Source organism: Amycolatopsis sp. cmx-8-4, from assembly GCF_046548675.1.
GTDB lineage: Bacteria > Actinomycetota > Actinomycetes > Mycobacteriales > Pseudonocardiaceae > Amycolatopsis.
On the sequence record NZ_JAEBDZ010000003.1, the window covers coordinates 1 to 110,291 of the forward strand.

Consider the following 110,291-nt stretch of genomic DNA (forward strand, 5'->3'; position numbering starts at 1 on the left):
GCGCCCGGTGGACGATGCGGTGGAAGCCAGTGATCAACGCGTTCGCCATCACGTTCGGTGACCGCTGGCCGGGAGCCGAGACCTACTGATCAACAACGCCGGAAACACCGATCACGGGATAGACCCCACCGCCACAGCGGCCTGCGAGGGCGCAGTAACGGGTCGTCTTGTGAATGAGGTGTATGACCATGACATCGGGTGATGGAGTGTTCAAGCGATGTGGGTGCCGGTGTCCGGTGACGGGGAGGCAGCTGGGTGCGCGTTGCCACCGGTTGGGTGAGCCGAGGCATGGGTCGTGGTGGTTTGTGGTCGAAGGGTTGCGTGCTCCGGACGGGTCTCGTTCGCGGGCGCGTCGCGGTGGCTACGCCTCGGAGGAGGCCGCGAGAGCCGCCCGGCAACAAGTCGCGGCGACGGCCAAGGGCATCGGGCTGACGACCGGTCACTGGCTGGAGCACTGGATCCGCACCGTCCGGCTGCGTCCCAGGACGCGCCGGTCCTACCGGCAGCATGTCCTTACATACCTGATTCCACAGCTGGGCGAGCTGCCGTTGGTGACACTCGGCGTGAGCGACGTGCAGAAGGCGTTCACTGCGATCGCGGCCGGGAGCGGGTCCCCGTATGGACAGCTGGCGCCGTCGACGGTGACGCGCGTCCGGGCGACGTTGAGTTCTGCCCTGACCACCGCGGTCGGTCTCGGGCTGCTGGCGCACAACCCGGCACGAGGTCGGGAGATCGAGCTCCCGGAAGCGGCGCCGCCACGGCCGTATGTGTGGACCGAGGAACGAGTGGCACGCTGGCGGTCAACCGGATGGCGTCCAGGACCAGTGTCCGTGTGGACGCGAGAACAGACGATCGAGTTCCTCAACGCCATAACCGGACACAAGCGCTACCTGTACTACCACCTCGTGGCCGTCACCGGCCTGCGCCGCGGCGAAGCCGCCGCCTTGCGCGAGGTCGACGTGGACCTGCGACACAACGAGCTGTTCGTCATCACCGGGCCGGACCCCGAGGAGCAGGAGGACGATGACGGAAAATTGAAGAGCCGCCGCAGCACACGGACCATCGCTCTTGACCATGTCACCGCCGGCTTGGTGCGGCGCTGCCGGACTCCCTGCAGGACCAAGCGGAGAGCGGTACCTGTTCACCACACCCAGCGGGATGCCCTGCCGGCGCGATCTGTTCACCCATGAGTTCGAGGACCTGCTGGTCGAGCGCACGAACCTGCCGCCGATCCGGCTACACGACCTCCGTCACGGCGCGGCCTCACTGTCCCTAGCCGCCGGCAACGACCTCAAGAGCATCCAGGAGATGCTCGGACACGCCTCGATGTCCTTCACCGCCGACTACTACGTCTCCCTCTATCCCAGCACGCGCCACCAGGCCGCCGAGAAGATCGGAACGTCCCTGTTCGCGGCACCGTCCGGCCGTCTGCACCGGGCCCGGCTCCCGCTCCACTGCCGACGCGTAGCGGGCAGTGCCACCGAGTGTCGGAACGTGCCGCCCAGTGCCAGCTAGTGCGGGAAACCTGACCCTCGGACGGTAAGTCCGCACGTTCACCCCTTCAACAAGCACCAAAACATCGACCCTGAGCTGGGGAAACGCGGTCACACGGTGGTGGCGGCCCAGCACCAGGGGGCTCCGACGCGTCTCCGTTACGCGCGCCGTGCCGAACCGCTCCGGCACCGCCGGGCCTCACCCACGGACACACCACGCCCGACGAACACAGACGCGGAAACCACGCCCAGAGGGCGCCGACCGCCCATCGCCGCAACGACGATTTCCCCGCAGCAGCAACATAAAACGACCGCTACCGCCAGATCGAACATCCGGGTGCCGACATGTGCGCGCAGGCCAATCTGATCACCGGAACCCGTGACCTCGGCCACACAGCGGGCCACACAGATCCACCCGACCTGCGAAAAGATCGTCAAATCGAACGTTTCCGCAGTTCAGACGCATGATCAACAGTGGGCCGCCTGGGGCTCGAACCCAGAACCTACGGATTAAAAGTCCGCAGCTCTACCAATTGAGCTAACGGCCCGCGCTACCAGCTTAGCCGGGACCTGCGCGGCGGCCCTCCGCGGGTGGATCAGGCCGCCGGGAAGGTCAAGACCGGTCTTGGCCGGCGGCGGTGCCCATGATGGCGTCCATGCCTGACGACGCCGGTTCGCTGCTGATCCTCACCGGGCCGCCCGGGGCCGGGAAGTCCACCGTGGCCCAGTTGGTCGCCGCGGGGGCGGCGCGGCCGACCGTCCACCTGCACACCGACAGCTTCTACGTCTGGATCCGGACCGGGTTCGTGCCGCCGTACCTGCCCGGCGCCGCGCGGCAGAACGAGGTCGTGCTCGGCGTGCTCGCCGACGCCGCCTGTGGCTACGCCCGTGGGGGTTATGACGTCGTCCTCGACGGCGTCGTCGGGCCGTGGGCTCTTCAGCCGTTCCGCGACGCCGTCGAGCGGGACGGTCTGGACCTGTTCTACGTCGTGCTGCGACCGAGTCTGGAAGTGACCCTCGCGCGCGGGACCGCCCGTGAAGGCCGGGAGCTCACCGAGGCCGAGCCCATCAAGGGGATGCACGGCGCGTTCGCCGCGCTGGGTGAGCTCGAGCGGTTCGTGCTGGACACCTCTGAGCACAGCGTCGAGGAGACCGCGTCCGCCGTGCGGCACCGGGGCCGCACGGCGGACTTCGCGCTCTGACGCTCCCTTATGGACGGATCAGCACGTCACGTACAGACCCGTGTACGCCGTGCACTTCTTCGACGCCGTGTCGTTGGCCGTGTTCGGGTCGGCCGGGGTGCTCGCCGCGCGCTGGGCCGTGGCCGTGAACGCGCCCCAGGCGAGGATGCCGCCCTCGGACGTGAACTTGGCCGTCGCCGAGGCGCCCGGGGCCAGGGTGCCGATCGCGCAGCTGAGCGTCGCGCCGGTCTTGGTGCAGCCGGTCGTCGAGATGACCGCGCGGTTCGCACCCGGGTTGACCGTCACGCGGACGCCGGTCGCCGAGGCCGGGCCGGTGTTCGAGGCCGTCACCACGTAGTCGACGCGAGCGAACACGCCGATGCGCGGGGTGGCCGTCAGCGCGACCTTGACGTCGGCCTTCGGCGCCGCCGTGATCGTGACGGCCGGGCCGTCCTCGACGCCGAACGCGTAGTTGTCGCCCGCGAACTGGTGCTGCAGCGTGAACTGGCCGCCGATGGCGTCGTCCTTGACCTTGAAGGTGAACGTCACCGACCCGCTCTCACCCGGGCCCAGGTCACCGACACCGCCGCGGAAGCTGCTGAAGTACGGCCCGCACGGCGCGATCGAACCGGTGCACGACACCAGGTCCACCAGGTCGACGATCGGCGTTTCCTTGGTGTAGACCGCCGCTTTCGCCCCGGTGACCGTGAAGTCGGTCGGGTTGTAGATCTGCTCCGTGACCGTGAACGTGTCGCCGGCGTGGAGATTCGTGTCGCTGACGTCGATCGCGCTGGCGGGCGGGGCCGCGGACGCGACCGCGGGTGCCGCCAGCAGGACCGCCGCGGCCAGCGCGGCCAGAACGGCGGCTCTTCGACCGGTTCGCTCCATAGTTTGTTCTCCTGTTTCCGAACCGAAGGGTGCCGCTCCGACCGGTGGGGACTGGTACCGCGCAGCAGGTGACGAAGATCAGATCGCCGCTCCCGAAGATTCGTTACCGGGTCCGCGAAACCGTGTCTGAACTGGGCTTATCGGCCGTTGCCCGGTCACCGGCCGCCGCCGCGAAGCGAAATTGTCGTACCCCTCTGGCACGCTCCGCACATGACCGAACACATCGTCTACGGCCCGCGGCTCACCGGCGAGCGAGCGGAGCTGACCCAGGTCGCGGGCGAGCTGCAGGCCCTGACCGAGACCGTCGACTACTACCGGCGCACGTTCGAGCTGAAGTGCGCCGGCCTGGCTCCAGCGCAGTTGTCGGAGCGCTCGGTATCGCCGTCGACGCTGTCCCTGCACGGGCTGCTGCGGCACCTCACCGCCGTCGAACGGTGGTGGTTCCGGATCCAGTTCGCGGGCGAGGACGTCCCGAACCTCTACACCTCCGACGACGACCCGGACTTCGAGTTCACCGTGCTGGATGGCGGCGTCGAAGAGGCGTTTGCTTTGTGGCACGCCGAATGCGAGCGGTCACGGGCGATCGTCGCGGCGAGCACAGTGGACTCGACCGGCACCCGGATCAGCACCGGCACGCCGTTCACCTTGCGCTGGCTGATGTTGCGGATGGTCGGCGAGTACGCGCGCCACTGTGGACAAGCCGACTTGATCCGCGAACGGGTCGACGGCGTGACGGGCGAGTGATCAGGCTTTGCGGGACCGAAGGAGGAGACCGGAGACGAGCGGAACGACGATCCAGCAGGCGTAGGCCCACTGCGTGAAGAAAGCGACCGGGATCGACACGGCGAAGGCGGCGATCATCACGCCGGACCCGCGGTAAGTCCTGCCGAAGAGCTCCGGCGGGGTGTCCGTGCGGTACAGGTGGTGACGCTGGATCTGCCAGACCATCAGGAGGAACGCGGTCATCGCGATGACCTGCACGACGGCGTAGAAGACGAAGCGGAATTCGAACGCGCCGTCTTCGCCGATCACCTTCGTGGCGAAGGGCATGATCACCTGCATCAGCAGCCAGCTGAAGCTGATCCTGATCAGGCCGGCGTTCACCGTGGTGACGTGCTCGAACAGGCGATGGTGGGCACGCCAGTGGCCGCCGATGACGGCGAAACTGATCAGGAAGGAGACGTATTCGGACTTGTGATCGCCGAGTGAGCGCAGCAACTCGGTGCCGGTGATGCCCTCCGGCAGCGGCAGCTCGAGCGCGAGCAGGGTGATGGCGATGGCCACGACGGCGTCGGAGAAGAAGACGAGCCGCTCGGCGGCGAACAACCGTTCCTCGGATGCGGCGGCGGTGTCTTCGCCGGATGTGGCGTCACTCATGGACGGAGAGCGTGCCAGACGCGACCGGGTGACAGCGGCGGAGGTCGGCCGACGCGCTCGGCGAGCCACCGTTGCGCTTCCGGATGCCTGTCTGGTGAGGCATGCCTGCGTTCTTCGACTGACTCGCCTCGGTGAGCCCGCTCGCGGCCTCGGCTGACCGGGCCCAGCGAGACGAGGCACGGTCGCGCCGTCGGGTGACTGCTCGGCCGGGCGGGAGGCCGGATGCGTGCGATGCTGGCACTATGACCGTCGACCCCGATTCCGGGCTGCTGTCTCCGGTGCGGGCCGGGACTCCGGCCGAGACGTCGACCGGTGATGAAGCCTGGCTGCGCGCCATGCTCGACGCCGAAGCGGCGCTGGCGAGAGCGCAGGCCCGGCTCGGCACCGTGCCCCCGGCGGCCGCGCATGCGATCACCGAGGCGGCGGGCAGCGCGCGGATCGACGCCGTCGAGCTGGCGCGGGGGTCGCGGGCGACCGCGAACCCGGTCGTCGGGCTGGTCAAGGCGCTGACGTCGGCCGTCGGCGCGAGCGCGCCCGACGCCGCCGAGTACGTGCACCGGGGCTCGACCAGCCAGGACATCTTCGACACCGCGATGATGCTGGTCGCCGACCGGACGCTGCGACCGCTCGCCGACGACCTCGACGCCACGGCGGAAGCGCTGGCCGACCTGGCCCGCGCGCACCGGGACACGGTCATGGCCGGCCGGACGCTGACCGCGCACGCCGTGCCGACGACGTTCGGGCTCAAGGCCGCGGGCTGGCGCCGGCTGGTGCTGGACGCGGCGGCCCGAGTCCGGCGCGTACTGGACGGCGGGCTGCCGGTCTCCCTGGGTGGCGCGGCCGGGACGCTGGCGGCGTACGTCGAGTACTCGCGTCTCGCCGACGCCGAGCGGGCTGGCGCCGGGCGGTCCGACCGCGGGCACGCCGACGCTGTGCGTGCTGACGCGGAGTTGCCGGGCACTGTGCCTGCGGAGGGCGGGTCTGCTGGCGCCGGTGCTGCGGGCACCAAGCCTGCGGGCGTCAGCGCGGCCGACGGTGGGTATGCGGAGCGGCTGACTGCGGCCTTCGCCGAGGAGACCGGGTTGGCCGCACCCGTGCTGCCCTGGCACTCGCTGCGGACGCCCGTCGTGGACCTCGCCGGTGCGCTGGCCTTCACGGCCGGTGCGCTGGGGAAGCTGGCGGTCGACGTCGAGACGCTTACTCGGACCGAGCTGGGCGAAGTCGCTGAGCCGGCCGCAGCTGGGCGGGGTGGGTCTTCCGCGATGCCGCACAAGCGCAACCCCGTGCTGGCGACGTTGATCCGCTCCGCCGCGCTGCAGGTGCCCGTGCTGGCCGCGGGGGTCACGCAGTCGATGCTGGCCGAGGATGAGCGTTCGGCCGGGGTTTGGCATGCCGAGTGGCAGCTCGTCCGGGAGTGTCTGCGGCTGACCGGGGGTGCTGCGTACACGGCCGTCGAACTGGCGCGTGGGTTGACCGTGCAGCCGGATCGGATGCGGGTCAATCTGGCCTCGACGCATGGGCTGATCGTCTCCGAACGACTGTCGGCCGTGCTTGCGCCGCTGCTCGGGAAGGCGACGGCCAAGGAGTTGCTCGGCGAGGCGTCCCAGCGCGCGGTTCGTGAGGACCGGCCGTTGCGCGACGTGCTGGACGAGCTGCCCGCGATCACCGGTGTGCTCACCCCGGCGGCGCTCGACGGCCTCCTCGACCCGGCCGGTTACACCGGCGCGGCGGCCACGCTGGTCGACCGGGCCCTGGGTGACGCGGCCGGCGAAGCAGCGGCCACAACGGCGGGCACCGCGACGGGCGAAGCAGCTGGCCACGCGGCAGACAAGGCCGCGGCCACAACGGCAGACACAGCCGCGGGCCGCGACGCGTAGTAGAGGACCGCACTCGGCCGCGCGGGCGGGCTCATGGTCCCGACCTGCGTCGGAAGGTTCGCGAAAATACTTTGAACCGCCTCCGCGGAGTGTCCGTGTAGTGGGTATCAGGCAGCCGCACCGAGCGGCGGACAATCCCAACGGACACAAGGAGAACTTCCATGCTTCGCACGCGCATCGCCGTCTCCGTCGCCGCTGCGGCAGCCGGGCTGGCAGTGCTCACCGCTTGCTCGGGCGCCGAAACCGCACAGCCCGTCATCGCTCCGGCGGCGGCTGGTGGCACCGGCGGCGGCCAGCTGGGCAACGCGGCCCCGGCGTCGAACGAGTCGAAACTCGTCGTCGCCGATGTCGCCGCTGTGGGACAGGTACTGACCGACCAGAACGGCATGACCCTCTACCGGTTCGACAAGGACACGGCCAAGCCGCCGAAGTCCAATTGCGACGGTGACTGCGCCAAGGCCTGGCCGCCGATGCTGGCCACCGGGGACGTGCAGGTCCAAGGCGTCGACAAGAGCCTCGTCGGGAAGGTGACCCGGACCGACGGGACCGAGCAGATCACCGTCGGCGGGTGGGCGCTCTACCGCTACGCCAAGGACGCCAAGGCCGGTGACGCGACCGGCCAGGGTGTCGGTGGCGCCTGGTACGCCTCGAACGCCAAGGGTGGCAAGGCCGGCCAGCAGGCCGCGACCGGAACCGGGACCGAAGCCGGCGTCGTGAAGCTCAGCGCCACCAAGATCGACGGCCTCGGCGACGCGATCACCGACCAGAACGGCATGACGCTCTACCTGTTCACCAAGGACACCAAGAAGGCCAAGACGTCCGCCTGCAACGGCGACTGCCAGAAGACCTGGCCGCCGGTGCTCTCCAACGGCAAGGTCGAACTGCAGGGCATCGACTCGAAGCTGCTCGGCAGCATCAAGCGCGCGGACGGCACCGAGCAGGTCACCATCGGCGGCTGGCCCGTCTACACCTTCTCGAAGGACCTGAAGCCGGGCGACGCGAACGGCATGGGCGTCAACGGCACCTGGTTCGTCATCGAGCCCGCCGGCTGCAAGCTCGGCACCAACCCCGCGACCGCCGCCACCAGCCAGGCTCCGGCCAGCAGCGGCGGTACGGGGAGCAGCAGCTCCAGCGACTCGGGTGGCTACAGCTACTGACCACCCGAACCCACTGATCTAGTGCGCGAGGCCCGGCGGACGCTCTTCACGAGCGACTTCCGGGCCTTGCTCGTTGCGGTCACGACGCAGGAACGGCCGACGACGACGGGGCGCCTCGGTGTCCGCGACGGCGACGCGGTCGCGGTCGGCGGCGGAACCCTCGACAACCGGGACGCGTTCGGTCACCCGGTCGTTGTCGACGACACGGTCGGTGCGCTGCTCGACGACGGTCGGCTCGTCGACCACCTCGTCTTCCTCGGGCACGAGAATGGTGCGGCGGGCCGGCAGGACGGCGATCAGCAGACCGAGCGCGGCGACACCGAGGTGCAGCCAGGTGTCGGCGGGGCCGAGGTCCATCGGGTTGCCGGCGTTGGCGAAGGGGTTGTTCGAGATGAGGCCGTCGATCATCAGGCCCCACACGAACAGGGCGCCGTAACCGATGAACAGCAGCCAGCCGAACGTCCGGGCGCGGCCCGAACCGAACGCGAGCAGCAGGCCGACCACGCCGGTGACGACGCGGACGAGGCTGGTCAGGGGATTGCCGGAGAACCGCCACAACCCGGCGTCGTGGTGACCGGCGAAGTTCCCGACGCCCGTCCTGGTGAATCCGATGATGCCGACGATGATGAACGCGATCCCGGCCAGTCCGGCCAGTACCTGCGCCGGCTGCAGGCCGCGAACCCGGATGCGTGCGCCTTTCGCGTGAGCCATGACTCCAGTCCTTCCCAGCATGTGGTGACGACTGTCACCGCACCCAGGTACCCCGCGACCACTGTGCGCGAAACGAGGCGAAAACCCCCAGACGTCCGATCACTGGCACCACACCGATGACAACGATGTCGGAAATCGCCGGACCGTCCTCAATGGACGATGAACGGCTACTGGTCGGTGTCGGCGAGCGCGCCGTGCGCGCCCGAACGCGGCAGCGGCCAGGGCTGCACGCCGCCGGTGGTCTCGACCTGTCGGCCGACCGGGCCGGGAGCCGTGCTGTGCGCGCCGATCCACGCGAGGACGTCGGGGATCTGGGACTTGAAGGTGTTCATGTTGTGCCCGGCATCCGGGATCCGCCACGACGAAAACCGCAGTGGCGGCCGGGCCGCGTTACGGATCTGGTCGATCGCAAAGCTTTCGTAGCTCTCCTTGTCGCCCGCGATGGCCAGGATGTCCACCGGCGACGGGTGCAGGCGCACGTTCAGCCGGACGTTGTTGGCGTCGTTGATGTCCTGCCGGCCGTGGAAGAGGTCCTCGGTCTCGGAGTCGACCTGCGCCTTGTCGTACCCGCTGACACTGACCGCCTGTCCGTACCACTGCGGGTGCCGGGTCACGAGGTTCATCGCGCAGTACCCGCCGGACGACCAGCCCGCGATCGTCCAGGCCCGGCGGTCCGGCGCCGCGCCGAGCTTCTGCAGCGCCCAGTCCCGCAGGTCCGCGGTCAGGTACGTGTCGTTCGCGGTGCCGTTGACCTCGTCGACGCATTCGGTGTCGTGGCCGACCTTCGGGACGCCGGTCGGGTCCGGCACGATCACCACGGTCGGGGGCAGCACGCGCTTGCCGATCGCCGCGTCCAGCTGCTCCGGCAGGTGGTAGCCGGCGGTGACGACCTCGGGGCCGGACGGGTAGTTCGGGATCCACTCGACCACCGGGAACTTGAGCTCCTTGAAGCCCGCGTCGAAGTACTGCGGCGGCAGGTAGACGGTGACGTCGCGGGTGATCTTGGTCCGGCGCCCGGTCACCTTCATGTGGACGACCGTGCCCTTGCCCTCACGGGCGTGCGCCACCGCGGTGTCCCGCAGCTTCTCGAGGTCCTCGCCGTTCTGCGCCGCCTCGGCGTCGGTGCCCGGCGCGGAGTAGACGCCGGTGCCGAGCAGCGAGCCGACCGTCGGGAAGAACCCGCCGATCATGTTGCCCGCCATGCCGGTGGAGACGACCAGGAGGACGACCGCGAGCAGGATCGTCGCGCTGCGCCACAGCCGCTTGCGCTTCCAGCGGTCCCAGAACCACGGCACCGCGATGATCGCGAGCAGCGTCAGCACGACCACGATGATCATGTTGACCGGCGAGTCCAGCCGGATGCTGCTCAGGTGCATGGGACGGGTCCTTCCAGGCGGGCAAATCGCGCGCCCGGATTACGGGACTCGCGTATATAGCACGTTTGACCCACCACCTGCGTTGCGGCCCTGTGAGTTCCGTCATAGGGCCGCAACGCGTTGGCCACTCAGCGCTCTCTCAGGAATTCACTTCGCGAAAGCCCGCGACAGCACGGAGATCGCCTGCGTGATCGCGCCTTCGGCGGCGTGCGTCTCGCGCATCGAGTTCACCATCACGAAGTCGTGGATGATCCCCTGGTACCGCACGGCCGTGACGGGCACGCCGGCCTGACGCAGCTTCGCCGCGTACGCCTCGCCTTCGTCGCGAAGGACGTCCGCCTCGCCGGTGATCACGAGGGCCGGCGGCAGCCCGGCGAGCTCCTCGAGGGACGCGCGCAGCGGGGACGCGGTGATCTCCGCGCGCTGGGCCGGGTCCGTCGTGTACTGGTCCCAGAACCACTTCATGCCCTCGCGGGCGAGGAAGTAGCCCTCGGCGAACTCCGTGTACGACCCGGTGTCGAAGTTCGCGTCGGTGACCGGGTAGAACAGCACCTGCTGCAAGAAGGTGACGTCGCCGCGCTGCTTGGCGAGGATGGTGAGCGCCGCGGTCATGTTCCCGCCGACCGAGTCGCCGGCGACGGCGATGCGCGTGGTGTCGAGCCCCTTCTCGGCCCCGTGCTCGGCGACCCACTTCGCCACGGCGTAGCTCTGCTCGATGGCGACCGGGTAGCGCGCCTCCGGCGAGCGGTCGTACTCCGGGAAGACGACGGCCGCGCCGGTCCCGGCGGCCAGCTCGCGCACCAGGCGCTGGTGGGTGTGGAAGTCACCGAAGACCCAGCCCGCGCCGTGAACGTAGACGATCACCGGCAGCGGACCCTCGACACCCGCGGGGCGGACGATCCGGGTCTCGACCTCGCCGGTCGGCCCGCCGGGCACGGTCAGCACCTCGATCTCGGCGTCGGCCATGGCGATCTCGCCGTCCTGCACGCCGTCGACGGCCTTGCGCCCCTCCTCCGGCGGCAGCTGGAACAGGTACGGCGGCTGGTCGGTGGCCTCGGCGAACGCCTGTGCGGCCGGTTCCAGAGCGATGTGGTGCGGATTGGCGGTCATCTCTGCCTCCTCGGGGCGGGTGGAGCAAGCTGATGCCATAAAGGTAGCTCCCAACTGAGTTGTGCACAACTTAATATTGCTCAATGAGATCAGGGGCACTTAAGTTGCCACTCACCACCCGATCGGGGACCATGGAGAGTTACGAGAGAGGAGGCCGCCATGACGGAGAACGGCTCACTGCGGCTGGACGACCAGCTCTGCTTCGGCCTGTACTCGGCGTCCCGCGCGGTGACGTCGCTGTACCGGGTCGTCCTCGCGGAGCTCGACCTGACCTACCCCCAGTACCTCGTGATGCTGGCGCTCTGGGAGCAGGACGACCGCCTGGTCAAGGAGCTCGGCGCCGAGCTGAACCTCGACTCCGGCACGCTGTCGCCGCTACTCAAGCGGCTGCACGCGGCCGGTCTCGTGCTGCGCAACCGGCAGACCGACGACGAGCGCGCGGTCATGGTCAGCCTCAGCGACGCCGGGAAGGCGCTGCGCGACAAGGCCGTCGGCGTCCCGGACGTGATCGGCGACGCGATGGGCCTCGACGAAGCCGGACTCGCCCGGATGCGCGGCGAACTCGACCGTTTGACGGCGTCCGTGAACGCCTATCGGGAGGCGTTGTCCCCGGCGTGATCAACGCGTCCGCTTCGGTGGTTAGCATGGGCCACGAAGCAGGCAGGGGACGCGAATGATCAACCACGACGACGCGCTCAAAGCCGTCGAGAGCAGTCTCGACCGGCCCTCCGCCGCCCGGATCTACGACTACTTCATCGGCGGGAGCACGAACTACGCGATCGACCGCGCGTTCGCCGAGAAGGTCCGCGCCCGGCTGCCGCTGATGGGCGATTACTGCCTGACCAGCCGCCAGTTCCTCGGCCGCGCCGTGCGCGAGTGCGTGCGCGCCGGCATCCGCCAGTTCGTCGACATCGGCTCCGGGCTGCCGACGGCGGGCAACGTGCACGAAGTCGCCGACGAGACGCGCGACGAGCTCGACACCCGCGTGCTCTACATCGACAACGAGCCCATCGCGCTCGCGCACTCGACGCTGCTGCTCGCCGACACCGCCGACCCGGAACGCCACCACGCGATCGCGGCGGACTTCCTGCAGCCCGAAGACCTCTGGGAGCGGGTGGCCGCCTCGGCCATCATCGACGTGCGGCAGCCGATCGCGCTGGTGATCAACGCCGTCATGCACTTCATCAAGGACGACCGGAACCCCGACCGGCTGCTCGCCTTCTACCGCCGGAAGCTCGCCCCCGGGTCGCTGCTGGTGCTGTCGCAGATGACCAACGAGAACCCGGTCAACGACGACGAGCGGCAGGCCCTGATCGACCTGCTCGAGTACTACGAGACCACGACCAACCCGGGGTTCCTGCGGCCGATGGCCGAGTTCGAGCGCTTCTTCGGCGGCTGGCCGATGCTGGCGCCCGGGCTCGTCTACGCGCCGGCGTGGCACCCGGACGACCAGACCGTGTTCGCCGGTTCGCCGTCCGAGTCGCGGGTGATCGGCGGCATCGCCCGCAAGCCCTGATCCACCCGGCTTCCACCCCCGGGTTGACGCTCCGGGGCGCCGGCGCGAGCACCGTGGTGTCCACGCACCGCGGAAGGGACGCTCGTGAACAGCTCGGTCAACATCCTCATCGGACTCGTCGTCGTGGCCTGGATCCTGTGGCGCCAGACGCAGAAGCGCCCGGTCCGGGAGGATCGCAAGCCGACCGTGCTGCTGATCCTGCTGGTGCTCGGGATGCTCCAGCTGAGCGCGTTCTTCAAGTCCGCGTCGTCGTCGCGCCTGGTGATCGGGCTGCTCGTGGGAAGCCTCTTGCTGGCCGCGGGGTTCGGCGTGGTCCGCGGGTACACCGTGCGGCTCTGGCGCCAGGACGGGCAGCTGTTCCGCCAGGGCACCTGGCTCACGATCGTGCTGTGGCTGGCCGGGATCGGTGTCCACATCGGACTCGACGCGCTGATCGACAGCAGCGCGAAGGGCCTGGGCAGCGCGTCGATCCTGCTCTACCTGGCCGTTTCGCTGGGCACGCAGCGGCTGGTCGTCCAGTCCCGCGCCAATCACGCCGTACGCGTCTAGGACGCTTCGCGCAGGCCCTCCAGGACGTCGAGGACCGCGCTCTGGCCCAGGTCGACGGCCTTGCGCAGCACCTCGGGATCGCGTTCCAGCACCGCCACGTCCGGTGCGCCCATCGGCGGCCGGACGCTGAGGATGCGCGGGTCGGTCGCGAGGATCTCCTCGTCCTCGACGTCGCGGCGGTAGGTGTCGTGCCAGGCGGTGATCGTGCCCGGCGCTTGGCGGCGCAGGAACCGCGGCACGACGACGTCCTGCACCCGCGGCGGCCGGACCGGCAGCTCGTCCATGCGACGGGTGCGCAGCACCAGCACATCCGTGGCGTCCTGGGCGAGTGCGGTGCGGAACGGGATCGGCTCGGCCACCCCGGCGTCGACGAACCGGCGCCCGGCCATCGGGATCGGCGGCCCGGCCAGCACCGGCATGCAGGACGACGCCGCGAGCGCGACCTTGATCGCGTCGACGTCGTCGATGAACGGGTGCAGGTCGGTGGACTCGCCGGTGTCGGCGTCGGTGGCCAGCGGGTGGAACGTCACCGGGTTGGCCAGGATCGCCGGGAAGTCCATCGGCTCCAGCACCGAATAGACCTGGTGGACGAGGTATTCGAGGTCGATCACCGCGCGGCCGCGCAGGGTGTGCAGCGGGTTGATGATCCGCCGCATGACGACCGGGTTCCACCAGGTCCGCACGCCGGTCGAGGAGCGGCCGCAGAGCAGCCAGGCGCCGTTCAGCGCGCCGGCCGACGAGCCGTAGACGGCGTCGAACGCGGGCGTGACGCCCAGTTCGTCCAGCGCCAGGACCATGCCGCTCGAGTAGGTGCCGCGGCTGCTTCCGCCCTCGATGGCCAGCGCGAGGCGCCGGCCGTCGGTGCGTTCGCCCGGGACACTGCCGGTCGCCAGCCGTTCGGAGATCAGTTCGAGTACCGGGTGCACTCCTCCCATCCTGGTCTTTTACGCAGATTCGTCGACCCGTTTTGTGAACAACGCTGCGCCTCACCCGGGTGAGTGAAGTGACGGGCACCTCGTTGCACTGCAACTCGTTGCATAGCACCCTCGGGGGATGGCACTGGAGCACGCGATCCTCGTTTCGCTGTCCGAGCGCGCCGGCTCGGGCTACGAGCTGACGCGCCGGTTCGAGAAGTCGATCGGGCTCTTCTGGAGCGCCACCCACCAGCAGATCTACCGCGTGCTGAAGCGGATGGAAGAGGCCGGCTGGGTGGCTGTCGACGTCGTCGCGCAGTCCGGGCGGCCGGACAAGAAGGTCTACACGGTCGGCGAAGGCGGACGCGCCGAACTCGTCCGCTGGCTGGGCGAACCGGACCCGTCGGCCGGGCCCGTCGAACTCGCGGTGAAGATCCGCGGCGCGAGCTTCGGGGATCCCGGCGCCGTCGCCGCGGAGATCGTCCGGCACCGTGCCGCGCACGCCGAACGCCTCGACGTCTACCGCCAGATCGAGAAGCGCGACTTCCCCGCTCCGGCCGGTCTCGAAGGCAGGCACCTGCACCAGTACCTGGTCCTGCGCGGCGGCATCCGCGTCGAGGAGGGCCAGGTCGAGTGGTTCGACGAAGTTCTCGCTGCTCTCCACCACGAGAAGGACGCGTGATGACCGACTACCCGAACTTGCTGGCTCCGCTGGACCTCGGCTTCACGACGTTGCGCAACCGCGTGATCATGGGGTCGATGCACACCGGCCTGGAAGACAAGGCCGCGCACTTCCCCGAGCTGGCCGAGTACTACGCCGAGCGCGCCCGCGGTGGGGTCGGGCTGATCGTCACCGGCGGGTTCGCGCCGAACCGCACCGGCTGGCTGCTGCCGCTCGCCTCGAAGCTGACGACGGCCGCCGAGGCGCGCGAGCACCGGCAGCTCACCGCGCCGGTGCACGAGGCCGGCGGCAAGATCGCGCTGCAGATCCTGCACGCGGGCCGCTACGCCTACCACCCGCTGAGCGTCTCCGCGTCGAGCCGCAAGGCGCCGATCAACCCGTTCCGGCCACGCGCGCTGACCGGCTACGGCGTACGTCAGCAGATCCGCGCCTTCGCCGACTGCGCCGCTCTCGCGCGCGAAGCGGGCTACGACGGCGTCGAGATCATGGGCTCCGAGGGCTACCTGATCAACCAGTTCCTGGCCGAGCGCACCAACAAGCGCACCGACGCCTGGGGCGGCACGGCCGAGAAGCGCCGCCGGTTCGCCGTCGAGATCGTGCGCCGGACGCGCGAGAAGGTCGGCGACGACTTCGTCATCATCTACCGGCTTTCGATGCTGGACCTGGTGCCCGGCGGCCAGCCCTGGGAGGACGTCGTCGCGCTCGCGAAGGACGTCGAAGCCGCCGGGGCGACGATCATCAACACCGGCATCGGCTGGCACGAGGCCCGCGTGCCGACGATCGTCACGTCGGTGCCGCGCGCCGCGTTCACCTGGGTCACCGGGAAGCTCAAGCCGCACGTCGGGATCCCGGTGGTGACGTCGAACCGGATCAACATGCCGCAGGTCGCCGAGGAGGCCCTGGCCCGTGGCGACGCCGATCTGGTGTCGATGGCCCGGCCGTTCCTCGCCGACCCGGAGTGGATCCGGAAGGCCGAGAGCGGCCGCGAGGACGAGATCAACACCTGCATCGCCTGCAACCAGGCCTGCCTCGACCACGCCTTCAAGCGCAAGCTCGTGTCCTGCATGGTGAACCCGCGCGCGGGCCACGAGACGACGTTGACGCTCGCCCCGACGCGGCGCGTCAAGCACATCGCCGTCGTCGGCGCCGGGCCCGCCGGGCTGTCGTCCGCCACCGCGCTCGCCGAGCGCGGCCACCGCGTCGAACTGTTCGAGGCGGACGACGAGATCGGCGGCCAGTTCGGCATCGCGCGGAAGATCCCCGGCAAGGAGGAGTTCGCCGAGACGATCCGCTACTACCAGCGGCGGCTCGAGGTGACCGGCGTGAAGCTGCACCTCGGCACGCGGGTCACCGCGGCGGACCTGAGTGACTTCGACGAGGTCGTGGTGGCCACCGGTGTCGCGCCGCGGGTGCCGTCGCTGCCCGGCATCGATCACCCGAAGGTGCTGTCCTACGTCGATGTCGTCCGGCACGGGAAGCCGGTCGGCGACCGGGTCGCGGTGATCGGCGCGGGCGGAATCGGCGTCGACGTCAGCGAGTTCCTCACGCACCTCGGCTCCCCCGCGCTCGACCTCGACGCGTGGATGACCGAATGGGGCGTCACCGATCCCGAGCACGCGCCCGGCGGGCTCGCCGAGCCGAAGCCCGAGCCGTCGCCGCGGCAGGTCTACCTGCTGCAGCGCAAGAAGTCCGGGATCGGTTCCGGGCTCGGCAAGACGTCCGGCTGGGTGCACCGCGCCGCGCTGAAGGCGAAGGGTGTCGAACGGATCCCCGGCGTCACCTACGACCGCATCGACGAGGCCGGTCTGCACATCACCGTGGCCGGCGAAGCGCGGCTGCTGGAAGTCGACACGGTCGTCGTCTGCGCCGGTCAGGAGCCCGTGCGCGCACTGGCTGACGAGCTGCGGGACCACGGGCGGCCGGTGCACCTGATCGGCGGCGCCGACGTCGCCGCCGAACTCGACGCGAAACGCGCGATCGACCAGGGCACGCGGCTCGCGGCCGCGCTGTAGCCCGGGAGGCGTCCGGCACTGGCAGGATGAACCCCGTGCGAGACGTATGCGTGATCGGGCTCGGGCTGATCGGCGGTTCGCTGCTGCGCGCGGCGGCCGCGAGCGGCCGCACGGCGTGGGGAGCGGCGGTTTCCGAAGTGGACGCCGACGCGGCGAGCAGAGCGGGGTTCGACGTCACCACCGACGTCGAGGCCGCGCTGCACCGGGCCGCCGCCGACGACGCGCTGGTCGTGCTGGCCGTGCCGCTGCCGGCCGTCGAAGACCTGCTGCGCCTGGTCGCCCAGCACGCGTCGCACTGCCTGCTCACCGACGTCACCAGCGTCAAGGCGCCGGTGCTCGACGCCGTCCGCCGCCGGGTGCCGTACACGCGCTACGTCGGCGGGCACCCGATGGCCGGGACGTCCCACTCGGGCTGGCTCGCCAGCGACGCCGCGCTGTTCCGGGGCGCCGCGTGGGTGGTCGGCGTCGAAGACGACACGGACCTCGAAGCCTGGGCCGAGGTGGCGCAGCTGGTGCTCGACCTCGGCGCGCACGTCGTGCCGCTGCCCGCGGAGTCGCACGACGAAGCCGTCGCGCGGATCTCCCACCTGCCGCACCTGCTCGCCGCGATCCTCGCCACCATCGGCGCCGAAGGCGGTCCGCTGGCGATGTCGCTCGCGGCCGGCTCCTACCGCGACGGGACGCGCGTCGCCGGGTCGAACCCGCACCTCGTGCGCGCGATGACCGAGGGCAACCGGGACGCGCTGCTCCCGATCGTCGACGAAGCCCTCGGCCGGCTCGGCGCCGCGCGCGGTTCGCTGGCCTCGACCGGCGGCCTGGCGGCGACGATCAACGCCGGGCACGAAGGCGCGCAAGCGCTTGCGGCCGGCTTGGACGCCGAGCGGGCCGGCGTGCGGATCAGCCTGGCCGCCCCGGACGCGCGGGACGGCCTGATCGCGCTCGGCGAGCGCGGCGGCCGGATCACCGGCCTCGCGGACGGCGTCGCGACCGGCGAAGTCCAGTAAAAGCCGTGAAGGACTCCTTACCGGCCTTAAGAGCCGGGAAGGAGTCCTTCACGGCTTTCAGGACTACGGCTGGGTCGGCGGGGCGGGCGGCGGGTTGTCCGGGGTGTTGTCGAACTTGTTGAGGAAGTCCTTCGCCTTCTCGACGCCGCCGTCGATCTGCGAGTCGTGGCCGGCGAACTTCGACTTCGCGAAGTCGGCCGCCTTGTCGAGGCCCTGCTCGATCTTGTCGTTGTGCTCCCGCAAGGCGTCTTCGGCCTTGCCCTTCAACGCGTCGAAGTCGATTCCCATGAGTGCATTGAACAGCACTCGTGTCACGTACGCCTGTGGTAGGGCAAAAACCGCCTGACCAGCCGCAACGGCGTGTGTTCGACCAGGTCCGGCCCGCGCACCGCGTCGAACGCCGACTCCAGCTGATCGACCACGCCGGCCAGCTGCTCGCTGTCGGGCAGCGGCACCGATGCCGGCGCCCGCTGCTCGCGGATCGACGCCGCCAGCTCCTCGATCGCGGTGGTGATCAGCTCGACGTCGGCCGGGGCCGGGGGTGGCACGCCCCGCCCGATCGTGACGCCGACCTCGGTGACGGCGTCCGCGACGCGTTCCTGCGCGGCGATCACCGGCCACCACGCCACCGCCTGGCGGCCGTTGGCGGACGGCTCGACGACGACCTGCTGGAACGCCGTCCGCAGGTCGGCCAGGGCCCGGTACGCGCCGCGCCGGGCCCGGGACCGCGCCAGCCGCGCGTCACCTGACGACGCCTCGACCAGCGCGCACTCGACGTACTTCGCGACGGCGTCCAGCCCGTCGGCCAGCCGGCCGCCGACCTGGGGGCGACGGCTGCCCGGCCACAGCAGGTACCCGAAGACGAGCACGATCACGCAGCCCAGCACCGTGTCGACCAGCCGGGCCACGACGACGTTCCAGCTCGCGGTGTTCGCCAAATCCATCTGCAGGATGATCAACGGCGTGACGAACGCGCTGAGGATGCCGTAGTTGCGCACCTTCCCGACCGCGACACCGCCGGCGAAGATCGCGATCAGCGCCACCAGGATCCAGCCGCGCCCGCCCGCGGCCAGCACGGCGGCGCCGATCCCGACGCCGACGACCGTGCCGATCCCGCGCAGCACCGCACGGCCGAACACCGAGCCGAAGTCCGGCTTCAGCACGATGCCGACGGTCAGGGTGAGCCAGTACGACCGCTCCAGCGGCACGAGCAGGCCGACGACCTCGGCGATCGCGACGCACAGCGTCAGCCGCAGGGCGGCGATCCAGGTCAGCGGGCCGGACGCGAGCGAGCCCGCCCACGTGCGCAGGCGCCGGTACCAGGGGACCTGCTCCCGGCGCTTCCGGTCGTCGCCCTTGCCGATCCGGACCAGCCCGGCGTACAGCGCCGCCAGCAGCGGGTCGGCGTCGTCGTCGGGCTCCGGCGGCGCCTCCGGCAGCGGCTGGCTCGCCAGCACCGCGGCCGACAGCGCGACGAAGTGGTCGATGACGTCGCCGGACACCCGGCGGCCGGCGTTGACCAGCGCCACCGACGCCTCGACCGCGGGGGTCGTCGCCGAGAGCAGGTTGAGCAGCTGCCGGTAGGCGGCGTCGCGGCCGGACAGCCACGAGCGCGCGGTGAGCAGCTGGTCGTAGGCGGTGTTCATGGTCGTGGTCAGCCGGTGGCGGGCCACCCGCGAGACGGCTTCGTCGGTCGCCGAGAGCATCGCGGCCAGCTCGACGTAGACGTGCGCGACGGCGCCGCGTTCGGCGCTGGTCGCGCGGACCGTCCAGGTGACGAGCGCGACCAGCAGGCTCCACGCGGCGCCGACGCAGAAGTAGCCGAGCAGGACCTCGACGCGCACACCGGTCGCGTGCTGGCCGGTGCCGAGCACGCAGAACACGAACATCTGCAGCCCGGCGACCGAGGCGTTGCTGCCGGCCGCGCTGATCAGCGCGGACACCGCGGCGACCAGGATCACCGCGGGCACGGACAGCGCCGGCGTGCCGCCGGTCAGCAGGCCGACGACGTACCCGGCGGTCGCGGCGAGCGTCGCGCCGCCCAGGCGGCGCGCGCGGTAGCGGTACGGGCCGGCGGACTCGGACAGCACGGCGGGCAGGGCGCCGGTCGAGATCAGGGCGCCGACGGCGATGTCGCCCGCCGCGAAGCCCACGGCCAGCGGGACGGCGAGGGCGAGCACGGCCCGGGCGACCATGTTCCAGGGCACCGGGACCGGCTTGCTCCGCAGCAGCTGGACGAGCCAGTGCGGCGCGGCGATGTCGGGACGCGGCGTGCTCACGCCCCCATCTTGACCTACGCTGCCGGGAACGCTTAATTATCAACCTGTCAACAACGTGGGAGGTTCCGGTGGGCCGCAAGTACTCCTTCGAGGTCAACCGCACGAGCACGGCGCCGCCGTCGGCGCTGTTCGCGCGCGAAGCCGACGGCCCGCGCTGGGCGGAGTGGGGAAAACCACTGATCATCCAGGCGAGCTGGGCCCGGCCGGGCACCGATGAGCCGAACGGCGTGGGCGCCGTCCGCGCGGTCGGCCTGTGGCCGGTGCTGATCAAGGAGGAGACCGTCGAGTACGAGCAGGACCGCCGGCACGTCTACACGTTCTTCGGGAACAACCCGATCAAGGACTACCGAGCCGAGGTGTTCTTCACCCCGACCGTCGACGGCGGCACGCACCTGCGCTGGACCGGCTCGTTCACCGAGCCCGTGCGCGGCAGCGGCCCGATCCTGGCCGCCGGGCTCAAGAACGTCATCCGGCTGTTCTCGGCGAAGCTGGTCAAGGCGGCCGAAACCGGGCACTGACCTGGGTGCGTCAGGCCACACAAGATCGTTTGACGCAACTTCGCGCCCCACCTAAACGTCACCCTTTCGGGTAGTCCTCGACTACCGTGTGAAAGGGGGACGTGGGGATGTTCAGCAAAAAGCGACACGGACGAGTGACAGCAGTGGTGGCCGCGGCGGTGTTGGCGCTCACGGCGTGTTCGAGCGCCCAGCCGGCACCGCCCGAGCCCAGCCAGCCGAACCCGGCGCCCGGCGGCGGCCCCGGCTCGACGCCGTCCGGGCCCTACGCGTTCGGCACCGTGCAGCAGAAGGCGCCCGCCGCGGCGAACGGCGAAGTCCAGGTCGTCCGCAAGATCACCACCGACAAGCCGTACGTCTTCCTCACGATGGACGACGGCGCGGTCAAGGACCCGGACGCGCTCAAGCTGATGCAGCAGTCCGGCACGCACCCGGTGCTGTTCCTGAACCAGAAGTACGTGAAGGGCCACGAGGCCTACTTCAAGCAGATCCTCGACGCGACCGGCGCGACGCTCGGCGACCACACGGTCGACCACCCGAACCTCAAGGGCAAGCCGTTCGAGTTCCAGCGCAAGGAGATCTGCGACGACGCCGACGACTTCCAGAAGGGCCTCGGCGTCCGGCCGGTGCTGTTCCGGCCGCCGTTCGGCAACTACGACCACACCACGCTGCGCGCGGCGGCCGCGTGCGGGATGCGCGTCGCGGTCCTGTGGACGGCCGCGGTCAACGATGGGCACGTCCAGTTCCAGGCCGGCGACAAGCTCAAGCCGGGCGACATCGTGCTGATGCACTTCCGGAAGACGTTCAAAGAGGACTACACGGCGTTCGTCGAGCAGGCGAAGAAGGACGGGCTCACGCCCGTCCCCCTCGCCGATTTCCTCGGTTAAAGCACCACGGTCGGCGTGACGACGGTCCGGCGGCACGTCACGTCACCCAGGTGCACCAGGATCTGCGTGGTCCCGCGCGGCACGTTGTCGAGCACGAACCGGCCACCTTCGTCGGCGGTCGTGGACGTCGTCCCGTGCTCGGCGACCCGCACCTCGACGCCGTACTGGCCGGCGGGCACCAGCCAGCCGTCGATGCGGTGCTGCTTGCCGATCTTGGTCAGGTTGATCATCACGGTGAGGTCGCTGACGGTGAAGGTGATCGTGCCGGTGCCGCTGCCGCGCACGCCGGCGAGCGTGTCGAGCCGCTCCCAGCGGGCGACCTCGACGTCGAGGTCCTCCAGCGCGAGCGCGAACTGGACCCGTTGCACGAGGTCGTCCGGAGGCGGGTCCAGTTCGTCGAGGAAGCGGCCGATGTCGGCCAGCAGCACGTCGTCGGAAAAGGCCTCGCCCGGCGTCCCGAGGTCGTTCATCGGCTTCCCCCTTCACTGGCGAGGAGATCGCGCATCTGGTCGAGGCAGCGCCCTCTGGTCGGTCCGACGCTGCCGCGCGGCATCCGCAACGCTTCGGCGACGAGCTGGTACTCCGCGCGGCCCGCGAGGACGGTCAGCCGGAGCAACTCCTGACAGCGGTGGGGCAGCCGGACGAAGGCGCGCCAGACCCGGCGGTCGCGGTCGGCGCGGACGGCTTCGTCTTCGGGAGCCGGTTGGGTGCTGGGCATGGCTTCGGCCACCTCGTCGCTCAGCGGGACGGGCTGGATGCGGCGGCCGTGGGGGTGGGTCGCTTCGCGCCGGGTCGTGGTGATCAACCAGGCGGCGAGCGCCTTGGGATCACGCAGCTTCCCGAGCTGGCTGAAGAGGGCGAGCCACACGGTCTGGACCACGTCCTCGGCGACCGAGCGGTCGAGCCCGTTGGCCCGGGCCACGTGCCAGACGAGCGGGGTGAGCTCGTCGACCAGGCGGGCCATCGCCTGGCGGTCGCCATCTCTCGCCGCGTGCATGCAGGCGGCATGCAGCTCGGCGCCGGTCAGGCCCTCCCAAGGAGGATCAACCTCTGCGGTTTGCACGTCGGTCACCGTATCTGCCCCTCTTCGGAAACGTCTTCGAGTCGGCTTCGGCAGTATCGCGGGTCCTTCGGGGGGAAGGAGCGTGCAGGTGGATCTCGGATACATCAAGTCTCTTAGTTCGTCGGTCACGCTCGCGGTCAACGGCTGCGGGGAGGTACCGGCCGACGCAGGCGTGTGGACTCGCGCCGACCGGTACTCCCCTCCCTCACGGGCCCGCTCCCCAACGGGCCCCGCCGGATGACCCCTCCCCCGAAGGGCACCCGGCCGACGGCGTCCGGGGGCCCCCTCGGCTCCCGGCCACCGCGTTTTCCTCCGAACCCGGCACCCCCTGCCCGATCCGATCTCCGTGCTTGGCTGCTCCACAGGACGCAGTGGCGGGACCGCCAGATACACGAATGCCCGAGAATTTCCGAAGATCGACGGAATGCGGCTACTTGATCACCGAGAGTGCGCCGGCAAGCGTTTGCGCCCACCTCGCGTAGCCCGCCGGGCCCGGGTGGAAGCGATCCGACGCGAAGGCCGCCGGGTCGAGCAGGCCGGGCGCCATCGGCACGTGCGTGACGCCGGGAACGCGGGCCACGGCGGCGGCCGCGGCGTCGAGCGCGGTCGACCGGGCGGCGAGGACGTCCCGAAGCGGCCGCGGCAGCGACGGGAACCGCGCCATCGGCGGCACGCCGGCGAGGACGATGGCGGCCGGCCCGAGACGGCGGCGCAGATCGACGACGAGGGCCAGCAGGTCACGGCGGTAGCCGGCGGCGGTCCGCAGCTCGATCGTGTCGTTGACGCCGAGGGCGATCACCACGAGATCGGCGGGGCGAACGAGCGGCGCAGCTCGGCGCGGACGGTCCGGGCGTTGGCCCCGGTCCGCCCGGCGGCCTGCCAGCGCACGGCCCGGCCGCCGTTCGCGAGCTCACGGGCGAGGCAGCCGGTCAGCGCCTCTTCGTGGGTGGCCGCGCCGACGCCGTCCACTGTGGACTCCCCGAGCACGGCCAGCCGGAACGGCTCCCCCGCGCCCTCGACGACGCCGTCGGTGGGCCCGGCGGCCCCGGGCAGCCGCGGTGTCGTCCGCTTGACGTAGACCGCTTGGGCGGCGAGGAGGAGGAGCACACCTCGACGTTAGCCGTCAGCAATCGAAACGTTCGCTCTGATCAGCGTGGGTCCGCCACGGCGGCGAACAGGACGGCGACGACGTCGGATTGTGAAACGTGGGGACGTTCCTGCCGAGAGAGCTCACGACCTTGCTCGTGCGCGGCTCATCGAGCAGCATCGGCAGGCGGACCCAGCAGCGGCTTGACGAGCGTGCGAGTGAAGACACCCGTCGCCTTGAGCGTGCAGGCCGCTGGCGACTGACCGGCGCCGCACGCCGGTCGCGCGGGCTGCCTTGGCCGCCGCTGGCGCAGACCATGGTCGGCTTGCGCTCGCCTGCGCCAAGGGGTCCGGCGTCCCGGCCCTCGACGGCGGCCGCCAAGGTTGCTCTGACTCATGAGAGCGACGAGGTTCTTCAAGAATCTGGATCGGACCAATCAATTTGGTTTCGAACCTGAAAGCATCAAGGAAGCCAACCGTCGGACGAGAACTGTCCAGCGAAGAGTGAAGAGTACCCAAACCGCCGGAGGCGATCCTCGATACGTTGGGCCCCCATGCGACGCTGTTCCTCCAGGTCGCGTAGCGAGATCGCATATTGCTCCCCCCATGAACGATACAAATCGATCAAGTTCTGCCGGCTGGCCGCAACCAATCTGCGGAGACGTGCATGCAAATCGTCACCAATCAAGTGGAGCGCGTCCCGAATGTCGCGAGAGTTACCACCTTCTTTATCGGAACCGATTCGATCAATTCTCTTCAGGTTTTCATGATTCCCTTCCCACCAGTCGGCAAATACGCCGTTAAGCTGTACCTCATCGAGAATTCGTAGATCATAAAGACCTTCGCATAACGATTCCTTTATTTCGTCTCGCGCAGCTAAGAGAGATCCATTTTCGGAAATATCTTGCAACCTCCAAGCCGTACGGTCGCACCATTCTCGGGATCGATCATCAAAGCGCTCCTCCGCAGGAGAGGAAAGGGTTGGAATTTGCCTGATAGTCGCCTCAAACCCCGCCCTCGGAAACCGCAAGTATCGACCCTCGTAGGAGGACTCAAACAAGTCCAATACATCTATCCCAAAATTACGAAAACTAGCTTCATGCTTCCGCACGACTCCTTCCGGAACTCCGCCCTGAATTATCGCCCTCGGATCCGGATCCGATTGAAGGCGCACCTCCAAGTCAACATATCGACGTATATTCAGGTTAAAGTCATTCTCCGCTATCTCAGCAAGTGAAACCTTGCGGGAAAAACCAGGAATGACGCGTCCCCCAAGAAAGCTATCAACGATCTTCTCCATATGACGCGGCTCCAGGTAGTTCTGGGAACGCCCAGTACTGATTTCATGCTCCGCATTAATAAAGAGAATTTCGGGTTCTTCATTTCGCATTTGATCACTCACGCCCCGTAATACAAGGATGCACGCAGGAATTCCCGTACCCTGAAACACGTTGGGCCCAATGCCTATAATTCCGGAAATCCGCCCATCCAATACTACTTTGCGTCGAATTTCAGCCTCAGCGCCACCCCTAAAGAGTACTCCATGAGGAGAAACTACCGCCCCGATTCCCTCTGAATTCAGAGACGAGAGGACGTGCTGAACATTCATCCAATCAGCCTTTTTTCCACTCTCCGAAGTCCAACCGTAACGCATCCTGTCTGGATATTGCATCCTATTAATTTGATAAGCCGTCGAGAAAGGTGGGTTCGTTATAATGCGATCGAAACGCATCCAAGTGCCCTCCGGGCGATGCATCGGCTCAGCCAGCGAGTCACCTTGCAACAGGGAAGCATCAGATATTCCATGCAGCAAGAGGTTGATTCGCGCAATCGCATAAGTTGTAGAATTCAATTCTTGGCCAAAAAGTGCAAGCCTTGAGCCCCTCCCGAGCATTTCTTTGGCATACCGTTGCGCCTGAATCAGAAATCCACCTGATCCAGCAAAGGGATCGTAGATTGATTGATTTCCCTTTAGCTGAATGAGACGAACCATCAGACTTACCACAGATCGAGGAGTGCGAAATTCGGCACCCTTTTTCCCTGATTCGAAAGCAAATTTCTCCATGACGCCGTCATAGAGATCACCCACGGCATCCTTAGACTCCAGGACGTCGTCTCCTAAGGAGATGCCATCCATATGGGCAACAAGTGCATGAAGCTGCGAATTATTCAATCCTTTGCTGAAGTCAAAGAGTTCAAGACTATCACCTAAAATGCGATAATTTGTAATTGAAATCTCTCTAAGGGCCTTATTCAAAGATTGCCCTAGAGTCTCGTCGATATTCGCGGTAATATAACGCCAGGAAGCGTGAATCGGGACCGTCAGACGACCTGGATTGTCCGACGCCCACTTGAGCACGAGCATTGCAGAGATAACCTTGAGATACTCTGAAGTATCCAAATTACCTCGGAGCAAATCGGCCATCTTCCAGACTTCTTGCAAAAGAGACCGTGTGCTCACCTTTCCCATTAAACTACACTCCCTCGAGTAAGTCTCGAAAAACGGCAGGCTTCAACAGTTCAAAACGTTTGATAATTTCCTCATGTATGCGAATTTGCGAATCAATGTCAGAAACAAGATCGGAAATCTTCCGCTGTTGATCTAACTGCGGCAGCGAGATCCAAAGGTTGCCCACGGCCTCTGAGTTTATTGACTGAACCGTCCCCGGTAAAGCCTTACTAAGCAACGCCTCAAACGTAGGTGGATACGACAGGAAAGCGATCAAATATTCAGGTATGAGATAATCTCGGCGAACCCGAATACGCAAGCAGGACGAGTTATATAGCAACACGTCATGGCCCGACTCGACTAGAGCAAACCTACCAAGCGAACCTTGTCGGACAACAAGCACGTCGCCCTCACCAAGGGAAAATCGTGATAGTTTCCGCATATCACCGTTCGGTACTCTGCGCAGTTTTCTCACGTCAATTTTATGATGATTAGTAATATCTGCCGGCGAGACCACGGGGATGCCGTCTGGACCCTCATCAAGACGCTCGAGGAGAGAACCGGACGGTCCGGCCGTGATCTCGGCAACTTCCCCCAAATGTCGTCCGAAAATGCCGCTCATAAGGGCGTTGCCTCCGGAATTCGTAAGATACTTGTCCCAGTAACTAAACCAGCCAAAAGCCAGGGTTGCGGCAGCGACCGCAACCCCGGCTCCATCAGGAGTCTTGCGGGCGCAGCCTGAGCACCGCCTTCCAACCCTCAGCCACGGCCGTCGTCAACAAGGCCAGTCCAGCAGCGAGCAGTGCATCCGACCCATACCCGAACGTGAAGGCGATGAGCAAGATCACCACGACGACTACTCCGCTCATCGCCACTCGCCTCCTGGCCGCCGGCGACAGGTACCATCCACAATCGAAGGTGTTCACTGTGACTCCTTCCTTGCTTCGCAACGCGAAGCTGTAGAGCCGCATCACTCTGTTCGGCGTTCATCCACGCAGGGTGATGCGGCTTCTTATACGTCGAGCGCCTCGAAGGAGGCGTCGGCCTCAGCATCGCCGTCGTCTCACTAGCAGCGCGACACTCGATCCTGACAGTGAGAACGGTACACCTCCGATGCTTGCGAAGCTAGCTTCGCAAGCATCGGAGGTGTACCGAGTCGCCTTGGAGTTCAGATTGACACATAAGGTCACGCAAAGTGACGTTCAGTAGTCAAACGACCGTTATTGCTACTCAAAGTATGCAGGCACTACCCTTAGTGTCAGGCGCGACATCGCTGGCCCTTTGCATGTACCGGGATGGTCAGCTCCCAGACCCGACACACTGCGTGCGCAGGGCTTCGCCGAAGTTCATCCGGCTGGCGGACGCCCTGCTTGCCAGGCTCTAGCCGTTCTTCTCTTCGCGCAGCTTGTGCCAGCGCTCATACATCCCGTTGAGCTCTTCGAGCATGAACGACAGGAAGTCCCGCATCTCGGCGAGCCGTTCGCCGGCGGGTGACCCCTCACCCAGCGCCTCGATGCCGTTCTCGGCCGCGTCGCGCCACATGATGATCATGCGGTCGCGCTTGAGGAACGTGGCGTACCAGAGGTCGTCGAAGAGGCGGTAGTGGTCGCGGCGCTCACCGGGCTCGCGTTCCTTGGCGACCAGGCCGACCTGTTCCAGGAACCGCACGGCGCCGGAGACGGCGGCCGGGCTGACCGACAGCTGCGAGGCCAGGTCGGCCGCGGTCAGGCGGCCCGCGTCGGTGGTCATCAGGGCCGCGAACACCCGCGCGGACATGCGCTGCATCCCGATCTGCGAGAGCACCAGGGCCAGGCTCTCGACGTACCGGCGGACGGCGTCTTCATCTCGCTTCGTGTCGGGCGTCGTCATCCGGCCATCCTCTCGCACCACCCAGTCAAGATCACTAAATCTAGACATTTTCTTAACTTCACAACTTCGTGAAATCAGTGTAGCTTCCAAAGCATGGAAAATGCCATCGCGATCTCCGGCTTGCACAAGTCGTTCGGCCGGACGAAGGCCCTGGACGGCCTCGATCTGCAGGTACCTACTGGGGAAGTACACGGATTCCTCGGCCCGAACGGCGCCGGGAAGTCGACCACCGTCCGGGTCCTGCTCGGCCTGCTCCACGCGGATTCGGGGGACGTCCGGCTGCTCGGCGGCGACCCCTGGAAGGACGCGGCGAGCCTGCACCGCCGGCTGGCCTACGTGCCCGGCGACGTCAACCTCTGGCCCAATCTCTCCGGCGGCGAGGTGATCGACCTGCTCGGCCGCCTGCGCGGCGGCCTCGACGAGAAGCGGCGCGCCGACCTGCTCGAACGGTTCGACCTCGACCCGAAGAAGAAGGGTCGGACGTACTCGAAGGGCAACCGGCAGAAGGTCGCCATCGTCGCGGCGCTCGCGTCCCGGGTGGACCTGCTGATCCTCGACGAGCCGACGTCCGGGCTCGACCCGCTGATGGAGGCGACGTTCCAGTACGCCATCCAGGAGGAGCGCGAACAGGGCCGCACGGTGCTGCTCTCCAGCCACATCCTCGCCGAGGTCGAGGCGCTCTGCGACAAGGTCAGCATCATCCGCAACGGCCGCACGGTGGAGTCGGGCACGCTCGCCGAGCTGCGCCACCTGACGCGGACGTCGATCACCGCCGAGCTCGCCGGACCGCCCAACGGCCTGGCGACGCTGGCGAACGTCCACGACCTCAAGGTCGACGGCAACCGCGTCCGGTTCGACGTCGAGACGCGCTCGCTCGACGAGGCGCTGCGTCAGCTGACCCAGGTCGGCGTGCGGAGCCTGGTCAGCCAGCCGCCGACGCTGGAAGAGCTGTTCCTGCGGCACTACACGACCGAGGCGAGCGCGAAATGACCGCGACCCTCTCCCGCGAAACCGAACCCGCGCCGGCGCACGAACTGGCCGGCACCTGGCACCTGACGCGGCTCGCGCTGCGCCGCGACCGCGTGACCCTGCCAATCTGGATCGTGCTGCTCAGCGTCATCCCGGCGAGCACCGTCAAGACGTTCGCGCAGTTCTACCCGACCGACGCCGACCGCCTCGCCCTGCAGGCGGGCGCGACCGCGAACCCGTCGTACGCGCTGCTCTACGGGCCGCCGTTCGACCTGACCAGCGCGGGCGGGTTCATCGCCTGGCGCATGTGCGGGTTCCTGGCGCTGCTGATCGGGCTGATGGCCGTCTTCACCGTCACCCGGCACACGCGTGCCGAGGAGGACACCGGGCGCGCCGAGCTGCTCGCGTCCGCGGTCGTCGGCCGGTACGCGGCGCTGACCGCCGGGGTGCTGGTGGCCGGCGCGGCGAGCGTGCTGGTCGGGCTGATCCAGGTCGGCTCGATGATCGGCGCGGGCCTGCCCGCGGCCGGCTCGCTCGCCTTCGGCGCGTCGATCGCCTTGGCCGGGCTGGTGTTCACCGCCGTCGCCGCGGTCGCCGTCCAGCTCGCCGAGTACTCCCGCACGGCCAACGGGATCGGCACGGCCGTGGTCGGCGCCGCGTTCCTGCTGCGCGGCGCCGGAGACTCCACTGTGGACGCTCGCTGGCTGTCGTGGCTGTCGCCGATCGGCTGGGTGCAGCAGATCCGCGCGTTCGCCGGCGAACGCTGGTGGGTGCTGCTGCTGCCGGTGGCGTTGGCTTCGGCGGTCGGCGCCGCCGCGTACTGGCTGCTCCCCCGCCGCGACGTCGGCGTCGGCTTCCTGCCGCCGCGGCCGGGCCCGGCGCGGGCGGCCGCGAGCCTGCGGTCCCCGCTCGCGCTGGCCTGGCGGCTGCACCGCGGCCCGCTGCTCAGCTGGACGATCGGGATGGCCGTCGTCGGCGCGGTGTTCGGCTCGATCGCCAGCGGCATCGGCAGTCTCGTCGGCTCGAGCCCGCAGGCGCAGCAGATCATGGAACGGCTCGGCGGCGCGCACGGCCTCACGCAGGCGTTCCTCGCCACGATGGCCGGCATGTTCGCGATGGTCGCGTCGCTGTACGGCATCCAGGCCGTGCTGCGGATGCGCGGCGAGGAGACGGCGATCCGGCTCGAACCGGTGCTGGCGACCAGCGTCGGCAGGCTGCGCTGGGCGGGCGGGCACCTGGTGTTCGCGTTCCTCGGCACGGCGTTGCTGCTGCTGGCCGGCGGCCTGTTCCTGGGGCTGGCCAACGGGTTGCGCACGCACGACGTCGGCGGTTCGGTCGGTGACCTGCTGAGCGGGATGCTGGTCCAGCTGCCCGCGACGTGGGTGGTGATCGCGCTGTCGGTGACGCTCTTCGGCCTGCTGCCGGCCTACTCGGCCGCGGCCTGGGGCGTCGGCGCCCTGGCGCTGCTGATCAGCCTGCTCGGCCCGATCGTCAACGCGCCGCAGGGCGTGCTGGACGTCTCGCCGTTCCAGCACCCGCCGAAGCTCCCGGGCCAGGAGTTCGTGGCGACGCCGCTGGTCTGGCTCCTGGTGGTCACGGTGGTGGCGCTGGGCGCGGGGCTGATCGGCTGGCGCCGCCGCGACGTCGGTTAGCGCTCAGTCCTGGCTCGTGGTGGCCACCAGCGAGGTCGACGTCGGCGTCGGAGTGGTCGTCGACGGAGTCGGCGAGACCGTCACCTGCACGAGGGTGGTCGAGGTGACCGGCGGCGAGGTTTCGACGGCCGTGACCGTGGACGCGGGCGGGGCGGGGGCCGTGACCGTGACGGGCTGGATCGGCGCGGACGACGTCGGCGCCGGCTGGGTGGACTCGACGGGAGGCGGGGTCGGACGGCCCGCGACGAGCAGTGCGGCCACCAGCAATCCGGTGGCGAAGCCCGCCAGCCCGATCACCACGGCGGAGCCCCAGCTGGGTCGGGTGGACATCCGGGCACCCCCTCGCCACGCGCAGCGCAGATACGAGGAAACTCGCGTCGATCTTAACTCTCGTTACGCACCTCCGGCGGCTGCCGAACCGGTGACCCGGCCCGGCAACTGCCGGTCACGGCGTCTTGAGCCCGTCGACGACCACGCGGACCAGGTGCCGGCTGCCGGGCGCGTACCGCTCGACGGCCAGGCAACCGACCATGAGCGCCCGCAGGTCGTCGCCGTCGATGTCGGTGCGGACGGCGCCGACGGCCTGCGCGCGTTCGAGCAGCACGCTGAAGGCGCCGCGGAAGTCGTCACCCGCGTCGGCCTTGAAGCCGATGCCGCCGGCCTCGGTGAGGGCGTCGCAGATGGCGCGGTTGAGCGAAGCCTGCTTGATGACGCGGACGAAGTAGTCGAAGAAGACTTCGCCGGGCTCGGCCGCGTCGGCGAGACCGCGGGCCTCTTCGGTGAACTGGGTGATGCGCTCGAGGACGACGGCCTGGAACAGCGCTTCCTTGCTGGGGAAGTGCCGGTAGACGGTGCCGGCCCCGACGCCGGCCAGCCGCGCGATGTCGTCGAGCGGCACGGCCAGCCCGTCGGCGGCGAACGCCTCTTCTGCGGCAGCCAGGACCTTCGCCCGGTTGCGCCGCGCGTCCGCCCGCAGGCCGGTCTTCGCCATCAAGATCCTCCTCGTTGACAACCGGAACGATGGCTCCGTATTGTCGTAAGCGGGTGCACCGTTCCGATTCAACGCACATCTTCTCAGGAGAATTCCGATGCCACGCACCGTGTCCGAGATAGCCGACCTCGTCCGCGCCGGGATGACCGCGCTGGACGCCTCCGTGTTCGCTTCGCTGTTCGCCGCCGACGCGGTCTACGAGAAGCCGTTCCTGGGGCAGCGCACCGAAGGCCGCTCCGCCATCATCGCCGAACTCACCGCCGCCGGCGCACGAGGCCGCGCGCTCGGCGTGGCGAAGACCGAGGTCGAGGTGACCTTGACGGAGACGGGCTTCGTGCTCGAACTGGTCGCCGTCGGCGAGACGTTCGCGTTCCCGTCGTCGGTGGGGATCGTGACGGTCACCGACGGGTCGATCACCTCGTACCGCGACCACCCGAACGTCTCGGGCGCGTCCGCTGCCGCGCGGGCCGTGTTCGACCGGTTCCTGGCGGCGTCGGTGGCGAACCACTGGGATGACCTCGCCGACCTGTACGCCGAGGACGCGGTGATCGAGATGCCCTTCACCCCGGCAGGCGTGCCCCGGCTGACGAAGGGCCGCGAGGAGCTCCGTCGCCGCTTCCGCGCCGCGGGCGGCGTTCGGCGGCTGGTCAAGGCGGAGAACGTCCTCGTGCACGAGACGGCGGACCCGGGGGTGCTGGTGGCGGAGTTCGACCTGCACGGCGAGATGGCGGGCGAGACGTTCGCCTCGACGTACGTGATGGTCATGACGATCATCGACGGCCGGATCACGCACTCCCGCGACTACAGCGACACCGCCGCGGCGGCGGACCGGATCCGCCGGTTCACGGCGTCGTCGCCTGCTGGCTCGCCGGCGGGATGAACAGGCGCTGGAACGTGCTCACCGAGTAGTCCCAGACCCCCGGCACCAGCAGGACCGCCAGCACCGCGAACACCGGGAAGATGAGCCGCTTCTCCACCTTCTTGCCGGTGCGGAAGCGCAACGCCCGCGGTGGCCGGATCTCGTACCAGGTCTCGCCCGCGATGGGCACCGGGAACAGGAACGGGCAGCCGGCTTCGGTCAGCGCGTCACCGAGACAGTGCGTCAAGCAGCCCGCCGCGACCGCGACGCCGAGCCAGCCCGTGATCGAGGCCAGCTCGCCCGCGCGGTCCGGTGGGGCGGTGAAGAACCACCACGCGACCGCCGCGCCGCTCACCGGCAGCAGCCAGTCGCCCAGCGCGCCTTCCGCCAGCATCAACCCGAAGACCACCACGCCGACCACGGCCCACGGACCGCCCGTTTCGGTGCCCCAGGACGTCAGCGCGCCCAGGCCGGCCGCGAACAGGACCGTGTGGGAGAGGTGGCGGTGCTTGCCCGTGACGTTTTCGTCGCGGGGGCCCTTCGTCAGGGCGTAGATGCCCGCCGAGACGCGGCGCAGCAGCCAGGAGAGGGTGCCGGTCAGCCAGCCGAGGAGACGGGACGCGCTCGCGCCGGGGTGGTCCAGGTCGGGCAGCAGGGCGAAGCCCGCTGTCGTCGCGGCGAAGACCACCGCTTGGTGCACCGAGCCCGCGCCGACCGCGGGCGCGATGGCCAAGCCCGCGCACCACCCGGTCAGGGCATGCGTGCGCCCCATCATCGTGCCGCCCCCAGGATCCGCGAACCGGAATCAGTCCGCAGGACCGTAGCGGGGGATCAGGCTTGCGGGTCCTCCGACACGCTCAGGTGTTCGGCCACGCCGGTGAGCTCGATCACCCGGCTGACGGCCGGGCTCGGGACGACCGCGAGCTGGACGTCCTGCTCGCCGGCCTGGCGTTGGGCGCGCAGCACCACGTTCAGCGCGGAAGAGTCGAAGAAGGTCACCCCGGTCAGATCGGCGACGACCCGCTGCGCGCGCTTGTCCGCGATCAGGCCGGCCAAGGCCTCCTGCAGCTGCGGGCTGGTGAGCAGATCGAGCTCACCCGTGACCACCACCCGGGGCTCCGTCGCTTCGGTGTCCAGCGTGATGCCGAACCCGGGCGGGGTGGCGTTCTGGTCGGCTGCGGGCATGCAGTTTCTCCTCGTCAGGCGCTGCTCCTGCGCCGGGTACGCGCCTGTTGTTTCAAGCGGCAACCGTGTCACCGTGCCTTTCACAGCCCGGGCAGGACCCCGCGCCGGACACGGTCAAGGCAACTCCGGGACCAACCCTAACCCAGCGTGCGACCGAGCCCGCCACGGCCGCCGCCCTTTCGCGTGGAGTGGTCACATGCGATCGGATCCTGCCTGCTCACGGTCCTGTTCAGTGCGCACTGACGGCCTTGCGCTCGGCCCGGCGCTGCCGGAGGAACAGCTGCCGCCGTTCGATCTCGCCGAGGCCGCCCCAGATGCCGTAGGGCTCCTGCACGGTCAGCGCGTGCGCGCGGCACTGGGCCAGCACCGGGCAGGCCTGGCAGATGGCCTTCGCCCGCGTCTCGCGCCGCTCGCGCGCCGAACCCCGCTCGTTGTCGGTGTGGAAGAAGAGACTGCTGTCCGCGCCCCGGCACGAGCCGCGCAGTTGCCATTCCCACTCTTCAGCAACCACAGTGGGCAGCCGGCTCACGTCAGCCATGTCGTTCCTGCCTTTCCCCGGATCAGCACGTCGACCGCTATGTGCCCGCCGGTGGAGCGGATCAAACGCGGGTTTGGTTTGCTCACCCCACGGGCATCTCGCTGACCGGGCGTCGAGGGACACCGCAAGTCACCCAGCGCGAGTGCGGAGAAAGGAACAAACGTGGAGGACAACGCCCCGCTCGTGCCGGGAGGCGCGCAGGTCATCGAGGTACGGACGGCCGCGATCCCGCACGTGGTGCCGACGTTGCGCACCATCGTGGCCGACATCGCGATGCGCCAGGACTTCGACCTCGACGCCGTCGAGGACCTCCGGATGGCGGTGGACGAGGCGTGCTCGCTGCTGCTGCCCGCCGCCTCGGACGGCAAGCTCACCTGTGTCTTCTCCTGGAGCGGACCGCGCATCGAGGTTTCGGTGTCCGTTCTGTCGGACTCGCCCGACCACGGGGACGACACCGGCCTTTCCTGGCAGCTGCTGACCGCGCTCGCGACGTCGGCCGAGCGGACCGTGACCCCCGAGGACGGGCGCTACCTGTCCCGGGTCGACCTCGTCCGGGAGAGCCAGGCGGCCGGCTCGTGACCGACCCCGCCGGGAGCAGCGGGTCCGGCCTCGACGTCGGCGCGCTGTTCACCCACCTCGCCGCGCTGCCGGCGGACTCCCCGGAACGAGAGCGCATCCGCGACACCCTGGTCCGCAACCACCTCGAACTGGCGCGCAACCTGGCGCGGAAGTTCCGCAACCGCGACGAGGCGATGGAGGACCTGGTCCAGATCGCCACGGTCGGGCTGATCCACGCCGTCGACCGGTTCGACCCGACGCAGGGCACGGACTTCCTGGCGTTCGCGGTGCCCACCATCTCCGGCGAGCTGCGCCACCACTTCCGCGACAACAGCTGGTCGGTGCGGGTGCCGCGGCGGCTGAAAGAGCTGAACGCGAACATCTCCGGCGCCCGCGAAGAGCTCACCGTGCAGCTCTCGCGCGCACCGCGCCCGAGTGAGATCGCCGCCCGGCTCGGCGTGCCCATCGAAGACGTCTACGAAGGCCTTCGCGCCGGTCAGGGCCGCTACGGCGCGTCGCTCGACCACCTGCTGGAGAACGCCGCACACACGCGGTTCGGGGCGCCGGACGCCGAGCTGGGCCAAGCCGAGCTGCGGGAGGCGCTGCGCCCGATGCTGGACAGCCTGCCGGAGCGCGAACGCAAGATCGTGGCGCTGCGGTTCGGCTCCGGGATGAGCCAGTCGGACATCGCGCGCCGCGTCGGGGTCTCCCAGATGCAGGTGTCGCGGTTGCTGGCCGCGACGTTGAAGAAACTGCGTTCGGGCCTGGACGAATCCGAGCTGGCCGACGGCACCTGATTAGCTGCGCAAAGCCGTGGGTACTTCGCGGACAGTACCGAAAAGCACAGGCCGGGGGACCCCCATGACGACGTCGAAGATGCCGCAGCGCATGGCCGCGGCCGCACCGTTGACGGTGCTTCTCCCGTCGGACGTCACCGCCCCGGCGCTGGCCCGCCGCGAGGTTCGCGCGGCCACGTCGGCCTTCGGCCTGGACGAGGCGCAGCTGGAGGACGTCCTGCTGGCGACCTCGGAGCTGGTCACGAACGCCTTCGAGCACGGCGAACGCCCGCAGCGCTTCGAGGTGGAGTACACCGGCGGCCGGCTCACGCTGCGGGTGTACGACACCGGCCGGATGCCGCCCGAGCTGCGGGCGCCGTCCCCGGCCGAGGCGCGCAGCCGCGGGCTCGCGCTGGTCCAGGCGCTGTCCGAGGACTGGGGTTTCGAGCGCTGTCCCGGCGGCAAGTACGTCTGGGCGATCTTCCGCGTCTCGGACGCGGCCTAGTCACAGCAGTTCGCGGGCGGCTGCCGTTTCCCCGATCCGCTCGCGGAACGGCTTCCGGTCCAGCGCCTCGACGATCGCGTCCAGCAGGGCGCGCAGCGAGTGCGGCAGCTCGGCCTCCAGCGCGTCCCACGCCTCGTTCGTCGCCGTCCACTCGGCCTCCACCAGGGGCAGCACGTCGCGCGCCTGGTCCGTGAGCGAGATGATCCGCTGCCGCGCGTCGGCGCCGGGTTCGAGCGTCACCAGGCCGGCCCGGCTCATCTGGGCGACCGTCTGGCTGGCGGCCGAGTGCGTCACGCGCATTTCCGCGGCCAGGTCCCGGATGGCCAGCGGCCCCTTCGCCAGCAGCGCGCGCACGACCGGCGAATACCGCGGCCGGTAGCCGTCGAGGCCGATGTCGCCGAGGAACTTCGCGACGTCGCCGTCGAGCAGTTCGAGGACGTGCCGCAGCCGGGTCCCCAGCCCGTCCGGACCCGAAGTCATGGCCATGACGGCCGATCATAGGTGTGCTTGGATCGCGGCATGGAGAACCGGAAGATCACCCGCCTCGGCCGCGAGGTCTCGGTCGTCGGGCTCGGCTGCTGGCAGCTCGGCGCGGACTGGGGCGAGGTCGACGAGAACGACGCCCTCGCCGTGCTGCACGCGGCGGCCGAAGCGGGCGTCACCTTCTTCGACACCGCGGACGTCTACGGCGACGGCCGCAGCGAGCGGCTGGTCGGCCGGTTCCGCGCCGACCACCCGGACGTGTTCGTGGCGACCAAGATGGGCCGCCGGGTCGACCAGGTGCCGGAGAACTACGTCGCCGCGCACTTCCGCGAGTGGAACGACCGGTCGCGTCGTTACCTCGGGATGGACACCCTCGACCTGGTCCAGCTGCACTGCCCGCCGACGCCGGTGTACTCCACGGACGCGGTGTACGACGCCCTGGACGCGATGGTCGACGAAGGCCGGATCAAGGCGTACGGCGTGAGCGTCGAGACCTGCGACGAGGCGCTGGCGGCGCTGGCGCGGCCGAACGTCGCGTCGGTGCAGATCATCCTCAACTGCCTGCGGCTCAAGCCGCTGGAGCGCGTGCTGCCGGCGGCGTCGGACGCGGGCGCCGGGATCATCGCGCGGGTGCCGCTGGCGTCGGGCCTGCTGTCCGGGCGCTACACGGCGAGCACCACCTTCGCCGCCGACGACCACCGGAACTTCAACCGGGGCGGCGACGCGTTCGACGTCGGCGAGACGTTCTCCGGCGTGCCGTACGACGTCGGCCTGGAGGCCGTCGAGCGGCTGCGCGGGCTCGTTCCCGAGGGGCAGGCCCTCGCGCAGTTCGCCCTGCGCTGGATCCTCGACCAGCCGGGCCTGAGCACGGTGATCCCGGGCGCCCGCAACGCTTCGCAGGTGGCGGCGAACACCGCGGCGGCCGCGCTCCCGCCGTTGCCGGAGGAGGCGGCGGCCGGCGTCCGCGCGACGTACGAGGAGCTGATCCGCCCGCTGGTGCACGATCGCTGGTAGGCCCGGCATGATGGGCCGATGATGACGCCCGAAGAGCTCCTGACGACCACCAGGACGGTCCGCAAGCGGCTGGACTTCGACCGGCCGGTGCCGATCGACCTGGTGAAGCACTGCATCCAGGTGGCGCTGCAGGCGCCGAGCGGTTCGAACACCCAGCGCTGGCAGTGGCTGGTCGTCACCGACGACGCCCAGCGCGCGGCGCTGGGCGCGATCTACGGCCGGGCGTGCCACGAGTACCTGGAGTCGGGCAACGCGGCGGGCAAGCTGTTCGCGGACGACCCGACGCGGGCGCCGGTGCAGCAGCGGATCGGGTCGAGCGTCGAGTTCCTGGCCGACCGGATGGGTGACGTCCCGGTCCTGGTGATCCCGTGCCTGGAGACGCCGTCGGACGAGCTCCCGGCGGGCAACCAGGCGGGCCTGTGGGCCTCGCTGCTGCCGGCGGTGTGGAGCTTCATGCTGGCGGCCCGCTCGGTGACCCTGGGCACGGCGTGGACGACGCTGCACCTGAAGTACGAGCAGGAAGCGGCGGAGGTCTTGGGGCTGCCGAAGAACGTTCACCAGGCGGCCATGATCCCGACGGCGTTCTACACGGGAGAGACGTTCAAGCCGGCGTCACGCCAGCCCCTGGACGACGTGCTGCACATCGACCGCTGGTAACCATGAAGGCCTCCTTGCCGGGGCGAAGGGGGGACGTCGGCAAGGAGGCTTCACGGCCTTTCGGCGGCCAGGTGGCTCTAGCGCACGGTCAGCGTCAGCCGCTGGATGCCCCACGCGTCGGCCTGGGAGCCCGGTAGCCAGACGTCGACGATGTCGTCCTTGATCCAGCTGCCGATGTCCGCCGCGTAGCACTCGCCGTAGCCCGGGACCGAGAACCTGGTGCCCCACGGAATGTTCCGGGCGTCGACCGCGCAGAAGCCCGGGCCGGCGCTGTAGCCCAGCGCCGTCTGGGCGACGTCGTTGTACGACGTGACGCGGTAGCTCAGCGTCGTGCCGGCCGGGATGCGGTACGCCGCGAGGTGGTTGCCCGTGTCGAGGCGGTACGCCGTGGAGATCTGGCCGAGCGAGCCGGGCGAGTTGTCCTCCGCCGTCATCGCGTAGAGCTGGTAGTTCGCGTTCTGGCACGGGCTCGCGTCGGTCACCGTGAGCGTCGGCTGGCCCCAGTCGGAAATCCACTGCAGCGCCTGGCCGTTGCGGAACGCGCGGTACGCCTTCGCGCCGCTGACGCGGGCGAACGTGAACGTCACCTTGCCGTCCGCACCGAGGCCGCCGCTGACGGAACCCGGTGCGGGCAAGCGGTTCGACACGTTCACGGCGCCGACGAGCGTGCCGGGGCCGTGGCCGCCGGTGACCGGGCGGTCCGGGATCGTACCGGTGTAGAAGTGCTGGCACGCGGGCAAAGCCGCGGCGGACGCCGGGGCGGCGGGAGCCACGAGGAGGCTGCCGGCGGCGAAGGCCGTCAAGGCGATGATCCTGGCGAAGCGCATGACGGGGGAACCTCCATGGCGGGGACCGGAGCGGAGGTGAAACAGGTGGGAGGTGCGGGTTCGCCGCGCACCAGACGTTAAGTGGCCTGGACCACACAGTCAATAGGTCTAGACCTTTAAGTAACCAAAGCGACTAGAGGTAGCTCACCAGCTGCTCGGCGATGGCGGCCGGGTGGCTCAGCGGCGCGCAGTGCGGGCCGTCGACTTCGTCCGGTTCGACACCCAGCCGCGAGCGGGCCACCCGGCGCTGGAAGTCCGGCGTGAAGAACCGGTCGTCGCGGAAGAGCAGCGCCCGGGTCGGGACGTCCGGGTGGGCCGGCAGCGGCCACGGCTCGTCCCACTCCTTGCTCACCTGATCGCGCCCGTGCGCCTGGCACGCTTCGGCCAGCTCGGGCGCGACGCCGTTGAAGTACGTCTCGGCTTCGCTCAGCCCGGTCGGCGCCGCGAACCCCGTGTTGCCCCACCACTGCCCGGGCTGCTCCCCCGGCGCCGGGATCATCCCGGCCAGGTACACCAGCACCCGCGCGCGGACCTTCGCCGCGACCAGCGGCGCGGTGAAGCCGCCGTACGAATGCCCGACGACGGCGACGTCCGTGCGATCGCCCAGCGCGGCAAGCACCGTCTCGGTGAACTCCGTCAGCCCGGCCGCCGGGTCGGTGATCGGCAGGTCCGGGGTGACCGCGTCGTGGCCGCGGGCCGCGAGCTCGGGCACCAGCCGGTGGAAGTCCCAGCCGCTGCCACCGCCGCCGTGGATCAACGCGAACGTCGTCATGGCGATCAGCTCAGCAGCGGCGCAGCATGTCCGTCAAGGCGGTCTTCTCACCCTCGGTCACGGTCAGCCCGTAGAAGTGCTTCACGACGATCCAGTCGGTCGCGTAGGTGCACCAGAACGCCACGAGCGGCGGCTTCCACTGGTCGGGCGCCTTGTCGCTCTTCTGCTGGTTGAGGTTGTCGGTGACGGCGAACAGCTGCGGCCGCGTCAGGTCGTTGGCGAACTGGCCGCGCTTCTCGGTCGTCCACGCCTTCGCGCCGCTCGCCCAGGCCTGGCCGAGCGGGACCATGTGGTCGATGTCGAGGTCGGTCGGCTTCGTCCACGTCTCGCTGTCGTAGACGCTCGTCCAGGTACCGGACGTCGCCCGGCACTCCTTGTCGGTCTTGACGTCCTTGCCGTCGCGCTTCAGCACGACTTCCCGCGTGTCACAGCTCGACCCCTGGCTCGCCCAGTGCGGGAACTTCTCACGGGAGTAGCCGTCCATGGACGTCCGCGCCGCGACGGTCAGCTCGCCGAGCTGCTTCTGCGCGTCGGCGGCGTTGACCGGGACGGGCCCGGAGGGGGCAGCGGAAGATGTCGACGGAGCGGCCGGGGTCGCGCCCGCGCCTCTCGTCGCCCAGTAGCCGAAGAGGGCGATCGCGAGGATCGCGACTACCAGCAGGGTTCGCTGCGTCACGCTGAGCCGAAAGCCGCGGGCCGCCAAGATTTTCTCCTCTCACCCAGGGGTGCGCGCGGCGTAGTCTTCCTGCTGTCGACGTGGGAAAACCGCGTCGACACGACCGCCTGGCGCGAATGTGATCTCGCCCACCCCTAGCTGAGATGTCACATCGGGCCCATGAACTGCGACTACCGGAGCAAGGACCAGCCGGAGGGAGCAGGCCGATGCCCGGTCGGCTAAAGAAGTGGAACTCGAGCTTCGACGACTACGTGCAGCGCAAGGCCGCCGAAGGCGGCAACGTCGTCGCCATGGCCCGGATGGGTGCGGCGATGCGCGAGCGCGGGGAGCTCATCGAGGCCGAGTCGTGGTACCGCAGGGCCGCCATGGGCGGTGACCGGACGTCGATGACGGCGCTGGCGCACCTGCTCAACGAGCGCGGCCTCCTGGAGGAGGCCGAGCGCTGGTGGCACGAGGCGGCGCTGGCCGGCGACCCGCACGGGATGCTGAACCTCGCCCGCTCCTACGAACGGCGGGGCAAGCGCGACGACGCCCAGCACTGGTTCGGCGCGGCCGCGCGCACCGGCGACCTGTCCTCGATGGCCGCGCTGGGGCACCTGCTGCGCGAACAGGGGAAGACCGAAGAGGCCGAGTCGTGGCTGCGGCAGGCCTCCGACGCGGGCTACACCGGCGCGATGATCGACCTGGGCATCCTGCTGCGCGACCGCGGCCAGGCGGCGGAGGCCGCCCGGTGGTGGCGCGCGGCCGTGCTGGCCGGCGACCTCGGGGGCGCGTGCCAGCTGGGCAGGCAGGCCGAGCGGCTGGGCCGGCCCAGCGACGCCGAGACCTGGTACCGGCAGGGCGCGACCGGCGGCAACGTCGAGGCGATCGTCCGGCTCGGGCTGCTGCTGCACCGCCGCGGCGACCTCGAAGAGGCCGAGAACTGGTACCTCGACGCCGCCGAGCGCGGCGACCCGGCCGCGATGACCAACCTCGGCGTCCTGGCCCGCAACCGCGGCGACGAGGGCGAGGCCGCCGCTTGGTACCGCAAGGCCGCCGAGCACGGCAGCGTCCCGGCCCTGACCAACCTCGGGCACCTCGCCGAGCACCGCGAAGACCTCTCGGAAGCCGAGCAGTGGTTCCGCCGCGCGGCCGAAACGGGAGACGTCCAGGGCATGCTCAGCCTGGCCCGGATGCTCCGGTCACGAGGGGCCGCCCATGAGGCCGAACTCTGGCTGGCCCGGGCGGAGCACGCCCAGGGCGACCACGAGCACCAACACTGATGCCGGACTACTCCTCAGCCCACGCGACGCCCGCCGGACGCGCACCACCCGAGGCAAGGAAAGCGAACGCCGCGCTCCGGACGTCCTTGTCCGGCAGCTCGGCGTCATCGGGGAACTCGAACTCGCCGGTGGCGAGGTAGTAAATGACCTCGCCCCACTCCGGCAGCGAAAATTCCCCACCCGAGCTGCAAAACGCCTGATCGGCATCCGCGTAGCGGAGGATCCCGCGGTCACCGTGGAGTCCCACCATCAGGTTGGGCTTCGTCTTGTCACCGTCCACCCACAGCTGGACGATCTGCGGCCCCTCCAGCGCCGCGACCGCATCCAGCGCCGCGGCCAGTTCGGCAGCGGTCGCCACCACGGCCGGGCGGTCCGTGTGCCCGGCGTAGTACGCCTCGAGTATCACCTGGATCTCCCCGTATAACGCTTGAAGAATCTCTCACCGTCCCCCGATTCGCCGTAGACGCTCAGGCTGAACCCATTCGGCAAGATGTTCTCCAGCTCCTCGTCACAGCCGCCCTTACCGGGGCACGGAACGTGATTCAGGGTAACCGTGACATCACGAACCCCGGTCTTCGCCATCCGGACCGCGAGCTTGGCCTCGACGTGTGATGCGATCGCGTACGGCGGCAAGCCGATCTTGCGAAAATATGCCTGCACCTCGGCGAAACTTGTCCCCTTTGCCGACCCGCACGGGCGGCGGCAACTCGGCGCGGGACGCCGTGACCGTCGCCGGCTCGACGGGCGGTTTCGCCGGAATGGGTGCGACGACCGGCGGCCCGGTCAGATCCACACGATATGCGGCCAAATTTCGCGAAACCGCGCCGAGCCGAGCGGACAGGGCGGTAATGCCTCCACGGGCTTCGACAGCGAATGCCTGGGCTTGTTTCGCCGACGGCGCCCTCGCTCCCTGCGTCGCCTTCGCGAGATCCGTCGCCGCCTCGTCAAGGCGGGCACCGGCCTTCGCCATCGCCGCGACCGCGCGTCCGATCCGTTCCACGGCCACGTCGAGTTCGGCTGCGAATTTCTCGACGTCGGACACCCCGGCCTCCCCGCCTCGGTCCCTCGAGATTGGCACGCATACCTGCTGGCAGGGGAGGGCATGCACCCGGGCGGAGCAGGCTCGAAACGACCACGAGCACCAGCACGGACCACGAATCACCCGAGTAGATCTATTGTGTGATCCAACTCACACCTCTAGCCTGGGGAAGCTCCCACCACCGAGCAGCTCCCGAGGAAGTGCCGCGATGCCGTGGTCACCGAATCACCCCGACTCCGTCGACGCGCTGTTCGCGCGCCGCGAGGCGCCGGTCCTCGCGCTGGCCGACGACGCGCGGAAGGTCGCGCTGGCGTGCCACGGCATGGCCCGGCGCTTCCACCGCGGCGGCAAGCTCGTCGTCTTCGGGAACGGCGGCCCGAGCACGGACGCCCAGCACGTGGCCGTGGAGTTCGTGCACCCGGTGATCGTCGGCAAGCGCGCGCTGCCGGCCGTCTCGCTGACCGCCGACGTCGCGACGGTCACCGGCGTCGCCAGCCGCGCCGGGCTCGACGACGTCTTCGCCCACCAGCTGCGGATCCTCGGCGAACCGGCCGACATCGCGCTGGGCATCTCCACCGACGGCGAGTGCGGCAACGTCAAACGCGCCCTCGAGACGGCCCGTGACCTCGGCATGCTCACCGTCGCCCTGACCGGTGGTAACGGCGGCGCGATTACCGCGACTACTGGGCTGGACCACGTCTTCATCGCTCACTCGGACGACCCGCGCGTAGTCAAGGAGGTACACGTGACGACCTACCACGTCCTGTGGGAGCTCGTGCACGTCTTCTTCGAACAACCGGGCGTGCTCACCCCGGAGGTGGCGTCATGAGCGCTAGTGACGCCGACAGAGCGGCTACCCCCGTCTGCCACGACGGGGTGTGCATCACCTGCTCGGACACCGCGGTCGAAGTGACCGTAGTCGAACTCCTGGACCTCGGGTTCGCAGTCGTGGAAACCGGCTCCGGCCGGGAAGAGGTGAGCGTGGCACTGGTTTCGGCCGGCGTCGGCGACCGAATCCTGGTGCACGCCGGGGAAGCCATCGCTCGCCTGGAGAATTCCTAGCCGAGGAGTTGACGCGCCATGTCGCGGGAACACACCCCCGTGGGCGCGGACGGTCTCGAAGCGCTGTACCCGTTCCTCTACGCGGGTGCCGGTGATGTCGACGCCGTCCTCGATCAGGTCGAAAAGTCCACTGTGGACAAGGTGCACGAGATCGTCGCGCTGCGCGCCCAGGTGCTGGCGGCCGATCGCGAGCGCCTGTTCGCCTGCGTGCAGGACGTCGCGCGCGCGTTCGCCGGCGGCGGCCGGCTGCTCGCGTTCGGCAACGGTGGCAGCTCGACCGACGCGCAGGACCTCGCCAGCCTGTTCCTGAGCCCGGCGGGTGCGGCGAAACCGTTGCCCGCGTTCGGGTTGACGAACGACATCGCGGTGGTGACCGCCCTTTCCAACGACATCGGGTTCGACGTCGTGTTCGCCCGGCAGCTGGCCGCGTTCGGCCGGGCCGGCGACATCGCGGTGGGCCTGTCCACCAGCGGGAACTCCGCGAACCTGTTGCGCGCCTTCGACGAGGCCGCCCGGCGCGGCATGGTGACGGTCGGCATCGCCGGCTACGACGGCGGGAAGATGGCCGAGCTGGACAGCATCGACCACCTCTTCGTCGTCCCGTCGCCATCCGTGCACCGCATCCAGGAAGCCCAGACGACCCTTTACCACGCGCTGTGGGAACTGACCCTCGGCGCGCTCGACGACTTCGGGGTTGATCAGCCGTGACGCATGCCCAGCAAGAAGAGCAGCCCATCCACATCCTCTGGATCAACGCCGGCCTGTCGTGCGACGGCGACTCCGTCGCGCTGACCGCCGCGACGCAACCGAGCATCGAGGAGATCGTCCTCGGCGCGTTGCCCGGCCTGCCGAAGATCGCGGTCCACTGGCCGTTGATCGACTTCGAGTGCGGCCCCGACAAGGGGGCCGACACGTTCATCGAGTGGTTCTACAAAGCGGACCGCGGTGAGCTCGAGCCGTTCGTGCTGGTCATCGAGGGGTCGATCCCGAACGAGGCGATCAAGGAAGAGGGCTACTGGTGCGGCTTCGGGAACAACCCCGAGACCGGCCAGCCGATGACGACCAGCGAGTGGCTGGATCGCCTGGCCCCCAAGGCGCTGGCGGTAATGGCCGTCGGTACCTGCGCCACCTACGGCGGCATCCACGCGATGGAGGGCAACCCGACCGGCGCCATGGGCGTGCCCGACTACCTGGGCTGGGACTGGCGCTCCGGCGCCGGCATCCCGATCGTCTGCGTGCCCGGCTGCCCGACCCACCCGGACAACCTGTCCGAGACGATCGTCTACCTGCTGTACCAGGCGGCCGGCCAGGCGCCGATGATCCCGCTCGACGACCACCTGCGGCCGCAGTGGCTCTTCGGCGCGACCGTGCACGAGGGCTGCGACCGCGGCGGCTACTACGAGCAGGGCGAGTTCGCCGACGAGTACGGCTCCCCGAAGTGCCTGGTCAAGCTGGGTTGCTGGGGCCCGGTCGTGAAGTGCAACGTGCCCAAGCGCGGCTGGATCAACGGCGTCGGCGGCTGCCCGAACGTCGGTGGCATCTGCATCGGCTGCACCATGCCCGGCTTCCCGGACAAGTTCATGCCGTTCATGGACGAGCCCCCGGGCGCGCACGTGTCGTCGCTGGCCAGCGGCGCGTACGGCTCGGTGATCCGGCGGCTGCGGAAGATCACCGAACGCAAGATCGACAACGAGCCCAAGTGGCGGCACAAGGGAAAGAAGCTCGACACCGGCTACAAGTCGTCTTGGCGCTGAAAGGGCTGTAACACTTCAAGGGAGTGGACATGACAGACAAGGGCGTCAGCACCAAGGGCCGGACCGACCTCGTCGAGATGGCGTGGGACCCGATCACCCGGATCGTCGGCAGCCTCGGGATCTACACGAAGATCGACTGGGCGGCCAAGCGCGTCGTCGAGTGCCACAGCACGTCGTCGGTCTTCCGCGGCTACAGCATCTTCATGAAGGGCAAGGACCCGCGCGACGCGCACTTCATCACCAGCCGGATCTGCGGGATCTGCGGCGACAACCACGCGACGTGCTCGGTCTACGCGCAGAACATGGCCTACGGCGTCCGCCCGCCGCACCTGGGCGAGTGGATCCTCAACCTCGGCGAGGCCGCCGAGTACATGTTCGACCACAACATCTTCCAGGAGAACCTGGTCGGGGTCGACTACTGCGAGAAGATGGTCGCCGAGACGAACCCCGGCGTCCTGGAGCAGGCCAACCGCACCGAAGCGCCGCACGCGCGTGACCACGGCTTCAAGACCATCGGCGACATCATGCGCTCGCTGAACCCGCTGGAGGGCGAGTTCTACCGGGAGGCCCTGCAGGTCTCCCGAAGCACGCGCGAGATGTTCTGCCTGATGGAGGGCCGGCACGTCCACCCGTCGACGCTGTACCCGGGCGGCGTCGGCACGGTCGCCACCGTGCAGCTGTTCACCGACTACCTGACCCGGCTGATGCGCTACGTCGAGTTCATGAAGCGCTGCCTGCCGATGCACGACGACCTGTTCGACTTCTTCTACGAAGCCATCCCCGGCTACGAAGAGGTCGGCCGACGCCGGGTCCTGCTCGGCTGCTGGGGCAGCCTGAACAACCCGGAGTACTGCGACTTCAGCTACGAGAACATGGAGTCCTGGGGCCGGAAGATGTACGTGACGCCGGGGATCGTCGTCGACGGCAAGCTCGTCACCACCAGCCTGCTCGACATCAACCTCGGCATCCGGATCCTGCTCGGCAGCTCGTTCTACGAGGACTGGGCCGACCAGCCGATGTTCGTCACGCAGGACCCGCTCGGCAACCCCGTCGACCAGCGCCACCCGTGGAACCAGCACACCATCCCGCGCCCGGCCAAGCGCGACTTCGACAGCAAGTACTCCTGGACGATGTCGCCGCGCTGGTTCGACGGCAAGGACCACCTGGCCCTCGACACCGGCGGCGGCCCGATCGCGCGCCTGTGGGTGACGGCGCTCGCCGGGCTCGTCGACACGCCGTACGTCAAGTCGACCGGGCACAGCGTGACGATCAACCTGCCGCGCACGGCGACCAAGCCGGAGGTCAGCTTCGAGTGGAAGATCCCGCAGTGGAGCAACGCGCTCGAGCGCAACCGCGCGCGGACGTACTTCCAGGCCTACTCGGCCGCGATGGCGCTGCACTTCGCCGAGCAGGCGCTGGGTGAGGTCCGCAAGGGCAACACGAAGACGTGGGAGCCGTTCAAGGTCCCGGACGAGGGCGTGAGCTGCGGCTTCACCGAGGCGGTGCGCGGCGTGCTGTCGCACCACATGGTGATCAAGGGCGGCAAGATCGCGAACTACCACCCGTACCCGCCGACGCCGTGGAACGGCAGCGTCCGCGACAGCTTCGGCACGCCGGGGCCGTACGAGGACGCCGTGCAGAACACGCCGATCTTCGAGGAGAACACGCAGGAGAACTTCAAGGGCATCGACATCATGCGCGCGGTCCGCAGCTTCGACCCGTGCCTGCCCTGCGGCGTCCACATGTACACCGGCAAGGGCAAGGTCGTCGAACGGCTGCACACCCCGCACGCGTTCGGCGGGGAGATCGCCTGATGACCGACGTCGGCCAGGTCGGGGAACGGATCGAGCGGCTGCTGGGCGAGTTCTCCGGCCCGGACGCCGAAGTCGCCGAGGACCTCGTCCACACACTGCTCGAGTTCTACGGCGCGGGGCTGGAACGGATCGTGGAGATCGTCGACCGTCCCCTGCTGGACCGGCTGGCCGAGGACGACCACGTCCGGGGCCTGCTCGTCCTGCACGACCTGCACCCGAAGACCACGCACGAGCGCGTCGCCGAGGCGCTCGACAAGGTCCGGCCCTACCTGGGCTCGCACGCCGGCGACGTCGAGCTGATCGGGATCGACGCCGACGGCGTGCTCAGCCTGCAGCTGCAGGGCACCTGCGACGGCTGCCCGTCGTCGACCGTCACCGCGAAGTACGCCATCGAGAAGGTGGTGCGGGAGGCGGCGCCGGAGATCTCCGACGTCCACGTCGCCGGCGTGGTGCCCGAGCAGACCGGCCCGGGCGGACGTCCCCTGCTGCCGCTGGAAGCGCTCGAGTGCCCGGTCCCCGCGGAGCCGGTATGACGGGCGGACTGCGCAGGTTCCGCAACCCCGTCCAGCGGACGGCGCCCGGCGAGCGGTGCGAGCTGTGCGCCGAGCCGATCGGCGCGGAGCACGGGCACGTCATCGACCTGGAGTCCCGGGCGATCATGTGCGCTTGCCGGGGCTGCTACCTGCTCTTCACCCACCGCGGCGCGGGCGGGAAGCGGCACCGCGCGGTGCCGCAGCGGTTCCGGCACGCGCCGCGGTTCGCCCCCGGCGCCGCGTTGTGGGAGACGGCGGGGATCCCGGTGAAGACGGCGTTCCTGTTCCGCAACTCGGTGCAGGACCGGACGGTCGCGTTCTACCCGAGCCCGGCGGGGGCGACCGAGTCGCTCCTGCCGCTCGGCACCTGGGACGAGCTGCTGGCCGACACCCCGGCGTTCGCCGACGTCGCCGAGGACGTCGAAGCGTTGCTGCTGAACCAGCTCGACCTGGGTTTCGAGTGCTTCCTGGTGCCGATCGACGTCTGTTACGAGCTGGTCGGCATCGTGCGGACGACGTGGCGCGGCTTCGACGGCGGCACCGAGGCGCACGAGGCCATCGACGGTTTCTTCGCGAGTCTGCGGGAACGCAGTGAGGTCGTGGCGGATGGCTGAGCTGACCTTCGACTGCGTCGACGTCCAGCCGCTGAAGTACGCGGCGTCGCCGACACTGGCGTTCAAGCTGCGGATCAGCGAACTGTCCGGGCAGCCGATCCACGCGATGGTGCTGCGCGTCCAGATCCGCATCGAGCCGCAGCGGCGCCGCTACGCCGACGACGAGTCGGAGCTGCTCACCCACCTCTTCGGCGACCGCTCCCGGTGGGGCGAAACGCTGAAGCCGTTCCAGTTCACGACGGTGTCGGTGGCGGTGCCCGGCTTCACCGGCGCCACCGAGATCGACGCCGAGGTCCCGTGCACCTACGACCTGGAAGTGGCGGCCGGCAAGTACTTCCACGCACTGACCGAGGGTGTCGTGCCGATGGTGCTGCTGTTCAGCGGCACGGTCTTCGGCAAGGGCGGCCCCGGGTTCTGGGTGGAGCAGGTGCCGTGGCACGCCCAGGCCGAGTACCGGATGCCGGTGAAGGTGTGGGACGAGCTGGTCGAGCGCTACTTCCCGAACGTCGCGTGGATCAAGCTGCCCAAGGAGACGGTGGACGCGCTGCTCAAGTACAAGGCGCGGCACGCCATCCCGACCTGGGAAGCGGCGATGGAACGACTGCTGCCTGGTGAGCCGTGAACGTCCTCGAACAGGCCCGCGCGGTCGGTGACGCCGTCCTCTACGAGGGCTACCTGCTCTACCCGTACCGCGCGTCGGCCGGGAAGAACAAGGTGCGCTGGCAGTGGGGCGTGCTGATGCCGCCGTCGTACGCCTCGGCCGACATCGGCGAGCACGCGTCGGCGCGCGTCGAGTGCCTGCTGGAACCGCCGGCGCACACGATCCTGCACGTCAAGCTGCGGTTTCTGCAGGCGCGGACGCGGGTCACCCCCGACAGCACGTGGGACGAAGCCGTCGAGCACGAGATCGACTTCGAGCTGCCGCTTTCGGAGCTCCCGGTCGAGACGCCGTTCCAGGTGCCCGGTGACGTGCCGGGCTCGAACGAGCTGTCCGGCACCCTCACCGCCCGGGCCGACCCGCTCGACGGGCCGTTCGGCGGCACCCGGCTGCACGTCGAGCTGCGCAACACGACGTCGTGGCCCTCCGACGGCGTCCGCGAGCACGCTCTCCGGCACGCGCTGCTCGCCGCCCACCTCGTGCTCAGCGTCGACACCGGGCACTTCCTGTCGATGCTGGACCCGCCGGAGTGGGCGAAACCCGCCGTCGAAGCCTGCCGGCAGGAACGGCTCTGGCCGGTGCTGATCGGCGACACGTCGCGCAGCACGGTGGTGCTCGCGTCGCCGATCATCCTCTACGACGACCCGGCGATCGCGCCGGAAAGCCCGGGTGACCTGTTCGACGGCACCGAGATCGACGAGATCCTCACGCTGCGCACGATGACGCTGACCGAAGAGGAGAAACGCGAGGCCCGGGCCACCGACCCGCGCGCGGCGGCGATCGTCGACCGGGTCGACGCGATGCCGCCGGAGCTGCTCGAACGGCTGCACGGCGCCGTCCGGTCCGTGCGGCCGGCCACCAGGGAGCCCGAGCCCGAGACGGTGACCGTCGCGGGCGTCGACGTCACCGCCGGGTCGAAGGTGCGGCTGCGGCCGAACCTGCGCGGGACCGACGCCCAGGACATGTTCCTCGCCGGGCTGACCGCCACGGTCCGGAACGTGCTGTCCGATGTGGACGGTGTCCGGTACGTCGCCGTCACCCTCGACGACGACCCGGCCGCCGACCTGCAGACCACGCACGGCCGGTTCCGGTACTTCTCCCCCGACGAGATCGAGCCATTGGAGGTCGCGGAATGAGGCCACGAGTGCTGGTGGCGGGCATCGGCAACATCTTCCTGAGCGACGACGGCTTCGGCGTCGAGGTGATCAAGGAGCTGGAAGGCACCGAACTGCCGGAGTGGGTGCAGATCGCCGACTACGGCATCGCGGGCATGCACCTGGCCTACGACCTGCTGGGCGGCTACGACACGACCATCCTGCTCGACGCCACCCCGCACGGAAAGCCGCCCGGCACGCTCTCGCTCATCGAAGCCGACGTCGACGACCTGGCGGCATCGGCCTCGATCGACGCCCACGGCATGCAGCCCGAGGCGGTGTTCCGGCTGCTGCGGCTGCTCGGCGGCGACGCCGGGCGGGTGCTGATCGTCGGCTGCGAACCCGCGTGCCTCGAGGAAGGCATCGGGCTGTCGCCGGAGGTCGAGGCGGCGGTGCCGGCCGCGGTCCGCGCCGTCACGGAACTCGCCTGGGGCACCAGTCCAACCCTGCCCGCCAAGGAGACCACGGAGGTCTGACGCATGAAACGTCTGTTGTTGCTGCTCGTGCTGATCGGCGGGGCGGCCTTCGTCGTCAAGCTGGTCGAGCCCGACGTCCGGCGGTACCTCGAGATGAGCCGGATGTAGCGCCGTGTGCCTCGGGATTCCGGGCGAAATCATCGAGATCAGCGAGGATCGACCGGACCTCGCGAAAGTCTCGGTCAGCGGCGTCAAGCGGCTCATCAACATCGGCCTGCTCGACGACGACCCGCCGCAGCCGGGCGACTGGATCCTCATCCACGTCGGCTTCGCACTGTCCAAAATAGACGAAGCGGAGGCCGCGGCCGCGCTGGACTTCCTCGAAAGCATCGGCAAGGCGTACGAGGACGAAATGGCCGCGCTGCTCGAATCCCAGATCGAATAGGAGTCGTCATGCGTTTCGTCGACGAGTTCCGCGACGCGGAGAAGGCGCGGGCGCTGTCCGCGAGGATCACGTCGCTGTGCGAGCCGGGCCGCCAGTACAAGTTCATGGAGGTCTGCGGCGGGCACACGCACACCATCTACAAGCACGGCCTGGAGGACTACCTGCCCGAGAGCGTCACGCTGGTGCACGGGCCCGGCTGTCCGGTGTGCGTGATCCCGATGGGGCGCGTCGACGACGCCATCCACATCGCGCGGCAGCCCGGCGTGCTCATGACGTCGTTCGGCGACATGATGCGCGTGCCCGGCTCCGGCGGGAACTTCTTCGACTCGAACGCCGAGGACACGTTCATCCGGATGGTGTACTCGCCGCTGGACTCGCTGAAGATCGCCCGGCAGAACCCGGACCTGCGGGTCGTGTTCATGGCCATCGGCTTCGAGACGACCACGCCGTCCACCGCGATGACGCTGCTGCGCGCGGCCGCCGAGGGCATCGAGAACTTCTCGGTCTTCGCCAACCACGTCACGATCATCCCGGCGATCAAGGCCATCCTCGACTCCCCCGACCTGCGGCTCGACGGCTTCATCGGCCCGGGTCACGTCTCGACGGTGATCGGCTGCCGGCCGTACGAGTTCATCGCGCGCGACTACGGCAAGCCCGTGGTCGTCGCCGGCTTCGAGCCGCTGGACATCCTGCAGTCGATCTACATGCTGATGGTGCAGCTGTCGGAGAAGCGGTCCGAGGTCGAGAACCAGTACTCGCGCGTGGTGCCGTGGAACGGGAACATGGTCGCGCTGAAGGCGATCAACGAGGTCATGGAGCTGCGGCCGTACTTCGAGTGGCGCGGCCTCGGGTTCATCTCGCACTCGGCGATGGCTGTCCGCGAGAAGTACGCGTCCTTCGACGCCGAGCGGATCTTCGAGATCCCCGGCCTGCGCGTCGCCGACCCGAAGGCGTGCCAGTGCGGCGAGGTGCTCAAGGGTGTGCTGAAACCGTGGGAGTGCAAGGTGTTCGGCACCGCGTGTACCCCGGAGACGCCGATCGGGACGTGCATGGTCTCGCCCGAAGGCGCCTGCGCGGCATACTACAACTTCGGGCGGTTCAGCCGCACGCGCGTCCGGGAGGCGAGCCGGCATGAGCACGTCTGAGCGGCGCTCGACGATCCCGGTGCCGATGACGACGTCCGACCGCGAGCAGCAGGTGCTCGACCGGATCGACCGCGCCCGCCGCCGGCGCGCGAAGGTCCGCGAAGAGCGCATCACGCTGTCGCACGGCGCGGGCGGCAAGGCGACGCAGACGCTGATCGAGGCCGTCTTCCTCGACGCGTTCCGCAACCCGCTGCTGGAGCCCCTGGAAGACGCGGCGACGCTGACCATCGGCGACGCCCGTTTGGCCCTGACCACGGACTCCTACGTCGTCTCGCCGCTGTTCTTCCCCGGCGGCAACATCGGTGACCTGGCGATCAACGGCACGGTGAACGACCTGGCCGTGTCCGGCGCGCGGCCGCTGTACCTGACCGCGGGGTTCATCCTCGAAGAAGGTTTCCCGGTCGAGGACCTGCTGAAGATCGTCGAGTCGATGAAGGCGGCGGCCGCCGCGGCGGGCGTCCAGATCGTCACCGGTGACACGAAGGTCGTCCAGCGCGGGAAGGCCGACGGCGTGTACATCAACACAGCGGGGGTCGGGGTGCTCACGCGCACCGGCCTCGGGGTGGCCACCGTGAGGCCCGGAGACGCCGTCCTCGTCTCCGGGCCGATCGGCGACCACGGCGTCACGATCATGCTGGCCCGCGGCGAGCTCGACATCGACGCCGACCTGGAGTCCGACACCGCGCCGGTGCACGACCTCGTCGCCGGCCTGCTGGCCGCGGTGCCGGGCGTGCGTGCGATGCGGGACGCGACCCGCGGCGGCGTCGCGACGATCCTCAACGAGATCGCCAAGGCGGCCGACGTCGCGGTGGTCGTCGACGAGAAGGCCGTCCCGGTCCGCACCGAGGTGCGCGGCGCGTCCGAGCTGCTCGGCATCGACCCGCTGTACGTCGCGTGCGAAGGCCGGATCGTGGTCGTCGTCGACGGCGCGCAGGCGTCGGACGCGCTGGCGGCGTTGCGCGCCCACCCGCTGGGCGCGGACGCGGCGATCATCGGCCGCGTCGCCGACGACCCGCCGGGCCTGGTGCTGCTGAACACCGCGTTCGGCGGCACCCGGATCGTGGACCTGCTGGTCGGGGACCCGCTGCCGAGGATCTGCTGAATGCACGAAATGTCGATCACGCAGTCGGTCGTCGACGCGATCGTCGCCAAGCTGGGCGACGCGACGGTGACCGGCGTGCGGCTGGAGATCGGGCGGCTGTCCGGCGTGGTGCCGGACAGCGTCCGCTTCTGCTTCGACGTCCTGTGCAGCGGGACGTCGCTCGACGGCGCCCGGCTGGACATCGACGAGCCGTCCGGGCGGGCGCGCTGCCGCGACTGCGGCGCCGAGTTCACCCTGGACGACTTCATCCTGCTCTGCCCGTGCACCAGCGCGAACGTCGAAGTGCTGGCCGGGCGCGAACTGCGCATCACATCGGTAGAGGTGGTCTGATCATCATGTGCGACACCTGCGGCTGTTCCGACACCACTGACGTCCGCATCACCGACCAGAGCCACACGGTGGTGCTGGAGCAGGACATCCTGGCGAAGAACGACGACCTCGCGGCCCACAACCGCACGCACCTGCAGGCGTCGGACGTCTTCGCGATCAACCTGATGAGTTCGCCGGGCGCCGGGAAGACGACGCTGCTGGAGCGCACCATCTCCGTTCTGGACACGCCGTGCGCGGTGGTCGAAGGCGATCAGGAGACGTTGCTCGACGCCGAGCGCATCAAGGCCACGGGCGCGCCGGTCGTCCAGATCAACACCGGCGCCGGCTGCCACCTGGACGCATCGATGCTGCACCGGGCGCTGCACTCGCTGTCGCCCGCGCGGGGCTCGATGCTGTTCATCGAGAACGTCGGCAACCTGGTCTGCCCGGCGTTGTTCGACCTCGGCGAGGCGGCGCGCGTGGTGATCCTCTCGGTGACCGAGGGGCCGGGCAAGCCGCTGAAGTACCCGCACATGTTCGCCGCGACGGACCTGGTGCTGCTGAACAAGGTCGACCTGCTGCCGTACGTCGACTTCGACGTCGACGAGTTCATCGAGGACACCCGCCGCGTGAACCCCACGGCCGCTGTCCTCCAGGTCAGCGCCACCCGCGGCGACGGCCTCACCGAGTGGTACGACTGGCTACGGCGACCTGGCCGAGGCTGATCCCGCCGTCGTTGGCCGGCACGCGCCGGTGGGTCAGCACGCGAAAGCCCTTCTGTTCCAGCTGTTCCACGGTCCGATCGAGCAGCAGGACGTTCTGGAACACACCACCGGACAACGCGACCGTGGTGCTGTGCTCGCGGAAGCGGTCGCAGGTCCGGGCGATGACGTCGGCGACGCCGTTGTGGAACCGCGCGGCCCTCGCCGCCTTGGAGCCGGAGTCGTCCAGCAGGGCGGCGATGAGGTCTTCACCGTGGACGACGTCGTCGATGCGCGCCCGGTAGGCGGTCGTTTCGGTCGGATCGGCCAGCTGTTCCAGCTCGATGGCGGCTTGGCCTTCGTAGTTGACCTGGTCCCGGACGCCGAGCAGCGCGGCGGCGGCGTCGAAGAGGCGTCCGGCACTGGACGTCAGCGGTGAGTTGACGCCGCTGCGGATGAGCTGCACGACGTCGTCCCGCGCCGGCCGCCCGAGCGCGTCCACATAGGACGCGGCCATCCGCCAGGGCTGCCGGATGGCTTGTGCGCCACCGGGCATCCGCACCGATCGGAGGTGCGTCAGGCGCTGGTAGCTGCTCAGATCGGCGAGGAGGAACTCGCCGCCCCAGATGGTGCCGTCGGGCCCGAACCCGGTCCCGTCGAAGGCGACGCCGAGCACCGGCCCGTCTTCGCCGTTGTCGGCCAGGCAGGAGGCGATGTGGGCGTGGTGGTGCTGGACGCCCAGCAGCTCGACGTCCTGTTCGAGCGCGTACTTCGTGGACAGGTACTCGGGGTGCAGATCGTGCGCGACGAGCACGGGATCGACGGCGAAGAGCCGTTCGAAGTGGGTGATGCCCTCGGTGAAGGACTTGAGCGTCTCGTAGTTCTCGAGGTCGCCGATGTGGTGCGAGAGAAACGCGTGCCGCCCCTTGGCGAGGCAGAAGGTGTTCTTGAGTTCGGCGCCACAGCCGAGGAGGTGCTGCTTCGCGGGCCGTTTGAGGGTGACCGGCTCCGGCGCGTAACCGCGCGAACGCCGTTGCAGCTGTTCCCGGTTCCGCACTATCCGCACCACGGAGTCGTCGGTGCGGATGTGAATGGGCCGGTCGTGGAGGAGAAAGGCATCGGCGATTTTATCGAGCCGCTTGAGTTCTTCATCCCGGTAGACGATGGGCTCGTCGGAGACGTTGGCGCTGGTCAGCACGATCGGCCCGGTCCGCTCCAGGAGCAGGTGGTGCAGCGGGGTGTAGGGCAGCATGACCCCGATCCGCCGGTTCCCCGGCGCGACGGCGTCCGCCAGACCGCCCTTGGTCGGCAGCAGCACGACAGGCCGTCGCCTACTGATCAGGGCCGTTTCCGCGGCCGCCCCCACCTCGGCGAGTTCCCTGGCCTGGTCGAGGTCGGCAACCATGACGGCAAAGGGCTTGTCCTCCCGATGTTTCCTCGCACGCAGGTGCCCGGCCGCCGCTTCATGCCGAGCCCCGACGGCGAGGTGATAGCCCCCAAGCCCCTTCACGGCCAGAACGGCACCTTGCGCCAGCGCCTCGGCGGCGCTTCGGATGGGTTCCCCACCGCCAGGCTCGAACCGCAGGGTGGGCCCGCAGGCGGGACAGCACACGGGCTGGGCGTGAAACCGCCGGTCGCCGGGGTCTTCGTATTCCTGTTTGCACTCGGCGCACATCGCGAACCCGGCCATGGTGGTGCGCGGCCGGTCGTAGGGCACCCCCTGGACGATGGTGAACCGCGGCCCGCAGTTGGTGCAGTTGACGAAGGGGTACCGGTACCGCCGGTCGGCCGGATCCCGCATCTCGCGCAGGCAGTCGGCACAGGTAGCGGAGTCCGCGGAGATCAACGTGTCGGCGCCGCCGCCGTCCGGGCTGGCGACGATCGCGAAACCCGTTCCCTCGATCGAGTGAATCTCGCGCACCTGGACGTCGTCGACGACGGCCAGCGGCGGTGCTTGGCTCCGCAGCGCGGCCACGAACGCCTCGACGTCCCGCTGCTCCCCTTCGGCCTCGGCGAACACGCCGTGGACGTCGTTCCCGACGAAGCCGTCGAGCCCGAATCGCCGCGCGACCTGGTGAACGAAGGGCCGGAACCCGACGCCCTGCACCACGCCTTCGACCCTGACGGCCACCCGCACGCGCCGGCCCATCCACCGAGTGTCCGCTCGGCGACAGGCGTCGTCCAGCGGCCGGTGTCCGGATCTGGACGATTGACGTAAGCGTGTCACTTCTGTCGGGGTGGTCGGGCACAATCAGGCGGCAATCGGGCGCACTAGATACACCGGAGGGACCAGTGCAGGGGCGGGGAGTTGCTGTGGGCAGGGCGACCGAGATGTGGGAGCGGCTCTTCGGAGCGCGCGAGCAGTGGGGCTGGGAGTTCACGCCACCGGCGCCGATCACCGTGAGCCCGGAGGCGGCCAACCCGCCGGCGGCCGAGCAGGTGTACGCGCCCCACGACTACCAGTTCCGGGAGAGGCGCAGCAAGCGCGCGTGGCTGGGGCTGCTGGGCTGGCTCGCGCTGACCGTCGTGCTGGTCGTGCTGGTCGGGGCAATGGCGGAGACCGTCTCCGCGAAGATCCCGAAGGTCTCCGAGGTGAGCACCACGGTCGTGCTGGCCCTCGGCGTCCTGCTCGCTGTCATCCACTTCTTCCGGACACGGCGGCGGTTCAGCGTCATGAAGCGGGCGTACAAGTCGCACTACGACCGGGCGCTGGAGACGTACACGCAGGCGCACTTCGCCTGGGAACAGCGGGTCAAGGCGCACAACGAGCGCGAACGCGACCGCGTCGACTCCGCGATGCTCTGGCAGCCGGTGAAACTGGCGTCGCGACCGAGCCGGATCGACGTCTTCGGCGGGACCGAGGACAGCTGGGCGAGCCTCCTCACCACCGCGGGCGCCGCGCAGCTCGCCGGCGGCGCGTCGATCCTGCTGCTGGACTTCACCAGCATGGCCATCGGTGACGACCTGACACTCGCCGCGGCCGGCAAGGGCTACGACGTCTCGGTCCGGGTGCTCCCCGAGGAGCTCGGCGAGTTCGCCCTGCTCGCCGACCTCGACCCGCACGAGCTGGCCGAGGTGCTCGCCGGCGCGATGCACAGCCTGAACCGGACCGCGATGGCCGCCGACCTGCGCGGCCTGCACGCGGACCTGATCTCCACCGTCGCCGAACGGCTCACGGGGCCGGTCACCTTCCGCAAGCTCTCCGCGGGTCTGCAGGTGCTCCGCCGGGTCTACGACGCGGGCTCCGACGACACGCTCACCGCCGAGGAGCTGCGGAAGCTCAACTCCTACGTCGACACCGTCGGCAACACCGACCAGGTGCGCAACGAGCTCATCGCCCTCGAAGGCGAACTGCGCGGGCTGGCCAAGTCGGAAGGCGCGCAGGCCGCGGGCGAGCCGGCCGGGTTCGGCACGAGCTGGCCGGCGCGCGGGCTGTCCGTCATCGCAACCCGGACGAAGATCGAACGGCACAAGCGGTTCCTCGACCAGCTCGTCTTCCACCGCGCCCTGCAGGAACTGCAGTCCCGCGAGACGACCGGCCGCGAGGTGATCGTCGTCGCCGGAGCCGACCAGATCGCCCTCGAAGCCCTCGAAACCATGGCGCGGCAGGCGCGGCGGGCCCGGATCCAGCTGGTCTTCATCGTCGGCCACCTGCGTGACGACATGCAGAAGCTGCTCGGCAGCTCGGGCAGCGTCAGCCTGCTGATGCGGATGGGCAACGGCGACGAGGCCACGACCGCGGCGGAGTACATCGGCCGCGGCTTCAAGTTCGTGCTCTCGCAGCTCACCGAGGAGATGGGCAAGACGTTCACGGACGGCCGGTCGGGCACCGAAGGCGTCTCCGTCAGCAACTCGAGCTCCCGCGGTTACAGCTTCGGCGGCACCAGCAGCCACTCCTTCAGCGGCGACGGCCACGGGTCGTCGTCGTCCGGCTCGTCGTGGAGCCGGAACTCCAGCACGTCGACGTCGCGCGAACTGAACTGGTCCGAGACCAGGAGCGAATCGGAAGCGATGTCACGCAGCGAGGGCCAGACCATGGCCCGCGTGTACGAGTTCCAGGTCGAGCCGACCACCCTGCAGTCGCTCGCGCCGACGGCGTACGTGCTGGTCGAGGCCGCACCGGGCGGACGCCGGGTGGTTATGGGCGACTGCAACCCCGGGATCGTCCTGCTCGACCGGGTCGCCCGAGACGCGCTCCCGCGTTGAGCCCCGTAGCCGGTTTCGAGCTCCACCGCCTCCTCGCCGTCCCCCGTGGCGACGACCAGGCGGCCGGCGCCGACCGCCCGGACGAGACCGGCGGCCGGGCCCCGGCCCAGCTGTTCGCCGCGCTGACGGCCGCCCACGCGGGCCTCGGCGCCGGGGCGTTCGCCGTCGCCTGGGAACGCACCGGCGGGCAGCGGACCCTGCGCGTGCTGGTCGGCGGGCGGCCGTATTCCCCGGTGGCGCGCTCGGCGCCCGTGCCGGGTGAGCCGGTACCGATCCTCTACCCGCCGGGCAGCCTGGGCGTCCCGGAGCCCACGGCCGACGTCACGGAGCGCTGGGGCCGGCTGCCCGCGTGGATCCGCTGCGCGGGCGGCTCGGATCCACTGTGGACACCCGAGACCGGTGGGAACGCGCCCGGCCGGGGCGGATTCGACGACTACGTCGCCCACTTGCCGGAGGAGTTCGTCTGGCTCGTGGTGGCGGAGCCGCTGAGCGCCGATGCCGTCGAGCGGGAGCTGCTCGGCCTCGAAACGACGATCCCGCGGCTGCGGCAACGGGAGAACTCCGAGCCGGACCGGATCGCGCTGCTGCGGGCGGAAGGCCGGTACCGGGAGCTGTCGCGGGCCCAGTCCGCGGGGCTCTGGACGGTGCACGTCCTGGTCGGCGGCCAGGACGAGGCGCGCACCCGCGCCGCGGCGGCGTTGCTCTGCAGCGCCAGCGACCTCGACGCGTTGCCGTACGTGCTGACGCCCGGCACCGGGTGCACCGGCTTCGCCGACGTCTGGCAGCAGCCGGGGCCGGCCGGCGCGCTGAAGTCCCCGTTCGCGGCGACCGGCGAGTTCGTCGCCGCGATCGCCCGCCCACCGCGGCGCGAGCTGCCAGGGATCCGGATGACCGAACCGCCGCTGTTCGACGTCACCCCGGAGAACACCGGCGAGATCCCGCTCGGCACCGTCCTCGACGACGCCGACCAGCCGGTCGGCGAGTTCCGGGTCGCGCTGGACACGCTCAACCGGCACACGTTCGTCGCGGGCGCGACGGGGTCGGGCAAGTCGCAGACGGTCCGGCACCTGCTGGAGGGCCTGCACCGCGCCGGCGTGCCGTGGCTGGTCATCGAGCCGGCCAAGGCGGAGTACGCGGCGATGGCCGGGCGCCTCGGCGAGACCGGGCTGGTCACGGTGATCCGGCCGGGCGATCCCCAGGCGTACCCCGCCGGGCTGAACCCGCTTGAGCCCGCGAAGGGGTTCCCGCTCCAGACGCACATGGACCTCACGCGCGCACTGTTCATGGCGGCGTTCGACGCCGACGAACCGTTCCCCCAGGTGCTCGCCCAGGCGTTGCACAAGTGCTACACCGACCAGGGCTGGGACCCGGTGACGGGCGAGGTCCGCGGCCGCGTCGGCCCGGTGAAGTACCCGAGCCTCGGTGACCTGCAGACGACCGCGATCGAGGTGGTCAAGGGCATCGGCTACGGCAAGGAGGTGGCGGACAACGTCCGCGGCTTCGTCGACGTCCGCATCGGTTCGCTGCGCCTGGGCACCCCCGGCCGCTTCTTCGAAGGCGGCCACCCGCTCGACGTCGCGGCGCTGCTGCGCGGAAACGTCGTGCTGGAGATCGAAGACATCGGTTCGGACATGGACAAGGCGTTCTTCATCGGCGCCGTGCTGATCCGCCTGTTCGAGCACCTGCGCGTCAACCACGTCGCCGGCTCGTCCGGCCTGAAGCACGTGCTGGTGCTGGAGGAAGCGCACCGGCTGCTCAAGCGCACCGAGCCGGGCAGCCCGACCGAGCACGCGGTGGAGCTGTTCACGTCGCTGCTGGCGGAGATCCGGGCGTACGGCGAAGGCATCGTCGTCGCCGAGCAGATCCCGGGCAAGATCGTCCCGGACGTCGTGAAGAACACGGCGTGCAAGATCCTCCACCGCCTCCCGGCCGAAGACGACCGCCAGGCGGTCGGCGCGACGATGAACCTGAGCGAGGCCCAGTCCCGCCACGTGGTGACGCTGCCCCCCGGCCGCGCGGCGGTGTTCACCGACGGCATGGACCGCCCCCTGCGTCTGCTGATGCCCCTGGGTGCGTCGGCCGAGGACGCGTCGCAGGTCTCCCGGACCCCGGCACTGGCGGCGCGCCGGAGTGTCGCTTGTGGACAGTTGTGTGCTTCCCGGCCGTGCAGTCTGAAGGAACTCGGCACCGCGGTGTACCGCGCGGACGAAGACCCGCGCCTGGTGCTGTGGCTGGAACTCCTGACGGTCGCCCACATCACGGGCCGCCACGCCCCCGAACCGGACCCGGCGTGGATCGCCTCAGTGACGGCGGGGTACGACGAGCGCACGCTGGAATGCGCGGTGGCGCACCGGATCCAGACGGCGGTGGACGCGCGCTACGTGGGCATCACGGCGTACAACGCAGCGGGCGAGTTCATCTCGCACCTGGCTTCGAGCGCACGCCGCACGCTGGCGGGCGAGCCGCACGGCTGCGACGGCACGGAAGTCCGCTGGCAGGCGGGCCGGTACCGCTGGCTGGACGTCCTCCGGGCGTTGAAAGCGGACGGCCCCGAGGGCCCCCACCCGTCGACCGCGGCCTGGGCGGACCGCGGCCTCGTGCTGGACGGCGCGACCCGAGCGGACCAGCTGGCCACCCTGCGCCTGCGCCCGGAGCAGTGGCAAGACGACGACCCGGCCGTCCTCGGCACGGCCGAGCCGAGCGCGATCGTCAGTGCGACCCGGCGGCTCAGCAACGCGAAAACCCAGGTCAAGCAGTTCGAAGCGGCGACGAAGTTCCTGAACCTCCGGTTCCGGGCCGACCAGATCCTCCGCTTGACCACCGAAAGCCGATGACGGGGGCCGAACGATGAACGAAGCCGGCGACGGAGGTTCGGAAGCACCGGAGCCACCCCCGGAACCCGCGGACACGGGCGCGGGCGAGGACCGCCCGGACGGCCCGGTGGAGGACGACGAGCCACCTTCGTCAGCCGACTCCCCCACCGACTCCCCGGACGACGACCCGCCGGACGAGGTGCCGGACGCCGCGGACTCGACCCCGGATGAGCCTGAGGACCCGCCGGACGACACCCCCGAGGAACCGGCCCGGGAGGAGGACGTCCCGGACGACCCACCGGACGACGAGCCCGCCCCGGAGACCGAGGACCGGGCGGAGACACCCGAGCCGGCTGACGACCCACCGGACGAGCCGGACCGTCCCGACCCCGCGGCCGAGCCGAACGCCGCCGAGCACCCCGAGCCCGAGCAACCCGAGGACGACCAGGCAGACGCAACCGACCCGGCCGACGACCACACCGACGAACCTCGGCAAGCCGACCGCCCCGAGGAAGACGGCGCAGACACGGCCCATCCCGCCGACGACACCGAGCAACCCAACCGACCCGAGGACGACCGCGCAGACACCGTCGACGACCACACCAACGAGCCTGCGCAACCCGAGCCGGAACGTCCCGAGGACGACCAAGCCGACACCACCGACCCGGCCGAAGAGCGCCCGGACGAAGCTGACACCAATGCCGAGAACCCGGACGACTTCGAGCGGGAACGCGAACTGAAGCCCGACGACCCACGCTGGGACGGCAACTGGAACTCGGCCGGCGCCGAGGCGCCGGCCGAACAGCCCGCCCCTCAGCAGGAGTCCGCGACCGAGGCGGAACCCCAGCCGGCACGGGAGTCCGAGGCGAGCCGCGAGGTCACGGAGCGGCCGGAGCCTGCCGGTTCCCGAGACGTGGCGAGCCAGGACCCGGACAGCGACCCGCGCAACTACGAGGCGGTCACCGACCCCGAAACCGGCGAGCTGGAACTGCAACGGAAGAACCAGGACGAGCCCGCGCCGACCCCGCGCGAGCACGGCCCCGGCGACACCACCGGCGGCGCGTGGCAAGAGCACTTCTCCCCCGAGGGAGACAAGCCGACGCCCGAGCCGGACAACACCCCGGACGGCGACCAGTCTCGCGATGAGTCCGGCGAGGAACGCAAGACGGAACGGGCCGACGACATCGCGCCCGAGGAGACCGCCGCGAAGAAGTCCGCCGAGGACAACGAAGACCTCGCCGGTGGGTTGGAGAAGCTCTCCGAAGCAGGTGAGGCCGTCACCGAGAAGCACGACGAGACCCACACCGCGACTGGTCAGCAGCACGAGCGCGTCGACCCGGTGGTCCAGGACAACCCGGGCGTCCCGCACGACATGATCGCCTCGGTCGCCGCCGCGGGCGTGGCGATCACCGCGGCCATCAAACAGAAGCTGACGGAACGCTCCCTGTCACGAGCCGAAACGCCGGGGGATCGGCCGGGATCCGGTCAAGAGGAAGCCCGGACCGAGATCCCGGCACCGTCGGACGGCCAAGAGGTGCCGCAGTCCGAGAACCCGGACAACCAGCAGGGCACCCCCGACGGTTCCGAACCACCGGATTCCGCAGAGGCCGACGAAGCCGGTGAAAGCGAAAAGAAGAGCCTGCCGGCCGAAGTCCGTGACCAAATACTCGAGAAGGGCGGCGACATCGCGACCCTCATCGAGCCGGTGACCAAGGGCGTGGTCGGACAGGCGGTCGAAATCGCGGGTACGGGCTTCGACCTCGCGGCCCCGCTCGCGGCGGAAGCCTTCAACCACACCGAGCAGAAGGCCTTGTACGCGGAAGCCAAAGCACGCGAGGTCTGGAACCGGCTCACCGGCAAGGGAAGCGGTTCGGGCAACGACAGCGCCGACCCGGACGCGGACAACGAGAAATAACCCGCCGTTAAGACCTCCCCGCCCATTCGGCCAGGGCCGGGAGGTCCGGCTGCTGCCGCAACGCTTCCAGCACCACGTTCACCGCCGCCCGCAATGGCGACCCGCGGCGCACCACCGCCGCGATCGTGCGGTTCACCGGTGCGGTCAGCTCCCGCGTCGCCACCCGGTAGCGGCGGTCCACCGCCAGCCCCGGCAGGAGCGCGATCGACAGCCCGGCCTCCACGTGCTGCAGCGTCATCAGGTAGTTGGCGAAGCGGCACACCACCTTCGGCTCGAAACCCGACTCGCGGCACAGCCTCAGCGTCAGGTTCGCCATGTACGACTGCGGGACGTCCAGCGCCCACGGCTCGTCCGCGTACGCCGACAGCGAGACCGGGCCGCGGGGGCCGCCCGGGGGTGTCACCAGCACGATCGGGTCGGCGGCCAGGCGGACGATGTCCAGGTCCGGGCCCAGGGGCAGCTCGACGAAGTCCGTCGTCGTGATGATCACGTCGGCGTCGCCGCCGCGCAGGGCGGGGATGCTCTCGTGCGGTTCCAGCTCCAGGAGCTCGACGTCCAGGTGCGGGTACGTCGCCGCGAGCCGAGTCACCGCCGGGACCGCCATCGTGTGGATCGCGCTCTGGAACGCGCCCAGCCGCACCAGGCCGACCGGCTCGTCGCCGAGGCCACGCAACTCCGCCTCGACCGTGTCCATGTGGTCGAGGATCGCCCGCGCGCGCCGCGCCAGCATCAGGCCCGCGGGCGTCAGCCGGACCCGGCGGCCGGTGCGTTCCAGCAGCTGGGTGCGGGTTTCCGCTTCGAGCACGGCCAGCTGCTGCGAAACGCTCGACGCGCTGAGGTTCGCGTCCTGCGCGACCGCGCGGACCGTGCCCAGGGTGTCGAGCCGGCTCAGCAGCCGCAGGCGCCACGGGTTCAACATCAGCCCATTGTCGTTCGGCTGAGCCGAACAGGACAGCCGGAATTGTGAGATGGACGTGATGCTCGGACCGGACTTACCGTCGAGAGCATGGCTGCTCCGACTTACGAGACCACCTCCGCGGACGCCTTCTGGGCCGACGCCGACAAGCACCTGGTCCGCTACGGCGGCGCCTTCACCCACGAGATCATCGACCACGCCGAAGGCAGCTTCGTCTTCACCGAAGACGGCCGCCGGATCCTCGACTTCACGTCCGGCCAGATGAGCGCGATCCTCGGGCACTCGCACCCGGAGATCGTCGACACCGTCCGGCGGCAGGTCGGGAAGCTCGACCACCTGTTCAGCGGCATGCTGAGCCGCCCGGTCGTCGACCTGGCGCGCCGCCTCGCCGAGACGCTCCCGGCGCCGCTGGAGAAGGCCCTGCTGCTGACGACCGGGGCCGAGTCCAACGAGGCCGCGATCCGGATGGCCAAGCTCGTCACCGGCAAGCACGAGATCGTCTCGTTCGCCCGGTCGTGGCACGGCATGACGCAGGCCGCGGCGAGCGCCACTTACAGCGCCGGCCGCAAGGGGTACGGCCCGGCCGCGCCCGGCAACTTCGCCATCCCGGCGCCCAACCGCTACCGACCCGACTTCACCGACGCCGACGGCGCACTGGACTGGCGACGGCAGCTCGACTTCGGGTTCGAGATGATCGACGCGCAGTCGGTCGGCAGCCTGGCCGCGTGCCTCGTCGAACCGATCCTCAGCTCCGGCGGCATCATCGAGCCACCACCCGGCTACTTCGCCGCGCTGCAGGAAAAGTGCCGCGAGCGCGGCATGCTGCTGATCGTCGACGAGGCCCAGACCGGCCTCTGCCGCACCGGCGACTGGTACGCCTTCGAGCGCGACGGCGTCGTCCCCGACATCCTCACGCTGTCCAAGACGCTCGGCGCCGGCCTGCCGCTGGCCGCGGTGCTGACCAGCGCCGAGATCGAGCAGGAGGCGCACGACCGCGGGTTCCTGTTCTTCACCACGCACGTCGCGGACCCGTTACCGGCCGCCGTCGGCAACACCGTGCTCGACGTCCTGACCCGCGACCGCCTCGACGAGCGCGCGCTGCAGCTGGGCGGCCTGCTCCGGCACGGCCTCGAACGCATCGCGCACCGGCACGAGGTCGTCGGCGACATCCGCGGCCGCGGGCTGCTGGCCGGGCTGGAACTGGTCGTGGACCGCGAAACCAAGCGCAGCTCGGACGAACTGGGCGCGCGCGTCACCAGCCGCTGCCTCGAACTGGGGCTGCACATGAACATCGTGCAGCTGCCCGGCATGGGCGGGGTGTTCCGGATCGCCCCGCCGCTGACGGCGTCCGAAGAGGAGATTTCCCTCGGCCTGGCCATCCTCGACGAGGCGATCGGAGACGCCGTCAAGACGCTTTGACCGGCCTGAAGAGGTTGACCAGCGTGCCGTCCGGGTCGCGGAGGAGCAACGACCGGTTGCCCCAGGGCATCGTCGTGGGCTCGGTGACGAACTCGATCTCGCCCTGCTTGAGCCGGGCGTACTCGGCGTCGACGTCGTCGACGAGGAACTCGATGATCGCGCTGTGGTTGTCGGCCGGCCGGGCCGAGCCCGGGCTGAAGATCCCCACCGTGCGGGTGCTGCCGATGGCGAGGGTGAACGCCGGCGTCGCGACCTCGGCGAAGTCCGGCGTGGCCCAGGTCGCCGGCAGGCCGGTGACGTGCTCGTAGAAGCCGACGAGCCGGGCGACGTCGTCGGTGATGATGCGCAGCGAGGCGATCTGTGTGGTCATGCCGACGACGTTAGAACCGATACCGGACAGGATCCGCCCGGTATGAGACCGGTATGAGACGCGGTATGAGAAAGGCCTCCTTGCCGGCCCGGGGAGCCGGCAAGGAGGCCTTTTCTCAGGACAGCGTCAGAAACCCGCCGTCACCCTGGTGAAGTCCCAGTCGTTCTGCGCGATGCCACTGCACGCCGCCTGCACACCGCCGCCGGGGCAACCGCGGTCGCGGTTGACCGACCAGAACGCCAGGCGGCCGATCTTGTTCGTCTTGGCCCAGTTCGTGATCTGGGTCCACGTCGAAAGATCGGTCAGCTCCTGCTGGTCGGACAGGCCGTTCATGCCCGAGATGCCGAGGTGGTTGTACGCCGTGGCGTCGTTCCAGCCGAACGTCGACTTCAGCTTGTCCCGCAAGCCGTTCGCCGCGCCGGTCGTGCTGGCGTACATGTTGGCGCCGCCGCCGAAGTCGAACGGCATGATCGTGTAGATGTCGACCCCGGCGCCCAGCGCCTTCGACTGGTCGATGAGCCGGTTGCCGTAGTAGTTCGGGCCGGTCGTCGAGGTGCCGAAGGTCAGGATCGTCTGGATCCCGGGGTTGTTCTGCTTCACGATCTTCAGCGCGTTCAGGATGCGGTCCTGCACGGCCTCGTTCTCGAACTCGTCGGAGTTCTCGATGTCGATGTCGATCGCCTTGAGGCCGTACGCGTTGATGACCTGCTGGTAGGCGCCGGCCAGCGCGGCCGGCGTCGAGCAGTTCGGGCCGAGCTTGGTGCCACTCCAGCCACCGAACGACGGCACGACCTGGCCACCCGCCGCCTTGATCTGCGCGATCGCGCTCGCGTCCGCGCTGCCGCTCAGCGGACGACTGCTGTCCCACGCCGGGTTGCAGCCACCGGAGGCGTTGACGAACGCCATGGTGAACCACTTGACGCCGGTCGCGTTCATCACCGTCTGCGGGTTCGGCGGGCTGCCCCAGCCCATGTAGAGGTACGGCGCGCCGCGGCCACCCGGCTGGTTCGGGGGTGTGGTGGTCGGCGGCGGTGTCGTCGTGGGCGGGGTGGTGGGCGTGGTCGTCGGGGCGGTGCCCCCGGCCGTGCACGCGCCGCCGTTGAGCTTGCAGTTCGCCGGAGCGGAGTACGCGCCCGAGTACGTCACGTTGAACCCGAAGCTCGCGCTACCGCCGTTGCCGACGTTGCCGTTCCACGTGTTCTTGACCGTGACGTGCTGGCCGGCCGCCGTGTAGCTGCCGTCCCACAGCGACGCGATCTTCGCGCCGCCCGGCAGGTCGAACTCCACCGTCCAGGCCGGCAACGTCGAGCCCGAGCCGTTGGCGATCGTGTACTTGCCCTCGTAGCCGGTGCCCCAGTCGGAGCCCTTCGCGAAGGTCGCGGACACGCCGCCCGCCGCGTTCGCCGGAGCGATCACGAACACGGCACCGACCGTGGCGGCCGCGGCCGCCAGCCCGAGCGCGGACAACCAGCGGCTTCTCACGAGAGGCCGTTCTTCATGGCGGTGATCAGCTCACCGTTGCCGGTGTCGCCGGTCAGCTCCCAGAAGAAGGCACCGCCGAGGCCCTGCTGCTTGGCGTAGGACATCTTGCCGCCGATGGTCGCCGGGGTGTCGTAGCTCCACCAGTTGCTGCCGCACTTGGCGTACGCGGTGCCGGCGAACGTGCCGGTCGACGGGCAGGTGTTCTTCAGGACCTTGTAGTCCTCGATGCCCGCCTCGTACGTGCCGGGCGCGGCGCCGGTCGCGGTGCCGCCCGGGGTGCTCTGCGTGACGCCGGTCCAGCCGCGGCCGTAGAACCCGATGCCCAGCAACAGCTTGCTCGACGGGACGCCCTTGCTCTTCAGCTTCTGGATCGCGGCGTCGGAGTAGAAGCCCGGCGTCGGGATGCCCGTGAAGCTGGTGAGCGGCGAGTGCGGCGCCGTCGGACCCTGCGGCGCCCAGGCGCCGAAGTAGTCGTAGGTCATGACGTTGAACCAGTCGACGTACGGCGCGGCCGCGGCGTAGTCGGCGACGTCGAGCTTGCCGCCGTTGCTACCGTCCGCCGAGATGGCCGAGGTGACCAGGAACGACGAGCCGAACTTCGACCGCAGCGCGGACAGCACGTTCTTGTAGGCCGCGGCACCGCTGGTGTCACAGCTCAGGCCGCACGCGTTGGGGTACTCCCAGTCGATGTCGATGCCGTCCCAGATGTCGGCCCAGCGCGGGTCCTTCAGCAGGTTGTAGCAGGACTGCGCGAACGCGGCGGCGTTCTGCGCGGCCTGGCCGAAGCCACCGGAGTACGTCCAGCCGCCGAACGACCAGATCACCTTGAGCCCGGGGTGCAGCTTCTTCAGCTTGCGCAGCTGGTTGAAGTTGCCGGCCACCGGCTGGTCCCAGGTGTCGGCGACGCCGTCGACACTGCCCGCGGCGTCGTAGGTCTTCTGGTAGTCGGCGTACGGGTCGTCGTTGGCCGTGCATTGGCCGTTCTTGACGTTGCCGAACGAGTAGTTGATGTGGGTCAGCTTGCTCGCGGAACCCGACGTCTCGATGTTCTTGACGTGGTAGTTGCGCCCGTAGACGCCCCACTGCACGAAGTAGCCGACGTTCTTCAGGCCACCGGGCGGAGGCGGCGTGGTCGTCGTCGGCGGGGTCGTCGTCGGCGGAGTCGTCGTCGTCGGCGTGGTCGGGGTGGTCGGGGTGGTGGTCGGCTGCGTCGGGGTCGTCGGCGTGGTGGTCGGGGTGCCACCGCCGGCGTCACAGGAGCCGCCGTTCAGCTTGCAGTTCGCCGGCGCCGAGTAGGTGCCGGAGTAGCTGACGTTGAAGCCGAAGCTGACGCTCGCACCGTTGCCGACGTTGCCGTTCCAGGTGTTCTTGACGGTGACGTGCTGGCCGGCCGCGGTGTAGCTGCCATCCCAGAGCGACGCGATCTTCGCGCCGGACGGGAGGTCGAACTCGACCGTCCACGCGGCCAGCGTCGAGCCGGAGCCGTTGGCGATCGTGTACTTGCCTTCGTAGCCGGTGCTCCAGTCGGAGCCCTTGGTGAAGCTGGCGCCGACACCGCCGGCCGCGCTGGCCGGCACGGTGACCAGGCCGACCGCGATCGCGCCGACCGCGGTGAACAGACCGAGGAGGTGCCATCTCTTTCTGGACATTCGTCTCCCTTGACGCAGGTGCTTTGTGCGACGTTCCGGGCACGGCGTTCACGAACACCACCGACGGGGACCAGTTGGTGTTTTTGTGCCGTTTGCGAAGACGGTACGTGGTCCAGACCAATTAGGGAAGCACGAGTACGGAGAGTGCCGAAGGGCGACCGAACGGCTTAAACCTGTGATCGGCGTTGCCGGTTCACTGGTCCAGTCCAGTTACGCAAAGCAGCTTTCGCGCCATCGACATCCGCACGCACGGGCCATGCCACTCAGGATCGATTCCGAACCCGGGCACACCCTCGCGACACGACTTCCCCACCGCGGGACAAGAAAACCCGGTGCGCTGCGGCGGCGGGTGAACCATCGAGGTGCACGGACACACAAAAGAGCCCCCTCTTGCGAGGGGGCTCTAGTGCTGTCTCAACCAGACGTGCGCCCGAAGGGATTCGAACCCCTGACCTTCTGATCCGTAGTCAGATGCTCTATCCAGCTGAGCTACGGGCGCGTGTTCAGTTGTAACCTAGCACCCGGCGAACCGAGTACCAGCGGAGGCTCCGGGATTTGAACCCGGGAGGGGGGGTTACCCCCAACCGCATTAGCAGTGCGGCGCCATAGACCAGACTAGGCGAAGCCTCCTGGGCCCAACGACCACTGCTCAGGTAGGTTACACACCCCCCGAACCCCCTGTGTAACCACCCCCCGTCACGCCCGGCGCAACAGCCTGAGCAGGCGTGGAGATCGTCCGCCGAGGCCTTCCGCCTCGAACGTCGCGATGCCGACCCGGGGCAGTTCGCGGACTCCGGGGTAGACCAGATAGCGAGGGACCCAGCGCGGCTGGAACTTGGCGTTGAACTTGTAGAGCGTCTCGATCTGGATCCAGCGCGAGAAGAAGTGCAGCACCTTCGCCGCCGTCTTGGCGACCGGACCGGCGCCGATGCGCTGGCCCTGCTCCATCAACGCCCGGAACGCCGCGAAGTTCAGCGACACCTGGCCGACGCCGTGGCGGGCCGCCGACAGCAGCAGCTCCGAGATCATCAGCTCGTTGACGCCGTTGTCGGCCGTGCGGTCGCGGCGCATGACGTCCAGCGACAGGCCCGTCGGTCCCCACGGGACGAACTGGAGGACGCCGCGCACCCGGCCGCCCTGCTCGGCCGTCACCAGGACCGATCCCCGGTCGCCCATGCGACCGAGGGCCATCGAGAAGCCGCGCTCGGTGTCCGTGCCGCGCCAGTTGGCGGCCAGCACCTCCAGCTCGGCCAGCTCGCCCGGGCGCAGGTCTTCCGTGCGCCGCACCAGGACCTTGTAGCCCGCGCGCTTCGTGCGGGCCGCCGCCTGGCGGACGCCGCGCATGACGCGGCCGTCCAGGGTGAAGCCGTCGACGTCGACGACCGCCTCGTCGCCGATCTCCAGGACCTCCAGGCCGAAGCGGGCCCAGACCGTCGCGCCCAGCTCCGAGACGCCCATCGCCGCGGGCACCCAGCCGTTGCGGCGGCAGACCTCCAGGTACTCCTCGATCGCGCCCGGCCACGCCTCGTGGTCGCCCAGCGGGTCGGCCGAGCAGAGCGCGACGCCGGCGATCACGCGGTAGGTGACCGCCGCCTTGCCCGTGCGGGAGAACACCGCGAACTTGTCGCGGCGCAGCGCGAAGTAGCCCAGCGAGTCACGCTCGCCGTGCTCGTCGAGCAGCTTGCGCAGGCGGTCGACCTCGTCGTCGGTCAGCCGCGGCGCTGGCTCGGCCGAGCGCAGCAGGAAGTACGCCGACACCAGGACAGCCGCGATGCCGAACAGCAGGCCGACGGCCGCCGTCAGGTCCTCCAGCCACATGCCGTGGAACACGGCCGGGCCGCTGACGCCGACCAGGGCCAGCGCCGACTCCGCCAGCCGGTCCGGGAAGCTCATCGGCTCCAGGACCGCGCGCGAAGCGACCGACAGCAGGATCAGGTTGAGCACGAACCCGGCCAGCACCAGCTCGACGAAGCTCCGCACCGCGCGCCAGCGCCCGACCACCGGGTCCGGCTTCGCGACGAAGTACTTCCTGGTCGCGATCAGGCCGACCAGCAGCACCACCGACACCAGGCCGGCGCCGAAGACGTGCTTGAGCCCGATGTGCGACACCGTGAGCAGCACCGTCGCGCCGACCGCCAGCTGCCACGCGCGCCGCTTGCGCCGCCGCAGCCCGGCGGCGAGCAGCACCAGCAAGACCCCGGTGACCAGCGCGACGGTCGCCGCGGCGACGGTCGCCTCCTGCGGCAGCTCCAGCCACTCCGACAAGTGCCCGCGCAGATTCCGGCGCCCGGCCGGGACCAGGACCGCGACGAGCGTCATCAGTCCGGCCAACCGGGTCACCCAGGTGATCACCCCCACGGAAGTGGTCCCCGCCACCCGCCAGGTGGTCTGCGCGCGAGTCCCCGTCACCACCTGTACAACCCGTTGTGGACGATCATGCTTCCCCCATCTACCCCCCGGCGAGCTCCACGAACGGCGTCAGCGCCGCCGGGTTGGCCAGCGCGTCGCGGCTGACCGCCCGGTCAGGGGCCACACCGGCGAGGATCTTCTTGACCGGTACCTCACACTTCTTACCGTTCAAGGTACGAGGTATCTCGGAAACCACTACGAACCGATCGGGTACATGGCGCGGTGACAAGGCGCTACGGAGCTCTTTCCGCAGCGTGGGCTCGATGTCGCCGATCTTGACGCCGCTCGCGAGCACGACGAAGCAGAGCAGCTGCCCGTCCTCGTTCCCGGCCGCCGAGGTGTCCACGACCAGCGAGTCCGCGATCTCGTCGTAGCCCTCGACGACCCGGTAGAACTCCGCCGTGCCCATCCGGACGCCGCCGCGGTTGAGCGTCGAGTCGCTGCGGCCGTAGATGACGGCCGAGCCGCGGTTGGTGATCCTGATCCAGTCGCCGTGGCGCCACAGTCCCGGATACATCTCGAAGTACGCCTCGCGCAGCCGCGAGCCGTCCGGGTCGTTCCAGAAGAACACCGGCATCGACGGCATCGGCTTGGTGATGACCAGCTCGCCGACCTCTTCGACGACGGCGTTGCCGGCCTCGTCGAAGGCGTTGACCGCGGCCCCGAGCGCCGGGCAGGACAGCTCCCCCAGCCACACCGGGACGTCGGGCGCCGACGCGACGAACGCCGCGCACAGGTCGGTGCCGCCGGAGACCGAGCAGATCTGCACCCGCCCGCCGACCTCGTTCACGATCCACCGGAAGCCCTCGACGCTCAGCGGCGCGCCGGTGGAGCCGAGCGCGCGCAACGCCGTCAGGTCGTAGCGCTCGGCGGGCTTGACACCGGCCTTCAGGCAGCTCTGGATGAACGGCGCCGACGTGCCGAAGTAGGTGACGCGGTGCTGCTCGGCCAGGTGCCAGAGCGCGTTGAGGTCCGGGTAGCCGGGGTTGCCGTCGTAGAGCACGATCGTCGTGCCGACGAGCAGGCCGGAGACGAGGAAGTTCCACATCATCCAGCCGGTGGTGCTGAACCAGAAGAACCGGTCGCCGGGGCCGAGGTCCGTCTGCAGGGCAAGGGCCTTGAGGTGCTCCAGCGTGATGCCGCCGTGGCCGTGCACGATGCCCTTCGGCAGGCCGGTGGTGCCCGACGAGTAGAGCACCCACAGCGGGTGCGCGAACTCGACCGGCTCGAACACCAGCGGCGCGCCCTCGTGCTTCGCGAGCAGCTCGGCCCAGTCGTGCGTGCCTTCCATCCGGCCGTCACCGACGTACTCGACGAGCACGGTCGCGGCCAGCGAAGGCAGCTTCTCCCGCAGGTCGGCCACCGTAGTGCGGATGTCGAACTGGCGGCCGCCGTACGCGTAGGCGTTGACGGCGAAGAACAGCTTCGGCTCGATCTGCACGAACCGGTCCGCGACGGCGCGCACGCCGAAGTCGGGTGAGCACGACGACCAGATCGCGCCGATGCTCGCCGCGGCGAGGAACGCGACCAGCGTTTGCGGGCAGTTCGGCGCCAGCGCGACGACGCGGTCGCCCTTGCCGACACCCAGTTCGACGAACGCCGCCCGCGCCGCGGCGACCTGCGCGCGAAGGTCGCCGTAGGTGAGCTGATCCGCGAAGCCGTCTTCGCGGTGGAAGATCACCGCGGTCTCTTCGTCGCCCTTCGCGGCGCCGGCGACGCCGGGGGTGAGCGCGTGCTCGGCGTAGTTCAGCGTGCCGCCCTCGAACCAGACGGCGTCCGGCATCCCGCCGGAGAGCACCTCACCCGGCCGGTCGTGCCAGCGGACGCCGAGGAAGTCCGCGACCGCGGCCCAGAAGTCCGGTCCGCGCTCGACGGAGAACTCCCAGAGCGACTGGTAGTCGTCCACCTCGACACCGCGTTCGGCGCCCAGCCACCGGCGGAACGCCGCGATCTTGGTGTCGGCAACGTGGCCCGGCTCGGGGCGCCACAGGACTTCGGGAGCGTCGGCGGTGTGCGTCACGCCCCGAGCCTAATCCCTCTGATCAGGAAGTCACCGTGGTCGGAACCGACACGGGACGCGGGTTGCGGATGGTGCCGGCCCACACCTACCGCAGGTGGGCGTCGAACCAGTTGAGCGTGCGCTGCCAGGCCTCCGCGGCGGCGCCCGGGTCGGCGTCGAAGCGGTGGTTGGCGCCCGGGTAGTGGACGACGTTGGTGGCGACCTTCGCCGACGCGGCCGCGTCACGCAGGCGCTCGACCTCCGCACCGCCCGCCTCGTCGCCGGAGTCGCCGTACATGCCGAGCCACGGGCTGGTGAGCTTGCCGGCGATCTCGACCAGCGCGGGCAGCTCCACGGCCTGCTGGCCGCCGACGCTGACCGCGGCGCCCAGCCTCCGGTGCGAGGCGACGACGAGCGCCGCCGTGCCGCCGAGGTCGAAGCCCATCACGCCGAGGAGGTCGCCCTGGACGCCGCGTTCGACGAGCCAGGCGAGTGTGATGTCCGTCGCGTCGAGCAGGTCCTGCTGGGTGAGGGGCTGCCCGTCGAGGTGGGGCGTGACGGTCAGCCAGCCCTCCGTGGCGAGGCTGGCCAGCAGCAGCTTCACGCCGTCGGTGACGCCGTCCGCTTCGTGCAGCACGACCAGGCCGCCGCGTAGCGCGCCTTCGGGTTCCGCGAAGGTGAGGCGGCGGCTGGGGCCGTCGGTGCGCTGGTAGTCCACGGTGCTGGTCGACGTCATTGCGTAACTCAATCACCTCGGGGTGAACAGAAGGAACCCCGAGGTCCCGCCAGAAGAGAGTCGCGGGACGGCGGCCGGGAAAGATACGGTGGACGGGCTGTCCCGCCGATTCCCAGGAGCGCCGAAGATGTCGTCCGTGTCCCCGCGTGCCGATCTCGAATCGTTGCCGAAATACATCCCTGGCCGGACGATCCAAGGCGCGATCAAACTGGCGAGCAACGAGGTGCCCGGCGGCGCGCTGCCGAGCGTCGCGGCGGCGATCGCCGAGGCCGCGGCCGGCATCAACCGTTACCCGGACACCGGCTCGCAGCTGCTGCGCGAGCGGCTGGCGCGCGACCTGGGCGTGCCGATCGAGCGCGTCGCCATCGGCTGCGGCTCGGTTTCGCTGTGCCAGCAGACGATCCAGGCCCTCTGCGCGCCCGGCGACGAGGTCATCTTCCCCTGGCGCTCGTTCGAGGCGTACCCGATCGTCACGCAGGTCGCGAACGCCGTCTCGGTGAAGGTGCCGATCACCGAGGGCCAGGAGGTCGACCTCGACGCGATGCGCGCGGCGATCACCGACCGGACGCGAGTGGTCTTCGTCTGCAACCCGAACAACCCCACCGGGACGGCCATCCGCCGCGCCGAGCTGGAGCGGTTCATGGACGCCGTCCCCGAGCGCGTGCTGATCGTGCTGGACGAGGCGTACAAGGAGTTCGTCACCGACCCCGAGGTCCCGGACGGCGTCGAGTACACGCACGACCGCCCGAACGTCATGGTGCTTCGCACGTTCTCGAAGGCGTACGGCCTCGCCGGCCTCCGCGTCGGTTACGCCGTCGCGCCGGAGGCGATCGCGGACGCGCTGCGGCAGGTGTACGTGGCGTTCTCGGTGAACATGCTGGCCCAGGTAGCGGCGCTGGCGTCCCTCGACGCGGCGGACGAGCTGCTGGACCGGTGCAAGGACATCGTCGCCGAGCGCGGCCGGGTCCGGGACGCGCTGATCGCGGCCGGCTACCAGGTGCCCGAGACGCAGGCGAACTTCGTCTGGCTGCCGCTGGGTGCGCAGGCGGTGCCGTTCGCCGAGCACGCGCTGGACCGCAAGCTGATCGTGCGGCCGTTCGCGGGTGACGGCGTGCGCGTGACGATCGGGACGCCCGAGGAGAACGACCTGTTCCTGGCGGCGGCGCGCGAGTTCAGCCGCTGAGCTGCTTGACGACCAGCTGGATCACGGCCGCCGTGCCGACCACGACGATCACGCCGCGCAGCACCGCCGGCGGCAGCCTCCGGCCGATCTTCGCGCCGAGGAAGCCGCCGGCGGTGGAGCCGATCGCCAGCCAGAGCACGACGGGCCAGCTGATCGGCGCGACGAACGCGTAGATCAGCCCGGCGATGACGTTGACCACGGCGGCCAGGACGTTCTTCACGCCGTTGAGCTTCTGCAGCGGTTCCGACAGCAGCATCCCCATGACGGCCATCAGCATCACGCCCTGCGCGGCGGTGAAGTAACCGCCGTAGATGCCGATCAGGAAGATGAAGAACATCAGCAGCGGGCCGGGTTTGTGCTCGGCGCCGTTCTCTTCGCGGCGCTTCGCGACCCACTTCGAGACGCGCGGCTGCACGATCACGAGGACCACGGCCAGCCCGACGAGGATCGGGACGACGGCTTCGAAGGCGTCCTTCGGCAGCGACAGCAGCAGAATGGTGCCGCCGATCGCGCCGAGGAACGACGCGACGGCGAACTTCGCGGTCTGCCGCCAGTAGCCCTTGAGCTCGTGCCGGTAACCCCAGGCACCGCTGAGGGTGCCGGGGGCGAGCCCGATCGCGTTGGAGGTCGTCGCCGTCACCGGCGGGTACCCCAGCGCGACCAGCACCGGGAACGTCACGAGCGTCCCCGACCCGACGACGGCGTTGATGGTCCCGGCCCAGATCCCGGCGACCATGACGATCGCCGCGTGCCACCACGTCATGAAGCACTCACGTGCGGAGCCTAAGCAAGGTGGCCGGGTCGCGCGACGCGGATGTGTCTGGTCAGACACCCACTGCGCTTCAGGACGGCGCGAAGACGCAGAACTCGTTGCCCTCCGGGTCGGCCAGGATGTCCCACCGGATGTCGTCGTCCTCCTCCCTGACCAAGGTCGCGCCCAGGGCCAGCAGCTCCGCACGATCGCCGACGACGTCCAGGTGCATGCGGTTCTTGACCGTCTTCGGCTCGGTCACCGGGTTGAGCCAGATCAACGGCCCCTTGCCGGCGGGGTCGGCGATCGGGATCGGGTCGGTCGGTGGCCGCTCCGCCGCGGAGGCGTGGCGGACGTAGCCGATCGCCGAGCACCACCAGTCCGCCAGGGCCTGGTGGTCGTTCGCGTCGAGCGCGAGGTCCTTGAACCGTGCGGTCATGCCGCTTCCTCCTCTGGTACTTGCGCGGGGACGACCGAGGAGACCACGCGCCGGCCCAGCGCGCCGTACAGGCCGCGCCCGGCCTCGCCGGCCGGCAGCACGCTCGACCGCGCGCCCGCCGACGTCACGACGACCTCCCAGGCCCGGGCAGGCCGACGTCGACGCGGTGGCCGTCCGGTTCTTCGACCGGTGGCGGTGCCGACCGCGGCACCGCCCAGCCCCGCGCCCACGCTTCCCACGTCTCGATGACGGACATGTCCGCGATCATGGCAGCCACCCCCGACAATTCCCGGCGTGCGGCAGGATGGGCCCGTGGGCGAGGACACCGAGCAGGTCTGGAGCGCGACCGTCGACCACCTGCGGGCGATGATCGACTCCGGCGAGCTGGCGCCGGGGTCGCGGCTGCCCGCCGAGCGCGTGCTGTGCGAGGAGCTGGGCATCGGCCGCGGGTCGTTGCGGCAGGCGCTGCGCGTGCTCGACTCCATCGGGTACGTCCAGATCCGCGCGGGCTCCGGCACCTACGTCGCCGAGGCGCGGGACCAGCCGCTGAGCACCTGGTTCACCGAGCACGACCAGCTCGTCGAGAAGCTGTTCGACCTGCGCGCGACCGTCGAGCCGACGCTGGCCGACCGGCTCGCGCGCCACGCCACGGCGAAGGTCGTGAGCCGCCTCGAGGACAACGTCGCCGAGATGGCGAAGGCCGCCGAAGACGGCGACATGCTGCGCGTGATCGCCACCGACGCCGAGTTCCACCGGGTCATCGCGCAGAACGCGGGCAACGACGACGTCGCCGGCCTGCTGCGGTCGGTCCTGGCGCTGGTCGGCGAGGAGCGACGGGCGGCGCTGCGGCTGCCGGGGCAGATCCGCAAGGCCGTCGACGACCACCGCGCGATCCTCGACGCGATCCGCCGCGCGGACCCGGCCGAGGCCCGCGAACGCACCCTCAAGCACCTGGTCGACGCGAAAACCTACGCGCACGACTACGCCGCGCACCCCGAAGAGCGCTAGCCTTTTCACAATGTTGTGAAACTTCTGGGGGTCGTGATGGAGAAGGTCCACTTCACCGAAGAAAAGGCCACCATGCTGGCCACCCTCTACGGCCGCGCGCTCGACAGCCGCGAGGCCGACCCGGTGCTCGGCGACCACGCCGCCGACGAAGCCGTCCGCCAGATCGACTACGACTTCGCGAAGCTCGGCATGACCCGCGACGCCGCCGTGTCCGTCGTGCTGCGGGCGAAGCCGATCGACGAATGGGCCGCGGAGTACCTGGCCGCGCACCCGGACGCGATGGTGCTGCACCTCGGCTGCGGCATGGACACGCGCTTCCAGCGCCTGGCCCCGCCGGAGACCGTGCACTGGTACGACGTCGACTACCCCGAGGTCGTCGCCCTGCGCGAGAAGCTCTACGCGGCGGCACCGAACCACACGAACATCGGCACGTCGGTCGTCGACTTCGGCTGGCTCGACCAGGTGCCGTCGGACCGGCCGGCGCTGATCGTCGCCGAGGGCCTGACCATGTACCTGACGGCCGACGAGGGCACGGAGCTGGTCCGGCGCCTGGTCGCGAAGTTCCCGTCCGGCCAGCTGATCTGCGACCTGTTCAGCAAGCTGGGGATCAAGGCGCAGAAGCTCAACACGCCGGTCCGCAAGTCGGGCGCGACGCTGATCTGGGGCGTGGACAACCCGCGCGAGCTGGAGCGCTACGGCCTCACGCTGGTGTCCTCTTTGGACGCCGGACACTGGACGACGCCGGAGGTCATGGCGCGGGTGCGACCGGTCACGCGGCTGCAGCTGCGGATGCTGAAGCTCGTCCCGCCGCTGGCGAAGATGGCGCACATCGTGCGCTACCGTTTCTGACTCCCACCCGTGTTGGCCGCTCCGGGCGCCATGTTGGCCGACGAGCCTGCGCGGCGACGACCGGAACGGCCAACTCGGTGCCCGGAGTGGCCAACATGACGACCGGAATGGCCAACACGCGCGACCCAAGCGGCCGCCGAGGGGCGTGGCCACGCCTTTTCCCGCCGCACGCCATACGATCAACGCCGTGCGCGAGAACGCCGGGAGGTTTCGGGTCGTCCTGCGCACCAGCCTGGGCTTCGCCGGGCTGGGGCTCGGCTCCAGCGTCGCCGGCTCCGGCGTGGTCGCGCTGCTCCTGCTGCTGCAGGGCCTGCCCAACGACGTCGGCGACCGCGGCTGGATCCTCGGGATCGTCGCCGCCGGGATCGTCGCCGTCTCGTTGCTCGTCGGGACACTGTGGACGGCCTGGCTGCAGCGGCGCACGGCGATCTGGTTCGTGCTCGGCCGCCCGCCCGCCGAAAGCGAGGCCCGGCGGGCGCTGCGGCTGCCCGTCGACATGGCCGTGGTCAGCGGCACGCTCTGGCTGATCGGCACCACCGTCCTCGACGTGCTCGCCGGGGTGCTCGGCTCGGCGGCGGACGCGGCCGCGATGGCCACGACCATCGGGCTCGGTGGCCTCACCACCGTCGGGCTCACCTACCTGGCCGCCGAGTGGGTGGCGCGGCCGGTGATGACGATCGCGCTGCACGTCGTCCCGCCGCGCGGTTCGCTGCCGGTGACCGTGCTGACGCGGCTGATCGTCACGTGGGCGCTGACCTGCGGGGTGCCGCTCGTCGGCGTGCTGCTCGTCGCGACGCCGCCGGACTTCGGCTCGGGCGACCACACCGCCAGCCTGATCATGCTGTCGGTGATCGGCCTGGTCGTCGGCGCGCTCGGCACGGCGCTGCTGGCCCGGGCGGTCGCCGCGCCGCTGCACCGGCTGCGCGTGGCGCTCGACAAGATCGCCCGCGGCGACAACGAGGTCGTCGTCGACGTCGACGACTCCAGCGAGATCGGCCTGCTCCAGACGTCGGTGAACCAGCTCGCCTCCGGGCTGCGGGAGCAGGCGCGGATGCGGGACCTGTTCGGCAGGCACGTCGGCGCCGAGGTCGCCCGGCACGCGCTGGAGTACGGCGCCTCGCTCTCCGGGGACGTCCGCGAGGTGACGGCGTTGTTCGTCGACGTCGTCGACTCGACCGCGCTGGCCTACCGCACCCCGCCGGAGGAGCTGGTCGGGAAGCTGAACCGGCTGTTCGCCGCCGTCGTCACCGCGGTGAACGCCCGCGGCGGGCTGGTCAACAAGTTCCAGGGGGACGCCGCGCTGTGCGTCTTCGGTGCGCCGACGCGGCTCTCGGACGCGCCGACCGCCGCCTTGGCCGCGGCCCGGGCGATCCGGGACGCGGTGCGCGAGACGGGCGAGCTCGACCTCGGCATCGGCGTCTCCAGCGGCCCGGTGTTCGCCGGGCAGCTCGGCAGCAGCAGCCGGCTCGAGTACACCGTGATCGGCGACGCCGTGAACGAGGCCGCGCGGCTCACCGAGCTGGCCAAGGCGGTGCCGTCACGGATCCTCGCGAGCGACGCCGCCGTGTCCGGCGCGCTGCGGGGCGAGCGCGCGTTCTGGACCGAGCACGGCGCGCTGGAGCTGCGCGGCCGCCAGGAGCCGACGCCGACCTGGACAGCCGGCCCGGAACCTCAGGACGGCTGACCCAGCTCCGGCCAGCGCAGCACCGTCGAACCCCAGGTCAGGCCCGCGCCGAACGCGCTGAGCAGGACGCGGTTGCCGGGTGCGAGGGTGCCGTCGCGCCGGGCGTCGTCCAGCGCGAGCGGGATCGACGCGGCGCTGGTGTTGCCGACGCGGTCGATGTTGGCCACCACGGCGTCGGCCGGCATGCCGAGCTGCTTCGCCGTCGCCTGGAGGATCCGGATGTTGGCCTGGTGCCCGACGAAGCGGTCGACGTCGCCGACCATCCAGCCCGCGCGCTCCAGGACCGTCCGCGACGACTCGGCCATCCGCGCGCAGGCGTGCCGGAACACCGCGGTGCCCTGCATCGCGAGGAAGCGGTCGCCCGGGTCGTCCGACAGCCGGCGTCGCGAGCCGCCGGCCTCGACCCACAGCAGGTCGGCGTGCTCACCCTCGCTGTGCAGGTCGAACGGCCCGAACGCGCCGGGCTCGTCGGCGTCACCGGCGCGCAGGACCACCGCGCCGGCGCCGTCACCGAAGATCGGGACGGTGGTGCGGTCCTCCGGGTCGATGAGCGTGGTGAAGGTGTCGGCGCCGATCACGAGCACGCGCTCGGCGAGGCCGCCCGCGATGAACCCGGCCGCGGTGGCCAGCGCGTAGACGAAACCGCTGCACACGGCGTTGACGTCGAAGGCCGCGGCGGTGCCGAGCCCGAGCCGGGCGGCCACCTGCGGCGCGCTGGCCGGGCAGGGCTGGTCGGGCGTGGCGGTGGCGAGCACGACCATGTCGGCGCCGCCGTCGGTGGAGGCCAGCGCCTTGCGGCCCGCGCCGACGGCGATATCCACAGTGGACTCACCGGGCCCGGCGACGCGGCGCTCGCGGATCCCCGTGCGGGTGCGGATCCACTCGTCCGAGGTGTCGAGCCGAGCGGCGATCTCGTGGTTGGCCAGGACTTTCGTCGGCAGCCACGAGCCGAGTCCGGTCAACACGGCGGCAGGTGCGGGCACGGGAGAGCCTCCCCACGCCGGCGGGTTGGCGGAGAATCCGGCTGGTCTTCCACTTGTATGGGCTACCCCCTGGTAGACCGGTCAGTTGTGTTCGATGTCACTGAAAAAGTTGTTTCATCTTACCTGTGTACGGAGTAGTGAGCACGGTCACGAGCGAGTGAGGCGCCCGATAACTCCCGGCGGATCGTCGGTGCTCCCGGTTAGCCTGCTGGAGTGCAGACACCCGACCTCGACCAGCTGGACATCGCCATCCTCGCCTGCCTGCAGGCGGACGCCCGCACCATCGCCGAGACGATCGGCGCGAAGGTCGGCCTCTCGGCCGCGGCGGTGCAACGGCGGATCAAGCGGCTGCGCGAGGCGGGCGTCATCGAGCGCGAGGTGGCGGTGCTGTCGCCGCGGGCGCTCGGGCTGAGCATGACGTTCGTGGTCATGGTCGAGATGGAGCGGGAGAACCTCGCGGTCCTGGACGCCTTCCGCCGCCAGGTCCTCGGCGACGACTGCGTCCAGCAGTGCTACTACGTCACCGGCAACGCCGACTTCGTGCTGATCGTGACGTGCCCGGACATGGCGGGCTTCGAGGCGTTCACCCGGCGGATGTTCTTCGACAACCCGAACGTCCGGCACTTCACCACGAGCGTGGCGATGGACCGCGTGAAAGTGGGCCTCAACCTGCCGCTCGGCCCGTAAGCGGGCACCGAGGGCCGATATCCTGAAGCGCTGTCCACCTGGGGGAAGCATGCTTCGGAACCGTCGGATCTTCCTGGTCGCGACCCTGATCGACGCGCTCGGCAGCGGGCTCTGGGGTCCGTTCGCCCTGCTCTTCCTGGTGCACGCCCAGGGCCTCGGCCTGCTCGACGCGGGCGCGTCGCTCAGCACCGGCGCCCTGCTCGCGCTCGTCAGCGGGCCGGCCGCCGGCGCCGCCATGGACCGGTTCGGCCCACGCGCCCTGCTCATCACCGGCAATGTGGTGCGCATCGGCGCCTTCTGCGCCTACCCCCTGGTGCACAGCAGCTGGCAGGTGATCGTCGTGACGGTCGTCGCCGGGGTCGGCGACCGGCTCTTCTGGACGTGCAACGCGCCGATGACCGCCCGGCTCACCGAGGGCCGGGACACCGACCGCGTGCTCGCCACCCAGACCGCCGGGCGGTTCGCCGGCGCGGGGATCGGCGCCGGCGCGATCGCCGTGCTGCCCGCGATCACCAGCCCGTGGACCTTCCACCTGCTCGCCTACGTGAACGCGGCCAGCTTCGCCGTCGCGGCCGTGCTGATCCGGCTGTTGCCACGGGCCGAAGCGACTGCGGTCCGGCCGTCGGGCAGCTGGCGCGCGGTGCTCGGCGACCGGCCGTTCACCGGCTTCTGCGTCACCCACATGGCTTTCACGCTCGCCAGCGCGAGCAAGTTCGCGGTGCTGCCGCTCGTCGTCCACGACCTGCTGCACGGTCCACAGTGGATCGCCGGGACGGCCATCGCACTCGGCACCGTGGTCGTGGTGGCCGGGCAGCGCCCGATCGTCGCGCTGCTCGCCGGCCGCAGCCGGACGGCCGCCCTGATCGGCGCCGCGACGCTCTTCGCCGCCTGCTTCGGGTTGCTGATCCCCCTGGAGGCCGTCTCCCTGCCGGTCGCCACCGGCCTGATCCTCTTCACGAGCGTCGGCTTCTCGGTCGCGGAGGCGATGTTCGGCCCGACCGGCACCGCGGCGGCGGCCGCGGCCGCTCCCCCGGGCGCCGAAGGCCGCGCGAGCTCGATCTTCCAGCTGTCCTGGGGCCTGCCGGTGGCGCTCGCGCCGGGCCTGCTGGCCGCCCTGCTCAGCGTGGACAACGCGCTGACCTGGTCGGTACTGGCCCTGACCTGCGCGGCAGCCGTTCCGGCGCTGCTCGTGCTGCGGAAGAAGCTGCCGATCGCGCTGCGCGAACCGTCACCATCCGTTGCCGCCTGAGCGCAAGGGGTATGTGCCCGGCGTTACACCACAATGGACGGATGCAACCGATCAAGTGAACGTGAAGGTTTCTTCGTCATGACCGTCGGCCCTGGTCATCTCCTTGGCGAACAGTTCGCGCCGCGCGAACCGAAGCGAGACTCCAGGAGGGCCCGTGCACACCGAAGCCGTACACCAGAGCCAGTTCGTGGTGCTGAACGAGAGCACCACGCCCGTCCTGTCGCGCCTCTCCTACCACGCCGAGGAGCCGTTCGCGGTCACCGTGGCGTTCCGGACCGAGCGCGGCCGGTGGATCGAGTGGACGTTCGCCCGTGAGCTGCTCGTCGAAGGCCTGGACGAGCCGGCCGGCCTGGGCGACGTCCGCGTCCGCCCGGATCTGTCCGAAGACGAAGACTTCCTGACCCTCGAAATCGAGTCACCGGACGGCTATGCGTCGTTCGAGCTGGAGATCGAGGACGTCCGCACGTTCCTCGACGCGTCCTACGAGCTGGTGCCGCTCGGTGAAGAGGCCGCGTACTTCGACGTCGACGGGCTGATCGAGGAGATCAGCAACGTCTGACCCGTAAACCTCCCATTCCCGCGGCGAGGAACGGACGGGCGGGTTTCGGGCGCGCTGGAGGCGCCCGAAACCCGCCCGTTCGCCGTTACCGGGGGAAGATCAGCCGAGGCGGAGCGTGGTGCCGGTCGCCGAGAGCGCGGCACCGATGGGGAAGAAGTACGTCACGGTCGTGTTGCCGCCGGACAGGATGCCCTGCGCCGAGTTGCCGGCGATGAAGCCGCCGCCCGAGTCACCCGCGGCCGAGCGGACGTTGGTCGCGGTCATGCCGTTGACCGTGCCTTCGGCGTAGCGGACGCTCTGGTTCTTGGCGCCGACCGTGCCGCAGGTCCAGCCGGTGGTCGAGCCGGCCTTGCAGACCGAGGTGCCGGTCGCCGCGTTCGACGAGCCGGTGACCCGGGTGCCGTTGTTCATCTGGCCGACCGGGGTCCAGCTGCTGTTCGTCCGGACCGCGGCGTAGTCGCTGCCCGGGAACCGGTAGGTGCCCCACGAGCCGAGCGCGGCGCCGTTGGACCCGGTCAGGGCGCCGGCGCCGGTGAGCGCGGCGCAGTGCCCGGCGGTGAGGAAGCCGGTGGTCGTCGAGAACCCGACCGAGCAGCGCGACGAGCCGCCGATGTAGTAGGCGTCACCACCCCGGATGTTGGCGTACAGCGACGGCTTCGCGGCCGTCTGGAGGATCGTCACCGCCGCCTTGTCCACACCGGACCGCGTGAGGAACGCGTCGGCCGCGCTCGTGTGGCCCTGCAGCACGGTCAGCGTGACGCGGTTGGTGGTGGAGTCCACGCCCCAGCCGGTGATCGACGCGGGCGCCGCCTTGTCGGCCGCGTTCAGGGTGTCCACAGTGGAGTCGAGCTGCCGGGAGCTGAACTTCACGAGCTCGGCCTCGGCACCGGCTTCGCGGATCTTGCCGAGCAGCGCGGCGTTCGTCGTCTCGACGTGCGCCTTGCCCGTGGTGGCGTTGTAGGTGACGCCGCCGAGCGCGTCGCCGAGGGTCGCGGAAACGGCCGCGGAGACCTTGCTCGCGACGTCCTCGCTCTTCAGCCGGGCCACCGCCTGGTCGTGGGTCAGGCCGAGGTCGCGCTGCATCGCGGGCACGATGTCGGGGTTCAGCAGGTCCTGGCCGGACGCGGGGACGGCGATCGCGGCGAGCGCGCCCGTCGTCATCACGGCAACGGCAGCGGCACCGAAGAGTCTGGCGATCTTCATGCTTCTCCCTAGAGGTGGTTACGCGCGGCTCCCCACCGGCCACGCAGAGGAACTCCCCCGGCAGAGCGTCCCCGTTATGGGCGTTACGGTGCAATCCGGGCACCCGGCGAATGGGTATACGCATTCCCCTCGGCCGTATCCGCTGCTCCAAGCGGCCTCAAGTGCGGAGCGTCACCCGGTCGGACAGGTCCGTAAGTAGGGTTTCCGTGCACTACTTTCCGTAGCCGAGTCGATTCACTGAACGTGGTAAGCGCTGCCGGAACGGCTGAGACGCCGACGTTTCGCTCGCCCGGCGCCCGAGGAGCGGCGTTTCCCCCGGCAACCCGGTGACAGCCGGTAGGCGGACGTGCGTGTGCGGTGCCGGCCACCTATTCGGTGAAAGGTTTACGGACGGGTTAAGCGCTGCTTAGGCTCCCGCGCACAGCCCCCGGTGTGCGTCGAGGAGGTCAAATGTGGCTGACCGCGCCCCGCCCCACCTCCGTCTCCGTCCGGTCCGGACGGGCCCGGCTGACCGGCCGTGACACCGAGCTCGCCGCCATCGTCGACGTCCTCCGGCTGCGCCCGGCCGCCGTCTTGATCGAAGGCGAGCCCGGGATGGGCCGCACCCGGCTGCTCGCCGAGATCGCGCGGCGCCCCGAGTTCGACGGCGGCCGCGTGCTCACCGGGACCTGCCAGCCGCTGCGCGAACCCTTTCCCTACGGCCCGATCCTGGAGGCCCTGCGCTGCGCGGGCGACGCGCCGCTCGGCCCGCTCAGCCCGGTCGCCGGCGTGCTGCGGCCGTTGCTCCCCGAACTCGCGGAAGCGCTTCCTCCACAGCCCGAACCGCTGGCCGACCCGGTCGCCGAACGCCACCGCGTGTTCCGCGCGGTGCGGGAGCTGCTGACCGCGTGCGGGCCCGCGCTCGTGCTGCTCGACGACCTGCAGTGGGCCGACGAGGACACCCTCGACCTGCTGCGGTTCCTCGCCGGGTCGATGCCACCGGAGCTGGCCGTGGTCGCCGCGTCCCGCACCGGACCCGGCGCCCGCCCCGGCGCGCCGCTCCGCACCGGGACGGCGGTGCACTCCGCGCGCGTCGCGCTGGGCGCGCTCGACGTCCCCGCGGTGCGCGCGCTCGCCGTCGAAATCCTCGACCTCCCGCGCGTCACCGACGACTTCGCCGCGAAGCTGCACGAGTGCACGGCCGGGATCCCGTTCGTCGTCGAGGAAACCCTGCGGGCGCTGCGCGACGCGGCCGAACGGCTGCCGGTCGGCGAAGTCCTCTCCGACCGGTTGCTGGAGAACCTCGAAGTGCCGGTGCTGCTGCGGGAAGCCGTCACCGAACGGCTTTCCGGGCTGCCCGGGCCGGCGGTGCGGCTGGCCGGCGCGGCCGCGGTGCTCGGCGTCGGCGCCGAAGCCGGGGTGCTCGGCGAGCTGGCCGGGCTGGCCGGCGACGACCTGCGCGCGGCGTTGCTCGCCACGCTGTCCGCCGGGGTGCTCGGCGAGGTCGGCGACAGCAAGTACGGCTTCCGGCACCCCTTGGCGCGCAAGGCCGTCTACGACACGGTGAGCGGACCCGAGCGCGCGCTGCTGCACGCGCAGGCGATCCGCGTGCTCGCCGCGCAGCCGGCACCCCCGCTCACGTTGCTGGCGCGGCACTCCCGCGCGGCCGGCCGCGTCGACCAGTGGCGCCACTACGCCGAAGCCGCGGCCGACGAGGCGATCGCCCGCGGCGAGACGTCGCGCGCGATCGACCTCCTGCAGTCGGTGCTCGCCGAGCCCGGCCCGGCGCAGTCCGACGTCGGGCGGGTGGCGGGCAAGCTGAGCCAGGTCGCGCTGCGCGGGTTCCGCCCGGACGTCATCGGCACGCTGGAGCACGTCCTCGAAGAGGTGACGCTGCCGCCGTCGGTGCGCGGTTCGATCCGGCTGAGCCTCGGCATGCTGCTGGTCCGCACCATCGGGCAGCTCGGCCGCGGCCGGCTGGAAGTCGAGCGCGCGGTCGGCGAGCTCGTCGACCGGCCCGACCTGGCCGCACGCGGGATCACCCTGCTCGCCCAGCCGATCGACGGGCTGACGCCGTTGTCCTGGCACGAGGCTTGGCGGGCCCGCGCGGGCGAGGTCTACGACCGGCTCGACGACCCCGAGCTGCGGCTGGCGCTGACCGCCGACCGGATCGCGGCCGCGTCCCACGTCGGCGATCCGGCGTCGTGGGCGGAGTTCGAGGCGCTGTCGGACACCGTCGGCACGGTCGCCGAGCGCGTCCAGCTGGCCCGGCTGTGGTGCAACCTCGCCGACGGGCAGGCGTGGGCCGGCTACCTCGACCGCGCGCAGCGGCTGGTGACCGAAGGCGTCCGGCGCGCGACCGACGCGGGCGCGTTGTACGCGATCGGCCTGATCCAGGGCACCCGCGTCCGGCTGGACTGGGTGCGCGGGCAGTGGAGCGGGCTCGCCGAAACCGCCGAGCAGCTGCGCGACAGCTACCCGGAGCTGGGCCCGATCGTCATGGAGTCGTCCCTGGTGCTGGGCGGCCTCGCCGCCGTGCGCGGGGAGTTCGCGACCGCGGCGCGGCACCTGACCGCGGCGAGCGTGCACGCACCGGACCAGGGCCCGATCCCGGTGGTGCTGTCCGCCGCCGGCGTGCTGATCACCGTCCGGCTGGCGACCGACGACGTCGACGGCGCGTGCGCGGTGGCCGCCGTCGCCGTCGCCGCGGCCGGGCGCAAGGGCGTCTGGATCTGGGCGGCGGCGCTGGTCCCGGCGGCGGCCCAGGCGTACACGCGAGCCGGGCGCTGGCCCGAGGCCGACAGCGTGGTGGAAGCGTTTGCGCGCGGCATCGAGGGCCGGGACGCGCCGGTGGCGACGGCCGCGCTGGTGGCCGGCCGGGCCGTGCTGCTCGAAGCACGCGGCAAGCACCTGGCCGCGGCGACGCTGTTCGACGAAGCCGCGTCGGGCTACGGGGCGTTGCCGATGCCCTACCCGGCAACGGCCATGCGCGAGCGGGCCGCGCTGTGCCGGCTCGCCGCGGGCAACCGCGACGCCGTCGACGAGCTGTCCGCGGCGGCCGAGGCGTACGAGCACCTCGGCGCCACCCGCGACGCCGGACGCTGCCGCCACCAGCTGCGCGAGCACGGCGCGTGGGCGCCCTCGCAGCGTGGACGTCGTGGTTACGGCAGTGAGCTGTCGCCGCGGGAACGCGAGGTCGCGCGGATGCTCGCCGAAGGCCGGACGAACCGGGAGATCGCGGACGGGCTGTTCCTGTCGCCGCGGACGGTCGAGCAGCACGTCGCGAAGGTGCTGCGAAAACTCGGCGCGCGGTCCCGGACCGACGTCGCGAACAAGATGCCGGCCGACTCCCGCGACCGCACCTGCGGGGTGATCGCCGCGGACGTACCGTGACCCGGTGACAGAAGAGGCACTTCCCGCGTGGCGCCGCCGGACCGCCGGTGAGACGCGCTGGCCCGCGATGGGCGTCGTCGTGGCCACGCTCGTGCTGCAGGTCGCCCTGCCCGACGACATGGCGCTGCACCCGCAGTGGCTCCTGCCCGCCGTCTCCGCGCTGCTCGTCGTCGCGCTGCTGCTGGTCAACCCGGGCCGGATGACGGAGTTCAGCGCGGTCGAACGGGTCGTCTCGCTGCTGCTCGTCGCCGCCGTGACGGCGGTGAACGCCGGGTCCGCGATCACGCTCGTCTACAGCATCGCGACCGGCACCATCGGCGACCGCGCCAGTGCCGTGCTCGTCACCGGCGGGATCGTCTACTGGACGAACATCGTCGCCTTCTCCCTCTGGTACTGGGAGTTCGACCGCGGCGGCCCCGGCAAGCGGGCTGCAGGCCGGGCGCTGTACCCCGACCTGCAGTTCCCGCAGATGGCCGACCCGGACCTGGCGCACCAGGACTGGGAACCGTCCTACCTGGACTACCTCTACTTCTCGTTCACCAACGCGGCCGCCTTCAGCCCCACCGACGTCATGCCCCTGCGGATCTGGGCGAAGATGACGATGATGCTGCAGGCCGTCATCTCGCTCGTCCTCGCGGTGATGGTGGTCGCGTGGGCGATCAACAACCTGAAGTGACCGCTCGGTACCGGCTCAGTGGCGCGAGATGGTGAAGCTCTGGCCGTCCGAGCCGATGGCGCCCGGGGTCCAGGTGTTCGTGCCGCGGTCGTCGGCGCTCAGGCCGGACGGGCTGGTCGAGGCCAGGTTCGTCCCGTTGAACTTGACGCCGGTGAACTTGATGCCGCCGGAGATCGTCGGGTAGGAGTCGGTCGGCGACTCGATGATCGCCTCCGCCGACGCGTGCTTCGAGGTCAGGGACTTCGTGGTGGTCTTGGTCCAGCCCTTGGTGGAGTCGGTGAGGTCCAGCTTGTAGGTGTTGGTCGCGGTCCGCGTCACCGTCGCGGTGATCTTGTCGCCCGCGCCGACCGACACCGAGTAGTAGACCGGCGCGGCCGGGTACATCTCGTACCAGGCCGAGTACACCGCGCGGCCGCTGGAGCAGTCCGTCTCGACGCCGGTCTGTTCCACTGTGGACGATCCGTCGCCGTCGATGCCGACCCAGGGAGCGAACAGGTCGTTGCTGGAGCGGCAGGTCACGGTCGGTTCGGTCCAGCTCGCCGTGGCCGTGGTGAAGCTGCCGAAGCTGACGTAGCCGCCCCAGTTGCCCCCGGCGAACTGGTGCCCGTGGAAGTGAGACCCGTACTCGACCGCCGCGTGGGCCGGGCCGGCCATCGCCAGGCCGGCGGCCGCGGCGGCGGCGACCGTGAGCACGCGGACCGCACGAGAGGAAGCGATTCTGGTCATGACGGAGACTCCGTTCACAGGGTGGGGACCCGGGAAAACCGTGTGACCAGTGTTGAATCCGCGACAACCGGAAGGTAGCTACTTTCGAAGGGTCTTCACATTCCGGGAACGAATCACGATATTTGCCGTATTTGCTCCCGAATGGACGAAAAGACCCGTGAAGGCCTCCGCGGGGGAAGAGGCCTTCACGGGTCCCATGCGGCTCACCAACCGCCCGGTCAGGTGAGCGGGGCTACTGGACCGCCTGCGCGCGTGCCGCGTCGACGAACTTCGTCGTGTACGTCTTCGACAGGTCGATCTTGTCCTTCTTCGGCTTGACGTTGCTGGACGAATCACCCAGCACCTTCAGCACGTTCTGCGCGCCCGCCGGGTCCATCCGGCCGTCCTCGGTGAACATCGGCAGGCTGTCCTTGAGCGACTTGACGTAGAGCGCCTTGTCCCCGCCGGCGAACGACGGCGGCATGATCTCCGCCACCTCTTCCGGCGAGTGCTTCGAAAGCCAATTCAGCGACGCGACGTACGCGTTGGCGAGTTTCTGCACGACGTCGGGATAACGCTCGACAATGGTGCAGCTCATGTACAACGAGCTCGCCGGGTACAAACCGCCCAAAGCGGCTTTGGTGCCTTCGATCGTGCGCATGTCGTAGAGCACCTTGGCCTGGCCCGTGTTCGTGAGCTGCGCGATCGTCGGGTCGGTCGTCATCCCGGCGTCGATCGTGCCCTGGTTCAGCGCGGTGATGAACGTCTGCCCGGCGCCCGCCTTGTAAGGCGTGTAGTCCTTCGAGCTGACGCCGCCGCGCTGCGCGAGGGCCTTGGTCAGGAAGTCCGTCGACGAACCGAGCGACGTCACGCCGAGCGTGCGTCCCTTGAAGTCCTTGCCGGACTTGATCTCGCCCGCCTTGGCCGCGGCGACCATCTCCGCCTCGCCCGGCACGTTGGCGAACTGCACCACGCTCTGCATGCACTGCTCCTTGGCCTGCAGGTCGATCGTGTGGTCGTAGAACCCGACCACCCCCTGCACCTCGCCGGCCAGCAGCGACGTCTCCGCGTTGGCGCCCGACGGCTGGTCGAACAGCTCGACGTCGATGCCCTGCTTCTTGTACTCGCCCAGCTGCTGCGCGAGCTGGGCCGGCAGGTAGATCACCTTGGACAGGCCGCCGACCATGATCTTGATGTGCGGCTGCCCGCCGTCGCCGAAGTCGATCGAGCGCGAGTCGCGGCACGCCGTGACCCCGCCGACGGTGACGGCCAGCGCGGCCGTGATCGCGAGTGTCCTCTTGAGCCGCATGTCAGATCCCCTGCGCCGCGGAGCTGACGTTCGGCCGCCAGCGCAGCAGGCGGCCTTCCAGGGTGCCGATGCCCCATTCGGCCAGCAGCGCGACGACGGTGATGATCAGCATCCCGGCGTAGACCCCGGCGGTGTCGAACGTGCCCTGCGCGTTGCTGATCAGGAAGCCCATGCCGGCCTTGGCGCCGGTGTACTCGCCGACGACCGCGCCGATCAGCGCGAACCCGAAGGCGACGTGCAGCGAGGAGAGGATCCAGGACGTCGCGCTCGGCAGCACGATCGACTTCAGCACCTGACCGCGCGTCGCACCGAGGATGCGGGCGTTGTCGATCAGGTTGCGGTCCACTTCGCGGGCGCCGGTGAAGGCGTTGAAGAACACCGCGAAGAACACCAGCACGACGACGGTCGCGACCTTCGACGACAGCCCGAGGCCGAACCAGATCACGAACAGCGCCGCGAGCACGATGCGGGGCAGGGCGTTGGCGGCCTTGATGAACGGCGCGAGCACCTGCGCGAGATACTCACTGCGGCCCAGGACGACGCCGAGCACGACCCCAGCGATCGCACCGATCACGAAGCCCAGCAAGGCTTCTTCGACGGTGGTGAAGATGTTGTACCAGATGGACCCGAAGTCGGTGCCGGTGCTGAACCACTCGACCAGCCGCGCCCAGATGTTCGACGGCTTCGAGTAGAAGAACGGGTCGATCCAGTACGTCGCCGTCAGCTCCCAGCTGCCCAGCCAGACGACGACGATCGCCAGGCGCAGCAGCCAGATGTTGCGCTTGCGGCGCGCAGAAGCCTGCTTCGCGCGGGCCATGATGTCCTGCTCGGTCTCCAGAACCGGCAGTGCTGTCTCCGGCCCACCCGCCCCACCCGATGCGGCCTTGGCCGCCGGCGTCTCAAGCGACACTGGTCGCTCCCTTCTCGCGGGCCTTGTCGACCTCGCTGCGCAGCGATTCCCAGATGTCGGCGTAGAGCTTGCGAAACTCCTCGGTCAGCCGCAGGTCCTCGACCTTCCGCGGCCGCTCCAGGGGAATCTCGAAGACGTCCTTGACGGTGGCCGGCGACGACGTCAGCACGACGACCTTGTCCGACAGCGCGATCGCCTCGTCGAGGTCGTGCGTCACGAAGATCACCGCGGCACCGGAACCGGACCACAGCCGCAGCAGCTCGTCCTGCATGAGCGCGCGGGTCTGCACGTCCAGCGCCGAGAACGGCTCGTCCATCAGCAGGATCTTCGGCTTGGTCACGAGCGTCTGGGCCAGCGCGACGCGCTTGCGCATGCCGCCGGAGAGCTGGTGCGGGTAGTACTTCTCGAACCCGGCCAGCCCGACGCGGCCGATCCAGTCGACGGCCTGCGCGCGGGCCTCGGCCTTCGACACGCCCCGGAAGCGCGGCCCCGACGCGACGTTGTCCAGCACCGAGCGCCACGGCATCACGGCGTCGGTCTGGAACATGTAGCCGACACCGTCCGGAATGGACTTCACGTCGGTGCCGTTCACCCGCACCCGCCCGGCGGACGGCGGCTGGAGGCCGGAGACCAGCGAGAGCGTCGTCGACTTGCCGCAGCCGGTGGGGCCGACGACGGCGACGAACTCGCCGGGCTGGACGGTCATGGTCAGGTCGCGGACGGCCGTGTGCACGGAACCGGACCCGCTCGGGAACCGTTTGGTGGCTCCGGTGAGTTCGATCAGTGGGGGAACCATGGGGAGTGACTCCTTCGTCGCAGTGTCGGTGTGGGGGTGCAACCCCCACACCCCGGCCCGGGGGGCTTCGCCCCCGCGGACCCCCCAAACTGGGTGGTGCCTGTCACGTTGGAAGGCACGTTAAATACGCGTGGCGCCGAGGTGAAGCTTGTCGACGTTCTGCGTGCGAGCTGCGCGTTATGCATGTTTTGCTCGTTTAGCGCACCGCCGTGAGCTGGGGGTATGTTCCCAGCCATGCCAAAGTGGGCGCTCTTCCCGCGGATGCGGTTCAGCAGGCAGGTGCTGCTGCTGCAGATCGGCGTGGTCGTCCTCGTCGTCGGGCTGGGTGTCGCGCTGGTCAGCGTCCTGCTGAGCCGCACGCTCACCGACCAGTACGGCCGCCGCGCGCTGGCCATCGCGAAGTCCGTGGCCGCCGACCCGGTGGTGGTCGCGAACGCGGCCGCGAAGCTCCCCGGCGGCCCGCTCGAGGAGCGCGTCCTGGCGGTGACCGAGGTCAACGACGCGCTGTTCGTGGTGATCACCGACGACCAGGGCATCCGGCTCGCCCACCCGACGACGAGCCTGATCGGCCAGCGGGTGAGCACGTCCCCGGAGCTGGCGCTGGCCGGGCAGGACGAGATCAGCGCGGTGCAGAGCGGCACGCTCGGGCTGTCGGTGCGCAGCAAGACCCCGATCTGGCAGGGGCGACGCGTGGTCGGCGAGGTGAGCGTCGGCTTCGAGGTCGGCGACCCGACCGGCGACTTCAACCGGCTGCTCGTCATCACGCTGCTGTTCGCCGGCGGCGCGCTGCTGCTCGGCGCGGGCGCGTCCGCGCTGCTCAACCGGCGCCTGCGGCGTGTCACCCACGGCCTCGAACCGCACGAACTCACCGAGCTGCTCTACGAACGCGAAGCCGTGCTGCACGGGATCGGCGAAGGCGTGCTGGCCGTCGACGACGCGAACCGCGTCTCGGTCCGCAACGACGAAGCCGAGCGCCTGCTCGGCACCCAGCTCCCGATCGGCGCGGCATTGGCCGAGCTGGAGCTGTCGCCGCGGCTGCACAAGGCCGTCGGTGAGGGCCGGCCGGTGGACAACCTGCTGGCCGTGGCCGGGAACCGCGTGCTGGTGATCAACTCGCGCGCGGTGCGGCTGGACGACCGGCCGATCGGCACCGTGCTGACCTTCCGCGACCGCACCGACCTCGACACGCTCACCCGCGAGCTGGACGGCATCCGCGCCCTGTCCGACGGCCTGCGCGCGCAACGCCACGAGTTCGCGAACCGGCTGCACACGCTCTACGGGCTGCTCCAGCTCGGCCACCACACCGAAGCCGTCGAGTACCTGCAGACGCTCACGGACTCGCCGTCGGCACACCCGACCGAGCTGGGCGACGCCGTCGCCGACCCGTACCTCCAGGCGCTGCTGGTCGCGAAAACCGAGCAGGCGCAGGAAAAGGGCCTCACGCTCAAGCTCGCCGACGACACCTGGGTGCCGACGACGGTGACCGACCCGATCGCCGCGAACACCGTGATCGGCAACCTCGTGGACAACGCGCTGCACGCGGCGCGGATGGGACCGCGCCGGCCGGCGACCGTCGAGATCGGGCTGCTCAAGGACGGCGCGACGCTGCACGTGTCCGTTGTGGACAGTGGCCCCGGCGTGCCGGCCGACCTGCGCCGGACGTTGTTCGACGAAGGCGTCTCGACGAAGATCGCGCCCGGGCACGGACTCGGGCTGGCGCTGGCCCGCCAGGCCGCGCGGGCGCGCGGCGGCGACGTCTGGCTGGCCGACCCCGGCGAAGGCGAGACCGGCGCGCTGTTCGTCGCCAAACTGCCCGGAATGCTGACGGAGGACGGATGATCCGCACGCTGATCGTGGACGACGACTTCCGGGTCGCCGGCGTGCACGCCGGGTTCGTCGAGGAGGTCACGGGCTTCGCGGTGGTCGGCACCGCGCACACCGCGGCCGAGGCGCGGGCCCGGGTGCGCGAGCTGACGCCGGACCTGGTGCTGCTCGACGTCTACCTGCCCGACGAGTCCGGCCTCGCCGTACTGCCGGAGCTGCAGACGGACACGATCGTCCTGTCCGCGGCGACCGACAGCGCGTCGGTGGCCGCGGCGATCCGGGCCGGCGCGCTGAACTACCTGATCAAGCCGTTCACCACGCGGCAGCTGGCCGAGCGGCTGACGTCGTACGCGCGCTTCCGCGGCCTGCTCGCCGACGGGCGCACCCTGGCCCAGGACGACGTCGACCGCGCGTACCGCGTGCTGCACGACCAGGACCGGACGTCCGCGCCGAAGGGCCAGTCGACGGCGACGTCCCGGCTGGTCTCGGAGCAGCTGCGGCGCGCGGGACGTCCGTTGTCGGCGGCGGAAGTCGCCGGTGAGCTGGGCATGGCGCGCGCGACGGCGCAGCGGTACCTGACGGCGCTGGCGGAGTCGGGCACGGTCCAGATGCGGCTGCGTTACGGCGCCACCGGGCGCCCGGAGCACGAATACCGCTGGTCCGGCGCCTGACTCAGCGGCCGGAGCGGTACTGGTACTGCTGCATCATGCTTGCCGCCGCGTCGACCCACTCCTGGACCGCGTTCGTGCTCGGCGGCGGGGTCGTCGCCGACGGCAGGTCCACGCGCGGCACGTCGGTGTCGCCGGTCGACGGCTTCTTCGGCTGGGCCTTCGCCTGCACCTGAACCTGCTTCGACGCCGGCTTCGACGCGGGCACCGGGACGTAGACGGTCGTCGGCGCCGGGACGACGACCGGCGGCTGCGGTTGAGGCAACGGCTGGGGCTGGGGCAGCGGCGCCGGGGCGGCCGCGACGGCGGGCCGCGGGTCGACCTGGGCGACGTCGTCCGCCGGCGCCGGCGCGAACAGCCCGCCGCTCAGCAGGCCGCCGGCGACCCAGCCGGCCGCGACGAGCAGCACCGCGGCGCCGCTGCCGAGCCACGTGCGGGCGCGGCGGCGGATCACCACGGACTTCGGACGCAGGTCCTGGTCGCACACCGGCGGCCGGGTGTAGATCGGCTCGGTGAGCTCGGGCAGCTCGTCGTCGGTGCGGCGGCGCCGGGGCAGGCTGGCCGCGACGATGCCGGTGCGATCCAGCAGCTCCACCGCGGCGCGGTCGCTGGACGGACGGGTCGCAACGCTCGGTGCGGTGCGCGGCATCGGGGACCTCCGGTACGGGGCTCACGGACCCCACGCATTCTGGACCATTTCGGACGGCCTTGTCAGAAACGCAACTCCATTGAGTGAAGCGTTCCGGAGCGGAGCAGGCCGGGAAGAGTGATCCACAGTGGCGCAGGTCCGCCTTCCCGGACCAGAGCGTTCGCCCGAAAGGCGCAGTAGCGAAAAGAGTTTCAGCTTTTCAGCTGTTTCAGGCCGAGCCGTGCGAGGACGGCGAGCGGCCGCTGGTAAGCGGAGCCGAGGACACGCGGGATGGCGTCGATCACGTAGGCGTCCGGTCCAATGAGGATCCGCGCGGACTTCCGCTCGATCCCGCGCAGGATCGTCAGCGCGGCCTTCTCCGGCGTGGTCTGCGCGATCCGGTCGAAGCCCACCGCAGCCTTCTCCTGGTCGCCGTCGCCGCCTCGCGAGTTGCGCACGATGTTCGTTTTGATCCCACCGGGGTGCACGCAGCTGACCGCGACCGGGTGCCGCGCGATCAGCATTTCTTCGCGCAGCGCTTCGGTGAATCCGCGGACCGCGAACTTCGCGGCGTTGTACGCGCTCTGCGTCGGAACGCCGACGAAGCCGAACACGCTGGAAATGTTCACGACGTGCCCCTCGCCGGAGGCGATCAGGTGCGGCAGGAACGCCTTCGTGCCATTCACGACGCCGCCGAGGTTGACGCCCATCAGCCAGTCGTAGTCCTCGAACGCCATCTCCTCGACGGTGGCGCCGAGCGCGACACCGGCGTTGTTCACGACGACGTTCACGCGCCCGAAGTCGCTCACGACCTCGTCGGCGTGCGCGAGCACGGCAGCCCGGTCGGCGACGTCGAGCGGGTAGGCCCGCGCGTTCTCCCCGGCCAGCTTCGCCGTTTCCTCCGCGTTCACGGTGTCGACGTCGGAGAGGGCCACCCGCGCGCCCCGCCGCGCGAACTCCAGCGCCGTCGCCCGGCCGATCCCCGACCCCGCCCCGGTGATCACCACGACCTTGTCCGCGAACTGCTTCATCGGCCCTCCCGCCCGTTAGGTGTTACTCCCGAGTTACGGATACTAGCGGCTGTGAGCTTGCTGTGGGTGTGCTGAAAGTGTCGGTGTGACGTCCTAAGGTGATCTGGTCGTGCCGGGGGCGAGGACGAGGAGGCGATGCGCGTGCGGCGGCCCGCCGTTCTGCTGTCCCTCGCCGCTGTCCTGCTGCTCGGCGCGGCTTTTGTCGTGGCCGGCGTCGCCCGGCGGCCGCAGTCCGCGGACGCGACGACCCCGGCTCTCGACGCGACCCCGGCGTCGACGGCCGACCTGCCCGCCGTGTCCAGCCCGGCCGTCGGCGCGTTGTTCGTCGACGGCGCGCACTACTGCACCGCGAGCGTCATCCACAGCCAGCAGGGTGACGTGCTGCTGACCGCCGCCCACTGCATCCACGACGGCGAAGGCGGCGACTACGTCACCGGCGTCACCTTCGCGCCCGCCTACCACGACGGCCTCGCGCCGTTCGGCTACTGGACGGTGACCGACGAGCTCGTCGCCCCGGGCTGGACCGAGTCGTCGGACCCGGACCTCGACGTCGGCTTCGCCACCGCGCACCAACCGGGCACCACGAAGACCCTGGAGAGCCTGGTCGGCGCGAACGCCCTGGCCACCGGCAGCGCGTTCGAGCAGCCGATCACCCTGACTGGCTACCCGGACGACTCCGAGACCCCAGCCGTCTGCCGGAACACCACCAGCCGCCAGGACACCTTCCAGCTCAAGGTGGACTGCGCGGGCTTCCCGACCGGCACCAGCGGCGGGCCGTGGGTGGTCGGCGAGGACCCGAAAACCCGGCTGGGCACGGTCATCGGCGTCATCGGCGGTTTCGAATACGGCGGCGACGACCCGGACACGTCGTACTCGAGCTACTTCGACACGGACGTCCAAGGGCTCTACCGGCAGACGGCCGCCCGCGCCTGACCCGGCATGATGCGCGTATGAGCGACCCCGTCGACGTACCCATCACCGGCGAGCCGATCCGGCTCGGCCAGTTCCTCAAACTCGCCGGCCTCGCCGAGGACGGCTCCCACGCGAAGGACCTGATCGACGCCGAGGAGGTCACGGTCAACGGCGAAGTGGAGACCCGCCGCGGCCGCCAGCTGACGAACGGCGACGTCGTGGCCGTCGGCCCCGACCGCGGCAAGGTCATCCTGGTCCACTAGGCCGGGTCCAGTACGCCCCAATGTGGCGTTGGGTGCGTTGGACGCACCCAACGCCACATTGGGTGCGTCAGATGCACCCAACGCCACATTGGGGCGCTTCAGCCGGGCTCACCCGACGTTGGTCAGGGGCGGCAGCCCGAGGGACGCGGCCAAGCCGTCCAGCTCGCGCCGCACCGGGCCGGCCAGCGGGACGCCCAGCGCCCGGCACTGCTCGAGGTGCTGGGCCTCGCGCCAGCCGGGGTAGCGGATCGGGGCGCCGCCCTCCCACCCGAGCATGCTGCCGAACAGCGCGCTCGCCGCGCGGTAGAAGCCGTCGGCGCTGCGCAGCGTCGTCGGCGCGATGGCCATCACCAGCAGGCCGGTGTCGTGTTCGTGGTCGGCGACGCCGGAGAGCACCCCGGCGAGGACCTCGACGAGCAGCGTGAACCCGGCGGCGGCCTCCTGCCCGGGGTGGTCCATGTCGAAGACGAACTCGGGGTAGGCGCCACCCGGCGCGGCCATCCCCAGCGGGTTCATCGGCTGGCCGGGCTCACCGCCCGCCGCCAGCACCAGCCCGATCATCGCGTGCGGCAGCGCCCGCGCGGCGTGGTGCCCGGCCCGGCCGAACGGCCCGACCCCGCGCAGCGAGACGAGCCCGACGCCGAAGCGCCCGGCCCGCGTCACCGCGCGGTCCATCGCGTCACCGACGGCCCAGAGGCCGGACGCGCGCCGGTAGTCGAGCAGCGCGGCGGCCCCGCGGTCGGCGATCATCAACGGCTCGGCGCGCGGCACGACGTGGCCGTTCTTCAGCAACGGCAGGTGGGTCCGGGTCAGCTCGGCGACGCCGGTGGCCGGCGATCCGGTCAGATCGCCGTGGCAGAGCGCTTCGGCCGCGATGCGGGCCCGCGCCTCGGGAAAACCGTGGGCGGCGAAGACGTGTGCCACGAGGGTGACCAGCTCGTCGGCCCGCACGCGGGGCCAAGCCTGTTCCGGGATCGGGGTTTCGGGTCGTTCTTCGAGAATGCCGGGTTCGGGGCGGGTGGAACGGAAGGGACGCGGTCTGAGGGGCACTACCCCGACATTGCCCAAGCGCAGGCAGCAGCGTCAACGAGGTCGGCGACAGCCAACCCGACCGTGTGATCCGGACCTCCGCGGAGTCGTACCCTGGACGGCATGTGCCGAAACATCACCACCCTCCGGGGACTCCAGCCGTCCGCGACGGACGAGGAGATCGAGGCCGCGGCCCGCCAGTACGTCCGCAAGGTGACCGGCGTGCAGTCCTTGTCGGACGCCACGCGCGAGCCGTTCGAAGCGGCCGTCGCGGAGATCACCGGGATCACCACGAGGCTGCTGGAGCAGCTGCCCGAACGCCGTCAGCCGCCGGCGACCGTGCCGCCGCTGCGCCGCCCCGAGGTGCGGGCCCGGATCGCCGCGAAGCAGCTGCGCCAGCCCTGAGCCGTTCCCGGAATTGTCGGTGGGGGCCGTTAGGGTGCCCGCATGAGCGGACAGGCGTTGGTGCTGGGTGGTGGCGGGGTCGCCGGGATCGCGTGGACGACGGGGTTGCTGGCCGGGCTGGCGGATCACGGGCAGGACCTCACCGGCGCGGACCTGATCGTCGGCACGTCGGCGGGCGCGACGGTCGCCGCGCAGGTCACCAGCGGCGTCGCGCTGGCGGACCTGTTCGCGCGCCAGGCCGACCCGGCGCGGCAGACCCCGGAGATCCCGGCCGAGATCGACATGGAGAAGTTCGTCGCGGACTTCGGCGCCGCGTTCGAGGACGCCGGCTCGCCCGCCGAGGTGCGGCAGCGCGTCGGTGAGCTGGCACTGGGCGCCGAAACGGTGTCCGAAGCAGACCGCCGCGCGGTGATCGCCGCGCGCCTGCCGTCCCACGACTGGCCGGAGCAGCGCATCGTTCTCGTCGCGGTCGACGCGGAAACGGGCGAGCCACGGCTGTTCGACCGCACTTCGGGCGTCAGCCTGGTGGACGCGGTGGCGGCGAGCTGCGCCGTCCCGGGCATCTGGCCCCCGACCACGATCGACGGCCGCCGCTACATCGACGGCGGCGTCCGTTCCGGCGAGAACGCCGACTACGCGGCGGGCGCCACCCGCGTCACGGTGGTCGCGCCGCTGGGCCTGGAATCGCCGTTGCCCGGCGAGAAGGCCCTGCTCACCGTGCTGGAGGACCTGCGAAAGGCGGGCGCGGAGATCGCGGTGGTCAGCCCGGACGAAGCTTCGGTGGCGGCGATCGGCCAGAACCCCCTGGACCCGTCGACCCGCACCCCGGCCGCGGAGGCGGGCCACGCCCAGGGCGCGGCGCTGACGCTCACCTGGTCCTAGGCCGCGGGCGACGCCCAGGACCCATGACCCCGAGCACGTCCGGGACACGGCTGAGGTTGCCGCGAAAGCCGGTCGGCTACCCTCGTGACCAGAGGTAGCGTGTCCGAGCGGCCGAAGGAACATGTCTTGAAAACATGCGAGGGGGCAACCTCTCCGTGGGTTCGAATCCCACCGCTACCGCAAGCTGGGTGAGGTGTGTCCGCGGAACGCGCGGACCGGGGCTTGCGTCCGCCATTGCCCCTGGGGGCCGAGCCCCCAGACCCCCGCCGGGGGCGAGCCCCCGGACCCCCGTGGGGTCGGCTTCCGCTCTTCGCCGGGGCCTCCGCTCGCACCTTCCGTTTGTCAGCCCTCCACCTCGGACAGGTGGTCCAGCACCCGGCCGAACGCCGAGGCGATCGTTGCCTGCTCTGCCGGGCTCAGCAGGTCGATCAGGTGCTCGCGCACGCCCTCGACGTGTGTCGGGGCCGCGGACTCCAGCAGCCGCACGCCGTCCTCGGTCAGCTCCGTGATGACGCCGCGCTTGTCCTCCGGGTCGCGGACCCGGCGGACCACCCCCGCGTCCTCGAGGCGGCCGATCTGGTGGGACAACCTGCTCTTGGTCGAGCCCATCAGGGTCGCCAGCTCCGTCATCCGCATCCGCTGCCCGGGCTGGAACTCCAGGCAGACGAGCACCTCGTAGTCGGTCAGCGAGACGTCGTGCCGGTCGGCCAGCTCGCGGTGCAGCCGCTGCCGCAACCGCAACGTCGCGACGATGTAGGAGCGCCACGCATCAGACTCGGCTTCGTCCAACCACCGCACAGGCCGCTCCTCGGTCATAAGGCAGCGTAGAACGTTGATCAAGGGACCGCGCGGTCCGAGTCCGAGTTGTCTGCCGGTAAAAATACCGTTGCAACATCGCCCGAAGGTGGGGTTACGAAAAGGTTGAGACTCGGCCGAAAAAGGCGCATTCTGCTTGTCGGCGGATGGTTGGCCGAGGTATAGGCACGACGACGGCGACGTGCCGGCCCGGCTCCCCGCCAGAGAGGTCAGGTGGTTGCGTGACGGGTGATTCTCGCGGTTGACCGCCAGCTGCGTCCCCGCGACCGGAACGGACACCTACCGGGCCGGTCGTGACCGAGGCGAACCAGCCTCACTGCGAACAGCACCGTGCGGACTTCCCTGCGTTCACGCATTCGGCGTCGATCGGGCCTGTGTCAGGCCGCGATCTCAGCAATCGTGGCGACAGCGCCTGAACGCCGGTCCGTTCGCGGCCAACCGCTCTGTTAGAGACAAACCTCGGTACAAGTCCTGGGCGTGGCCGCGAAGGCCGCGCCCAGGACCATGTCCGGCTACGATCTGCCGCGTGAGATTCGACGACGACGCGGGCTTGGACGCTTCCGAGGTCCAGGACATGCGCGGTAGCGGTGGTGGCGGCGGCGGGATCGGTGGCCGCGTGGCGCTCGGCGGTGGTGGGCTCGGCGTGGTCGGGCTGATCATCTACTTCGTGATCTCGCAGCTCGGCGGGATCAGCCCGGGGGCGGTGAACCTGGGCAGCGGCGGCGGGCTCGGCAGCGTCGGCTCCGGGCAGCAGGTCGACAACTCCCAGCTCGCGAGCACCTGCAAGACCGGCGCGGACGCGAACAAGAACCACGACTGCGCCATCGTCGCGATCGTCAACTCCGTCCAGGACTACTGGGCCCAGCAGTTCGCGCGCTCCGGCTCGACCTACCGGAAGGCACCGACGAACTTCTTCAACGGCGGCGTCCGCACCGGGTGCGGCAGCGCCACCTCGGACACCGGGCCGTTCTACTGCCCGGCCGACTCCAAGGTCTACATCGACCTGAGCTTCTTCAACGAGCTGAAGACGCGCTTCGGCGCGCAGGGCGGCCAGTTCACCGAGGCGTACGTGCTCGCCCACGAGTACGGCCACCACGTGCAGAACCTGCTCGGCACGTCGAAGAAGGGCACCGGCACCGGCCCGACGTCGGGCTCGGTCCGGCTCGAGCTGCAGGCCGACTGCTACGCCGGCGTCTGGGGCAACCACGCGACGACGACGCCGACCGACACCGGCAAGCCGCTGATCCTCGACATCACGCAAGACGACATCGCGTCGGCGCTGGACACGGCGTCCCGGATCGGCGACGACTACATCCAGACCAAGCTCGGCGGCGGCCAGGTGGACAGCTCGCAGTTCACCCACGGCACGTCCGCGCAGCGCAAGAAGTGGTTCACCACCGGCTTCCAGACCGGTGACCCGGCCCGCTGCGACACCTTCGGCACCAGCAACCTGGGCTAGACGCACGGAAGGGGCCGTCCCGAGAGTTCGGGACGGCCCCTTCTGTCTGTTCTCAGGCGGTCAGCGCGTGCGGGTCACCGGCGACGGCGTGCGCGGAGAAGTTCCGCTGCCCGCTGCGTTCGGCGGCCTTCTGCTTGACGTTCTTCGCCTTGCCCGGCTTGACGCCGTTGATGCTCTCGGTGCTCGTCGCGTAGACGCCGAGGGACCAGGCGACGCCGTCCGCGTTGCGGTCCAGCGCGACGCGGTCGATGTTGCCCAGGTTGTCGCAGGCCTGGTGGTAGCACGGGTCGAACGCGATGCCCGCCGCGCCGCCCCACTTCGCCGCCTGCGCCGGGGTCTTCAGGACCTCGGCGCCGGTGTCCAGGCCACCGGCCGGGATGCCGACGGCGATGAACTCGCCGTAGTCCGAGCGGCCGGTGAAGTCGGTGCCCTCGAGGGACACGCCCCGCGCGGCCTGCAGGTAGTCGACGAAGGTCTTCTCGATCTGCGCCGAGCCGTACGGGCCGGGGCCCGCGCCGACGCCGTCGGAGTTGTCACCGTCGTAGGCGAAGTACCCGGCGTTCGGCGAGCCGATCATGTCGAAGTTCAGGTACAGCGCGATGTCGAGCTGCTGCTCGAAGCTCAGCGAGTCGACGTAGTAGGTCGAGCCGATCAGGCCGAACTCCTCCGCGCTCCAGAACCCGAAGCGGACGGCGTTGTTGACCTTCGGGCTGCTCCCCAGCTGCAGCGCCGTCTCGAGCAGGGTCGCCGAGCCGGAGCCGTTGTCGTTGATGCCGGGGCCGGCCGGGACGCTGTCGAGGTGCGACCCGAGCATCACGACGTTGTCCTTGCGCCCGGACTTGGTCTCGGCGATGACGTTGTAGCTGGTCCGCGCCTCCTGGAAGGCGCGAAGCTCCAGGGTCACGGGCTGGCCGGCCAGGGTGGCCAGCTGCGCGCCCGCGGCCGCCGTCACGCCGCCGGTCGGGATCTTCGCGCCGGCCGGGTCCCCGAGCGTCCCGTTCAGGTCGCCGTCGGTGTTGTTGTAGACGATGGCGCCGATCGCGCCCGCCGCCGCGGCGGTGGCCTGCTTCTGCGCGAACGAGCAGCCGCCGCGCTTGATCAGCGCGATCTTGCCGGCGACGTCGGCGGTGTAGTCGGTCGCCTCGCAGCCGCTGGTGTCGTCGACCGCGACGACCGAGAGGGGCGCGGTGATGCCGCCGACCGGCGTCGACGGGGTGTACTCCATCGCGATGACGGGCACGTTCGCGCCGCCGGCGGTGAGCTTCTCGGCCAGCGTTTGCGAGAACGTGAAGGGGAACTCCTGGCGGGTCACCTGGAAGCCGGCCGCCTCGAGCTTGGTGGCGATGTACTCGGCGGACTTCTTGTGGCCGTCGGTGCTCGCCGCCCGGTTCCCGCCGTTGGTGTCGGCGATGCGCTGCAGCGCGATCAGGTGCCGGTTGACGCCGTCGACGCCGACCTTCTTGACGAGCTGTTTGGCCAGGGCAGGGCCGTCGGGGACCGTGTTCGCGGCTGCGGCCGGGGTGAGGCCGAGCGCGAGTGTCGCGCAGGCGGCCAGAGCCACCGGCGGGACGAATCTCTTTCGGAAGAGTGACATGGTTGCTCACTTTTGTGCGATATGGGAGGTACGTCAATGCGTCATTCGGCGGGACTCTCACCCACCGGTATACGGTCGACGCATGTACGCGATCACCATCCGTGAACCAGGTGACCCGGACGTCCTCGAGTGGACGGAGATCGCGGATCCGCGGCCCGGACCCGGCGAAGTCCTCCTCGACGTCGCGGCCAGCGCGGTCAACCGGGCCGATCTGCTGCAGCGGCAGGGGCATTATCCCCCGCCACCCGGCGCCAGCGAGACGATCGGCCTGGAGTGCTCGGGCACGATCGCCGAACTCGGTGCAGACGTGAAAGACACCGCGGGGTGGGCAGTCGGCGACGAGGTCTGCGCACTGCTCGCCGGCGGCGGTTACGCGCAGAAGGTCGTCGTCCCGGCCGGGCAGCTGCTGCCGGTGCCGGGCGAGGTCGATCTGATCGCCGCGGCCGGGCTGCCCGAGGTGGCCTGCACGGTGTGGGCGAACGTCGTGATGCACGCGAAGCTCACCGAGGGCGAGGTGCTGCTGGTCCACGGCGGCGCCGGCGGCATCGGCACGCACGCGATCCAGGTCGGCAAGGCGCTCGGCGCGACCGTCGTGGTCACCGCGGGCTCGGCGGAGCGGCTGGAAAGCTGCCGCCAGCTCGGCGCCGACCTCACGATCAACTACAAGGAAGAGGACTTCGTCGAGGTGCTCCGCAAGGAGACCGGCGGCGCGGACGTCATCCTCGACAACATGGGCGCGTCCTACCTGGGCCGCAACGTCGACGCGCTGAAGTCCGACGGGCGGCTCGTGATCATCGGCATGCAGGGCGGGGTGAAGGGCGAGCTGAACGTCGGCGCCATGCTCGGGAAGCGCGCCGAGGTGTTCGCCGCGGGGCTGCGGTTCCGGCCGCTGGACCAGAAGGCGGCGATCGTCGCCGACGTCCGGGAACGCTTGTGGCCGCTGGTTTCCGAAGGCGCCGTCAAGCCGATCATCGGCCAGGTCATCCCGATGTCCGAAGCCGCGTCCGCACACCGCGCCATGGAAGAGGGCAGCGTGTTCGGGAAGATCCTGCTGACCGCGATGTCTTAACTACGTCAGCGTAATTCCTCGAGGACCCGCACGAGCTGGTTGATCTCGAAGACGTTGGAGTAGTGGGCGAGCCCGATCCGCACGGCGCCGCCCACTTCTCCAACGCCGAGTGACGCGAAGACGCCGGCCGCGCCGTCGTCGGCGAACGCGCACAACCCTTGCGAGGCCAGGTATTCGGCGACTTCCGGCGACTTCTTGCCGGCGACGGCGAAGGCGAGCGCGGGGATCCGGCGCATGGCGTTGCCGATGACCATGATGTGCCGCAGCGTCAGCAGCTCGGTGGACAGCTGCGCGAGCAGCCCGGCGTGGTACGACTTCGCCGAGCCGAGCGAGGTGACGAGGCGCTCGCGCCGCGAACCGGAGGCCGCGTCGTCGAGGCCCGCGAGGTAGTCGATGGACGCGATCAGCCCGGCCAGCAGCGGGTAGGCGTGCGGGCCCAGTTCGAGCCGGGCCGCCCCGCGCGCGCCCGGGTCGAGCGAGACGGACGGGATGCGTTCGATCAGTTCGGGGTCGCGGAACACCAGCGCGCCCACCGAAGGGCCACCCCAGGCCTGTGCGGACACGACCATGACGTCGGCGCCGAGGGCGTTGATGTCCAGTGGCAGGAACGGCGCGGCGTAGGTGGCGTCGACGACGACGAGCGCGCCGACGCGCTTGGCGAACTCGATGATCGTCGGGACGTCCGGGCGGGTGCCGACCGAGCCGGACGCGAGCGTGACCGCGACGGCCTTGGTGCGCGCCGAAACGAGCTGCTCGTACTGCCACGCGGGCAGCTCGCAGGTCTCGATGTCGATCTCGCCCCAGCGCACGACGGCGCCGACGCGCTTCGCGGCGCGCTGCCAGGGCGCGAGGTTGGCCTGTTCGTCGAGCCGGGAGACGACGACCTCGTCGCCGATCGTCCAGCGTTCGGCGAGCGCGTCGCAGAGGCGGCGCAGCATCACCGGCGAGCTGGGTCCGAGCACGACGGCGGCCGGGTCGGCACCGACCAGGTCGGCCACGGCCCTGCGGGCCGCGGTCACGATGCTTTCCGCGCGCTGTGAGGCCGGAAACGCTCCACCCGGCCCCGACACCGGGGCGCGCATCGCCGTCGAAACGGCCGAAGCGACCTGTTCCGGGACCAGCATTCCGGCGGCGCCGTCGAAGTGGATCCAGCCGTCACCCAGCGCGGGAAAGAGCCCACGGATACGAGCGACGTCGAACGCCATGGGGACACCGTACGGACGTGCGGTTTCGCCGTGCGTCCGGGGTTGGGTGGAGAGCCACCGGGAACGCCGATTGCGGCTACGCTCGGAGACGGACACCCCTCGGGTGTCGCAGAGCGTGTTGATGGCAAGCCAGGATGGAGCACATGACCGAGCCGAACTTCCGGGAATCGGGCACAGCGGGTGACGCCGGCCATGAATCTTCACCCCACGTGGTGGTAGTCGGACCGGACGGCTCGCCCCTCGAGGGTGCGGAGCACGCCGAGGCGGTGGGCGAGCTCATCGAAGAGCCGGCGAAGGTGATGCGGATCGGCACGATGATCAAGCAGCTCCTGGAGGAGGTCCGCGCCGCCCCGCTCGACGACGCGTCCCGCACGCGGGTGCGCGAGATCCACCAGACGTCGGTGAAGGAGCTGTCGAACTCGCTGGCGCCGGAGCTGCGCGACGAGCTGGAGCGCCTGGTCCACCCGTTCGCCGACGACTCGACGCCGTCGGACGCGGAGCTGCGGATCGCGCAGGCCCAGCTGGTCGGCTGGCTGGAGGGCTTGTTCAGCGGGATACAGACCGCGCTGTTCGCCCAGCAGATGGCGGCGCGGGTCCAGCTGGAGCAGATGCGCCGGGGCCTGCCGGCGGGTCCGTCGGCCACTGGCGGCGTCGGCGGTGTGCCGGGGCTCGAGGGGCACGGGCCCGGGATTTCGGGGACCGGGCAGTACCTCTAGTACTACAGGGCTAGATCTCTAACATCTGCAGGCGGAGACGGCGTCTGACGTGATGCCTTCGGGCGTCTGCCTGGTGTTCGCGACGCCAGGCAGACCAGCGAAGGCCGTGGTCGATGGCGTGATCGTCCTTGTCGGCGAGGTCGAACAAACGTCGGACCTCGGCGACGGTGAGCGCGATCAGGCGGCGGGTACGTGTGGTCAGGGTGTCCGTTCTGTCCACAGGCGGAGTTCTTCTTTTTTTGCTTTGTGTCTCATGACCGCAAGGAATGCCATGGCGAGCATCGAGAGGGTGATGTGCCGGTACCAGGCGTGGTAGAGGCGGACCTGGTAGTTGTCCAGCCCTGCTTCGTTTTTGGCCGCTTCGAAACATTCCTCGATCGGCCACCGGGCACCGATGACGCGGACCAGTTCCGTCAGCGGTTCCCCGTGCGGGTTGTAACAGTGAAAGTAGCCAAGTTCGCCGTCGGCGATGTTCCGCCGGAACACGTACTGGTGGCCGTCGCCGGCGTCGGCCAGTGCCCAGTCGTAGACCCGGAAACCTTTGGCGCCGATCCCGCAGGCACGGCGGGACCAATCGCGGGGTTTCAGCCGGGATGCGACATGTTTGACCAGCGTCTCTACAGTGGCCGCCGAGGAGATGGCGCCGGTGCTGGTGTCGGTGTTCTTCGGCACGGCCATCGCATAGGCGATTCCTTCGGTTTCCAGATACGTACGCAGCCCCGGGTTCTGCCCGAACTCCTCGTCCGCGGTGAACCAGGCGAACGGCACCCCGGCCGCCACCGCCCGTGCGATCATGTCCTGGACCTGCTTCGGGCGGGTAGCGAAGGTCACCTTCTCAGGCACGTGCGCCTCGGCTCGACGCCCGGGATCGGCGCACCATGACTCGTCGGGCAGATACAGTTCCCGATCAAGGAGTACCCGATCGCCAGCCGTGTTGACATACGCCAGGAACACACCGATCTGACAGTTGTCTATCCGACCCAACGTCCCCGAATACTGACGTTGAACACCCGCCGACTTGTCTCCCTTCTTCGCAAACCCAGTCGGATCCGCGATCAGCACGCCACGCTGGTCAGCGAAATGCTCCATCGCGTAAGCGCACACCAGATCCCGCGCCTCATCGGCATTCCATGGTGACAGGTTCAACAACCGCTGAAGCGCCTTCGGCTCCGGATTCCCGGAATACTCCGCGATCGTCCAACCGTTCTTCCGCTCCAGCGGCGCGATCAACCCACGCAGATAATGCCGAGCATGCGCACGTGAATCCGTCCGATAAAACAACCCGTCAAGCCGCGCGCAGACATCCCGGAACTCCTGATCCCACACAGCCAGATCTTCCCGAGTCACACCACCCGGAACCTCGGACAGTCCACCAGAAGGAATGGTCACCGACAAATAGTCGCACAACCGACGACCGGCATCACGTACCGACACGCGAAGATCTAGCCCTGTAGTACTAGGACTTGCACCGGGGTTGTCCACAGTCTCGTGACCCTGTGGACAACCCCTGTGGACAACTCAGCGCAAGCCGCGGAAGAACGCCCGGACGTCGCCGATCAGCGCGTCCGGCTCCTCCAGCCCGGGGAAGTGACCGCCCCGCGGGAACTCCGTCCAGCGGACGATGTTGTCCGTTCGCTCCGCCAGCGTCCGGATCGGCAGGCCGATGTCGTCCGGGAAGACGCCGAAGCCCGTCGGGACCGTGTTCGGCGGGGGCGGGGAGCCCCACGGCGCGGCCAAGGCCGCGTACAACCGCGCCGACGAGTTGGCCGTGCCGGTGAACCAGTAGATCGAGACGTCCGCCAGCAGGTCGTCGCGGTCGATGAGGTCTTCCGAGGTGTTCGAGAACGCGCGGAACTTCTCCGCGATCCACGCCAGCTGGCCCGCCGGCGAGTCGTGCAGGCCGTACGCCAGCGTTTGCGGCTTGGTCGACTGAATCATCGCGTAACCCGTGCCCAGGTACGAGAACTTCTGCCCCTTCTCCAGCGAACGACGGGCCGCTACGAGCTCGTCGCCGGTCAGGCCCTCGAGGGCGGCCTCGCTCCGGACCACCGCCGACGGCAACGTCGTCACGTGGATCCCCACGACCCGCTCGGGGAACTGCACCGCCAGTTCGCGCGAGATGGACGCGCCCCAATCACCGCCGTGGGCGCCGAACTTCTCGTAACCCAGGCGGGTCATCAGTTCCGCGAACGCCCGGGCGATCCGGTCCGGCCCCCAGTTCGCCTCCGGCGTCGGGCCGGAGAAGCCGTAACCCGGGATAGACGGCACCACCACGTGCAACGCGTCCGCGGGGTCGCCGCCGTACGCGCGAGGATCGGTGAGCGGCCCGATCACGTCGAGGAATTCGACGACCGAGCCCGGCCAGCCGTGCGTGAGCAACACCGGCGTCGCGCCCGGTTCCGGCGACTCCACGTGCAGGAAGTGCACGGTCGTCCCGTCGATGGCCGTCGTGAACTGCGGAAAGCCGTTGAGCCGCTCCTCCCGCGCGCGCCAGTCGAACTCCAGCCGCCAGTACTCCGCCAGCTCACGCACGTAGTCGACGGGCGCCCCGAGCCGCCACCCGGTGTCGGCGGGCTGGTCGGGCCAGCGGGTGTTCGCGAGCCGCGCACGAAGGTCGTCGATCTCGGCTTGCGGGATGTCGATGCGGAACGGGGTGATCGTCATGCGGAAAACGCTAGGGGCGATCGAGGACAGTTGCGGTCCTCGATCGCCCCTGGCTCGGAGATCAGTCGAACTCGACGCCCCACCGCTGGTTGGCGGCGTACTGGCAGTCCCAGAGGACGAGCCTGGTGCCGTCGTCACCGCCACCACCGATGGTGCTCAGGCAGCGGCCCGAGCCGGTGTTCTCGATCTGCCCGTCCGGCCGCTGGAACCACCGCTGGGAGTTGTTGTTGTAGCAATCCCAAAGCTGGATCGGGGTGTTCCCGGCGGTCGCGCCGTTGGTGACGTCCATGCACCGGCTCTTCATCCGGATCGTGCCGTCCGCCTGCAGCTGGACCTGCTGGGCTCCGCTCCCGCTGCAGGTGAACAGCTGGATCGCCGTGCCGT

Annotated in this window: 114 protein-coding genes, 4 tRNA genes and 1 pseudogene (1 of these 119 running past the window's edge); 62 read left to right on the top strand and 57 right to left on the bottom strand. The window is 70.0% G+C overall.

What is annotated here, in order from left to right; genetic code table 11:
- The first annotated feature begins 305 nt into the window (after positions 1-305).
- Together ACLJQZ_RS06020 and ACLJQZ_RS06025 are read left to right on the top strand one after the other, a co-directional pair.
- Positions 306-1,190 (top strand): hypothetical protein, encoded by an 885-nt coding sequence (locus ACLJQZ_RS06020; RefSeq protein WP_410619075.1) that lies wholly within the window; start codon positions 306-308, stop codon positions 1,188-1,190.
- The gene (locus ACLJQZ_RS06025; protein ID WP_410619076.1) at positions 1,159-1,515 is read left to right on the top strand and encodes a tyrosine-type recombinase/integrase; all 357 of its coding nucleotides are present in this window, start codon (positions 1,159-1,161) and stop codon (positions 1,513-1,515) included. The genes ACLJQZ_RS06020 and ACLJQZ_RS06025 overlap by 32 nt, the downstream gene beginning before the upstream one ends.
- Before the next feature lie 453 nt (positions 1,516-1,968).
- On the opposite strand, the gene ACLJQZ_RS06030 is transcribed toward ACLJQZ_RS06025, so the two are convergent.
- Positions 1,969-2,041: transfer RNA gene (locus tag ACLJQZ_RS06030), tRNA-Lys, on the bottom strand.
- Positions 2,042-2,149: 108 nt separating this feature from the next.
- Here ACLJQZ_RS06030 and ACLJQZ_RS06035 point away from each other — a divergent pair.
- On the top strand, positions 2,150-2,695 hold the full coding sequence (locus ACLJQZ_RS06035; protein WP_410619077.1) for an AAA family ATPase: 546 nt from the start codon (positions 2,150-2,152) through the stop codon (positions 2,693-2,695).
- Positions 2,696-2,713: 18 nt separating this feature from the next.
- On the opposite strand, the gene ACLJQZ_RS06040 is transcribed toward ACLJQZ_RS06035, so the two are convergent.
- On the bottom strand, positions 2,714-3,562 hold the full coding sequence (locus tag ACLJQZ_RS06040; RefSeq protein WP_410619078.1) for a hypothetical protein: 849 nt from the start codon (positions 3,560-3,562) through the stop codon (positions 2,714-2,716).
- Between the two features lie 210 nt (positions 3,563-3,772).
- Here ACLJQZ_RS06040 and ACLJQZ_RS06045 point away from each other — a divergent pair, with 210 nt between their 5' ends.
- Positions 3,773-4,306 carry a DinB family protein gene (locus ACLJQZ_RS06045; RefSeq protein ID WP_410619080.1) on the top strand — a complete coding sequence of 178 codons (534 nt, stop codon included), beginning with the start codon at positions 3,773-3,775 and terminating at the stop codon, positions 4,304-4,306.
- Here ACLJQZ_RS06045 and ACLJQZ_RS06050 read toward each other — a convergent pair whose 3' ends face one another.
- On the bottom strand, positions 4,307-4,939 hold the full coding sequence (locus ACLJQZ_RS06050; RefSeq protein WP_410619081.1) for a TMEM175 family protein: 633 nt from the start codon (positions 4,937-4,939) through the stop codon (positions 4,307-4,309).
- 242 nt (positions 4,940-5,181) lie between these two features.
- Between ACLJQZ_RS06050 and ACLJQZ_RS06055 the strand changes: the two genes are divergently transcribed.
- Positions 5,182-6,816: an adenylosuccinate lyase family protein gene (locus tag ACLJQZ_RS06055; RefSeq protein ID WP_410619082.1), complete on the top strand. Its 1,635-nt coding sequence runs from the start codon at positions 5,182-5,184 to the stop codon at positions 6,814-6,816.
- Positions 6,817-6,977: 161 nt separating this feature from the next.
- Positions 6,978-7,973 (top strand): SCO0930 family lipoprotein, encoded by a 996-nt coding sequence (locus ACLJQZ_RS06060; protein ID WP_247060090.1) that lies wholly within the window; start codon positions 6,978-6,980, stop codon positions 7,971-7,973.
- 18 nt (positions 7,974-7,991) lie between these two features.
- Here the strand turns inward: ACLJQZ_RS06060 and ACLJQZ_RS06065 are convergent, their stop codons facing one another.
- The 3 genes from ACLJQZ_RS06065 to ACLJQZ_RS06075 form a co-directional block, all read right to left on the bottom strand.
- Positions 7,992-8,684 carry a DUF4383 domain-containing protein gene (locus tag ACLJQZ_RS06065; protein WP_410619083.1) on the bottom strand — a complete coding sequence of 231 codons (693 nt, stop codon included), beginning with the start codon at positions 8,682-8,684 and terminating at the stop codon, positions 7,992-7,994.
- A 167-nt stretch (positions 8,685-8,851) separates the two neighbouring features.
- On the bottom strand, positions 8,852-10,060 hold the full coding sequence (locus tag ACLJQZ_RS06070; protein WP_410619084.1) for an alpha/beta hydrolase: 1,209 nt from the start codon (positions 10,058-10,060) through the stop codon (positions 8,852-8,854).
- A gap of 147 nt (positions 10,061-10,207) precedes the next feature.
- Positions 10,208-11,170 carry an alpha/beta hydrolase gene (locus ACLJQZ_RS06075; RefSeq protein ID WP_410619085.1) on the bottom strand — a complete coding sequence of 321 codons (963 nt, stop codon included), beginning with the start codon at positions 11,168-11,170 and terminating at the stop codon, positions 10,208-10,210.
- Positions 11,171-11,329: 159 nt separating this feature from the next.
- On the opposite strand from ACLJQZ_RS06075, the gene ACLJQZ_RS06080 reads away from it, so the two are divergent.
- The 3 genes from ACLJQZ_RS06080 to ACLJQZ_RS06090 all read left to right on the top strand — a co-directional run bounded on the left by ACLJQZ_RS06080 (position 11,330) and on the right by ACLJQZ_RS06090 (position 13,235).
- On the top strand, positions 11,330-11,788 hold the full coding sequence (locus ACLJQZ_RS06080) for a MarR family winged helix-turn-helix transcriptional regulator (RefSeq protein WP_410619086.1): 459 nt from the start codon (positions 11,330-11,332) through the stop codon (positions 11,786-11,788).
- Positions 11,789-11,843: 55 nt separating this feature from the next.
- The gene (locus tag ACLJQZ_RS06085) at positions 11,844-12,686 is read left to right on the top strand and encodes an SAM-dependent methyltransferase (RefSeq protein WP_410619087.1); all 843 of its coding nucleotides are present in this window, start codon (positions 11,844-11,846) and stop codon (positions 12,684-12,686) included.
- An 84-nt stretch (positions 12,687-12,770) separates the two neighbouring features.
- Entirely contained in the window at positions 12,771-13,235 is a 465-nt protein-coding gene (locus ACLJQZ_RS06090) for a hypothetical protein (protein WP_410619089.1), read from the top strand.
- Here ACLJQZ_RS06090 and ACLJQZ_RS06095 read toward each other — a convergent pair.
- A complete protein-coding gene (locus tag ACLJQZ_RS06095; RefSeq protein ID WP_410619090.1) occupies positions 13,232-14,161 on the bottom strand; it encodes a patatin family protein in 930 nt (309 codons plus the stop codon). The two genes, ACLJQZ_RS06090 and ACLJQZ_RS06095, sit on opposite strands and share 4 nt — an antisense overlap.
- Before the next feature lie 127 nt (positions 14,162-14,288).
- On the opposite strand from ACLJQZ_RS06095, the gene ACLJQZ_RS06100 reads away from it, so the two are divergent.
- Genes ACLJQZ_RS06100 through ACLJQZ_RS06110 form a run of 3 tightly spaced genes read left to right on the top strand, consistent with a single transcriptional unit; the run spans position 14,289 to position 17,847 of the window.
- A complete protein-coding gene (locus ACLJQZ_RS06100; RefSeq protein WP_410619091.1) occupies positions 14,289-14,831 on the top strand; it encodes a PadR family transcriptional regulator in 543 nt (180 codons plus the stop codon).
- Entirely contained in the window at positions 14,831-16,843 is a 2,013-nt protein-coding gene (locus tag ACLJQZ_RS06105) for an FAD-dependent oxidoreductase (RefSeq protein WP_410619092.1), read from the top strand. The genes ACLJQZ_RS06100 and ACLJQZ_RS06105 overlap by 1 nt, the downstream gene beginning before the upstream one ends.
- Before the next feature lie 26 nt (positions 16,844-16,869).
- Complete coding sequence (locus ACLJQZ_RS06110; protein ID WP_326945709.1) at positions 16,870-17,847, top strand: prephenate dehydrogenase; 978 nt, start codon at positions 16,870-16,872, stop codon at positions 17,845-17,847.
- A gap of 63 nt (positions 17,848-17,910) precedes the next feature.
- Here ACLJQZ_RS06110 and ACLJQZ_RS06115 read toward each other — a convergent pair whose 3' ends face one another.
- Positions 17,911-18,135, bottom strand: a complete 225-nt coding sequence (locus ACLJQZ_RS06115) for an antitoxin (RefSeq protein WP_410619093.1) — start codon at positions 18,133-18,135, stop codon at positions 17,911-17,913.
- A 23-nt stretch (positions 18,136-18,158) separates the two neighbouring features.
- Positions 18,159-20,126 (bottom strand): FUSC family protein, encoded by a 1,968-nt coding sequence (locus ACLJQZ_RS06120; protein WP_410619095.1) that lies wholly within the window; start codon positions 20,124-20,126, stop codon positions 18,159-18,161.
- A 68-nt stretch (positions 20,127-20,194) separates the two neighbouring features.
- Between ACLJQZ_RS06120 and ACLJQZ_RS06125 the strand changes: the two genes are divergently transcribed.
- Together ACLJQZ_RS06125 and ACLJQZ_RS06130 are read left to right on the top strand one after the other, a co-directional pair.
- Positions 20,195-20,644, top strand: coding sequence for an SRPBCC family protein (locus tag ACLJQZ_RS06125; RefSeq protein ID WP_410619096.1), 450 nt, complete (start codon positions 20,195-20,197; stop codon positions 20,642-20,644).
- Positions 20,645-20,787: 143 nt separating this feature from the next.
- Positions 20,788-21,528, top strand: coding sequence for a polysaccharide deacetylase family protein (locus ACLJQZ_RS06130; protein ID WP_410619548.1), 741 nt, complete (start codon positions 20,788-20,790; stop codon positions 21,526-21,528).
- Here ACLJQZ_RS06130 and ACLJQZ_RS06135 read toward each other — a convergent pair.
- From ACLJQZ_RS06135 to ACLJQZ_RS06165, 7 genes and pseudogenes are all read right to left on the bottom strand, one after another.
- Positions 21,525-21,998 (bottom strand): carboxypeptidase regulatory-like domain-containing protein, encoded by a 474-nt coding sequence (locus tag ACLJQZ_RS06135; protein WP_326945706.1) that lies wholly within the window; start codon positions 21,996-21,998, stop codon positions 21,525-21,527. The two genes, ACLJQZ_RS06130 and ACLJQZ_RS06135, sit on opposite strands and share 4 nt — an antisense overlap.
- Complete coding sequence (locus tag ACLJQZ_RS06140; RefSeq protein WP_410619097.1) at positions 21,995-22,600, bottom strand: RNA polymerase sigma factor; 606 nt, start codon at positions 22,598-22,600, stop codon at positions 21,995-21,997. The genes ACLJQZ_RS06135 and ACLJQZ_RS06140 overlap by 4 nt, the downstream gene beginning before the upstream one ends.
- 421 nt (positions 22,601-23,021) lie before the next feature.
- Positions 23,022-23,698 (bottom strand): annotated as a pseudogene (locus ACLJQZ_RS06145) (SGNH/GDSL hydrolase family protein).
- A gap of 442 nt (positions 23,699-24,140) precedes the next feature.
- Positions 24,141-26,147: an N-6 DNA methylase gene (locus ACLJQZ_RS06150; protein ID WP_410619098.1), complete on the bottom strand. Its 2,007-nt coding sequence runs from the start codon at positions 26,145-26,147 to the stop codon at positions 24,141-24,143.
- A gap of 4 nt (positions 26,148-26,151) precedes the next feature.
- Complete coding sequence (locus ACLJQZ_RS06155; protein ID WP_410619099.1) at positions 26,152-26,748, bottom strand: restriction endonuclease subunit S; 597 nt, start codon at positions 26,746-26,748, stop codon at positions 26,152-26,154.
- A gap of 94 nt (positions 26,749-26,842) precedes the next feature.
- Entirely contained in the window at positions 26,843-27,052 is a 210-nt protein-coding gene (locus tag ACLJQZ_RS06160) for a hypothetical protein (protein ID WP_410619100.1), read from the bottom strand.
- Between the two features lie 454 nt (positions 27,053-27,506).
- Entirely contained in the window at positions 27,507-27,995 is a 489-nt protein-coding gene (locus ACLJQZ_RS06165; protein ID WP_410619102.1) for a GbsR/MarR family transcriptional regulator, read from the bottom strand.
- A 93-nt stretch (positions 27,996-28,088) separates the two neighbouring features.
- Here ACLJQZ_RS06165 and ACLJQZ_RS06170 point away from each other — a divergent pair, with 93 nt between their 5' ends.
- Together ACLJQZ_RS06170 and ACLJQZ_RS06175 are read left to right on the top strand one after the other, a co-directional pair.
- Positions 28,089-28,985 (top strand): ABC transporter ATP-binding protein, encoded by an 897-nt coding sequence (locus tag ACLJQZ_RS06170; RefSeq protein WP_326956261.1) that lies wholly within the window; start codon positions 28,089-28,091, stop codon positions 28,983-28,985.
- Positions 28,982-30,616, top strand: a complete 1,635-nt coding sequence (locus ACLJQZ_RS06175) for an ABC transporter permease (protein ID WP_410619104.1) — start codon at positions 28,982-28,984, stop codon at positions 30,614-30,616. Before ACLJQZ_RS06170 ends, ACLJQZ_RS06175 begins: the two co-directional genes overlap by 4 nt.
- Before the next feature lie 3 nt (positions 30,617-30,619).
- Here the strand turns inward: ACLJQZ_RS06175 and ACLJQZ_RS06180 are convergent, their stop codons facing one another.
- Positions 30,620-30,946 carry a hypothetical protein gene (locus ACLJQZ_RS06180; protein ID WP_410619106.1) on the bottom strand — a complete coding sequence of 109 codons (327 nt, stop codon included), beginning with the start codon at positions 30,944-30,946 and terminating at the stop codon, positions 30,620-30,622.
- 115 nt (positions 30,947-31,061) lie between these two features.
- Positions 31,062-31,607, bottom strand: coding sequence for a TetR/AcrR family transcriptional regulator (locus tag ACLJQZ_RS06185; RefSeq protein ID WP_410619108.1), 546 nt, complete (start codon positions 31,605-31,607; stop codon positions 31,062-31,064).
- 97 nt (positions 31,608-31,704) lie between these two features.
- On the opposite strand from ACLJQZ_RS06185, the gene ACLJQZ_RS06190 reads away from it, so the two are divergent.
- Positions 31,705-32,487, top strand: coding sequence for a nuclear transport factor 2 family protein (locus ACLJQZ_RS06190; protein WP_410619110.1), 783 nt, complete (start codon positions 31,705-31,707; stop codon positions 32,485-32,487).
- Here the strand turns inward: ACLJQZ_RS06190 and ACLJQZ_RS06195 are convergent.
- From ACLJQZ_RS06195 to ACLJQZ_RS06205, 3 genes are all read right to left on the bottom strand, one after another.
- On the bottom strand, positions 32,450-33,238 hold the full coding sequence (locus ACLJQZ_RS06195; RefSeq protein WP_410619112.1) for a metal-dependent hydrolase: 789 nt from the start codon (positions 33,236-33,238) through the stop codon (positions 32,450-32,452). The two genes, ACLJQZ_RS06190 and ACLJQZ_RS06195, sit on opposite strands and share 38 nt — an antisense overlap.
- 59 nt (positions 33,239-33,297) lie before the next feature.
- Positions 33,298-33,651: an STAS domain-containing protein gene (locus ACLJQZ_RS06200; RefSeq protein ID WP_247060053.1), complete on the bottom strand. Its 354-nt coding sequence runs from the start codon at positions 33,649-33,651 to the stop codon at positions 33,298-33,300.
- Positions 33,652-33,880: 229 nt separating this feature from the next.
- Positions 33,881-34,189, bottom strand: a complete 309-nt coding sequence (locus ACLJQZ_RS06205) for a WhiB family transcriptional regulator (protein ID WP_247060052.1) — start codon at positions 34,187-34,189, stop codon at positions 33,881-33,883.
- A 162-nt stretch (positions 34,190-34,351) separates the two neighbouring features.
- Here ACLJQZ_RS06205 and ACLJQZ_RS06210 point away from each other — a divergent pair, with 162 nt between their 5' ends.
- The 3 genes from ACLJQZ_RS06210 to ACLJQZ_RS06220 all read left to right on the top strand — a co-directional run bounded on the left by ACLJQZ_RS06210 (position 34,352) and on the right by ACLJQZ_RS06220 (position 36,028).
- Positions 34,352-34,768, top strand: a complete 417-nt coding sequence (locus ACLJQZ_RS06210; RefSeq protein ID WP_247060051.1) for an anti-sigma factor — start codon at positions 34,352-34,354, stop codon at positions 34,766-34,768.
- Complete coding sequence (locus ACLJQZ_RS06215; RefSeq protein WP_410619114.1) at positions 34,765-35,544, top strand: SigB/SigF/SigG family RNA polymerase sigma factor; 780 nt, start codon at positions 34,765-34,767, stop codon at positions 35,542-35,544. The genes ACLJQZ_RS06210 and ACLJQZ_RS06215 overlap by 4 nt, the downstream gene beginning before the upstream one ends.
- Positions 35,545-35,608: 64 nt before the next feature.
- A complete protein-coding gene (locus ACLJQZ_RS06220; RefSeq protein WP_410619116.1) occupies positions 35,609-36,028 on the top strand; it encodes an ATP-binding protein in 420 nt (139 codons plus the stop codon).
- On the opposite strand, the gene ACLJQZ_RS06225 is transcribed toward ACLJQZ_RS06220, so the two are convergent.
- Positions 36,029-36,514, bottom strand: a complete 486-nt coding sequence (locus ACLJQZ_RS06225) for a MarR family winged helix-turn-helix transcriptional regulator (protein WP_410619118.1) — start codon at positions 36,512-36,514, stop codon at positions 36,029-36,031.
- A 33-nt stretch (positions 36,515-36,547) separates the two neighbouring features.
- Between ACLJQZ_RS06225 and ACLJQZ_RS06230 the strand changes: the two genes are divergently transcribed.
- Complete coding sequence (locus ACLJQZ_RS06230) at positions 36,548-37,525, top strand: aldo/keto reductase (RefSeq protein ID WP_410619120.1); 978 nt, start codon at positions 36,548-36,550, stop codon at positions 37,523-37,525.
- 18 nt (positions 37,526-37,543) lie between these two features.
- Positions 37,544-38,182 carry a nitroreductase family protein gene (locus ACLJQZ_RS06235; RefSeq protein ID WP_326945693.1) on the top strand — a complete coding sequence of 213 codons (639 nt, stop codon included), beginning with the start codon at positions 37,544-37,546 and terminating at the stop codon, positions 38,180-38,182.
- 77 nt (positions 38,183-38,259) lie between these two features.
- Here the strand turns inward: ACLJQZ_RS06235 and ACLJQZ_RS06240 are convergent, their stop codons facing one another.
- From ACLJQZ_RS06240 to ACLJQZ_RS06250, 3 genes are all read right to left on the bottom strand, one after another.
- The gene (locus tag ACLJQZ_RS06240) at positions 38,260-39,009 is read right to left on the bottom strand and encodes a 3D domain-containing protein (RefSeq protein WP_326956269.1); all 750 of its coding nucleotides are present in this window, start codon (positions 39,007-39,009) and stop codon (positions 38,260-38,262) included.
- Positions 39,010-39,142: 133 nt separating this feature from the next.
- Positions 39,143-39,781: an alpha/beta fold hydrolase gene (locus ACLJQZ_RS06245; RefSeq protein ID WP_410619123.1), complete on the bottom strand. Its 639-nt coding sequence runs from the start codon at positions 39,779-39,781 to the stop codon at positions 39,143-39,145.
- 10 nt (positions 39,782-39,791) lie between these two features.
- Positions 39,792-40,484: a DUF1524 domain-containing protein gene (locus ACLJQZ_RS06250; protein WP_410619125.1), complete on the bottom strand. Its 693-nt coding sequence runs from the start codon at positions 40,482-40,484 to the stop codon at positions 39,792-39,794.
- Between the two features lie 179 nt (positions 40,485-40,663).
- Between ACLJQZ_RS06250 and ACLJQZ_RS06255 the strand changes: the two genes are divergently transcribed.
- A complete protein-coding gene (locus tag ACLJQZ_RS06255) occupies positions 40,664-41,719 on the top strand; it encodes a tetratricopeptide repeat protein (protein ID WP_247060041.1) in 1,056 nt (351 codons plus the stop codon).
- A gap of 7 nt (positions 41,720-41,726) precedes the next feature.
- Here the strand turns inward: ACLJQZ_RS06255 and ACLJQZ_RS06260 are convergent, their stop codons facing one another.
- From ACLJQZ_RS06260 to ACLJQZ_RS06270, 3 genes are read right to left on the bottom strand one after another with little or no spacing between them, the layout of a single operon-like run.
- Entirely contained in the window at positions 41,727-42,125 is a 399-nt protein-coding gene (locus tag ACLJQZ_RS06260) for an Imm1 family immunity protein (RefSeq protein WP_410619127.1), read from the bottom strand.
- The gene (locus ACLJQZ_RS06265) at positions 42,122-42,379 is read right to left on the bottom strand and encodes a DddA-like double-stranded DNA deaminase toxin (RefSeq protein ID WP_410619129.1); all 258 of its coding nucleotides are present in this window, start codon (positions 42,377-42,379) and stop codon (positions 42,122-42,124) included. Before ACLJQZ_RS06265 ends, ACLJQZ_RS06260 begins: the two co-directional genes overlap by 4 nt.
- On the bottom strand, positions 42,279-42,761 hold the full coding sequence (locus tag ACLJQZ_RS06270) for a hypothetical protein (RefSeq protein WP_410619571.1): 483 nt from the start codon (positions 42,759-42,761) through the stop codon (positions 42,279-42,281). The genes ACLJQZ_RS06265 and ACLJQZ_RS06270 overlap by 101 nt, the downstream gene beginning before the upstream one ends.
- Before the next feature lie 205 nt (positions 42,762-42,966).
- Between ACLJQZ_RS06270 and ACLJQZ_RS06275 the strand changes: the two genes are divergently transcribed.
- The 16 genes from ACLJQZ_RS06275 to hypB are packed head-to-tail and all read left to right on the top strand — an operon-like array spanning position 42,967 to position 54,489.
- On the top strand, positions 42,967-43,587 hold the full coding sequence (locus ACLJQZ_RS06275) for an SIS domain-containing protein (RefSeq protein ID WP_410619131.1): 621 nt from the start codon (positions 42,967-42,969) through the stop codon (positions 43,585-43,587).
- The gene (locus ACLJQZ_RS06280) at positions 43,584-43,820 is read left to right on the top strand and encodes a HypC/HybG/HupF family hydrogenase formation chaperone (protein WP_326945687.1); all 237 of its coding nucleotides are present in this window, start codon (positions 43,584-43,586) and stop codon (positions 43,818-43,820) included. Before ACLJQZ_RS06275 ends, ACLJQZ_RS06280 begins: the two co-directional genes overlap by 4 nt.
- Before the next feature lie 18 nt (positions 43,821-43,838).
- The gene (locus tag ACLJQZ_RS06285; RefSeq protein ID WP_410619133.1) at positions 43,839-44,528 is read left to right on the top strand and encodes an SIS domain-containing protein; all 690 of its coding nucleotides are present in this window, start codon (positions 43,839-43,841) and stop codon (positions 44,526-44,528) included.
- Positions 44,525-45,574 carry a hydrogenase expression protein HypE gene (locus tag ACLJQZ_RS06290; RefSeq protein ID WP_410619135.1) on the top strand — a complete coding sequence of 350 codons (1,050 nt, stop codon included), beginning with the start codon at positions 44,525-44,527 and terminating at the stop codon, positions 45,572-45,574. The genes ACLJQZ_RS06285 and ACLJQZ_RS06290 overlap by 4 nt, the downstream gene beginning before the upstream one ends.
- Positions 45,575-45,603: 29 nt before the next feature.
- Complete coding sequence (locus tag ACLJQZ_RS06295) at positions 45,604-47,388, top strand: nickel-dependent hydrogenase large subunit (protein ID WP_410619137.1); 1,785 nt, start codon at positions 45,604-45,606, stop codon at positions 47,386-47,388.
- Positions 47,388-47,921: a NifU family protein gene (locus tag ACLJQZ_RS06300; protein ID WP_410619139.1), complete on the top strand. Its 534-nt coding sequence runs from the start codon at positions 47,388-47,390 to the stop codon at positions 47,919-47,921. The genes ACLJQZ_RS06295 and ACLJQZ_RS06300 overlap by 1 nt, the downstream gene beginning before the upstream one ends.
- A complete protein-coding gene (locus ACLJQZ_RS06305) occupies positions 47,918-48,535 on the top strand; it encodes a DUF5947 family protein (protein ID WP_410619141.1) in 618 nt (205 codons plus the stop codon). The genes ACLJQZ_RS06300 and ACLJQZ_RS06305 overlap by 4 nt, the downstream gene beginning before the upstream one ends.
- On the top strand, positions 48,528-49,157 hold the full coding sequence (locus ACLJQZ_RS06310) for a DUF6084 family protein (protein WP_410619143.1): 630 nt from the start codon (positions 48,528-48,530) through the stop codon (positions 49,155-49,157). Before ACLJQZ_RS06305 ends, ACLJQZ_RS06310 begins: the two co-directional genes overlap by 8 nt.
- Positions 49,154-50,329, top strand: coding sequence for a hypothetical protein (locus ACLJQZ_RS06315; RefSeq protein WP_410619145.1), 1,176 nt, complete (start codon positions 49,154-49,156; stop codon positions 50,327-50,329). Before ACLJQZ_RS06310 ends, ACLJQZ_RS06315 begins: the two co-directional genes overlap by 4 nt.
- Positions 50,326-50,823 (top strand): hydrogenase maturation protease, encoded by a 498-nt coding sequence (locus tag ACLJQZ_RS06320; protein WP_410619147.1) that lies wholly within the window; start codon positions 50,326-50,328, stop codon positions 50,821-50,823. Before ACLJQZ_RS06315 ends, ACLJQZ_RS06320 begins: the two co-directional genes overlap by 4 nt.
- Before the next feature lie 3 nt (positions 50,824-50,826).
- Positions 50,827-50,931 carry a DUF6893 family small protein gene (locus ACLJQZ_RS06325; RefSeq protein ID WP_410619149.1) on the top strand — a complete coding sequence of 35 codons (105 nt, stop codon included), beginning with the start codon at positions 50,827-50,829 and terminating at the stop codon, positions 50,929-50,931.
- A gap of 4 nt (positions 50,932-50,935) precedes the next feature.
- Positions 50,936-51,208, top strand: coding sequence for a HypC/HybG/HupF family hydrogenase formation chaperone (locus tag ACLJQZ_RS06330; RefSeq protein WP_410619151.1), 273 nt, complete (start codon positions 50,936-50,938; stop codon positions 51,206-51,208).
- Positions 51,209-51,216: 8 nt separating this feature from the next.
- The gene (hypD, locus tag ACLJQZ_RS06335; RefSeq protein ID WP_410619152.1) at positions 51,217-52,353 is read left to right on the top strand and encodes a hydrogenase formation protein HypD; all 1,137 of its coding nucleotides are present in this window, start codon (positions 51,217-51,219) and stop codon (positions 52,351-52,353) included.
- 25 nt (positions 52,354-52,378) lie between these two features.
- Positions 52,379-53,455 carry a hydrogenase expression/formation protein HypE gene (gene hypE / locus ACLJQZ_RS06340; RefSeq protein ID WP_410619549.1) on the top strand — a complete coding sequence of 359 codons (1,077 nt, stop codon included), beginning with the start codon at positions 52,379-52,381 and terminating at the stop codon, positions 53,453-53,455.
- Entirely contained in the window at positions 53,456-53,785 is a 330-nt protein-coding gene (locus ACLJQZ_RS06345) for a hydrogenase maturation nickel metallochaperone HypA (protein WP_410619153.1), read from the top strand.
- 5 nt (positions 53,786-53,790) lie between these two features.
- Complete coding sequence (gene hypB / locus ACLJQZ_RS06350) at positions 53,791-54,489, top strand: hydrogenase nickel incorporation protein HypB (RefSeq protein ID WP_410619154.1); 699 nt, start codon at positions 53,791-53,793, stop codon at positions 54,487-54,489.
- Here hypB and hypF read toward each other — a convergent pair.
- Complete coding sequence (gene hypF, locus ACLJQZ_RS06355) at positions 54,446-56,614, bottom strand: carbamoyltransferase HypF (RefSeq protein ID WP_410619155.1); 2,169 nt, start codon at positions 56,612-56,614, stop codon at positions 54,446-54,448. The two genes, hypB and hypF, sit on opposite strands and share 44 nt — an antisense overlap.
- Before the next feature lie 164 nt (positions 56,615-56,778).
- Here hypF and ACLJQZ_RS06360 point away from each other — a divergent pair, with 164 nt between their 5' ends.
- Genes ACLJQZ_RS06360 through ACLJQZ_RS06370 form a run of 3 tightly spaced genes read left to right on the top strand, consistent with a single transcriptional unit; the run spans position 56,779 to position 63,399 of the window.
- A complete protein-coding gene (locus ACLJQZ_RS06360) occupies positions 56,779-58,671 on the top strand; it encodes a hypothetical protein (RefSeq protein WP_410619156.1) in 1,893 nt (630 codons plus the stop codon).
- Positions 58,668-61,505, top strand: coding sequence for an ATP-binding protein (locus tag ACLJQZ_RS06365; RefSeq protein ID WP_410619157.1), 2,838 nt, complete (start codon positions 58,668-58,670; stop codon positions 61,503-61,505). Before ACLJQZ_RS06360 ends, ACLJQZ_RS06365 begins: the two co-directional genes overlap by 4 nt.
- Before the next feature lie 13 nt (positions 61,506-61,518).
- Positions 61,519-63,399, top strand: a complete 1,881-nt coding sequence (locus tag ACLJQZ_RS06370; protein WP_410619158.1) for a hypothetical protein — start codon at positions 61,519-61,521, stop codon at positions 63,397-63,399.
- 7 nt (positions 63,400-63,406) lie between these two features.
- Here the strand turns inward: ACLJQZ_RS06370 and ACLJQZ_RS06375 are convergent, their stop codons facing one another.
- A complete protein-coding gene (locus ACLJQZ_RS06375) occupies positions 63,407-64,318 on the bottom strand; it encodes a LysR family transcriptional regulator (RefSeq protein ID WP_410619159.1) in 912 nt (303 codons plus the stop codon).
- Between the two features lie 87 nt (positions 64,319-64,405).
- Here ACLJQZ_RS06375 and ACLJQZ_RS06380 point away from each other — a divergent pair, with 87 nt between their 5' ends.
- Entirely contained in the window at positions 64,406-65,734 is a 1,329-nt protein-coding gene (locus ACLJQZ_RS06380) for an aspartate aminotransferase family protein (protein WP_410619160.1), read from the top strand.
- Here the strand turns inward: ACLJQZ_RS06380 and ACLJQZ_RS06385 are convergent.
- The 8 genes from ACLJQZ_RS06385 to ACLJQZ_RS06420 form a co-directional block, all read right to left on the bottom strand.
- Complete coding sequence (locus ACLJQZ_RS06385) at positions 65,721-66,104, bottom strand: VOC family protein (protein WP_247060037.1); 384 nt, start codon at positions 66,102-66,104, stop codon at positions 65,721-65,723. The two genes, ACLJQZ_RS06380 and ACLJQZ_RS06385, sit on opposite strands and share 14 nt — an antisense overlap.
- Before the next feature lie 126 nt (positions 66,105-66,230).
- Positions 66,231-67,586 (bottom strand): cellulose binding domain-containing protein, encoded by a 1,356-nt coding sequence (locus tag ACLJQZ_RS06390; protein ID WP_410619161.1) that lies wholly within the window; start codon positions 67,584-67,586, stop codon positions 66,231-66,233.
- Positions 67,583-69,235 (bottom strand): glycosyl hydrolase family 18 protein, encoded by a 1,653-nt coding sequence (locus tag ACLJQZ_RS06395; RefSeq protein WP_410619162.1) that lies wholly within the window; start codon positions 69,233-69,235, stop codon positions 67,583-67,585. The genes ACLJQZ_RS06390 and ACLJQZ_RS06395 overlap by 4 nt, the downstream gene beginning before the upstream one ends.
- A gap of 425 nt (positions 69,236-69,660) precedes the next feature.
- Positions 69,661-69,734 (bottom strand) — tRNA-Arg (locus ACLJQZ_RS06400).
- 41 nt (positions 69,735-69,775) lie between these two features.
- A tRNA-Ser gene (locus ACLJQZ_RS06405) sits at positions 69,776-69,865 on the bottom strand.
- A 66-nt stretch (positions 69,866-69,931) separates the two neighbouring features.
- The gene (locus tag ACLJQZ_RS06410) at positions 69,932-71,647 is read right to left on the bottom strand and encodes a phosphatidylglycerol lysyltransferase domain-containing protein (protein ID WP_410619163.1); all 1,716 of its coding nucleotides are present in this window, start codon (positions 71,645-71,647) and stop codon (positions 69,932-69,934) included.
- Positions 71,648-71,684: 37 nt separating this feature from the next.
- Positions 71,685-73,664, bottom strand: a complete 1,980-nt coding sequence (locus ACLJQZ_RS06415) for an acetoacetate--CoA ligase (protein WP_410619164.1) — start codon at positions 73,662-73,664, stop codon at positions 71,685-71,687.
- An 85-nt stretch (positions 73,665-73,749) separates the two neighbouring features.
- The gene (locus ACLJQZ_RS06420; protein WP_410619165.1) at positions 73,750-74,379 is read right to left on the bottom strand and encodes a dienelactone hydrolase family protein; all 630 of its coding nucleotides are present in this window, start codon (positions 74,377-74,379) and stop codon (positions 73,750-73,752) included.
- Positions 74,380-74,506: 127 nt separating this feature from the next.
- Between ACLJQZ_RS06420 and hisC the strand changes: the two genes are divergently transcribed.
- Complete coding sequence (gene hisC / locus ACLJQZ_RS06425) at positions 74,507-75,562, top strand: histidinol-phosphate transaminase (RefSeq protein WP_410619166.1); 1,056 nt, start codon at positions 74,507-74,509, stop codon at positions 75,560-75,562.
- On the opposite strand, the gene ACLJQZ_RS06430 is transcribed toward hisC, so the two are convergent.
- From ACLJQZ_RS06430 to ACLJQZ_RS06445, 4 genes are all read right to left on the bottom strand, one after another.
- Positions 75,552-76,325, bottom strand: coding sequence for a sulfite exporter TauE/SafE family protein (locus ACLJQZ_RS06430; protein WP_410619167.1), 774 nt, complete (start codon positions 76,323-76,325; stop codon positions 75,552-75,554). The two genes, hisC and ACLJQZ_RS06430, sit on opposite strands and share 11 nt — an antisense overlap.
- A gap of 79 nt (positions 76,326-76,404) precedes the next feature.
- The gene (locus ACLJQZ_RS06435; RefSeq protein ID WP_410619168.1) at positions 76,405-76,752 is read right to left on the bottom strand and encodes a VOC family protein; all 348 of its coding nucleotides are present in this window, start codon (positions 76,750-76,752) and stop codon (positions 76,405-76,407) included.
- On the bottom strand, positions 76,749-76,880 hold the full coding sequence (locus ACLJQZ_RS06440) for a hypothetical protein (protein ID WP_410619169.1): 132 nt from the start codon (positions 76,878-76,880) through the stop codon (positions 76,749-76,751). The genes ACLJQZ_RS06435 and ACLJQZ_RS06440 overlap by 4 nt, the downstream gene beginning before the upstream one ends.
- Positions 76,877-77,008 (bottom strand): hypothetical protein, encoded by a 132-nt coding sequence (locus ACLJQZ_RS06445; RefSeq protein ID WP_410619170.1) that lies wholly within the window; start codon positions 77,006-77,008, stop codon positions 76,877-76,879. The genes ACLJQZ_RS06440 and ACLJQZ_RS06445 overlap by 4 nt, the downstream gene beginning before the upstream one ends.
- A 56-nt stretch (positions 77,009-77,064) precedes the next feature.
- Here ACLJQZ_RS06445 and ACLJQZ_RS06450 point away from each other — a divergent pair, with 56 nt between their 5' ends.
- From ACLJQZ_RS06450 to ACLJQZ_RS06460, 3 genes are all read left to right on the top strand, one after another.
- Entirely contained in the window at positions 77,065-77,760 is a 696-nt protein-coding gene (locus tag ACLJQZ_RS06450) for a FadR/GntR family transcriptional regulator (RefSeq protein WP_410619171.1), read from the top strand.
- 15 nt (positions 77,761-77,775) lie between these two features.
- Positions 77,776-78,609 carry a class I SAM-dependent methyltransferase gene (locus ACLJQZ_RS06455; RefSeq protein WP_410619172.1) on the top strand — a complete coding sequence of 278 codons (834 nt, stop codon included), beginning with the start codon at positions 77,776-77,778 and terminating at the stop codon, positions 78,607-78,609.
- A 187-nt stretch (positions 78,610-78,796) separates the two neighbouring features.
- Positions 78,797-80,293, top strand: a complete 1,497-nt coding sequence (locus tag ACLJQZ_RS06460; protein ID WP_410619173.1) for an adenylate/guanylate cyclase domain-containing protein — start codon at positions 78,797-78,799, stop codon at positions 80,291-80,293.
- Here the strand turns inward: ACLJQZ_RS06460 and ACLJQZ_RS06465 are convergent.
- On the bottom strand, positions 80,281-81,276 hold the full coding sequence (locus ACLJQZ_RS06465) for a beta-ketoacyl-ACP synthase III (RefSeq protein ID WP_410619174.1): 996 nt from the start codon (positions 81,274-81,276) through the stop codon (positions 80,281-80,283). The two genes, ACLJQZ_RS06460 and ACLJQZ_RS06465, sit on opposite strands and share 13 nt — an antisense overlap.
- 213 nt (positions 81,277-81,489) lie before the next feature.
- On the opposite strand from ACLJQZ_RS06465, the gene ACLJQZ_RS06470 reads away from it, so the two are divergent.
- The 3 genes from ACLJQZ_RS06470 to ACLJQZ_RS06480 all read left to right on the top strand — a co-directional run bounded on the left by ACLJQZ_RS06470 (position 81,490) and on the right by ACLJQZ_RS06480 (position 83,771).
- Positions 81,490-81,963, top strand: coding sequence for an Lrp/AsnC family transcriptional regulator (locus ACLJQZ_RS06470; protein ID WP_326945659.1), 474 nt, complete (start codon positions 81,490-81,492; stop codon positions 81,961-81,963).
- Positions 81,964-82,012: 49 nt separating this feature from the next.
- Positions 82,013-83,212 (top strand): MFS transporter, encoded by a 1,200-nt coding sequence (locus ACLJQZ_RS06475; protein ID WP_410619175.1) that lies wholly within the window; start codon positions 82,013-82,015, stop codon positions 83,210-83,212.
- A gap of 154 nt (positions 83,213-83,366) precedes the next feature.
- Positions 83,367-83,771 (top strand): SsgA family sporulation/cell division regulator, encoded by a 405-nt coding sequence (locus ACLJQZ_RS06480; protein WP_410619176.1) that lies wholly within the window; start codon positions 83,367-83,369, stop codon positions 83,769-83,771.
- 99 nt (positions 83,772-83,870) lie between these two features.
- On the opposite strand, the gene ACLJQZ_RS06485 is transcribed toward ACLJQZ_RS06480, so the two are convergent.
- Positions 83,871-84,974 carry a S1 family peptidase gene (locus tag ACLJQZ_RS06485; RefSeq protein ID WP_410619177.1) on the bottom strand — a complete coding sequence of 368 codons (1,104 nt, stop codon included), beginning with the start codon at positions 84,972-84,974 and terminating at the stop codon, positions 83,871-83,873.
- A 450-nt stretch (positions 84,975-85,424) separates the two neighbouring features.
- On the opposite strand from ACLJQZ_RS06485, the gene ACLJQZ_RS06490 reads away from it, so the two are divergent.
- Positions 85,425-88,346 (top strand): ATP-binding protein, encoded by a 2,922-nt coding sequence (locus ACLJQZ_RS06490; protein WP_410619178.1) that lies wholly within the window; start codon positions 85,425-85,427, stop codon positions 88,344-88,346.
- Positions 88,347-88,413: 67 nt separating this feature from the next.
- Positions 88,414-89,022, top strand: a complete 609-nt coding sequence (locus tag ACLJQZ_RS06495; RefSeq protein WP_410619550.1) for a hypothetical protein — start codon at positions 88,414-88,416, stop codon at positions 89,020-89,022.
- 15 nt (positions 89,023-89,037) lie between these two features.
- Here ACLJQZ_RS06495 and ACLJQZ_RS06500 read toward each other — a convergent pair whose 3' ends face one another.
- From ACLJQZ_RS06500 to ACLJQZ_RS06515, 4 genes are all read right to left on the bottom strand, one after another.
- On the bottom strand, positions 89,038-89,748 hold the full coding sequence (locus ACLJQZ_RS06500) for a G1 family glutamic endopeptidase (RefSeq protein ID WP_410619179.1): 711 nt from the start codon (positions 89,746-89,748) through the stop codon (positions 89,038-89,040).
- A 232-nt stretch (positions 89,749-89,980) separates the two neighbouring features.
- Positions 89,981-91,036, bottom strand: a complete 1,056-nt coding sequence (locus ACLJQZ_RS06505; RefSeq protein ID WP_410619180.1) for an ABC transporter substrate-binding protein — start codon at positions 91,034-91,036, stop codon at positions 89,981-89,983.
- Between the two features lies 1 nt (position 91,037).
- Positions 91,038-91,946, bottom strand: coding sequence for an ABC transporter permease (locus ACLJQZ_RS06510; protein ID WP_410619181.1), 909 nt, complete (start codon positions 91,944-91,946; stop codon positions 91,038-91,040).
- The gene (locus tag ACLJQZ_RS06515) at positions 91,936-92,742 is read right to left on the bottom strand and encodes an ABC transporter ATP-binding protein (RefSeq protein ID WP_410619182.1); all 807 of its coding nucleotides are present in this window, start codon (positions 92,740-92,742) and stop codon (positions 91,936-91,938) included. The genes ACLJQZ_RS06510 and ACLJQZ_RS06515 overlap by 11 nt, the downstream gene beginning before the upstream one ends.
- A gap of 261 nt (positions 92,743-93,003) precedes the next feature.
- Here ACLJQZ_RS06515 and ACLJQZ_RS06520 point away from each other — a divergent pair, with 261 nt between their 5' ends.
- Both ACLJQZ_RS06520 and ACLJQZ_RS06525 read left to right on the top strand, forming a co-directional pair.
- Positions 93,004-94,581, top strand: a complete 1,578-nt coding sequence (locus tag ACLJQZ_RS06520) for an ATP-binding protein (protein ID WP_410619551.1) — start codon at positions 93,004-93,006, stop codon at positions 94,579-94,581.
- The gene (locus ACLJQZ_RS06525) at positions 94,578-95,237 is read left to right on the top strand and encodes a response regulator (RefSeq protein WP_410619183.1); all 660 of its coding nucleotides are present in this window, start codon (positions 94,578-94,580) and stop codon (positions 95,235-95,237) included. The genes ACLJQZ_RS06520 and ACLJQZ_RS06525 overlap by 4 nt, the downstream gene beginning before the upstream one ends.
- 1 nt (position 95,238) lies before the next feature.
- Here ACLJQZ_RS06525 and ACLJQZ_RS06530 read toward each other — a convergent pair whose 3' ends face one another.
- Both ACLJQZ_RS06530 and ACLJQZ_RS06535 read right to left on the bottom strand, forming a co-directional pair.
- Positions 95,239-95,883, bottom strand: coding sequence for a hypothetical protein (locus ACLJQZ_RS06530; protein ID WP_410619184.1), 645 nt, complete (start codon positions 95,881-95,883; stop codon positions 95,239-95,241).
- A gap of 191 nt (positions 95,884-96,074) precedes the next feature.
- A complete protein-coding gene (locus ACLJQZ_RS06535; RefSeq protein ID WP_410619185.1) occupies positions 96,075-96,893 on the bottom strand; it encodes an SDR family oxidoreductase in 819 nt (272 codons plus the stop codon).
- A gap of 135 nt (positions 96,894-97,028) precedes the next feature.
- Between ACLJQZ_RS06535 and ACLJQZ_RS06540 the strand changes: the two genes are divergently transcribed.
- Positions 97,029-97,826, top strand: a complete 798-nt coding sequence (locus ACLJQZ_RS06540) for a trypsin-like serine peptidase (protein WP_410619186.1) — start codon at positions 97,029-97,031, stop codon at positions 97,824-97,826.
- Positions 97,827-97,843: 17 nt separating this feature from the next.
- The gene (locus ACLJQZ_RS06545; protein WP_247059994.1) at positions 97,844-98,068 is read left to right on the top strand and encodes an RNA-binding S4 domain-containing protein; all 225 of its coding nucleotides are present in this window, start codon (positions 97,844-97,846) and stop codon (positions 98,066-98,068) included.
- 108 nt (positions 98,069-98,176) lie between these two features.
- On the opposite strand, the gene ACLJQZ_RS06550 is transcribed toward ACLJQZ_RS06545, so the two are convergent.
- Positions 98,177-99,118 (bottom strand): Ldh family oxidoreductase, encoded by a 942-nt coding sequence (locus tag ACLJQZ_RS06550; protein ID WP_410619187.1) that lies wholly within the window; start codon positions 99,116-99,118, stop codon positions 98,177-98,179.
- A gap of 102 nt (positions 99,119-99,220) precedes the next feature.
- On the opposite strand from ACLJQZ_RS06550, the gene ACLJQZ_RS06555 reads away from it, so the two are divergent.
- From ACLJQZ_RS06555 to ACLJQZ_RS06565, 3 genes are all read left to right on the top strand, one after another.
- Positions 99,221-99,502 carry a DUF2277 domain-containing protein gene (locus ACLJQZ_RS06555; RefSeq protein ID WP_247059990.1) on the top strand — a complete coding sequence of 94 codons (282 nt, stop codon included), beginning with the start codon at positions 99,221-99,223 and terminating at the stop codon, positions 99,500-99,502.
- A gap of 42 nt (positions 99,503-99,544) precedes the next feature.
- A complete protein-coding gene (locus ACLJQZ_RS06560) occupies positions 99,545-100,384 on the top strand; it encodes a patatin-like phospholipase family protein (protein ID WP_410619188.1) in 840 nt (279 codons plus the stop codon).
- 93 nt (positions 100,385-100,477) lie between these two features.
- Positions 100,478-100,564: transfer RNA gene (locus tag ACLJQZ_RS06565), tRNA-Ser, on the top strand.
- 162 nt (positions 100,565-100,726) lie between these two features.
- On the opposite strand, the gene ACLJQZ_RS06570 is transcribed toward ACLJQZ_RS06565, so the two are convergent.
- Positions 100,727-101,200: a MarR family winged helix-turn-helix transcriptional regulator gene (locus ACLJQZ_RS06570; protein ID WP_410619189.1), complete on the bottom strand. Its 474-nt coding sequence runs from the start codon at positions 101,198-101,200 to the stop codon at positions 100,727-100,729.
- 526 nt (positions 101,201-101,726) lie between these two features.
- Here ACLJQZ_RS06570 and ACLJQZ_RS06575 point away from each other — a divergent pair.
- On the top strand, positions 101,727-102,659 hold the full coding sequence (locus ACLJQZ_RS06575) for a neutral zinc metallopeptidase (RefSeq protein ID WP_410619190.1): 933 nt from the start codon (positions 101,727-101,729) through the stop codon (positions 102,657-102,659).
- Between the two features lie 52 nt (positions 102,660-102,711).
- On the opposite strand, the gene ACLJQZ_RS06580 is transcribed toward ACLJQZ_RS06575, so the two are convergent.
- A complete protein-coding gene (locus ACLJQZ_RS06580) occupies positions 102,712-104,253 on the bottom strand; it encodes a M28 family metallopeptidase (RefSeq protein ID WP_410619191.1) in 1,542 nt (513 codons plus the stop codon).
- Positions 104,254-104,335: 82 nt separating this feature from the next.
- Here ACLJQZ_RS06580 and ACLJQZ_RS06585 point away from each other — a divergent pair, with 82 nt between their 5' ends.
- Positions 104,336-105,322 (top strand): NAD(P)H-quinone oxidoreductase, encoded by a 987-nt coding sequence (locus ACLJQZ_RS06585; protein ID WP_410619192.1) that lies wholly within the window; start codon positions 104,336-104,338, stop codon positions 105,320-105,322.
- Positions 105,323-105,327: 5 nt separating this feature from the next.
- Here ACLJQZ_RS06585 and ACLJQZ_RS06590 read toward each other — a convergent pair whose 3' ends face one another.
- Positions 105,328-106,527 carry a cysteine desulfurase-like protein gene (locus ACLJQZ_RS06590; protein WP_410619193.1) on the bottom strand — a complete coding sequence of 400 codons (1,200 nt, stop codon included), beginning with the start codon at positions 106,525-106,527 and terminating at the stop codon, positions 105,328-105,330.
- Positions 106,528-106,661: 134 nt separating this feature from the next.
- Here ACLJQZ_RS06590 and ACLJQZ_RS06595 point away from each other — a divergent pair, with 134 nt between their 5' ends.
- Entirely contained in the window at positions 106,662-107,243 is a 582-nt protein-coding gene (locus ACLJQZ_RS06595; protein WP_410619194.1) for a bacterial proteasome activator family protein, read from the top strand.
- A 198-nt stretch (positions 107,244-107,441) separates the two neighbouring features.
- On the opposite strand, the gene ACLJQZ_RS06600 is transcribed toward ACLJQZ_RS06595, so the two are convergent.
- The 3 genes from ACLJQZ_RS06600 to ACLJQZ_RS06610 form a co-directional block, all read right to left on the bottom strand.
- A complete protein-coding gene (locus ACLJQZ_RS06600; protein WP_410619552.1) occupies positions 107,442-108,575 on the bottom strand; it encodes an IS701 family transposase in 1,134 nt (377 codons plus the stop codon).
- A gap of 186 nt (positions 108,576-108,761) precedes the next feature.
- Positions 108,762-109,907 carry an epoxide hydrolase family protein gene (locus ACLJQZ_RS06605; protein ID WP_410619195.1) on the bottom strand — a complete coding sequence of 382 codons (1,146 nt, stop codon included), beginning with the start codon at positions 109,905-109,907 and terminating at the stop codon, positions 108,762-108,764.
- Between the two features lie 61 nt (positions 109,908-109,968).
- Positions 109,969-110,291: the end of a ricin-type beta-trefoil lectin domain protein gene (locus ACLJQZ_RS06610; RefSeq protein WP_410619196.1), read on the bottom strand. Its footprint extends 3,991 nt past the window's final position; 323 of the gene's 4,314 nt are visible here — the last part of the coding sequence; the start codon falls outside the window, past its right edge; the stop codon is at positions 109,969-109,971.

Coding starts and splice junctions, on each gene's coding strand:
- ACLJQZ_RS06025 (WP_410619076.1), top strand. CDS start 1,159: ATGCCCTGCCGGCGCGATCTGTTCACCCATGAGTTCGAGGACCTGCTG.
- ACLJQZ_RS06035 (WP_410619077.1), top strand. CDS start 2,150: ATGCCTGACGACGCCGGTTCGCTGCTGATCCTCACCGGGCCGCCCGGG.
- ACLJQZ_RS06040 (WP_410619078.1), bottom strand. CDS start 3,562: ATGGAGCGAACCGGTCGAAGAGCCGCCGTTCTGGCCGCGCTGGCCGCG.
- ACLJQZ_RS06045 (WP_410619080.1), top strand. CDS start 3,773: ATGACCGAACACATCGTCTACGGCCCGCGGCTCACCGGCGAGCGAGCG.
- ACLJQZ_RS06050 (WP_410619081.1), bottom strand. CDS start 4,939: ATGAGTGACGCCACATCCGGCGAAGACACCGCCGCCGCATCCGAGGAA.
- ACLJQZ_RS06055 (WP_410619082.1), top strand. CDS start 5,182: ATGACCGTCGACCCCGATTCCGGGCTGCTGTCTCCGGTGCGGGCCGGG.
- ACLJQZ_RS06060 (WP_247060090.1), top strand. CDS start 6,978: ATGCTTCGCACGCGCATCGCCGTCTCCGTCGCCGCTGCGGCAGCCGGG.
- ACLJQZ_RS06065 (WP_410619083.1), bottom strand. CDS start 8,684: ATGGCTCACGCGAAAGGCGCACGCATCCGGGTTCGCGGCCTGCAGCCG.
- ACLJQZ_RS06070 (WP_410619084.1), bottom strand. CDS start 10,060: ATGCACCTGAGCAGCATCCGGCTGGACTCGCCGGTCAACATGATCATC.
- ACLJQZ_RS06075 (WP_410619085.1), bottom strand. CDS start 11,170: ATGACCGCCAATCCGCACCACATCGCTCTGGAACCGGCCGCACAGGCG.
- ACLJQZ_RS06080 (WP_410619086.1), top strand. CDS start 11,330: ATGACGGAGAACGGCTCACTGCGGCTGGACGACCAGCTCTGCTTCGGC.
- ACLJQZ_RS06085 (WP_410619087.1), top strand. CDS start 11,844: ATGATCAACCACGACGACGCGCTCAAAGCCGTCGAGAGCAGTCTCGAC.
- ACLJQZ_RS06100 (WP_410619091.1), top strand. CDS start 14,289: ATGGCACTGGAGCACGCGATCCTCGTTTCGCTGTCCGAGCGCGCCGGC.
- ACLJQZ_RS06105 (WP_410619092.1), top strand. CDS start 14,831: ATGACCGACTACCCGAACTTGCTGGCTCCGCTGGACCTCGGCTTCACG.
- ACLJQZ_RS06110 (WP_326945709.1), top strand. CDS start 16,870: ATGAACCCCGTGCGAGACGTATGCGTGATCGGGCTCGGGCTGATCGGC.
- ACLJQZ_RS06115 (WP_410619093.1), bottom strand. CDS start 18,135: ATGGGAATCGACTTCGACGCGTTGAAGGGCAAGGCCGAAGACGCCTTG.
- ACLJQZ_RS06135 (WP_326945706.1), bottom strand. CDS start 21,998: ATGAACGACCTCGGGACGCCGGGCGAGGCCTTTTCCGACGACGTGCTG.
- ACLJQZ_RS06150 (WP_410619098.1), bottom strand. CDS start 26,147: ATGGGAAAGGTGAGCACACGGTCTCTTTTGCAAGAAGTCTGGAAGATG.
- ACLJQZ_RS06155 (WP_410619099.1), bottom strand. CDS start 26,748: ATGAGCGGCATTTTCGGACGACATTTGGGGGAAGTTGCCGAGATCACG.
- ACLJQZ_RS06165 (WP_410619102.1), bottom strand. CDS start 27,995: ATGACGACGCCCGACACGAAGCGAGATGAAGACGCCGTCCGCCGGTAC.
- ACLJQZ_RS06170 (WP_326956261.1), top strand. CDS start 28,089: ATGGAAAATGCCATCGCGATCTCCGGCTTGCACAAGTCGTTCGGCCGG.
- ACLJQZ_RS06175 (WP_410619104.1), top strand. CDS start 28,982: ATGACCGCGACCCTCTCCCGCGAAACCGAACCCGCGCCGGCGCACGAA.
- ACLJQZ_RS06180 (WP_410619106.1), bottom strand. CDS start 30,946: ATGTCCACCCGACCCAGCTGGGGCTCCGCCGTGGTGATCGGGCTGGCG.
- ACLJQZ_RS06185 (WP_410619108.1), bottom strand. CDS start 31,607: ATGGCGAAGACCGGCCTGCGGGCGGACGCGCGGCGCAACCGGGCGAAG.
- ACLJQZ_RS06190 (WP_410619110.1), top strand. CDS start 31,705: ATGCCACGCACCGTGTCCGAGATAGCCGACCTCGTCCGCGCCGGGATG.
- ACLJQZ_RS06195 (WP_410619112.1), bottom strand. CDS start 33,238: ATGGGGCGCACGCATGCCCTGACCGGGTGGTGCGCGGGCTTGGCCATC.
- ACLJQZ_RS06200 (WP_247060053.1), bottom strand. CDS start 33,651: ATGCCCGCAGCCGACCAGAACGCCACCCCGCCCGGGTTCGGCATCACG.
- ACLJQZ_RS06205 (WP_247060052.1), bottom strand. CDS start 34,189: ATGGCTGACGTGAGCCGGCTGCCCACTGTGGTTGCTGAAGAGTGGGAA.
- ACLJQZ_RS06220 (WP_410619116.1), top strand. CDS start 35,609: ATGACGACGTCGAAGATGCCGCAGCGCATGGCCGCGGCCGCACCGTTG.
- ACLJQZ_RS06225 (WP_410619118.1), bottom strand. CDS start 36,514: ATGGCCATGACTTCGGGTCCGGACGGGCTGGGGACCCGGCTGCGGCAC.
- ACLJQZ_RS06230 (WP_410619120.1), top strand. CDS start 36,548: ATGGAGAACCGGAAGATCACCCGCCTCGGCCGCGAGGTCTCGGTCGTC.
- ACLJQZ_RS06235 (WP_326945693.1), top strand. CDS start 37,544: ATGATGACGCCCGAAGAGCTCCTGACGACCACCAGGACGGTCCGCAAG.
- ACLJQZ_RS06240 (WP_326956269.1), bottom strand. CDS start 39,009: ATGCGCTTCGCCAGGATCATCGCCTTGACGGCCTTCGCCGCCGGCAGC.
- ACLJQZ_RS06245 (WP_410619123.1), bottom strand. CDS start 39,781: ATGACGACGTTCGCGTTGATCCACGGCGGCGGTGGCAGCGGCTGGGAC.
- ACLJQZ_RS06255 (WP_247060041.1), top strand. CDS start 40,664: ATGCCCGGTCGGCTAAAGAAGTGGAACTCGAGCTTCGACGACTACGTG.
- ACLJQZ_RS06275 (WP_410619131.1), top strand. CDS start 42,967: ATGCCGTGGTCACCGAATCACCCCGACTCCGTCGACGCGCTGTTCGCG.
- ACLJQZ_RS06280 (WP_326945687.1), top strand. CDS start 43,584: ATGAGCGCTAGTGACGCCGACAGAGCGGCTACCCCCGTCTGCCACGAC.
- ACLJQZ_RS06285 (WP_410619133.1), top strand. CDS start 43,839: ATGTCGCGGGAACACACCCCCGTGGGCGCGGACGGTCTCGAAGCGCTG.
- ACLJQZ_RS06295 (WP_410619137.1), top strand. CDS start 45,604: ATGACAGACAAGGGCGTCAGCACCAAGGGCCGGACCGACCTCGTCGAG.
- ACLJQZ_RS06300 (WP_410619139.1), top strand. CDS start 47,388: ATGACCGACGTCGGCCAGGTCGGGGAACGGATCGAGCGGCTGCTGGGC.
- ACLJQZ_RS06305 (WP_410619141.1), top strand. CDS start 47,918: ATGACGGGCGGACTGCGCAGGTTCCGCAACCCCGTCCAGCGGACGGCG.
- ACLJQZ_RS06310 (WP_410619143.1), top strand. CDS start 48,528: ATGGCTGAGCTGACCTTCGACTGCGTCGACGTCCAGCCGCTGAAGTAC.
- ACLJQZ_RS06320 (WP_410619147.1), top strand. CDS start 50,326: ATGAGGCCACGAGTGCTGGTGGCGGGCATCGGCAACATCTTCCTGAGC.
- ACLJQZ_RS06325 (WP_410619149.1), top strand. CDS start 50,827: ATGAAACGTCTGTTGTTGCTGCTCGTGCTGATCGGCGGGGCGGCCTTC.
- hypD (WP_410619152.1), top strand. CDS start 51,217: ATGCGTTTCGTCGACGAGTTCCGCGACGCGGAGAAGGCGCGGGCGCTG.
- hypE (WP_410619549.1), top strand. CDS start 52,379: ATGACGACGTCCGACCGCGAGCAGCAGGTGCTCGACCGGATCGACCGC.
- ACLJQZ_RS06345 (WP_410619153.1), top strand. CDS start 53,456: ATGCACGAAATGTCGATCACGCAGTCGGTCGTCGACGCGATCGTCGCC.
- hypB (WP_410619154.1), top strand. CDS start 53,791: ATGTGCGACACCTGCGGCTGTTCCGACACCACTGACGTCCGCATCACC.
- hypF (WP_410619155.1), bottom strand. CDS start 56,614: ATGGGCCGGCGCGTGCGGGTGGCCGTCAGGGTCGAAGGCGTGGTGCAG.
- ACLJQZ_RS06370 (WP_410619158.1), top strand. CDS start 61,519: ATGAACGAAGCCGGCGACGGAGGTTCGGAAGCACCGGAGCCACCCCCG.
- ACLJQZ_RS06375 (WP_410619159.1), bottom strand. CDS start 64,318: ATGTTGAACCCGTGGCGCCTGCGGCTGCTGAGCCGGCTCGACACCCTG.
- ACLJQZ_RS06380 (WP_410619160.1), top strand. CDS start 64,406: ATGGCTGCTCCGACTTACGAGACCACCTCCGCGGACGCCTTCTGGGCC.
- ACLJQZ_RS06385 (WP_247060037.1), bottom strand. CDS start 66,104: ATGACCACACAGATCGCCTCGCTGCGCATCATCACCGACGACGTCGCC.
- ACLJQZ_RS06395 (WP_410619162.1), bottom strand. CDS start 69,235: ATGTCCAGAAAGAGATGGCACCTCCTCGGTCTGTTCACCGCGGTCGGC.
- ACLJQZ_RS06420 (WP_410619165.1), bottom strand. CDS start 74,379: ATGACGTCGACCAGCACCGTGGACTACCAGCGCACCGACGGCCCCAGC.
- hisC (WP_410619166.1), top strand. CDS start 74,507: ATGTCGTCCGTGTCCCCGCGTGCCGATCTCGAATCGTTGCCGAAATAC.
- ACLJQZ_RS06430 (WP_410619167.1), bottom strand. CDS start 76,325: ATGACGTGGTGGCACGCGGCGATCGTCATGGTCGCCGGGATCTGGGCC.
- ACLJQZ_RS06435 (WP_410619168.1), bottom strand. CDS start 76,752: ATGACCGCACGGTTCAAGGACCTCGCGCTCGACGCGAACGACCACCAG.
- ACLJQZ_RS06445 (WP_410619170.1), bottom strand. CDS start 77,008: ATGTCCGTCATCGAGACGTGGGAAGCGTGGGCGCGGGGCTGGGCGGTG.
- ACLJQZ_RS06475 (WP_410619175.1), top strand. CDS start 82,013: ATGCTTCGGAACCGTCGGATCTTCCTGGTCGCGACCCTGATCGACGCG.
- ACLJQZ_RS06485 (WP_410619177.1), bottom strand. CDS start 84,974: ATGAAGATCGCCAGACTCTTCGGTGCCGCTGCCGTTGCCGTGATGACG.
- ACLJQZ_RS06490 (WP_410619178.1), top strand. CDS start 85,425: ATGTGGCTGACCGCGCCCCGCCCCACCTCCGTCTCCGTCCGGTCCGGA.
- ACLJQZ_RS06495 (WP_410619550.1), top strand. CDS start 88,414: ATGGGCGTCGTCGTGGCCACGCTCGTGCTGCAGGTCGCCCTGCCCGAC.
- ACLJQZ_RS06500 (WP_410619179.1), bottom strand. CDS start 89,748: ATGACCAGAATCGCTTCCTCTCGTGCGGTCCGCGTGCTCACGGTCGCC.
- ACLJQZ_RS06505 (WP_410619180.1), bottom strand. CDS start 91,036: ATGCGGCTCAAGAGGACACTCGCGATCACGGCCGCGCTGGCCGTCACC.
- ACLJQZ_RS06515 (WP_410619182.1), bottom strand. CDS start 92,742: ATGGTTCCCCCACTGATCGAACTCACCGGAGCCACCAAACGGTTCCCG.
- ACLJQZ_RS06520 (WP_410619551.1), top strand. CDS start 93,004: ATGCGGTTCAGCAGGCAGGTGCTGCTGCTGCAGATCGGCGTGGTCGTC.
- ACLJQZ_RS06525 (WP_410619183.1), top strand. CDS start 94,578: ATGATCCGCACGCTGATCGTGGACGACGACTTCCGGGTCGCCGGCGTG.
- ACLJQZ_RS06530 (WP_410619184.1), bottom strand. CDS start 95,883: ATGCCGCGCACCGCACCGAGCGTTGCGACCCGTCCGTCCAGCGACCGC.
- ACLJQZ_RS06535 (WP_410619185.1), bottom strand. CDS start 96,893: ATGAAGCAGTTCGCGGACAAGGTCGTGGTGATCACCGGGGCGGGGTCG.
- ACLJQZ_RS06540 (WP_410619186.1), top strand. CDS start 97,029: ATGCGCGTGCGGCGGCCCGCCGTTCTGCTGTCCCTCGCCGCTGTCCTG.
- ACLJQZ_RS06545 (WP_247059994.1), top strand. CDS start 97,844: ATGAGCGACCCCGTCGACGTACCCATCACCGGCGAGCCGATCCGGCTC.
- ACLJQZ_RS06555 (WP_247059990.1), top strand. CDS start 99,221: ATGTGCCGAAACATCACCACCCTCCGGGGACTCCAGCCGTCCGCGACG.
- ACLJQZ_RS06560 (WP_410619188.1), top strand. CDS start 99,545: ATGAGCGGACAGGCGTTGGTGCTGGGTGGTGGCGGGGTCGCCGGGATC.
- ACLJQZ_RS06570 (WP_410619189.1), bottom strand. CDS start 101,200: ATGACCGAGGAGCGGCCTGTGCGGTGGTTGGACGAAGCCGAGTCTGAT.
- ACLJQZ_RS06580 (WP_410619191.1), bottom strand. CDS start 104,253: ATGTCACTCTTCCGAAAGAGATTCGTCCCGCCGGTGGCTCTGGCCGCC.
- ACLJQZ_RS06585 (WP_410619192.1), top strand. CDS start 104,336: ATGTACGCGATCACCATCCGTGAACCAGGTGACCCGGACGTCCTCGAG.
- ACLJQZ_RS06590 (WP_410619193.1), bottom strand. CDS start 106,527: ATGGCGTTCGACGTCGCTCGTATCCGTGGGCTCTTTCCCGCGCTGGGT.
- ACLJQZ_RS06595 (WP_410619194.1), top strand. CDS start 106,662: ATGGAGCACATGACCGAGCCGAACTTCCGGGAATCGGGCACAGCGGGT.
- ACLJQZ_RS06605 (WP_410619195.1), bottom strand. CDS start 109,907: ATGACGATCACCCCGTTCCGCATCGACATCCCGCAAGCCGAGATCGAC.